General features: G+C 62.8%; 118 protein-coding genes, 9 tRNA genes and 3 rRNA genes (1 of these 130 cut by a window edge). 98 read left to right on the top strand and 32 right to left on the bottom strand.

Annotated elements, in window-relative coordinates; translation table 11 throughout:
• The first annotated feature begins 85 nt into the window (after positions 1-85).
• The 48 genes from CV_RS20830 to rplQ all read left to right on the top strand — a co-directional run bounded on the left by CV_RS20830 (position 86) and on the right by rplQ (position 32,565).
• Positions 86-337 (top strand): YfhL family 4Fe-4S dicluster ferredoxin, encoded by a 252-nt coding sequence (locus CV_RS20830; protein ID WP_011137747.1) that lies wholly within the window; start codon positions 86-88, stop codon positions 335-337.
• A gap of 139 nt (positions 338-476) precedes the next feature.
• Positions 477-561: transfer RNA gene (locus CV_RS20825), tRNA-Tyr, on the top strand.
• A 52-nt stretch (positions 562-613) separates the two neighbouring features.
• Positions 614-687 (top strand) — tRNA-Gly (locus CV_RS20820).
• 24 nt (positions 688-711) lie between these two features.
• Positions 712-786: transfer RNA gene (locus CV_RS20815), tRNA-Thr, on the top strand.
• A 40-nt stretch (positions 787-826) separates the two neighbouring features.
• The gene (tuf, locus tag CV_RS20810; protein ID WP_011137735.1) at positions 827-2,017 is read left to right on the top strand and encodes an elongation factor Tu; all 1,191 of its coding nucleotides are present in this window, start codon (positions 827-829) and stop codon (positions 2,015-2,017) included.
• Between the two features lie 10 nt (positions 2,018-2,027).
• Positions 2,028-2,103, top strand: a tRNA-Trp gene (locus tag CV_RS20805).
• Between the two features lie 64 nt (positions 2,104-2,167).
• Positions 2,168-2,524 (top strand): preprotein translocase subunit SecE, encoded by a 357-nt coding sequence (gene secE, locus CV_RS20800; RefSeq protein ID WP_011137746.1) that lies wholly within the window; start codon positions 2,168-2,170, stop codon positions 2,522-2,524.
• Positions 2,524-3,057, top strand: a complete 534-nt coding sequence (gene nusG / locus CV_RS20795; RefSeq protein ID WP_011137745.1) for a transcription termination/antitermination protein NusG — start codon at positions 2,524-2,526, stop codon at positions 3,055-3,057. The genes secE and nusG overlap by 1 nt, the downstream gene beginning before the upstream one ends.
• 100 nt (positions 3,058-3,157) lie before the next feature.
• Complete coding sequence (rplK, locus tag CV_RS20790; protein WP_011137744.1) at positions 3,158-3,589, top strand: 50S ribosomal protein L11; 432 nt, start codon at positions 3,158-3,160, stop codon at positions 3,587-3,589.
• Between the two features lies 1 nt (position 3,590).
• On the top strand, positions 3,591-4,286 hold the full coding sequence (gene rplA, locus CV_RS20785) for a 50S ribosomal protein L1 (protein WP_011137743.1): 696 nt from the start codon (positions 3,591-3,593) through the stop codon (positions 4,284-4,286).
• Positions 4,287-4,465: 179 nt separating this feature from the next.
• Positions 4,466-4,540: transfer RNA gene (locus tag CV_RS20780), tRNA-Thr, on the top strand.
• A gap of 86 nt (positions 4,541-4,626) precedes the next feature.
• Positions 4,627-5,121 carry a 50S ribosomal protein L10 gene (rplJ, locus tag CV_RS20775; RefSeq protein ID WP_011137742.1) on the top strand — a complete coding sequence of 165 codons (495 nt, stop codon included), beginning with the start codon at positions 4,627-4,629 and terminating at the stop codon, positions 5,119-5,121.
• 36 nt (positions 5,122-5,157) lie between these two features.
• Complete coding sequence (rplL, locus tag CV_RS20770) at positions 5,158-5,529, top strand: 50S ribosomal protein L7/L12 (protein ID WP_011137741.1); 372 nt, start codon at positions 5,158-5,160, stop codon at positions 5,527-5,529.
• Between the two features lie 154 nt (positions 5,530-5,683).
• Entirely contained in the window at positions 5,684-9,856 is a 4,173-nt protein-coding gene (rpoB, locus tag CV_RS20765) for a DNA-directed RNA polymerase subunit beta (protein ID WP_011137740.1), read from the top strand.
• Positions 9,857-9,913: 57 nt separating this feature from the next.
• Entirely contained in the window at positions 9,914-14,104 is a 4,191-nt protein-coding gene (rpoC, locus tag CV_RS20760; protein WP_011137739.1) for a DNA-directed RNA polymerase subunit beta', read from the top strand.
• Positions 14,105-14,268: 164 nt separating this feature from the next.
• Positions 14,269-14,640 carry a 30S ribosomal protein S12 gene (gene rpsL, locus CV_RS20755; protein ID WP_011137738.1) on the top strand — a complete coding sequence of 124 codons (372 nt, stop codon included), beginning with the start codon at positions 14,269-14,271 and terminating at the stop codon, positions 14,638-14,640.
• Between the two features lie 112 nt (positions 14,641-14,752).
• Positions 14,753-15,223, top strand: a complete 471-nt coding sequence (gene rpsG, locus CV_RS20750; protein ID WP_011137737.1) for a 30S ribosomal protein S7 — start codon at positions 14,753-14,755, stop codon at positions 15,221-15,223.
• A 27-nt stretch (positions 15,224-15,250) separates the two neighbouring features.
• The gene (gene fusA, locus CV_RS20745; RefSeq protein ID WP_011137736.1) at positions 15,251-17,347 is read left to right on the top strand and encodes an elongation factor G; all 2,097 of its coding nucleotides are present in this window, start codon (positions 15,251-15,253) and stop codon (positions 17,345-17,347) included.
• Positions 17,348-17,419: 72 nt separating this feature from the next.
• Positions 17,420-18,610: an elongation factor Tu gene (tuf, locus tag CV_RS20740; protein WP_011137735.1), complete on the top strand. Its 1,191-nt coding sequence runs from the start codon at positions 17,420-17,422 to the stop codon at positions 18,608-18,610.
• Positions 18,611-18,627: 17 nt separating this feature from the next.
• On the top strand, positions 18,628-18,939 hold the full coding sequence (gene rpsJ / locus CV_RS20735) for a 30S ribosomal protein S10 (protein WP_011137734.1): 312 nt from the start codon (positions 18,628-18,630) through the stop codon (positions 18,937-18,939).
• Positions 18,940-19,096: 157 nt separating this feature from the next.
• Positions 19,097-19,741 carry a 50S ribosomal protein L3 gene (rplC, locus tag CV_RS20730; protein ID WP_011137733.1) on the top strand — a complete coding sequence of 215 codons (645 nt, stop codon included), beginning with the start codon at positions 19,097-19,099 and terminating at the stop codon, positions 19,739-19,741.
• Positions 19,741-20,361: a 50S ribosomal protein L4 gene (gene rplD, locus CV_RS20725; protein ID WP_011137732.1), complete on the top strand. Its 621-nt coding sequence runs from the start codon at positions 19,741-19,743 to the stop codon at positions 20,359-20,361. Before rplC ends, rplD begins: the two co-directional genes overlap by 1 nt.
• Positions 20,358-20,666, top strand: coding sequence for a 50S ribosomal protein L23 (gene rplW, locus CV_RS20720; protein WP_011137731.1), 309 nt, complete (start codon positions 20,358-20,360; stop codon positions 20,664-20,666). Before rplD ends, rplW begins: the two co-directional genes overlap by 4 nt.
• A gap of 11 nt (positions 20,667-20,677) precedes the next feature.
• Positions 20,678-21,511, top strand: a complete 834-nt coding sequence (rplB, locus tag CV_RS20715; protein WP_011137730.1) for a 50S ribosomal protein L2 — start codon at positions 20,678-20,680, stop codon at positions 21,509-21,511.
• Positions 21,512-21,517: 6 nt separating this feature from the next.
• A complete protein-coding gene (rpsS, locus tag CV_RS20710; protein WP_011137729.1) occupies positions 21,518-21,796 on the top strand; it encodes a 30S ribosomal protein S19 in 279 nt (92 codons plus the stop codon).
• A 9-nt stretch (positions 21,797-21,805) separates the two neighbouring features.
• On the top strand, positions 21,806-22,135 hold the full coding sequence (gene rplV / locus CV_RS20705) for a 50S ribosomal protein L22 (RefSeq protein ID WP_011137728.1): 330 nt from the start codon (positions 21,806-21,808) through the stop codon (positions 22,133-22,135).
• 10 nt (positions 22,136-22,145) lie between these two features.
• Entirely contained in the window at positions 22,146-22,847 is a 702-nt protein-coding gene (rpsC, locus tag CV_RS20700; RefSeq protein WP_011137727.1) for a 30S ribosomal protein S3, read from the top strand.
• On the top strand, positions 22,831-23,247 hold the full coding sequence (rplP, locus tag CV_RS20695) for a 50S ribosomal protein L16 (RefSeq protein WP_011137726.1): 417 nt from the start codon (positions 22,831-22,833) through the stop codon (positions 23,245-23,247). Before rpsC ends, rplP begins: the two co-directional genes overlap by 17 nt.
• A complete protein-coding gene (rpmC, locus tag CV_RS20690; RefSeq protein WP_011137725.1) occupies positions 23,247-23,435 on the top strand; it encodes a 50S ribosomal protein L29 in 189 nt (62 codons plus the stop codon). Before rplP ends, rpmC begins: the two co-directional genes overlap by 1 nt.
• Before the next feature lies 1 nt (position 23,436).
• On the top strand, positions 23,437-23,700 hold the full coding sequence (gene rpsQ, locus CV_RS20685; protein WP_011137724.1) for a 30S ribosomal protein S17: 264 nt from the start codon (positions 23,437-23,439) through the stop codon (positions 23,698-23,700).
• 209 nt (positions 23,701-23,909) lie between these two features.
• Entirely contained in the window at positions 23,910-24,278 is a 369-nt protein-coding gene (rplN, locus tag CV_RS20680; RefSeq protein ID WP_011137723.1) for a 50S ribosomal protein L14, read from the top strand.
• 11 nt (positions 24,279-24,289) lie between these two features.
• Positions 24,290-24,604 (top strand): 50S ribosomal protein L24, encoded by a 315-nt coding sequence (rplX, locus tag CV_RS20675; protein WP_011137722.1) that lies wholly within the window; start codon positions 24,290-24,292, stop codon positions 24,602-24,604.
• 9 nt (positions 24,605-24,613) lie between these two features.
• Entirely contained in the window at positions 24,614-25,153 is a 540-nt protein-coding gene (gene rplE, locus CV_RS20670; RefSeq protein ID WP_011137721.1) for a 50S ribosomal protein L5, read from the top strand.
• Between the two features lie 4 nt (positions 25,154-25,157).
• A complete protein-coding gene (gene rpsN, locus CV_RS20665) occupies positions 25,158-25,463 on the top strand; it encodes a 30S ribosomal protein S14 (protein ID WP_011137720.1) in 306 nt (101 codons plus the stop codon).
• A 15-nt stretch (positions 25,464-25,478) separates the two neighbouring features.
• The gene (rpsH, locus tag CV_RS20660; RefSeq protein WP_011137719.1) at positions 25,479-25,874 is read left to right on the top strand and encodes a 30S ribosomal protein S8; all 396 of its coding nucleotides are present in this window, start codon (positions 25,479-25,481) and stop codon (positions 25,872-25,874) included.
• Positions 25,875-25,883: 9 nt separating this feature from the next.
• Complete coding sequence (rplF, locus tag CV_RS20655; protein WP_011137718.1) at positions 25,884-26,417, top strand: 50S ribosomal protein L6; 534 nt, start codon at positions 25,884-25,886, stop codon at positions 26,415-26,417.
• Between the two features lie 13 nt (positions 26,418-26,430).
• Positions 26,431-26,784: a 50S ribosomal protein L18 gene (rplR, locus tag CV_RS20650; protein WP_011137717.1), complete on the top strand. Its 354-nt coding sequence runs from the start codon at positions 26,431-26,433 to the stop codon at positions 26,782-26,784.
• A 13-nt stretch (positions 26,785-26,797) separates the two neighbouring features.
• Complete coding sequence (gene rpsE, locus CV_RS20645) at positions 26,798-27,316, top strand: 30S ribosomal protein S5 (protein WP_011137716.1); 519 nt, start codon at positions 26,798-26,800, stop codon at positions 27,314-27,316.
• Positions 27,309-27,494 (top strand): 50S ribosomal protein L30, encoded by a 186-nt coding sequence (gene rpmD, locus CV_RS20640; protein WP_011137715.1) that lies wholly within the window; start codon positions 27,309-27,311, stop codon positions 27,492-27,494. The genes rpsE and rpmD overlap by 8 nt, the downstream gene beginning before the upstream one ends.
• 3 nt (positions 27,495-27,497) lie before the next feature.
• A complete protein-coding gene (gene rplO, locus CV_RS20635; RefSeq protein WP_011137714.1) occupies positions 27,498-27,929 on the top strand; it encodes a 50S ribosomal protein L15 in 432 nt (143 codons plus the stop codon).
• 11 nt (positions 27,930-27,940) lie between these two features.
• On the top strand, positions 27,941-29,260 hold the full coding sequence (gene secY, locus CV_RS20630; RefSeq protein WP_011137713.1) for a preprotein translocase subunit SecY: 1,320 nt from the start codon (positions 27,941-27,943) through the stop codon (positions 29,258-29,260).
• A gap of 23 nt (positions 29,261-29,283) precedes the next feature.
• Positions 29,284-29,502 carry a translation initiation factor IF-1 gene (gene infA, locus CV_RS20625; RefSeq protein ID WP_011137712.1) on the top strand — a complete coding sequence of 73 codons (219 nt, stop codon included), beginning with the start codon at positions 29,284-29,286 and terminating at the stop codon, positions 29,500-29,502.
• Positions 29,503-29,539: 37 nt separating this feature from the next.
• Complete coding sequence (gene rpmJ / locus CV_RS23155; protein ID WP_011137711.1) at positions 29,540-29,653, top strand: 50S ribosomal protein L36; 114 nt, start codon at positions 29,540-29,542, stop codon at positions 29,651-29,653.
• A 70-nt stretch (positions 29,654-29,723) separates the two neighbouring features.
• Entirely contained in the window at positions 29,724-30,086 is a 363-nt protein-coding gene (gene rpsM, locus CV_RS20620) for a 30S ribosomal protein S13 (protein WP_011137710.1), read from the top strand.
• Between the two features lie 17 nt (positions 30,087-30,103).
• Positions 30,104-30,499, top strand: coding sequence for a 30S ribosomal protein S11 (gene rpsK, locus CV_RS20615; RefSeq protein ID WP_011137709.1), 396 nt, complete (start codon positions 30,104-30,106; stop codon positions 30,497-30,499).
• An 18-nt stretch (positions 30,500-30,517) separates the two neighbouring features.
• Positions 30,518-31,138: a 30S ribosomal protein S4 gene (rpsD, locus tag CV_RS20610; protein ID WP_011137708.1), complete on the top strand. Its 621-nt coding sequence runs from the start codon at positions 30,518-30,520 to the stop codon at positions 31,136-31,138.
• A gap of 23 nt (positions 31,139-31,161) precedes the next feature.
• On the top strand, positions 31,162-32,145 hold the full coding sequence (locus CV_RS20605; protein WP_011137707.1) for a DNA-directed RNA polymerase subunit alpha: 984 nt from the start codon (positions 31,162-31,164) through the stop codon (positions 32,143-32,145).
• Positions 32,146-32,169: 24 nt separating this feature from the next.
• On the top strand, positions 32,170-32,565 hold the full coding sequence (gene rplQ, locus CV_RS20600; RefSeq protein ID WP_011137706.1) for a 50S ribosomal protein L17: 396 nt from the start codon (positions 32,170-32,172) through the stop codon (positions 32,563-32,565).
• Positions 32,566-32,661: 96 nt separating this feature from the next.
• Here rplQ and CV_RS20595 read toward each other — a convergent pair whose 3' ends face one another.
• Both CV_RS20595 and CV_RS20590 read right to left on the bottom strand, forming a co-directional pair.
• On the bottom strand, positions 32,662-33,576 hold the full coding sequence (locus CV_RS20595) for a glutaminase (protein WP_011137705.1): 915 nt from the start codon (positions 33,574-33,576) through the stop codon (positions 32,662-32,664).
• Positions 33,577-33,609: 33 nt separating this feature from the next.
• The gene (locus CV_RS20590) at positions 33,610-34,407 is read right to left on the bottom strand and encodes an MOSC domain-containing protein (protein WP_011137704.1); all 798 of its coding nucleotides are present in this window, start codon (positions 34,405-34,407) and stop codon (positions 33,610-33,612) included.
• A 380-nt stretch (positions 34,408-34,787) separates the two neighbouring features.
• Between CV_RS20590 and CV_RS20585 the strand changes: the two genes are divergently transcribed.
• Both CV_RS20585 and CV_RS20580 read left to right on the top strand, forming a co-directional pair.
• Positions 34,788-36,665: a methyl-accepting chemotaxis protein gene (locus CV_RS20585; RefSeq protein WP_011137703.1), complete on the top strand. Its 1,878-nt coding sequence runs from the start codon at positions 34,788-34,790 to the stop codon at positions 36,663-36,665.
• Positions 36,666-36,840: 175 nt separating this feature from the next.
• Positions 36,841-38,484 (top strand): methyl-accepting chemotaxis protein, encoded by a 1,644-nt coding sequence (locus CV_RS20580; RefSeq protein WP_011137702.1) that lies wholly within the window; start codon positions 36,841-36,843, stop codon positions 38,482-38,484.
• Between the two features lie 74 nt (positions 38,485-38,558).
• Here the strand turns inward: CV_RS20580 and lnt are convergent, their stop codons facing one another.
• The 12 genes from lnt to CV_RS20520 all read right to left on the bottom strand — a co-directional run bounded on the left by lnt (position 38,559) and on the right by CV_RS20520 (position 49,579).
• Positions 38,559-40,049 carry an apolipoprotein N-acyltransferase gene (lnt, locus tag CV_RS20575; protein WP_052278887.1) on the bottom strand — a complete coding sequence of 497 codons (1,491 nt, stop codon included), beginning with the start codon at positions 40,047-40,049 and terminating at the stop codon, positions 38,559-38,561.
• A 64-nt stretch (positions 40,050-40,113) separates the two neighbouring features.
• A complete protein-coding gene (locus CV_RS20570) occupies positions 40,114-40,965 on the bottom strand; it encodes an HlyC/CorC family transporter (protein WP_011137700.1) in 852 nt (283 codons plus the stop codon).
• A gap of 3 nt (positions 40,966-40,968) precedes the next feature.
• Positions 40,969-41,475 (bottom strand): rRNA maturation RNase YbeY, encoded by a 507-nt coding sequence (ybeY, locus tag CV_RS20565; protein ID WP_011137699.1) that lies wholly within the window; start codon positions 41,473-41,475, stop codon positions 40,969-40,971.
• Positions 41,456-42,421 carry a PhoH family protein gene (locus CV_RS20560; RefSeq protein ID WP_043596853.1) on the bottom strand — a complete coding sequence of 322 codons (966 nt, stop codon included), beginning with the start codon at positions 42,419-42,421 and terminating at the stop codon, positions 41,456-41,458. The genes ybeY and CV_RS20560 overlap by 20 nt, the downstream gene beginning before the upstream one ends.
• The gene (locus tag CV_RS22440) at positions 42,418-43,089 is read right to left on the bottom strand and encodes an HAD family hydrolase (protein WP_052278886.1); all 672 of its coding nucleotides are present in this window, start codon (positions 43,087-43,089) and stop codon (positions 42,418-42,420) included. The genes CV_RS20560 and CV_RS22440 overlap by 4 nt, the downstream gene beginning before the upstream one ends.
• Positions 43,086-43,373, bottom strand: a complete 288-nt coding sequence (locus CV_RS20550) for a YciI family protein (RefSeq protein ID WP_011137697.1) — start codon at positions 43,371-43,373, stop codon at positions 43,086-43,088. The genes CV_RS22440 and CV_RS20550 overlap by 4 nt, the downstream gene beginning before the upstream one ends.
• A gap of 79 nt (positions 43,374-43,452) precedes the next feature.
• Positions 43,453-44,787 (bottom strand): tRNA (N6-isopentenyl adenosine(37)-C2)-methylthiotransferase MiaB, encoded by a 1,335-nt coding sequence (gene miaB, locus CV_RS20545; RefSeq protein WP_011137696.1) that lies wholly within the window; start codon positions 44,785-44,787, stop codon positions 43,453-43,455.
• 31 nt (positions 44,788-44,818) lie between these two features.
• On the bottom strand, positions 44,819-45,199 hold the full coding sequence (locus CV_RS20540) for a hypothetical protein (RefSeq protein WP_011137695.1): 381 nt from the start codon (positions 45,197-45,199) through the stop codon (positions 44,819-44,821).
• Between the two features lie 76 nt (positions 45,200-45,275).
• Positions 45,276-46,478 (bottom strand): cation:proton antiporter, encoded by a 1,203-nt coding sequence (locus tag CV_RS20535; RefSeq protein ID WP_052278885.1) that lies wholly within the window; start codon positions 46,476-46,478, stop codon positions 45,276-45,278.
• A gap of 181 nt (positions 46,479-46,659) precedes the next feature.
• Positions 46,660-47,361 (bottom strand): S4 domain-containing protein, encoded by a 702-nt coding sequence (locus tag CV_RS20530; protein WP_011137693.1) that lies wholly within the window; start codon positions 47,359-47,361, stop codon positions 46,660-46,662.
• A 69-nt stretch (positions 47,362-47,430) separates the two neighbouring features.
• Positions 47,431-48,375 carry a DMT family transporter gene (locus tag CV_RS20525; RefSeq protein WP_011137692.1) on the bottom strand — a complete coding sequence of 315 codons (945 nt, stop codon included), beginning with the start codon at positions 48,373-48,375 and terminating at the stop codon, positions 47,431-47,433.
• Complete coding sequence (locus CV_RS20520; protein WP_198403981.1) at positions 48,362-49,579, bottom strand: tetratricopeptide repeat protein; 1,218 nt, start codon at positions 49,577-49,579, stop codon at positions 48,362-48,364. Before CV_RS20520 ends, CV_RS20525 begins: the two co-directional genes overlap by 14 nt.
• A 108-nt stretch (positions 49,580-49,687) precedes the next feature.
• On the opposite strand from CV_RS20520, the gene CV_RS20515 reads away from it, so the two are divergent.
• From CV_RS20515 to CV_RS24190, 5 genes are all read left to right on the top strand, one after another.
• Complete coding sequence (locus CV_RS20515) at positions 49,688-50,605, top strand: LysR family transcriptional regulator (RefSeq protein ID WP_011137690.1); 918 nt, start codon at positions 49,688-49,690, stop codon at positions 50,603-50,605.
• A 115-nt stretch (positions 50,606-50,720) separates the two neighbouring features.
• Positions 50,721-52,418 (top strand): enoyl-CoA hydratase-related protein, encoded by a 1,698-nt coding sequence (locus CV_RS20510; RefSeq protein WP_011137689.1) that lies wholly within the window; start codon positions 50,721-50,723, stop codon positions 52,416-52,418.
• A 114-nt stretch (positions 52,419-52,532) separates the two neighbouring features.
• Positions 52,533-53,393, top strand: coding sequence for an AraC family transcriptional regulator (locus CV_RS20505; RefSeq protein WP_011137688.1), 861 nt, complete (start codon positions 52,533-52,535; stop codon positions 53,391-53,393).
• 298 nt (positions 53,394-53,691) lie between these two features.
• Positions 53,692-53,817: a hypothetical protein gene (locus tag CV_RS24425; protein WP_217870724.1), complete on the top strand. Its 126-nt coding sequence runs from the start codon at positions 53,692-53,694 to the stop codon at positions 53,815-53,817.
• 76 nt (positions 53,818-53,893) lie between these two features.
• Positions 53,894-54,259, top strand: coding sequence for a hypothetical protein (locus CV_RS24190; protein ID WP_218567054.1), 366 nt, complete (start codon positions 53,894-53,896; stop codon positions 54,257-54,259).
• A 111-nt stretch (positions 54,260-54,370) separates the two neighbouring features.
• Here CV_RS24190 and CV_RS20495 read toward each other — a convergent pair whose 3' ends face one another.
• Both CV_RS20495 and CV_RS22430 read right to left on the bottom strand, forming a co-directional pair.
• Positions 54,371-54,820: a hypothetical protein gene (locus CV_RS20495; protein ID WP_011137685.1), complete on the bottom strand. Its 450-nt coding sequence runs from the start codon at positions 54,818-54,820 to the stop codon at positions 54,371-54,373.
• Positions 54,821-54,883: 63 nt separating this feature from the next.
• Positions 54,884-55,339 carry an RICIN domain-containing protein gene (locus CV_RS22430; RefSeq protein WP_011137684.1) on the bottom strand — a complete coding sequence of 152 codons (456 nt, stop codon included), beginning with the start codon at positions 55,337-55,339 and terminating at the stop codon, positions 54,884-54,886.
• A 431-nt stretch (positions 55,340-55,770) separates the two neighbouring features.
• Between CV_RS22430 and CV_RS20485 the strand changes: the two genes are divergently transcribed.
• On the top strand, positions 55,771-57,414 hold the full coding sequence (locus CV_RS20485) for an acyl-CoA dehydrogenase family protein (protein WP_011137683.1): 1,644 nt from the start codon (positions 55,771-55,773) through the stop codon (positions 57,412-57,414).
• Positions 57,415-57,481: 67 nt separating this feature from the next.
• On the opposite strand, the gene CV_RS20480 is transcribed toward CV_RS20485, so the two are convergent.
• From CV_RS20480 to CV_RS20460, 5 genes are all read right to left on the bottom strand, one after another.
• Entirely contained in the window at positions 57,482-59,179 is a 1,698-nt protein-coding gene (locus tag CV_RS20480; protein WP_043598385.1) for a sensor domain-containing diguanylate cyclase, read from the bottom strand.
• 62 nt (positions 59,180-59,241) lie between these two features.
• The gene (locus tag CV_RS23870) at positions 59,242-59,646 is read right to left on the bottom strand and encodes a hypothetical protein (RefSeq protein WP_011137681.1); all 405 of its coding nucleotides are present in this window, start codon (positions 59,644-59,646) and stop codon (positions 59,242-59,244) included.
• Positions 59,647-59,771: 125 nt separating this feature from the next.
• Positions 59,772-59,848: transfer RNA gene (locus CV_RS20470), tRNA-Met, on the bottom strand.
• Between the two features lie 35 nt (positions 59,849-59,883).
• Positions 59,884-59,960 (bottom strand) — tRNA-Met (locus CV_RS20465).
• A gap of 87 nt (positions 59,961-60,047) precedes the next feature.
• Entirely contained in the window at positions 60,048-61,205 is a 1,158-nt protein-coding gene (locus tag CV_RS20460; RefSeq protein WP_043596850.1) for a class I SAM-dependent methyltransferase, read from the bottom strand.
• An 85-nt stretch (positions 61,206-61,290) separates the two neighbouring features.
• On the opposite strand from CV_RS20460, the gene CV_RS20455 reads away from it, so the two are divergent.
• The 18 genes from CV_RS20455 (at position 61,291) to CV_RS20370 (ending at position 78,876) form a co-directional block, all read left to right on the top strand.
• Positions 61,291-62,049 (top strand): pteridine reductase, encoded by a 759-nt coding sequence (locus CV_RS20455; protein ID WP_011137679.1) that lies wholly within the window; start codon positions 61,291-61,293, stop codon positions 62,047-62,049.
• 75 nt (positions 62,050-62,124) lie between these two features.
• Positions 62,125-63,093 carry a tRNA 2-thiocytidine(32) synthetase TtcA gene (gene ttcA, locus CV_RS20450; protein WP_052278883.1) on the top strand — a complete coding sequence of 323 codons (969 nt, stop codon included), beginning with the start codon at positions 62,125-62,127 and terminating at the stop codon, positions 63,091-63,093.
• Positions 63,083-63,883, top strand: a complete 801-nt coding sequence (locus CV_RS20445) for a polyamine aminopropyltransferase (RefSeq protein WP_043596847.1) — start codon at positions 63,083-63,085, stop codon at positions 63,881-63,883. The genes ttcA and CV_RS20445 overlap by 11 nt, the downstream gene beginning before the upstream one ends.
• 224 nt (positions 63,884-64,107) lie before the next feature.
• On the top strand, positions 64,108-65,412 hold the full coding sequence (locus tag CV_RS20440; RefSeq protein ID WP_043598383.1) for a nucleotide sugar dehydrogenase: 1,305 nt from the start codon (positions 64,108-64,110) through the stop codon (positions 65,410-65,412).
• Between the two features lie 3 nt (positions 65,413-65,415).
• Positions 65,416-66,000: a YdcF family protein gene (locus CV_RS20435; RefSeq protein ID WP_218567055.1), complete on the top strand. Its 585-nt coding sequence runs from the start codon at positions 65,416-65,418 to the stop codon at positions 65,998-66,000.
• A complete protein-coding gene (locus CV_RS20430) occupies positions 65,997-67,055 on the top strand; it encodes a Gfo/Idh/MocA family protein (RefSeq protein WP_011137674.1) in 1,059 nt (352 codons plus the stop codon). Before CV_RS20435 ends, CV_RS20430 begins: the two co-directional genes overlap by 4 nt.
• Before the next feature lie 10 nt (positions 67,056-67,065).
• Positions 67,066-67,332, top strand: a complete 267-nt coding sequence (locus CV_RS20425) for a hypothetical protein (protein WP_011137673.1) — start codon at positions 67,066-67,068, stop codon at positions 67,330-67,332.
• Entirely contained in the window at positions 67,329-67,910 is a 582-nt protein-coding gene (locus CV_RS20420) for an acyltransferase (RefSeq protein ID WP_011137672.1), read from the top strand. Before CV_RS20425 ends, CV_RS20420 begins: the two co-directional genes overlap by 4 nt.
• Positions 67,911-68,012: 102 nt before the next feature.
• Positions 68,013-69,110: a DegT/DnrJ/EryC1/StrS family aminotransferase gene (locus CV_RS20415; RefSeq protein ID WP_011137671.1), complete on the top strand. Its 1,098-nt coding sequence runs from the start codon at positions 68,013-68,015 to the stop codon at positions 69,108-69,110.
• A gap of 13 nt (positions 69,111-69,123) precedes the next feature.
• Complete coding sequence (locus CV_RS20410) at positions 69,124-70,386, top strand: lipopolysaccharide biosynthesis protein (RefSeq protein WP_157760332.1); 1,263 nt, start codon at positions 69,124-69,126, stop codon at positions 70,384-70,386.
• A complete protein-coding gene (locus CV_RS20405; RefSeq protein WP_043596845.1) occupies positions 70,383-70,964 on the top strand; it encodes an acyltransferase in 582 nt (193 codons plus the stop codon). Before CV_RS20410 ends, CV_RS20405 begins: the two co-directional genes overlap by 4 nt.
• On the top strand, positions 70,957-72,039 hold the full coding sequence (locus CV_RS20400) for a glycosyltransferase family 4 protein (RefSeq protein WP_043596843.1): 1,083 nt from the start codon (positions 70,957-70,959) through the stop codon (positions 72,037-72,039). The genes CV_RS20405 and CV_RS20400 overlap by 8 nt, the downstream gene beginning before the upstream one ends.
• A gap of 5 nt (positions 72,040-72,044) precedes the next feature.
• Complete coding sequence (locus CV_RS20395; protein WP_043598380.1) at positions 72,045-73,139, top strand: glycosyltransferase family 4 protein; 1,095 nt, start codon at positions 72,045-72,047, stop codon at positions 73,137-73,139.
• Between the two features lie 128 nt (positions 73,140-73,267).
• The gene (locus CV_RS20390) at positions 73,268-74,497 is read left to right on the top strand and encodes a glycosyltransferase family 4 protein (RefSeq protein WP_011137666.1); all 1,230 of its coding nucleotides are present in this window, start codon (positions 73,268-73,270) and stop codon (positions 74,495-74,497) included.
• 203 nt (positions 74,498-74,700) lie between these two features.
• Entirely contained in the window at positions 74,701-75,864 is a 1,164-nt protein-coding gene (locus CV_RS20385; RefSeq protein ID WP_043596841.1) for a DegT/DnrJ/EryC1/StrS family aminotransferase, read from the top strand.
• The gene (locus tag CV_RS20380) at positions 75,861-76,529 is read left to right on the top strand and encodes a sugar transferase (RefSeq protein ID WP_080509082.1); all 669 of its coding nucleotides are present in this window, start codon (positions 75,861-75,863) and stop codon (positions 76,527-76,529) included. The genes CV_RS20385 and CV_RS20380 overlap by 4 nt, the downstream gene beginning before the upstream one ends.
• Positions 76,526-76,993 (top strand): GNAT family N-acetyltransferase, encoded by a 468-nt coding sequence (locus CV_RS20375; protein WP_011137663.1) that lies wholly within the window; start codon positions 76,526-76,528, stop codon positions 76,991-76,993. Before CV_RS20380 ends, CV_RS20375 begins: the two co-directional genes overlap by 4 nt.
• Positions 76,994-76,995: 2 nt before the next feature.
• Complete coding sequence (locus tag CV_RS20370) at positions 76,996-78,876, top strand: polysaccharide biosynthesis protein (protein ID WP_011137662.1); 1,881 nt, start codon at positions 76,996-76,998, stop codon at positions 78,874-78,876.
• A 35-nt stretch (positions 78,877-78,911) separates the two neighbouring features.
• On the opposite strand, the gene CV_RS20365 is transcribed toward CV_RS20370, so the two are convergent.
• Positions 78,912-79,478 (bottom strand): hypothetical protein, encoded by a 567-nt coding sequence (locus CV_RS20365; RefSeq protein WP_011137661.1) that lies wholly within the window; start codon positions 79,476-79,478, stop codon positions 78,912-78,914.
• Positions 79,479-79,589: 111 nt separating this feature from the next.
• Here CV_RS20365 and CV_RS20360 point away from each other — a divergent pair, with 111 nt between their 5' ends.
• From CV_RS20360 to CV_RS20340, 5 genes are all read left to right on the top strand, one after another.
• A complete protein-coding gene (locus CV_RS20360; RefSeq protein WP_011137660.1) occupies positions 79,590-80,498 on the top strand; it encodes a LysR substrate-binding domain-containing protein in 909 nt (302 codons plus the stop codon).
• A 146-nt stretch (positions 80,499-80,644) separates the two neighbouring features.
• Positions 80,645-82,048 (top strand): aspartate ammonia-lyase, encoded by a 1,404-nt coding sequence (aspA, locus tag CV_RS20355; RefSeq protein WP_011137659.1) that lies wholly within the window; start codon positions 80,645-80,647, stop codon positions 82,046-82,048.
• A gap of 146 nt (positions 82,049-82,194) precedes the next feature.
• Positions 82,195-82,554 (top strand): hypothetical protein, encoded by a 360-nt coding sequence (locus tag CV_RS20350; RefSeq protein WP_043596838.1) that lies wholly within the window; start codon positions 82,195-82,197, stop codon positions 82,552-82,554.
• A 59-nt stretch (positions 82,555-82,613) separates the two neighbouring features.
• Complete coding sequence (locus tag CV_RS20345) at positions 82,614-82,853, top strand: DUF2164 domain-containing protein (protein WP_011137657.1); 240 nt, start codon at positions 82,614-82,616, stop codon at positions 82,851-82,853.
• 70 nt (positions 82,854-82,923) lie between these two features.
• Positions 82,924-83,523 (top strand): YdcF family protein, encoded by a 600-nt coding sequence (locus CV_RS20340; RefSeq protein WP_011137656.1) that lies wholly within the window; start codon positions 82,924-82,926, stop codon positions 83,521-83,523.
• A gap of 100 nt (positions 83,524-83,623) precedes the next feature.
• Here CV_RS20340 and CV_RS20335 read toward each other — a convergent pair whose 3' ends face one another.
• Positions 83,624-83,983, bottom strand: a complete 360-nt coding sequence (locus CV_RS20335; RefSeq protein WP_043596837.1) for a YggL family protein — start codon at positions 83,981-83,983, stop codon at positions 83,624-83,626.
• Positions 83,984-84,168: 185 nt separating this feature from the next.
• Here CV_RS20335 and CV_RS20330 point away from each other — a divergent pair, with 185 nt between their 5' ends.
• From CV_RS20330 to CV_RS20320, 3 genes are all read left to right on the top strand, one after another.
• Positions 84,169-85,911, top strand: coding sequence for a M30 family zinc metallopeptidase (locus CV_RS20330; protein WP_011137654.1), 1,743 nt, complete (start codon positions 84,169-84,171; stop codon positions 85,909-85,911).
• The gene (locus CV_RS20325; protein WP_011137653.1) at positions 85,911-86,216 is read left to right on the top strand and encodes a hypothetical protein; all 306 of its coding nucleotides are present in this window, start codon (positions 85,911-85,913) and stop codon (positions 86,214-86,216) included. The genes CV_RS20330 and CV_RS20325 overlap by 1 nt, the downstream gene beginning before the upstream one ends.
• Before the next feature lie 67 nt (positions 86,217-86,283).
• Positions 86,284-86,853, top strand: coding sequence for a HutD family protein (locus tag CV_RS20320; protein ID WP_011137652.1), 570 nt, complete (start codon positions 86,284-86,286; stop codon positions 86,851-86,853).
• Between the two features lie 59 nt (positions 86,854-86,912).
• Here CV_RS20320 and ubiD read toward each other — a convergent pair whose 3' ends face one another.
• Entirely contained in the window at positions 86,913-88,388 is a 1,476-nt protein-coding gene (gene ubiD, locus CV_RS20315) for a 4-hydroxy-3-polyprenylbenzoate decarboxylase (protein ID WP_011137651.1), read from the bottom strand.
• A gap of 144 nt (positions 88,389-88,532) precedes the next feature.
• Between ubiD and CV_RS20310 the strand changes: the two genes are divergently transcribed.
• The 6 genes from CV_RS20310 to CV_RS20290 all read left to right on the top strand — a co-directional run bounded on the left by CV_RS20310 (position 88,533) and on the right by CV_RS20290 (position 93,593).
• Positions 88,533-89,138 carry an OmpW/AlkL family protein gene (locus CV_RS20310; RefSeq protein WP_043596835.1) on the top strand — a complete coding sequence of 202 codons (606 nt, stop codon included), beginning with the start codon at positions 88,533-88,535 and terminating at the stop codon, positions 89,136-89,138.
• A gap of 73 nt (positions 89,139-89,211) precedes the next feature.
• A complete protein-coding gene (locus tag CV_RS23725; protein WP_139794220.1) occupies positions 89,212-89,511 on the top strand; it encodes a hypothetical protein in 300 nt (99 codons plus the stop codon).
• Between the two features lie 85 nt (positions 89,512-89,596).
• Complete coding sequence (locus CV_RS20305; RefSeq protein WP_011137649.1) at positions 89,597-90,682, top strand: ABC transporter ATP-binding protein; 1,086 nt, start codon at positions 89,597-89,599, stop codon at positions 90,680-90,682.
• A gap of 3 nt (positions 90,683-90,685) precedes the next feature.
• Entirely contained in the window at positions 90,686-91,579 is an 894-nt protein-coding gene (locus CV_RS20300; protein ID WP_223938117.1) for an ABC transporter permease, read from the top strand.
• Positions 91,572-92,366: an ABC transporter permease gene (locus CV_RS20295; protein WP_043596832.1), complete on the top strand. Its 795-nt coding sequence runs from the start codon at positions 91,572-91,574 to the stop codon at positions 92,364-92,366. The genes CV_RS20300 and CV_RS20295 overlap by 8 nt, the downstream gene beginning before the upstream one ends.
• Before the next feature lie 162 nt (positions 92,367-92,528).
• Positions 92,529-93,593: an ABC transporter substrate-binding protein gene (locus CV_RS20290; protein ID WP_011137646.1), complete on the top strand. Its 1,065-nt coding sequence runs from the start codon at positions 92,529-92,531 to the stop codon at positions 93,591-93,593.
• A gap of 68 nt (positions 93,594-93,661) precedes the next feature.
• On the opposite strand, the gene CV_RS20285 is transcribed toward CV_RS20290, so the two are convergent.
• Positions 93,662-94,297, bottom strand: coding sequence for a pyrimidine 5'-nucleotidase (locus tag CV_RS20285; protein WP_011137645.1), 636 nt, complete (start codon positions 94,295-94,297; stop codon positions 93,662-93,664).
• Between the two features lie 391 nt (positions 94,298-94,688).
• Here CV_RS20285 and CV_RS20280 point away from each other — a divergent pair.
• From CV_RS20280 to rrf, 5 genes are all read left to right on the top strand, one after another.
• Positions 94,689-96,224, top strand: a 16S ribosomal RNA gene (locus CV_RS20280).
• Positions 96,225-96,406: 182 nt separating this feature from the next.
• Positions 96,407-96,483 (top strand) — tRNA-Ile (locus tag CV_RS20275).
• 86 nt (positions 96,484-96,569) lie between these two features.
• Positions 96,570-96,645 (top strand) — tRNA-Ala (locus tag CV_RS20270).
• Between the two features lie 253 nt (positions 96,646-96,898).
• A 23S ribosomal RNA gene (locus CV_RS20265) occupies positions 96,899-99,787 on the top strand.
• Positions 99,788-99,911: 124 nt separating this feature from the next.
• Positions 99,912-100,026 (top strand): 5S ribosomal RNA (gene rrf, locus CV_RS20260).
• The 16S, 23S and 5S rRNA genes sit together here with 2 tRNA genes alongside, the layout of an rRNA operon.
• Before the next feature lie 206 nt (positions 100,027-100,232).
• Here the strand turns inward: rrf and CV_RS20255 are convergent.
• Both CV_RS20255 and CV_RS20250 read right to left on the bottom strand, forming a co-directional pair.
• Positions 100,233-100,733 carry a DUF523 domain-containing protein gene (locus CV_RS20255; RefSeq protein WP_011137644.1) on the bottom strand — a complete coding sequence of 167 codons (501 nt, stop codon included), beginning with the start codon at positions 100,731-100,733 and terminating at the stop codon, positions 100,233-100,235.
• Positions 100,730-102,184 (bottom strand): PLP-dependent aminotransferase family protein, encoded by a 1,455-nt coding sequence (locus tag CV_RS20250; protein ID WP_011137643.1) that lies wholly within the window; start codon positions 102,182-102,184, stop codon positions 100,730-100,732. Before CV_RS20250 ends, CV_RS20255 begins: the two co-directional genes overlap by 4 nt.
• Positions 102,185-102,279: 95 nt before the next feature.
• Between CV_RS20250 and CV_RS20245 the strand changes: the two genes are divergently transcribed.
• The 3 genes from CV_RS20245 (at position 102,280) to CV_RS20235 (ending at position 104,919) form a co-directional block, all read left to right on the top strand.
• The gene (locus CV_RS20245; RefSeq protein ID WP_011137642.1) at positions 102,280-102,672 is read left to right on the top strand and encodes a rhodanese-like domain-containing protein; all 393 of its coding nucleotides are present in this window, start codon (positions 102,280-102,282) and stop codon (positions 102,670-102,672) included.
• Positions 102,662-103,399 (top strand): GNAT family N-acetyltransferase, encoded by a 738-nt coding sequence (locus tag CV_RS20240; protein ID WP_052278882.1) that lies wholly within the window; start codon positions 102,662-102,664, stop codon positions 103,397-103,399. Before CV_RS20245 ends, CV_RS20240 begins: the two co-directional genes overlap by 11 nt.
• A 74-nt stretch (positions 103,400-103,473) precedes the next feature.
• The gene (locus tag CV_RS20235; RefSeq protein ID WP_011137640.1) at positions 103,474-104,919 is read left to right on the top strand and encodes a hypothetical protein; all 1,446 of its coding nucleotides are present in this window, start codon (positions 103,474-103,476) and stop codon (positions 104,917-104,919) included.
• A gap of 63 nt (positions 104,920-104,982) precedes the next feature.
• Here the strand turns inward: CV_RS20235 and CV_RS20230 are convergent, their stop codons facing one another.
• Positions 104,983-106,338 carry an NAD-dependent succinate-semialdehyde dehydrogenase gene (locus tag CV_RS20230; RefSeq protein WP_011137639.1) on the bottom strand — a complete coding sequence of 452 codons (1,356 nt, stop codon included), beginning with the start codon at positions 106,336-106,338 and terminating at the stop codon, positions 104,983-104,985.
• A 197-nt stretch (positions 106,339-106,535) separates the two neighbouring features.
• Here CV_RS20230 and CV_RS23145 point away from each other — a divergent pair, with 197 nt between their 5' ends.
• The gene (locus CV_RS23145; RefSeq protein WP_011137638.1) at positions 106,536-107,189 is read left to right on the top strand and encodes an acyl-homoserine-lactone synthase; all 654 of its coding nucleotides are present in this window, start codon (positions 106,536-106,538) and stop codon (positions 107,187-107,189) included.
• Here the strand turns inward: CV_RS23145 and CV_RS20220 are convergent.
• Both CV_RS20220 and CV_RS23720 read right to left on the bottom strand, forming a co-directional pair.
• Positions 107,110-107,970: a LuxR family transcriptional regulator gene (locus CV_RS20220; protein ID WP_080509080.1), complete on the bottom strand. Its 861-nt coding sequence runs from the start codon at positions 107,968-107,970 to the stop codon at positions 107,110-107,112. The two genes, CV_RS23145 and CV_RS20220, sit on opposite strands and share 80 nt — an antisense overlap.
• Positions 107,971-108,375: 405 nt before the next feature.
• Complete coding sequence (locus tag CV_RS23720; protein WP_131825816.1) at positions 108,376-108,645, bottom strand: hypothetical protein; 270 nt, start codon at positions 108,643-108,645, stop codon at positions 108,376-108,378.
• Between CV_RS23720 and CV_RS20215 the strand changes: the two genes are divergently transcribed.
• A complete protein-coding gene (locus CV_RS20215) occupies positions 108,644-109,585 on the top strand; it encodes a LysR family transcriptional regulator (protein ID WP_230623664.1) in 942 nt (313 codons plus the stop codon). The genes CV_RS23720 and CV_RS20215 overlap by 2 nt on opposite strands.
• Positions 109,586-109,631: 46 nt before the next feature.
• Here the strand turns inward: CV_RS20215 and CV_RS20210 are convergent, their stop codons facing one another.
• A complete protein-coding gene (locus CV_RS20210; protein WP_011137634.1) occupies positions 109,632-110,381 on the bottom strand; it encodes a GGDEF domain-containing protein in 750 nt (249 codons plus the stop codon).
• A 69-nt stretch (positions 110,382-110,450) separates the two neighbouring features.
• Positions 110,451-110,636, bottom strand: partial view of a ubiquinone anaerobic biosynthesis accessory factor UbiT gene (locus CV_RS20205; RefSeq protein ID WP_011137633.1) — the 3' portion only. The gene runs 243 nt beyond the window's last position; only the last 186 of its 429 coding nucleotides appear in the window; the start codon falls outside the window, past its right edge; it ends in the stop codon at positions 110,451-110,453.

Here is a 110,636-nt window from a genome sequence, read left to right as displayed (position 1 = left end):
CCTATATGGATATAACCAGCGCGAACTTGCGACCCCGGTCGGCGGATGACAGAATTCATGTTGTGGAATACTTGAGGAAATTACTATGTCTTTGATGATTACCGACGAATGCATCAACTGCGACGTCTGTGAGCCGGAGTGCCCGAACAACGCGATCTCCCAAGGCGAGGAGATCTATCAGATCGACCCCAATCTGTGCACCCAGTGCGTGGGCCACTACGACGAGCCGCAGTGCCAGCAAGTCTGTCCGGTGGACTGCATCCCGCTGGATCCGGCCCATGAGGAGACCCAGGAAGAGCTCCATCAGAAGTATTTGAAAATTTCCGGCCAGGCCTGATGGCGCTAAGCTTTTGATGTATAAAAGAATGCCTCGCGACCCGCGGGGCGTTTTTTATTTTTCAGCGAAAAAATGCAATTTTTTTCGCGAAAGGTGTTGACGGTTGGTCGGGGCATCTATAATATTCGGGTCTCTTTCAGGAGGGATTCCCGAGCGGTCAAAGGGATCAGACTGTAAATCTGACGGCTCTGCCTTCGAAGGTTCGAATCCTTCTCCCTCCACCAGAATTAGATGAAGCGCTTGGCAGTGAAGTCAGCTGTCTTGTTGTAGAGCCAGGCGGGTGTAGCTCAATGGTAGAGCAGAAGCCTTCCAAGCTTACGACGAGGGTTCGATTCCCTTCACCCGCTCCAAGCGTTTGATTAGCCTGTTTAAGGGCCCATGTAGCTCAGGGGTAGAGCACTCCCTTGGTAAGGGAGAGGTCGGCAGTTCAATTCTGCCCATGGGCACCATAGTTCAATTTTAGCTTGTTTCGTATTCAGGAAATTTGCCATGGCTAAGGAAAAGTTCGAGCGGACCAAACCGCACGTAAACGTCGGCACCATCGGTCACGTTGACCATGGTAAAACCACTCTGACCGCTGCTATCACCACCATTCTGTCGAAGAAGTTCGGTGGCGAAGCCAAAGACTACTCCCAGATCGACAGCGCGCCGGAAGAGAAGGCTCGTGGTATCACCATCAATACCGCGCACGTTGAATACGAAACCGAGACCCGCCACTACGCTCACGTAGACTGCCCGGGCCACGCCGACTACGTTAAGAACATGATCACCGGTGCTGCCCAGATGGACGGCGCGATCCTGGTCTGCTCGGCCGCTGACGGTCCGATGCCGCAAACCCGCGAACACATCCTGCTGTCCCGCCAGGTTGGCGTGCCGTACATCATCGTCTACCTGAACAAGGCTGACCTGGTTGACGACGCCGAGCTGCTGGAACTGGTGGAAATGGAAGTGCGCGATCTGCTGTCTTCCTACGACTTCCCGGGCGACGACACCCCGATCGTGACCGGCTCCGCTCGTCTGGCGCTGGAAGGCGACCAGTCCGAAATGGGCGAACCGTCGATCTTCCGTCTGGCTGACGCGCTGGATTCCTACATCCCGACTCCGGAGCGCGCCATCGACAAGCCGTTCCTGCTGCCGATCGAAGACGTGTTCTCGATCTCCGGCCGCGGCACCGTGGTGACCGGTCGCGTAGAGCGCGGCATCGTGAAAGTGGGCGAAGAACTGGAAATCGTGGGTCTGAAAGACACCGTGAAGACCACCTGCACCGGCGTGGAAATGTTCCGCAAGCTGCTGGACCAGGGTCAGGCCGGCGACAACGTGGGCGTGCTGCTGCGCGGCACCAAGCGTGAAGACGTGGAGCGCGGCCAGGTTCTGGCCAAGCCGGGCACCATCACCCCGCACACCAAGTTCGAAGCTTCGGTGTACGTTCTGTCCAAGGACGAAGGTGGCCGTCACACCCCGTTCTTCGCGAACTACCGTCCGCAGTTCTACTTCCGCACCACCGACGTGACCGGCGCGATCTCGCTGGCCGAAGGCGTGGAAATGGTAATGCCGGGCGACAACGTGGAAATCAAGGTTGAGCTGATCGCCCCGATCGCCATGGAAGAAGGTCTGCGCTTCGCCATCCGCGAAGGCGGCCGTACCGTCGGCGCCGGCGTGGTTGCCAAGATCATCGCTTAATAAGGTTTAAAGGCCAGTAGCTCAATTGGTAGAGTATCGGTCTCCAAAACCGAGGGTTGGGGGTTCGAGACCCTCCTGGCCTGCCAATTAAGACCAGCCGGCGCACTGCGCCGGTTGGTCTTTTGTCGCATATGTGCGAGAGAAATCGACATGGAAATGCAAGATAAGATCAAGTTGATCCTGGCTGGTCTTGTAGTAGTGGCCGGGGTTGTCGGCTTTTACCTGATTCCCGAGGGTCAGGGTCTGCTGCGCGCGCTGGCTTTCGTCGCCTCCATCCTGCTGGCTGCCGGCGTGGTGTGGACTTCGGCGCCCGGCAAGGGCTTGGTGACTTATGCCAACGAGTCCATGGTCGAGGCTCGCAAAGTGGTTTGGCCGACGCGCAAGGAGGCGACCCAGGTGACGCTGATGGTGTTCGTGTTCGTCACCGTCCTGGCGCTCTTCATGTGGCTGGTGGATTCCAGCCTGTCCTGGCTGTTTTACGACGTGATACTCGGTCGAGGTAGATAATGGCAAAGCGCTGGTATGTGGTACACGCTTACTCCGGTTTTGAGAAAAGCGTGCAAAAAGCGCTGCGTGAACGTATCGAACGTTCCGACATCGCAGATCAATTTGGTCAGATTCTGGTGCCGGTGGAAGAGGTTGTGGACGTGAAGAACGGCCGCAAGTCGATCACCGAGCGCAAATTCTTCCCCGGCTACGTGCTGGTGGAGATGGAGATGACCGACGATACCTGGCACCTGGTGAAGAGCACGCCCAAGGTGACCGGTTTTGTCGGCGGCACGGCGAATCGCCCCGCTCCGATTTCCAAGAAGGAAGTCGAGGCCATCATGCAGCAGATGCAGGAGGGCGTGGAGAAGCCGAAGCCGAAAGTGCTGTTCGAAGTGGGCGAGAAGGTTCGCGTCATCGACGGCCCGTTCAACGACTTCAACGGCAGCGTCGATGAGGTGAACTACGAGCGCAACAAGTTGCGCGTGTCGGTTCAGATCTTCGGCCGCGATACGCCGGTTGAGCTGGAATTCAGCCAGGTGGAAAAGCTGTAAGATTTCGCTTGGCAACTTTGTGAAAAGCGTGTAACATTCTGCGCTTTCGTCCGGGAAGCGAACCCTGGTTCGCGCTATACCCATTTTAGGAGTTTTAATCGTGGCAAAGAAAATTGTCGGCTACATCAAGCTGCAAGTGCCCGCTGGCAAAGCCAACCCGTCGCCTCCGATCGGTCCGGCACTGGGTCAGCGCGGTCTGAACATCATGGAATTCTGCAAGGCGTTCAATGCTCAAACTCAGGGCATGGAACCCGGCATGCCGATTCCGGTTGTGATCACCGCCTACGCGGACAAGTCCTTCACCTTCACGATGAAGACTCCTCCGGCCACCTTCCTGCTGAAGAAGGCCGCTGGCATCAAGTCCGGCTCCGCCAAGGCGCACGTGGACAAGGTTGGTAAAGTGACTCGCGCTCAGCTGGAAGAAATCGCCAAGACCAAGCAAGCGGATCTGACCGCTGCCGATCTGGACGCCGCTGTTCGCACCATCGCCGGCTCCGCCCGTTCGATGGGTCTGGAAGTGGAGGGCGTGTAATATGGCTAAGATCTCCAAGCGCCTGCAAAATCTGAAGGCTACCGTAGACCGCAACAAGCTGTACGCCGTCGACGAAGCCATTGCTCTGGTCAAGGCTGCCGCCACCGCCAAGTTCGACGAGTCGATCGACATCGCCGTAAACCTGGGCGTGGATCCGCGTAAATCCGACCAAGTGGTCCGTGGTTCCGTGGTTCTGCCGCGCGGCACCGGCAAGTCCGTACGCGTTGCCGTGTTCGCTCAAGGCGCCAACGCCGAAGCCGCCAAGGCTGCCGGCGCTGAAGTGGTCGGTTTCGACGACCTGGCCGAGCAAGTGAAGGCCGGCAACCTGGACTTCGACGTTGTGATCGCTTCCCCGGATGCGATGCGCGTTGTCGGTCAGCTGGGCCAGATCCTGGGCCCGCGTGGCCTGATGCCGAACCCGAAGGTTGGCACGGTTACCCCGAACGTCGCCGAGGCTGTGAAGAACGCCAAGGCCGGTCAGGTTCAGTACCGTACCGACAAGGCTGGTATCATTCACGCCACCATCGGCCGCGCTTCCTTCGAAGCCGAAGCCCTGCGTGAAAACTTCTCCGCTCTGGTTGATGCCCTGGTGAAAGCCAAGCCGGCAGCTTCCAAGGGCGTGTATCTGAAAAAGATCGCCGTTTCCAGCACCATGGGCATCGGCGCTCGAGTAGATACCGCTACCGTCAACGCCTAAGCGTTGCCGGAGCGTGGCGGGGCGGCGAAAGCCGCCTTGTCAAAGGCTTTGGGCTGGCGGGCTTGCCCGCCGGATTGTCAAAGACCGTAGGTGCCGCAAGGCTTAATCGCGAAATCGCCGCAAGGTTGACGAGCATCCTACGCAGATGGTGTACCCGAAACAGGCTTCTTAAGTTCAAAGCTCATGTAGCTCAGGGGTAGAGCACTCCCTTGGTAAGGGAGAGGTCGGCGGTTCAATTCCGCCCATGAGCACCAGTTCTTTTTGATGTCTCCTGATACAGGTCGCCGCTGCAAAGCGAGGCGAAAATCCTTTCGTCTCATTTCAGTCTAGGAGGTAGACCTTGAGTCTCAATATCGAAGATAAAAAGGCGGTAGTCGCTGAGGTATCTGCTCAACTGGCAGAAGCTCAGACCCTCGTTATCGCTGAATATCGGGGCATCGAGGTTAGCAGCATGACCAAACTCCGCGCTCAGGCGCGCGAGAACGGCGTTTACCTGCGCGTTCTGAAGAACACGCTGGTGCGTCGCGCTGTGGAAGGCACTCCGTTTGCCGGCCTGGCTGACCAAATGGTCGGTCCGCTGGTTTACGCCGTTTCCGCCGACCCGGTTGCTGCTGCCAAGGTGCTGCATCAATTTGCCAAGGCCGACGACAAAATCATCGTCAAGGCAGGTTCCTACGACGGTCAGGTGCTGAACGCCGCTCAGGTTGCTGAGCTCGCGTCCATCCCGAGCCGCGAAGAACTGCTGTCCAAGCTTCTCTACGTTATGCAGGCTCCGGTCGCTGGCTTCGCCCGCGCGCTGGCCGCATTGGCCGAGAAGCAAGCCGAAGCCGCTTAACTTATTTGATTCTTATAGAATTCAGGAGATTTTCACATGGCAATCACCAAAGAAGACATCCTCGAGGCCGTTGCTGGTCTGACCGTTATGGAACTGAACGACCTGGTTAAGGCGTTCGAAGAGAAGTTCGGCGTTTCCGCCGCTGCTGTCGCTGTTGCTGGCCCGGCCGGCGCTGGCGCTGCCGCTGCTGAAGAAAAGACCGAGTTCGACGTTGTTCTGTCCGCCGCTGGCGACAACAAGGTTGGCGTGATCAAGGTTGTTCGCGCGATCACCGGCCTGGGTCTGAAGGAAGCCAAAGACCTGGTAGACGGCGCTCCGAAGAACGTGAAGGAAGGCGTTGCCAAGGCTGAAGCCGAAGACATCGTCAAGCAACTGACCGAAGCCGGTGCCAAGGCTGAAATCAAATAATCTTCTTTGAAAAAAGAAGGTGAGGCTGGCGGAGAAATCCGCCAGCCTTATTGCGCTTGTAGTTGGCGGAAACGAAGAAGGTAAAAGCCAGCAATATACTAGGCGTGGCTGCTGACTTTTGGTTTCTTGCGCCACCCACCTCGATGGAGACTCTATGAGTTATTCGTTTACTGAGAAGAAACGTATTCGTAAGAGCTTTGCGAAACGTGCCAGTGTTCTCGATGTCCCCTTCCTGTTGGCGACCCAGATTGATTCCTACACCGAATTTCTCCAGCTGGGTACGCCGCTGGATGAGCGCAAGGATGTGGGTCTTCAGGCTGCGTTCAAGTCGATCTTCCCGATCGTAAGCCACAACGGCTATGCACGGCTCGACTTTGCCCATTATGTCCTGGGCGAGCCTCCGTTCGACGTGCAGGAATGCCAGCTGCGCGGCATCACCTTTGCCGCGCCGCTGCGCGCGCGCATTCGTCTGACCATTTTTGACAAAGAGTCTTCCAAGCCGGTGGTGAAGGAAGTGCGCGAGAACGAGGTGTACATGGGCGAGATTCCGCTCATGACCGCCAACGGCTCCTTCATCATCAACGGCACCGAGCGAGTGATCGTCTCCCAGCTGCACCGCTCCCCGGGCGTGTTCTTCGAGCACGACCGCGGCAAGACGCACTCGTCCGGCAAGCTGCTGTTCTCCGCCCGCGTGATTCCTTACCGCGGCTCCTGGCTGGACTTCGAATTCGATCCGAAGGACCTGCTGTACTTCCGTATCGACCGTCGCCGCAAGATGCCGGTGACGATCCTGCTGAAGGCGCTGGGCTACACCAACGAAGAGATCCTGTCCGAGTTCTACAGCTTCGACACTTTCTACCTGACCAAGTCCGGCGTGTTCATGCGCGTCGTGCCTGAGCGCCTGAAGGGCGAAGTGGCCAAGTTCGACATCGTGGCTGCCGACGGCAAGCTGATCGTCGCCAAGGACAAGCGCATCACCGCCAAGCACATCCGCGACATCCAGACCGCCGAGCTGGACCGCATCGAAGTGCCGGCCGACGCGCTGCTGGGCAAGATGCTGGCCCACAACGTGGTCAACCAGAACACCGGCGAAGTGATCGCGCGCGCCAACGAGGAAGTGACCGAGGAAATCCTGGCCAAGCTCGCGCTGGCCGAGGTGGAGCAGGTCGAGGTGCTGTTCACCAACGATCTGGACCAGGGCGCCTACATCTCGCAGACCCTGCGCACCGACGACATCCAGGATCAGACCCAGGCTCGCGTGGCGATCTACCGCATGATGCGCCCGGGCGAACCGCCGACCGAAGACGCGGTGGAAGCGCTGTTCCAGCGCCTGTTCTTCAGCGACGAAACCTACGATCTGTCGCGCGTGGGCCGCATGAAGTTCAGCTCCCGCACCTATCAGTACAAGTTCGACGACAAGACCCCCGAGTGGTTCAAGACGTTGATCGGCGAGAAGTTCGCTTCGCGCCGCGACGTGATGGAAGGCACGCTGGCGACCGAGGACATCGTGTCCGTGATCGCCATCCTGACCGAGCTGCGCAATGGCCGCGGCGAAGTGGACGACATCGACCACCTGGGCAACCGCCGCGTGCGTTCGGTGGGCGAGCTGGCCGAGAACCAGTTCCGCGCCGGTCTGGTGCGCGTCGAGCGCGCGGTCAAGGAACGCCTGAACCAGGCCGAGTCCGACAACCTGATGCCGCACGACCTGATCAACGCCAAGCCGGTGTCCGCCGCGATCAAGGAATTCTTCGGTTCCTCGCAGCTGTCCCAGTTCATGGACCAGACCAACCCGCTGTCGGAAATCACCCACAAGCGCCGCGTATCGGCCCTGGGCCCGGGCGGTCTGACCCGCGAGCGCGCGGGCTTTGAAGTTCGTGACGTGCACCCGACCCACTACGGCCGCGTGTGCCCGATCGAAACGCCTGAAGGCCCGAACATCGGCCTGATCAACTCGCTGTCCGTCTACGCGCGCACCAACGAGTTCGGCTTCCTGGAAACCCCGTACCGCAAGGTTGTGGACGGCAAGGTCACCAACGAGATCGACTACCTGTCGGCGATCGAGGAAGGCCGCTACGTCATCGCCCAGGCCAACGCCGAGCTGGATGGCGAAGGCGCGCTGATCGACGAGCTGGTCACCTGCCGCGAGAAGGGCGAAACCATTCTGGCGACCCCGGACCGCGTGCAGTACATGGACGTGGCCACCGGCCAGGTGGTGTCCGTGGCCGCCTCGCTGATTCCGTTCCTGGAGCACGATGACGCCAACCGCGCATTGATGGGCGCCAACATGCAACGCCAGGCTGTGCCGTGCCTGCGTCCGGAAAAAGCCTTCGTCGGCACCGGCATCGAGCGTTCCGTGGCCGTCGACTCCGGCACCACCGTGGTCGCCCGTCGCGGCGGCGTGGTGGACTATGTCGACGCCGGCCGCGTGGTGGTCCGCGTCAACGACGAGGAAGCGACTGCGGGCGAAGTGGGCGTGGACATCTACAACCTGACCAAGTTCACCCGCTCCAACCAGAACACCAACATCAACCAGCGTCCGGTGGTGAAGGTGGGCGACCACATCGCCCGCGGCGACGTGGTGGCCGACGGCGCCTCCACCGACCTGGGCGAGCTGGCGCTGGGTCAGAACATGACCATCGCCTTCATGCCGTGGAACGGCTACAACTACGAAGACTCGATCCTGATCTCGGAAAAGCTGGTCGCCGAAGACCGCTACACCTCGATCCACATCGAAGAGCTGTCCGTGGTTGCCCGCGACACCAAGCTGGGGCCGGAAGAAATCACCCGCGACATCCCGAACCTGTCGGAACGCATGGCAGGCCGCCTGGATGAGTCCGGCATCGTCTACATCGGCGCCGAAGTCGAAGCAGGCGACGTGCTGGTGGGCAAGGTGACGCCGAAGGGCGAAACCCAGCTGACGCCGGAAGAGAAGCTGCTGCGCGCCATCTTCGGCGAGAAGGCTTCCGACGTGAAGGACACGAGCTTGCGCGTGCCGACCGGAACCGTGGGCACGGTGATCGACGTGCAGGTGTTCACCCGCGAAGGCATCGAGCGCGACAAGCGCGCCCAGTCCATCATCGACGCGGAACTGAAGCGCTACCGTCTGGACCTGAACGACCAGCTGCGCATTTTCGACAACGACGCCTTCAGCCGTATCGAGCGCCTGATCGTCGGCAAGGCCGCCAACGGCGGTCCGAAGCGCCTGGCCAAGGGCACTGTGATCGACCAGGAATACCTGGCCGGCCTGCCGACCAAGCACGACTGGTTCGACATCCGCATGGCCGATGAGGACATCGCCAAGCAGCTGGAGCTGATCAAGGAAAGCCTGGCGCAGAAGCGCGAAGAATTCGACCTCAAGTTCGAAGACAAGAAGCGCAAGCTGACCCAGGGCGACGAGCTGCCGCCGGGCGTGCAGAAGATGGTCAAGGTCTACCTGGCCGTCAAGCGCCGCCTGCAGGCCGGCGACAAGATGGCCGGCCGCCACGGCAACAAGGGTGTGGTTTCCCGCATCCTGCCGGTGGAAGACATGCCGTACATGGGCGACGGCCGTCCGGTCGACATCGTGCTGAACCCGCTGGGCGTACCGTCGCGTATGAACATCGGCCAGATCCTGGAAGTGCACCTGGGCTGGGCTGCCAAGGGCATCGGCGAGCGCATCAACCGCATGGTTCGCGAGCAATCCGCAGCCGAGATCCGCGCCTACCTGGAGCGCATCTATAACGAAACCGGCAAGCCGGAAGAAATCGCCGCGCTGTCCGATGCCGAAGTGATGCAGCTGGCGCAGAACCTGAGCAAGGGCATGACCTTCGCCACGCCGGTGTTCGACGGCGCCAAGGAAGCCGAGATCAAGCACATGCTGGACCTGGCCTACCCGGACGGCGACGAGCTGACGGAAAAGATGGGCTTCAACGAGTCCAAGACCCAGATGACCCTGTTCGACGGCCGCTCCGGCGAAGCCTTCGACCGCAAGGTCACCGTGGGCGTGATGCACTACCTGAAGCTGCATCACCTGGTCGACGACAAGATGCACGCCCGTTCCACCGGTCCGTACTCGCTGGTGACCCAGCAGCCGCTGGGCGGCAAGGCCCAGTTCGGCGGCCAGCGTTTCGGTGAGATGGAAGTGTGGGCGCTGGAAGCTTACGGCGCCGCCTACACCCTGCAGGAAATGCTGACGGTGAAGTCGGACGATGTGACCGGCCGTACCAAGGTCTACGAGAACATCGTCAAGGGCGAGCACAAGATCGACGCCGGCATGCCGGAATCCTTCAACGTATTGGTGAAGGAAATCCGCTCGCTCGGCCTCGACATGGACCTGGAACGTTATTGATTGGGTAATAGGGCGCGGCGGAATGCCGCCGCGCCTGTCCCCTGAACTGGAGACGCAATGAAAGCTTTGCTCGATCTCTTTAAGCAAGTTACGCAAGAAGAAGAGTTTGATGCGATCAAGATCGGCATCGCCTCGCCTGACAAGATCCGTTCCTGGTCTTATGGCGAAGTCAAGAAGCCGGAAACCATCAACTACCGTACCTTCAAGCCGGAGCGCGACGGCCTGTTCTGCGCGCGCATCTTCGGCCCGGTGAAGGACTACGAGTGCTTGTGCGGCAAGTACAAGCGCCTGAAGCATCGCGGCGTGATCTGCGAGAAGTGCGGCGTCGAAGTGACGCTGTCCAAGGTGCGCCGCGAGCGCATGGGCCACATCGAGCTGGCCAGCCCGACCGCCCACATCTGGTTCCTGAAGTCGCTGCCGTCACGCCTGGGCATGGTGCTGGACATGACGCTGCGCGACATCGAGCGCGTGCTGTATTTCGAAGCGTACGTCGTGACCGATCCGGGCATGACCCCGATGCAGTACCGCCAGCTCCTGACCGAAGAGGACTTCCTGGACAAGGAAGACCAGTACGGTGAAGAGTTCGTCGCCATGATGGGCGCCGAGGCCGTCAAGGAACTGCTGAAGAAGCTGGATCTGGACGCCGAGATCGAAGGCCTGCGCCGCGAGCTGGAAACCACCAACTCCGACACCAAGATCAAGAAGATCGCCAAGCGCCTGAAGGTGCTGGAGGCGTTCCAGCGTTCCGGCATGAAGCCGGAGTGGATGATCCTGGAAGTGCTGCCGGTGCTGCCGCCGGAACTGCGTCCGCTGGTGCCGCTGGACGGCGGTCGTTTCGCGACCTCCGACCTGAACGACCTGTACCGCCGCGTGATCAACCGTAACAACCGTCTGAAGCGTCTGCTGGAACTGCGCGCGCCGGACATCATCGTGCGCAACGAAAAGCGCATGCTGCAGGAATCGGTTGACTCGCTGCTGGACAACGGTCGTCGCGGCAAGGCCATGACCGGCGCCAACAAGCGCCCGCTGAAGTCGCTGGCCGACATGATCAAGGGCAAGGGCGGTCGCTTCCGTCAGAACTTGCTGGGTAAGCGCGTGGACTACTCCGGTCGTTCCGTGATTACCGTGGGCCCGACCCTGCGTCTGCATCAGTGCGGCCTGCCGAAGAAGATGGCGCTGGAGCTGTTCAAGCCGTTCATCTTCCACAAGCTGGAAGTGATGGGCCTGGCGTCCACCATCAAGGCTGCCAAGAAGCTGGTCGAGCAGGAAGTGCCGGAAGTCTGGGACATCCTCGAAGAAGTGATCCGCGAGCATCCGGTGCTGCTGAACCGCGCCCCGACGCTGCACCGCCTGGGCATCCAGGCGTTCGAGCCGGTGCTGATCGAAGGCAAGGCGATCCAGCTGCATCCGCTGGTCTGCGCGGCGTTCAACGCCGACTTCGACGGCGACCAGATGGCCGTCCACGTGCCGCTGTCGCTGGAAGCGCAGATGGAGGCCCGCACCCTGATGCTGGCCACCAACAACGTGCTGTCTCCGGCCAACGGCGAGCCGATCATCGTGCCGTCGCAGGATATCGTGCTGGGTCTCTATTACATGACCCGCGACAAGGTGAACGGCAAGGGCGAGGGCATGGTGTTTGCGGACACCAAGGAAGTGCATCGCGCTTACGAAACCCGCCAGGTCGAGCTGGCCACCCGCATCACCGTCCGCCTGAAGGAATGGGAAAAGGACGAGCAGGGCGAGTTCCAGCCGGTGATCAAGCGCTATAACACCACCGTCGGCCGCGCGATCCTGTCGGACATCCTGCCGAAGGGCCTGCCGTTCGAGCACATCAACAAGGCGCTGAAGAAGAAGGAAATCTCCAAGCTGATCAACGTGTCGTTCCGCCGTTGCGGCATCCGCGATACCGTGATCTTCGCCGACCAGCTGATGTACACCGGCTTCGCCTACTCCACCCGCGGCGGCATCTCCATCTGCGTGGACGACATGCAGATTCCGGTCAAGAAGAGCGAACTGCTCGGCGAGGCCAACAAGGAAGTCAAGGAGATCGAGGAGCAGTACCGTCAAGGCCTGGTGACCCAGGGCGAACGCTACAACAAGGTAGTGGACATCTGGGGCCGCACCGGCGACAAGATCGCCAAGGCGATGATGGACGAGCTGTCCAAGCAGAAGGTGCTGGACCGCGAAGGCAAGGAAGTCGATCAGGAATCCTTCAACTCCATTTACATGATGGCCGACTCGGGCGCGCGGGGTTCTGCAGCCCAGATCAAGCAGCTGGCCGGCATGCGGGGTCTGATGGCGAAGCCGGACGGCTCGATTATCGAAACGCCGATTACCGCCAACTTCCGCGAAGGTCTGACCGTACTCCAGTACTTCATCTCGACCCACGGCGCCCGTAAGGGTCTGGCGGATACGGCCTTGAAGACCGCCAACTCCGGTTACCTGACCCGTCGTCTGGTCGACGTGACCCAGGATCTGGTGGTGATCGAAGACGATTGCGGCACCAGCAACGGCTTCACCATGAAGGCGGTGCTGCAGGGCGGCGACGTGATCGAGGCGCTGCGCGACCGTATCCTCGGCCGCGTGACCGCGGTCGACGTGGTGGATCCGTCCACCGGCGAAACCGTGATCGAAGCCGGCACCCTGATGGATGAGCATCTGGTGGATCTGGTCGACAGTCTCGGCATCGACGAAGTCAAGGTCCGCACCGCGATCACTTGCGACACCCGCTACGGCCTGTGCGCCAAGTGCTACGGCCGCGACCTGGCGCGCGGCAAGCAGGTGAACGCCGGCGAAGCGATCGGCGTGATCGCCGCCCAGTCCATCGGCGAACCGGGCACCCAGCTGACCATGCGTACCTTCCACATCGGTGGCGCGGCATCGCGAAACGCGGCCGCCAGCCAGGTGGAAGGCAAGTCCAACGGCACCGTGCGCTTCTCCAGCCAGATGCGCTACGTGGCCAACACCAAGGGCGAGCTGATCGTCATCACCCGCTCCGGCGAAGTGGTGATCCATGACGACATGGGCCGCGAGCGCGAGCGCCGCAAGGTGCCGTACGGCGCGACCCTGATGGTGACCGACGGTCTGCAGATCAAGGCTGGCGCCGTGCTGGCCACCTGGGATCCGCACACCCGTCCGATCATCACCGAGTACGCCGGCCGCGTGAAGTTCGAGAACGTGGAAGAGGGCAACACCGTCGCCAAGCAGACCGACGAAGTGACCGGCCTGTCGACGCTGGTGGTCATCGATCCGAAGCGCCGCGCGGGTTCGCAGTCCAAGATGCTGCGTCCGCTGGTGAAGCTGCTCGACGACAACGGCAACGAAGTGAAGCTGGCCGGTTCCGACGCCTCGGTATCGATCACCTTCCAAGTCGGCGCCATCATCACCGTGCGCGACGGTCAGGACGTGGGCAAGGGCGAAGTGCTGGCCCGCATCCCGCAGGAATCGTCGAAGACCCGCGACATTACCGGCGGTCTGCCGCGCGTGGCCGAGCTGTTCGAAGCCCGTTCGCCGAAGGATGCCGGCATGCTGGCCGAGGTGACCGGTACCGTTTCGTTCGGCAAGGACACCAAGGGCAAGCAGCGCCTGATCATCACCGACCTGGAAGGCAACGGTTACGAAAACCTGATTCCGAAGGACAAGCACGTGCTGGTCCACGACGGTCAGGTGGTGAACCGCGGCGAATCCATCGTCGACGGTCCGGTCGATCCGCACGACATCCTGCGCCTGCAGGGCATCGAGGCGCTGGCCCGCTACATCGTCCAGGAAGTGCAGGAGGTGTATCGTCTGCAGGGCGTGAAGATCAACGACAAGCACATCGAGGTGATCATCCGCCAGATGCTGCGTCGCGTGATCATTACCGACAGCGGCGACACCGAGTTCATCCAGGGCGAGCAGGTGGAGCGCGCCGACGTGCTGGAAATGAACGACAAGATGATGGCGGAAAACAAGGAGCCGGCGCAGTACGAAAACGTGCTGCTGGGCATCACCAAGGCTTCGCTGTCGACCGACTCGTTCATCTCCGCGGCTTCCTTCCAGGAAACCACGCGCGTGCTGACCGAAGCCGCCATCATGGGCAAGCGCGACGATCTGCGCGGTCTGAAGGAAAACGTGATCGTCGGCCGTCTGATCCCGGCCGGCACCGGTCTCGCCTACCATCGCACCCGCCGCCGCCAGAACCTGGGTCTGGACGCTGGCGAGTCCATGCTGTTCGATCCGGCCCCGGCGGCGCTGGAAAGCGGCGAATAAGCTGGGCCTCGCGGCCAAGTGTTGAAAAAACGCTGCTCCATCAACGGTTAACGTTGCTGGGGCGGCGTTTTTTATTTGACGCTTGACCGTTGACTAAAATATAATCCTCCGTCCTTTCTGGAGGCGTGTTGCTTCCGGGAAGCTTCAACTAGGAACTGATAGTAATGCCAACCATTAACCAACTCGTTCGCAAGGGCCGCGTCGCCATCACGGCGAAGAGCAAGGTGCCTGCGCTGGAAGCCTGCCCGCAGAAGCGTGGCGTGTGCACCCGTGTTTACACCACCACTCCGAAGAAGCCGAACTCGGCTCTGCGTAAAGTGTGCAAGGTTCGTCTGACCAACGGTTTCGAAGTCATTTCGTACATCGGCGGTGAAGGCCACAACCTGCAGGAACACTCCGTGGTGCTGATCCGCGGCGGTCGTGTGAAGGACTTGCCGGGTGTGCGTTACCACACCGTGCGCGGTTCCCTGGATACCGCAGGCGTTAAAGACCGTAAGCAAGCTCGCTCCAAGTACGGCGCCAAGCGTCCCAAGTAATCGGGATGTTTTGAAGGCGGCCTGATCAACACTCAGGGTCGTCTAGTAAGTGACTGCTCCGTTGGGTAGTCATGAGCGAATAGAGCTCAACTGAATATTTTAAGGAAGTGACATGCCACGTCGCAGAGAAGTCCCCAAGCGCGAAATTCTGCCGGATCCGAAGTTCGGTTCCCAGGATCTGTCCAAGTTCATGAACGTTGTCATGATCGACGGCAAGAAGTCTGTTGCCGAACGCATCATCTACGGCGCGCTGGAACAGATCGAAAAGAAAACCGGTAAGAACGCTATCGAAGTGTTCAACACCGCACTGTCCAACGCCAAGCCGGTGGTGGAAGTGAAGAGCCGCCGTGTAGGCGGTGCAAACTATCAAGTTCCTGTTGAAGTCCGCCCGTCCCGTCGTATGGCTCTGGCCATGCGCTGGCTGCGCGACGCCGCTCGCAAGCGCGGCGAGAAGTCCATGGATCTGCGCCTGGCTGGTGAGCTGATCGACGCGGCCGAAGGCCGTGGCGGCGCGATGAAGAAGCGTGACGAAGTGCACCGCATGGCAGAAGCCAACAAGGCCTTCTCGCACTTCCGTTTCTAAGCTTTACCAATTATTAAGGTGTAAGCCGTGGCAAGGAAAACCCCCATTGAGCGCTACCGTAACATCGGTATCTCCGCTCACATCGACGCCGGTAAGACCACTACTACCGAGCGTATTCTGTTTTACACCGGTGTAAACCACAAAATCGGTGAAGTGCATGATGGCGCCGCCACCATGGACTGGATGGAGCAGGAACAGGAGCGTGGCATCACGATCACCTCCGCTGCGACCACTACCTTCTGGAAAGGTATGGCCATGCAGTTCCCGGAGCATCGCTTCAACATCATCGACACCCCGGGACACGTGGACTTTACCATCGAGGTAGAGCGTTCCATGCGTGTTCTGGACGGCGCCGTGATGGTGTACTGCGCCGTGGGCGGCGTGCAGCCGCAGTCTGAAACCGTATGGCGTCAGGCTAACAAGTACAAGGTTCCGCGCATCGCGTTCGTGAACAAGATGGACCGTCAAGGCGCCAACTTCTTCCGCGCCGTGGAGCAGGTGAAGACCCGCCTGCGCGGCAATCCGGTGCCTATCGTGGTGCCGATCGGCGCTGAAGACGGCTTCTCCGGCGTTGTCGACCTGCTGAAGATGAAGGCCATCATTTGGGACGAAGCCTCTCAAGGCATGAAGTTCGAATATGGCGACATCCCGGCCGACCTGGTTTCCGTGGCCGAAGAATGGCGCGAGAAGATGGTCGAAGCCGCTGCCGAAGTCAGCGACGAGATGATGGACAAGTACCTGGGCGGCGAAACGCTGACCGAGGAAGAAATCATCGCCGGTCTGCGCGAGCGTACCCTGAAGTGCGAAATCCAGCCGATGCTGTGCGGTTCCGCGTTCAAGAACAAGGGTGTTCAGCGCATGCTGGACGCCGTGATTGAACTGCTGCCGTCGCCGACCGAAGTGCCGGCGATCAAGGGCGAAACCGACGGCGTCGAAGCCGAGCGTCACGCTTCCGACGACGAGCCGTTCTCGGCTCTGGCGTTCAAGCTGATGAACGACCCGTACGTGGGTCAGCTGACCTTCTTCCGCGTCTACTCCGGCGTGGTGAAGTCCGGCGACACCGTGCTGAACTCGGTGAAGGGCAAGAAGGAACGTATCGGCCGTATCGTGCAAATGCACGCCAACGACCGTAAGGAAATCGAAGAAGTGCGCGCCGGCGACATCGCCGCGGCGATCGGCCTGAAGGAAGTCACCACTGGTGAAACCCTGTGCGCCGTCGACGCGGAAATCATCCTGGAGCGCATGGAGTTCCCGGATCCGGTGATCCACGTTGCCGTTGAGCCGAAGACCAAGGCTGACCAGGAAAAGATGGGCGTGGCCCTGAACCGCCTGGCCAAGGAAGATCCGTCGTTCCGCGTGCGTACCGACGAAGAATCCGGCCAGACCATCATTTCCGGCATGGGCGAGCTGCACCTGGAAATTCTGGTTGACCGCATGAAGCGCGAATTCGGCGTTGAAGCCAACGTCGGCGCGCCGCAAGTGGCTTACCGTGAAACCATCACCAAGACTGTTACCGATGTGGAAGGCAAGCACGTTAAGCAGTCCGGTGGTAAGGGTCAGTACGGTCACGCCGTGATCACGCTGGAACCGTCCGGCGAAGGCAAGGGTTACCAGTTCTTCGACGAGATCAAGGGTGGCGTGATTCCGCGTGAATTCATTCCGTCCGTCGACAAGGGTATCCAGAACACTCTGGGTAACGGTATCCTTGCCGGCTTCCCGGTGGTGGACGTGACTGTGCGTCTGACCTTCGGTTCCTACCACGACGTCGACTCCTCGCAGATCGCGTTCGAACTGGCAGGCTCGCTGGCATTCAAGGAAGCCATGCGTCGCGCCGGTCCGTGCATCCTCGAGCCGATGATGGCCGTGGAAGTGGAAACTCCGGAAGAGTACATGGGTGACGTCATGGGTGACCTGAACCGCCGCCGCGGCATGGTGCAGGGCATGGACGACGACGGTCTGGGTGGCAAGAAGATCAAGGCCGAAGTACCGCTGGCCGAAATGTTCGGCTATTCCACCGACCTGCGTTCCGCTACCCAGGGTCGTGCGACCTACTCCATGGAGTTCAAGCACTACTCCGAGGCTCCGAAGCACGTCGCTGAAGCCGTAATGGCCGCCAAGAAGTAATGCGCGCTGAGGCTGGCCGGGCCGACCCGGCCAGTCCCGATCTAATGTTCTTTAATTAAGGATTTTTGCAAAATGGCAAAAGAAAAGTTTGAGCGGACCAAACCGCACGTAAACGTAGGCACCATCGGTCACGTGGACCACGGTAAGACCACCCTGACCGCTGCTATCACCACGATTCTGTCGAAGAAGTTCGGTGGCGAAGCCAAAGACTACTCCCAGATCGACAGCGCGCCGGAAGAGAAGGCTCGTGGTATCACCATCAATACCGCGCACGTTGAATACGAAACCGAGACCCGCCACTACGCTCACGTAGACTGCCCGGGCCACGCCGACTACGTTAAGAACATGATCACCGGTGCTGCCCAGATGGACGGCGCGATCCTGGTCTGCTCGGCCGCTGACGGTCCGATGCCGCAAACCCGCGAACACATCCTGCTGTCCCGCCAGGTTGGCGTGCCGTACATCATCGTCTACCTGAACAAGGCTGACCTGGTTGACGACGCCGAGCTGCTGGAACTGGTGGAAATGGAAGTGCGCGATCTGCTGTCTTCCTATGACTTCCCGGGCGACGACACCCCGATCGTGACCGGCTCCGCTCGTCTGGCGCTGGAAGGCGACCAGTCCGAAATGGGCGAACCGTCGATCTTCCGTCTGGCTGACGCGCTGGATTCCTACATCCCGACTCCGGAGCGCGCCATCGACAAGCCGTTCCTGCTGCCGATCGAAGACGTGTTCTCGATCTCCGGCCGCGGCACCGTGGTGACCGGTCGCGTAGAGCGCGGCATCGTGAAAGTGGGTGAAGAACTGGAAATCGTGGGTCTGAAAGACACCGTGAAGACCACCTGCACCGGCGTGGAAATGTTCCGCAAGCTGCTGGACCAAGGTCAAGCCGGCGACAACGTGGGCGTGCTGCTGCGCGGCACCAAGCGTGAAGACGTGGAGCGCGGCCAGGTTCTGGCCAAGCCGGGCACCATCACCCCGCACACCAAGTTCGAAGCTTCGGTGTACGTTCTGTCCAAGGACGAAGGTGGCCGTCACACCCCGTTCTTCGCGAACTACCGTCCGCAGTTCTATTTCCGCACCACCGACGTGACCGGCGCGATCTCGCTGGCCGAAGGCGTGGAAATGGTAATGCCGGGCGACAACGTGGAAATCAAGGTTGAGCTGATCGCCCCGATCGCCATGGAAGAAGGTCTGCGCTTCGCCATCCGCGAAGGCGGCCGTACCGTCGGCGCCGGCGTGGTTGCCAAGATCATCGCTTAATCGGACCGGAGATTTTCATGTCTAGCCAAAAAATCCGCATCCGCCTGAAAGCGTTCGATTACAACCTGATCGACCGTTCTGCCCAGGAAATCGTTGAAACCGCCAAGCGCACCGGCGCCGTCGTCAAGGGCCCGGTTCCGCTGCCGACCAAGATCGAGCGTTTCAACGTTCTGCGTTCCCCGCACGTGAACAAGACTTCCCGCGACCAGCTGGAAATCCGCACTCACCTGCGTCTGATGGACATCGTAGACCCGACCGACAAGACTGTTGATGCTCTGATGAAGCTCGACCTGCCGGCCGGTGTGGATGTGGAAATCAAGCTGCAGTAATCGCCGGACAGGAGAGAGTCGCACGCTAAGTGCTTGCGATTCTTGAATTTTCTGTGATACATTAGCGGACTCGCCGTTTTGGCGAGTCCGTTTTTGTTTTTATGTCGTGTTTTTTATGCCGGTCAATCGTAATCGGCGCCTGAAAAAGGAAATAAACATGAGTTTAGGTCTTGTCGGTCGCAAAGTCGGCATGACCCGCATTTTTGCCGAAGATGGCGCAACCATCCCGGTAACTGTGCTGGACATGTCCTCTAACCGCGTCACGCAAATCAAAACCGCAGAAACCGACGGCTACAACGCCGTTCAGGTTACCTATGGCTCCAAGAAGGCTAGCCGCGTAAACAAGGCTGATGCCGGTCACTTCGCCAAGGCTGGCGTGGAAGCCGGTCTGGGTCTGGCCGAGTTCGCTCTGTCCGCCGACGCGCTGTCCAACTTCAAGCCGGGCGATGCTATCGCTGTCGAAATCTTCACCGTTGGTCAACTGGTTGATGTAACCGGCACCTCCAAGGGTAAGGGTTTCTCCGGCGTGATCAAGCGCCACAACTTCTCTTCCAACCGTGCTTCGCACGGTAACTCGCGTTCGCACAATACGCCGGGTTCCATCGGTCAAGCTCAAGATCCGGGTCGCGTTTTCCCGGGTAAGCGCATGGCCGGTCAATACGGCAACGTGAAGAGCACTGTTCAGTGCCTCGAGATCGTTCGTGTCGATGCCGAGCGTCAACTGATCCTGGTCAAGGGCGCTGTCCCGGGTGCCAAGAACGGCGACGTGGTCGTGCGTCCTAGCGTGAAGGCGGGTGCGTGATGGAATTGAATGTAATCAATACCCAAGGCAAGGCTGTTGGCAGCCTGCAAGTGTCCGACGCTCTGTTCGGCCGCGAATACAACGAAGCTCTGGTGCATCAGGTTGTGACCGCGTTCCTGGCGAACGCTCGCAGCGGCAACCGTGCCCAGCTGACTCGTGCTGAAGTGAAGCACTCGACCAAGAAGCCGTTCCGTCAGAAGGGCACTGGTAACGCTCGTGCCGGTATGACTTCCACCCCGAACCGTCGTGGTGGTGGCCGTGCCTTCCCGAACAAGCCGGACGAGAACTTCACTCAGAAGGTTAACCGCAAGATGTACCGCGCGGGCATTGCGACCATCCTGTCGCAACTGGTGCGTGACGAACGCCTGATCGTGGTTGACGACCTGTCGGTTGCCAGCCCGAAGACCAAGGAATTCGTCGGCGCCGTTCAGCCGATGGGTCTGGAGCAAGCTCTGTTCATCACCAATGAGCTGAGCGAAAACCTCTATCTCTCTTCGCGTAACCTGCCGAACATGCTGGTTATCGAAGCGGTTCAGGCCGATCCGTACAGCCTGCTGCGCTTCAAGAAGACCGTGATCACCCGCGACGCCGTGAAGCAACTGGAGGAGCAGTGGGCATGAACCAAGAACGTCTGTTGCAAGTAATCCTTGCGCCCATCGTTTCCGAAAAGAGCACCATGATCGCTGAGAAGAACCAGCAAGTGGCGTTCCGCGTTGCCAAAGACGCGACCAAGCCGGAAATCAAGGCCGCTGTCGAAATGCTGTTCAACGTAAAAGTTGATGGCGTTTCCACCGTGAACGTCAAGGGCAAGGTTAAGCGTTTCGGCCGTACCATCGGTCGTCGCAGTGACTGGAAAAAGGCCTACGTTAGCCTGGTCGATGGTCAAGAACTTGACCTGACCGCTACCCCGGCCGCGGCGGAGTAAGGAGATAGAGCATGCCTATCGTTAAGGTAAAACCGACTTCCGCGGGTCGTCGTGCCGTAGTCAAGGTGGTAAACCCTGATCTGCACAAGGGCGCTCCGCACGCAGCTCTGGTTGAGAAGAAAAACTCGACCGGCGGCCGCAATCACAATGGCCACATCACCACGCGTCATCGTGGCGGTGGTCACAAGAAGCACTACCGTCTGATCGACTTCCGTCGCAACAAGGATGGCATCCCGGCGAAAGTGGAACGCATCGAATACGATCCGAACCGCACCGCCCACATCGCCCTGTTGTGCTACGCCGACGGCGAGCGCCGCTACATCATCGCCCCGCGCGGCGTGAAGGTTGGCGCCGTGCTGCTGTCCGGTTCCGAGGCTCCGATCAAGGCCGGTAACGCTCTGCCGATCCGCAACATTCCGGTGGGTACCACTATCCACTGCGTGGAAATGCAACCCGGCAAGGGCGCTCAGATGGTTCGTTCCGCTGGCGCTTCTGCAATGCTGCTGGCTCGCGAAGGCGTGTACGCTCAACTGCGTCTGCGCTCCGGCGAGATCCGCCTGGTGCACGTCGATTGCCGTGCGACCGTTGGCGAAGTGGGTAACGAAGAGCACTCCCTGCGCAAGCTGGGCAAGGCTGGCGCGACCCGTTGGCGCGGCATCCGTCCGACCGTTCGCGGTACGGCGATGAACCCGATCGATCACCCGCACGGTGGTGGTGAAGGCCGCACTGGCGAAGGCCGCGTACCGGTTAGCCCGTGGGGCACTCCGGCCAAGGGCTTCCGTACCCGTCGCAACAAGCGTACCGACAACATGATCGTACGCCGTCGCTATTCCAACAAAGGGTAATTGACAATGGCACGTTCGCAGAAAAAAGGCCCGTTCGTTGATCTGCACCTCCTGAAGAAGGTGGATGCGGTACGGGCAACCAGCGACAAGCGTCCGATCAAGACCTGGTCGCGTCGTTCGACCATCCTGCCGGACTTTATTGGTCTGACCATCGCTGTGCACAACGGTCGCACTCACGTTCCGGTCTATGTTTCTGAAAACATGGTCGGCCACAAACTGGGTGAATTCTCTCTGACTCGTACCTTCAAAGGCCACGCTGCCGACAAGAAGGCGAAGAAGAAGTAAGGTGAAGCGATGAGAGTATCTGCAAATCTGAAAAGTGTTCGCCTGTCGGCTCAAAAGTGCCGCCTGGTGGCCGATCTGGTCCGCGGCAAGTCCGTAGACCAGGCGCTGAATATCCTGGCCTTCTCCCCGAAGAAGGGCGCGGTAATCATCAAGAAAGTGCTGGAATCTGCAATCGCTAACGCCGAGCACAACGAAGGCGCTGACATCGACACCCTGCGTGTCACCAGCATCTTTGTTGACAAGGGCGCTAGTCTGAAGCGTTTCACTGCCCGTGCTAAGGGTCGTGGCAACCGCATCGAAAAGCAGACCTGCCACATTTCCTTGACCGTTGGCAATTAAGGGGTAAGAAATGGGTCAGAAGATTCATCCGACGGGATTCCGTCTTGCCGTTAACAAAAACTGGTCTTCCAAGTGGTTCGCGTCCTCGCAGAACTTCCCGGAAATGCTGAAGCAGGATATCGAAGTTCGCGAATTCCTGAAGAAGCGTCTGGGTCACGCTTCGGTTGGCCGCGTAACCATCGAGCGTCCGGCCAAGTCCGCCCGCATCACCATTCACAGCGCCCGTCCGGGCGTCGTGATCGGCAAGAAGGGCGAAGACATTGAAGTTCTGAAGCAAGAACTGCAAAAGCGCCTGGGTGTGCCGGTTCACGTGAACATCGAAGAAGTTCGCAAGCCGGAACTGGACGCGCAAATCATCGCCGACGGCATCGCTTCCCAGCTGGAGAAGCGCGTGATGTTCCGTCGCGCCATGAAGCGCGCCATGCAGAACGCCATGCGTCTGGGTGCCGAAGGCATCAAGATCATGTCGTCCGGCCGTCTGAACGGCATCGACATCGCTCGCAGCGAATGGTACCGCGAAGGCCGCGTGCCGCTGCATACCCTGCGCGCCGATGTGGATTACGCTACCTCTGAAGCCAAGACCACCTACGGTATCATCGGCATCAAGGTATGGGTGTACAAGGGCGAGCTGAAGCCGGGCCAGGTTCAGGCGACTCCGGCTGCTCCCGAGAAGAAAATGAGAAAGGGTGCCCGCAATGCTGCAGCCAACTAGACTCAAGTACCGCAAACAGCACAAAGGCCGTAACACCGGTATCGCCACCCGTGGCAACAAGGTGAGCTTTGGCGATTTCGGTCTGAAGGCTATTGGTCGTGGTCGTCTGACCGCGCGTCAGATCGAAGCTGCGCGTCGTGCGATGACCCGTCACATCAAGCGTGGCGGCCGCATCTGGATCCGTATCTTCCCGGACAAGCCGATCACCTCCAAGCCTGCCGAAGTCCGTATGGGCGGGGGTAAGGGCTCTCCGGAGTACTACGTGGCTGAAATTCAGCCTGGCAAGATGCTGTATGAAATGGATGGCGTATCCGAGGAACTCGCTCGCGAAGCTTTCCGTCTGGCCGCAGCTAAGTTGCCGATCGCCACTGTGTTCGTAACCAAACAGGTAGGTCAGTAATGAAAGCGTCCGAACTGAAAGCCAAAACTGTTGACGAGCTGAAGGCGGAACTGCTGAGCCTGCTGAAGGCCCAGTTTGCGCTGCGCATGCAGCACGCTACTCAGCAACTCGCCAAGACCTCTGAACTGAAGAAAGTGCGTCGCGACATCGCTCGCGTGCGTACCGTTCTGAAAGAAAAGGCAGTTTAAGATGAGCGAAACCAAAGTAGTGCGTACGCTGACCGGCGTTGTGGTCAGCGACAAGATGGATAAGACTGTAACCGTTCTGGTCGAGCGCAAAGTCAAGCACCCGATCTACGGCAAGATTATCCGTCGCTCCAAGAAGTTCCACGCACACGACGAGAACAACGAGTTCAAGGCAGGCGACCTGGTGGTCATCAGCGAGTCCCGCCCGCTCTCGAAGACCAAGTCGTGGGTGGTAACTGGCCTGGTTGAGAAATCTCGTCAGGTATAAAGCTTGCAGAGGGCTGCGTCCCTCTGTATAATGGCCATCTCCTACGCGCTAACTGCGTAGGAGTTCCGCCCTTACGGGGTCCAAAACTGGCCGTTTGACACGCCACAGAATGTTCTGTGGCGTTTCCGCTGTTCGAGTCTGGCGACACATGCCCAGGCTAACGGCAGTGGAAAGTGACGGATAAAGTTGGATTAGAAAGGTAATCTCAAATGATCCAAATGCAGACCATGCTTGAGGTCGCTGACAACACTGGTGCACGTCATGTTCAGTGCATCAAAGTGCTGGGTGGCTCCAAGCGTCGCTATGCTAGCGTAGGTGACATCATCAAGGTGAGCATCAAGGATGCCGCTCCGCGTGGACGCGTCAAAAAAGGCGACGTATACAACGCGGTCGTGGTACGCACTGCCAAAGGCGTGCGCCGTCCGGATGGCTCTTTGATCAAGTTTGACAGCAATGCTGCTGTTCTGCTCAATAACAAGCTTGAGCCGATCGGCACTCGCATCTTCGGACCCGTTACGCGCGAACTGCGTACCGAGCGTTTCATGAAGATCGTATCGCTGGCTCCTGAAGTTCTGTAAGGAGAGGTCGCATGCGCAAGATTCGCAAGGGTGATGAAGTCGTAGTAATCACCGGCAAAGACAAGGGTAAGCGCGGCACCGTCCTGCGTGTTCTGGAAACCAAGCTGGTTGTGGAAGGCGTGAATGTCGCCAAGAAGCACCAGAAGCCGAACCCGGTACGTGGCGTAGCTGGCGGTATCGTCGAGAAGACCATGCCCATCGACGCTTCTAACGTCGCGATTTTCAATCCGGCAAGCCAAAAGGCTGACCGCGTAGGCTTCAAGGTTCTTGAAGACGGCCGCAAGGTGCGCGTGTTCAAGTCCAGCGGCGAAGTTATCGGCGCCTAAGGAGCAAACATGGCACGTCTCTACGATTTCTACAAAGACAGCGTAGTGCCGGAACTGATGAAACAGTTCGGCTACAAGTCGATCATGCAAGTTCCGCGTATCGAGAAGATCACCGTGAACATGGGCGTGGGTGAAGCCGTTGCCGACAAGAAGGTAATGGAATTCGCCGTGGGCGACCTGGAAAAGATCGCCGGCCAGAAGCCGGTCGTCACCACCGCTCGCAAGTCCATCGCAGGCTTCAAGATCCGCGACGACTATCCGGTTGGTTGCAAGGTGACTCTGCGTCGCGAACGCATGTACGAGTTCCTGGACCGCCTGGTTACCATCGCGCTGCCGCGCGTTCGTGACTTCCGTGGTGTGTCCGCCAAGTCCTTCGACGGCCGCGGCAACTACAACATGGGCGTCAAAGAACAGATCATCTTCCCGGAAATCGAGTACGACAAGATCGATGCTCTGCGTGGTATGAACATCACTATCACTACCTCGGCGAAGACTGACGAAGAGGCCCGCGCTCTGCTGGCCGCGTTCAAGTTCCCGTTCAAGGGTTAAGCACATGGCACGACTTGCACTGATCAACCGTGAAGAGAAGCGCGTCAAGCTGGCAGAGAAGTTTTCCGCCAAGCGTGAGGCCCTGATCGCCACCATCAACAACCAGAACCTCTCGGAAGAAGAGCGTTTTGCCGCCCGCCTGCAACTGCAGCAGCTGCCGCGCAACGCTTCTCCGGTTCGCCAGCGTCGTCGCTGCGCCGTGACCGGTCGTCCGCGTGGTGTGTTCCGCAAATTCGGTTTGGGTCGCAACAAGCTGCGTGAGATCGCCATGAAGGGTGAGATTCCGGGTGTTGTGAAGGCCAGCTGGTAATAGGAGACACATAGAATGAGCATGCACGATCCTATTTCCGATATGTTGACCCGCATCCGCAACGGCCAACACGCTTCCAAGGTCAAGGTTTCCATGCCTTCCTCGAAGCTGAAGATTGCGCTGGCGCAGGTGCTGAAAGAAGAAGGCTACATCGAAGACTTCGCCATCGCTGGCGAAGAGAAGAAGCCTGTTCTCGATATCCAGCTCAAGTACTACGCTGGCCGTCCGGTGATCGAGCGCATCGAGCGCGTATCCCGTCCTGGCCTGCGCGTGTACAAGGGCTCCACCGAAATCCCGAAGGTCATGAATGGTCTGGGCGTGGCGATCCTGTCCACCTCCAAGGGCGTGATGACCGATCGCAAAGCGCGCGCAGCCGGCATCGGCGGCGAACTGCTCTGCGTCGTGGCATAAGGGGGTCAAATGTCTCGCGTAGCTAAGAATCCGGTAGCCATCCCGGCTGGCGTCGAAGTGAAGTTCGGCGCTGCAGACGTGACTGTGAAGGGCGCCTTGGGCTCCCTGAGCACCGCGCTGTGCAACGACGTCGAAGTCAAGCTGGACAACGGCCAGCTGACCTTCGCCGCCAAGAACGACAGCAAGTTCGCGCGTGCCATGTCCGGCACCCTGCGTGCCCTGCTGAACAACATGGTTAACGGCGTATCCAAGGGCTTCGAGAAGAAGCTGCAGCTGGTCGGCGTGGGCTACCGTGCCCAGGCTCAAGGCGATACCCTGAACCTGTCTCTGGGTTTCTCGCACCCGGTGGCTCACAAGATGCCCGCTGGCATCAAGGTTGAGACTCCGACTCAGACCGAGATCCTGGTCAAGGGCGCTGACAAGCAGCTCGTGGGCCAGGTCGCTGCCGAAATCCGCGCTTACCGTTCGCCGGAGCCCTACAAGGGCAAGGGTGTTCGCTACGCCGATGAGGTTGTGGTTCTGAAAGAAACCAAGAAGAAGTAACTGAGGCACTGACATGGACAAGAAACAGACTCGACTCCGCCGCGCACGCAAAACCCGTGCCCGGATCGCGGAGCTCAAGATGGTGCGTCTCTCTGTACATCGCACCAACAGCCACATTTACGCCCAGATCATTGACGAGACCGGCAACAAGGTACTGGCCAGCGCTTCTTCGCTGGAAGCCGATGTCCGCTCCGCAATGGCCAATGGTGGCAACGTGGCGGCCGCAGCCGTGATCGGCAAGCGTATTGCCGAAAAGGCAAAGGCCGCTGGCATCGAGCAAGTCGCTTTCGATCGTTCCGGTTTCAAATACCACGGTCGCATGAAGGCACTGGCTGACGCCGCTCGCGAGCACGGCCTCGTATTCTAATTCGGAGTAAAGAATGGCTAAGCACGAAATGGAAGATCGCGGCGACGGTCTGGTCGAGAAAATGATCAGCGTCAACCGCGTCACCAAAGTGGTCAAGGGCGGCCGTATCATGGCTTTCTCGGCCCTGACCGTGGTTGGTGATGGCGACGGCGGTATCGGCATGGGTAAGGGCCGTTCCAAGGAAGTTCCGGTTGCCGTACAAAAGGCGATGGAACAAGCCCGCCACAACATGATGAAGATCAAGCTGTACAACGGCACCGTGAAGCACACCGTTGAAGGCCGTCATGGCGCCACCCGCGTCCTGATCCAACCGGCCAAGGACGGTACCGGCGTGAAAGCCGGCGGTCCGATGCGCGCGATCTTCGACGCAATGGGTATTCACAATGTTTCGGCCAAGATCCATGGCTCCACGAACCCGTACAACGTGGTGCGTGCGACCCTGGACGGCCTGAGCAAGATCAATACTCCTGCGCAAATCGCCGCCAAGCGCGGTCTGAGCATCGAGGACATCCTGGGGGTGGGTCATGAGTAACGCCAAGACTGTCAAGGTCACTCTGGTAAAGAGCCTGATCGGTCGCCTGGAGTCTCACAAGGCTTGCGCCCGTGGTCTGGGTCTGAAGAAGATCCGTCAGACTGTTGAAGTGCTCGATACCCCTGAAAACCGTGGCATGATCAACAAGATCAGCTACCTGCTCAAATTCGAGGGCTAAGAGATGCTGCTGAACACCGTACAACCGGGCGTCGGCGCCAAGCATGCCAAGCGCCGTGTCGGCCGTGGCATTGGTTCCGGCCTGGGCAAGACTTGCGGCCGCGGCCACAAGGGCCAGAAGAGCCGTGCCGGTGGTTTCCACAAGGTAGGCTTCGAAGGCGGTCAAATGCCGCTGCAACGTCGTCTGCCGAAGCGTGGCTTCAAGTCTCTGACGGCTCGCTTCGTATGCGAAGTTCGCCTGTCCGAACTGAACCTGCTGCCGGTCGACGAAATCGATCTGCTGGCTCTCAAGCAAGCCGGTCTGGTGGCTGCTCAGGCACAAGTTGCCAAGGTAGTCCTGTCCGGCAAGGTTGAGCGCGCGGTCAAACTGCGTGGTATCAGCGTTACCGCTGGCGCCCGCGCTGCCATCGAGGCTGCCGGCGGCAGCATTGAATAAGGCATAAATTTGTGGCGAATACTTCTCTAGTGGCCAATGCCAATAAGTTTGGTGATCTGAAGCGTCGTATCTGGTTCCTGATTGGCGCGCTGATCGTTTATCGCATCGGCGCCCATATTCCGGTTCCGGGTATCAACCCTGCCGAACTAGCGAAGTTGTTCCACACATCGCAGACGGGCCTGCTCGACATGTTCAACATGTTCTCGGGCGGCGCCCTCTCGAGGTTTACGGTATTTGCCCTGGGCATCATGCCGTACATCTCGGCTTCCATCATTCTGCAGCTTGCGGCCGAGGTTCTGCCCAGCCTGAAGCAGTTGAAGAAGGAAGGCGATGCGGGACGTCGCAAGATAACCCAGTACACGCGTTATGCCACCGTGGCGCTCGCAACTTTCCAAAGTTTCGGCATCGCGGTGATGTTGTACAAGCAGCCTAACCTGGTGATGACTGCTCAGTGGGAGTTTTATCTGACAACCGTGGTGTCTCTGGTCACCGGAACCATGTTCCTGATGTGGTTGGGCGAACAGATCACCGAGCGCGGTATCGGCAACGGTATCTCGCTGATCATCTGCGCGGGTATCGCCGCGGGTGTTCCGGCTGCGATCGGTAAAACCCTGACTCTGACCAGTCAGGGCTCCTTGCCCATTCTGTTTGCCATCCTGCTGTTTGTCGGTGTGATCCTGGTCACCTTCCTCGTTGTCTACGCCGAGCGCGGCCAACGCAAGGTGCTGGTGAACTACGCCAAGCGTCAGGTGGGCAATCGCGTCATGCAGGGCCAGAGCACGCATCTGCCGCTCAAGCTCAACATGGCAGGGGTGATTCCCCCGATCTTCGCCTCCAGCATCATCCTGTTCCCGGCCACCGTTCTCGGCTGGTTCGGCCAGGGCGAGCACATGGCTTGGTTGAAGGGCGTGGCCGACAAGCTGCACCCGGGTCAGCCGATCTATGTGCTGCTGTATGCGGCGGCGATCATCTTCTTCTGCTATTTCTACACGGCGTTGGTATTCAACCCCAAGGAAACGGCTGACAACCTGAAGAAGAGCGGGGCGTTCATCCCGGGCATCCGTCCAGGTGAGCAGACTTCTCGTTACATCGAGAAGATCATTCTGCGGCTGACGCTGATCGGTGCGATCTACATCACGCTGGTCTGCCTGCTGCCGGAATTCCTGATCCTGAAGTGGAACGTGCCGTTCTACTTCGGCGGTACGTCGCTGCTGATTATCGTGGTGGTGACGATGGACTTCATGGCGCAAGTGCAGTCCTATGTGTTGTCGCATCAATACGAGAGCTTGCTGAAGAAGGCCAACTTCAAAGGCAATGCCCTTACCCGCTGACACACGAGTTCACACTGGGTTATATGGCTAAGGAAGACACTATCCAGATGCAGGGCGAGGTCCTGGAAAATTTGCCCAGCGCAACTTTCAAGATCAAGCTCGAAAATGGACACGTGGTACTCGGGCATATCTCTGGGAAGATGCGGATGCACTACATCCGCATCCTGCCAGGCGACAAGGTGACTGTGGAGCTGACTCCATACGATCTGTCCCGGGCCCGCATTGTGTTCCGTGCGAAGTAACGCATTCGCTCTTTTTTGGATTTGAAAGGATCTGAACATGCGAGTACAGCCTTCTGTAAAGAAGATTTGCCGTAATTGCAAAATCATTCGTCGCAATCGCGTAGTTCGCGTGATCTGCACGGACCCGCGTCACAAGCAAAAACAGGGCTAACATTTGTTAGACCACGATTTGCGTGATACAATCGCAAACTTTTCAAGGTCTTAAGGCTTAAGGAAAGAGTATGGCCCGTATTGCAGGGGTAAACATCCCTAATCATGCGCATGCCGTTATCGGCCTGCAGGCAATTTTCGGCGTCGGTCAGACTCGCGCTCAGCAAATCTGTGCTGCAGCCAGCGTGAATCCCTCCACCAAGGTGAAGGATCTGACTGAAGCTGAAATGGAAGCTCTGCGTGATCAAGTCGCGAAGTTCACCGTTGAAGGTGACCTGCGCCGCGAAATCACCATGAGCATCAAGCGTCTGATGGACATGGGCTGCTACCGCGGCTTCCGCCATCGTCGCGGCTTGCCGTGCCGCGGTCAGCGCACTCGCACCAATGCTCGTACCCGCAAGGGTCCGCGCAAGGCGATCGCCGGCAAGAAGTAAACTAAGGAACACAGATAATGGCTAAAGCAAACACAGCTGTCCGTGTACGTAAAAAAGTGCGCAAGTCTGTTAGCGAAGGCATCGTGCACGTGCACGCTTCGTTCAACAACACCATCATCACTATCACCGACCGTCAAGGCAATGCACTGTCTTGGGCTACCTCTGGCGGCGCTGGTTTTAAGGGCTCGCGCAAGAGTACACCCTTTGCCGCTCAGGTAGCTGCAGAGCACGCTGGTAAAGTTGCCCAAGAATATGGTGTGAAGAACCTCGAAGTTCGTATCAAAGGCCCGGGCCCGGGTCGTGAATCCGCTGTTCGCGCACTCAACTCGCTGGGTTTCAAGATCACCAGCATCTCCGACGTGACGCCGGTACCGCACAACGGTTGCCGTCCGCCCAAAAAACGTCGTATCTAATTCGGAGAGTGTGAGAACATGGCACGTTATATTGGCCCGAAGTGTAAGCTCGCTCGTCGTGAAGGCACCGACCTTTTCCTGAAGAGCGCACGCCGTGCACTGGATTCCAAATGCAAACTGGATGCTGCTCCTGGTCAACATGGCGCCCGTCGCGGTCGCCTGTCGGACTACGGCGTCCAACTGCGTGAAAAGCAGAAAATCCGCCGCATCTACGGCGTACTCGAGCGTCAGTTCCGCAACTACTTTGCGGAAGCTGTTCGCCGCAAGGGCTCCACGGGTGAAAACCTGCTGAAGCTGCTTGAGTCCCGCCTGGACAACGTTGTATATCGCATGGGCTTTGGCTCCACTCGCGCCGAAGCGCGTCAGCTGGTCAGCCACAAGGCTATCGTTGTGAACGGCCAGGTTGTGAACATTCCGTCCTACCAGGTTAAAGCCGGTGACGTAGTGTCCGTCCGCGAAAAGGCTAAGAAACAGGCTCGCATCGTCGAAGGTCTGGCTCTGGCCGAGCAAGGCGGCTTCCCGTCTTGGGTGTCGGTTGACTCCAAGAAAATGGAAGGCACCTTCAAATCCGCTCCGGAACGTTCCGAACTGTCTAGCGATATCAACGAACAACTCGTTGTGGAATTCTACTCCAAGTAATCGCTAGCTCTTAGGGAATGACTATGCAAAACAGCGCTTCGGAATTTCTGAAACCTCGTCTGATCGACGTACAGCCGGTTTCCGCCACTCACGCTCGCGTGTCGATGGAGCCGTTCGAGCGCGGCTATGCCCATACCCTGGGCAATTCGCTGCGCCGTATCCTGCTGTCGTCGATGCCGGGCTATGCTCCGACCGAAGTGACTATCGCTGGCGTTTTGCATGAGTATTCCGCGCTTGATGGCGTGCGCGAGGATGTCGTCGACATCCTCCTCAACCTCAAGGGCGTAGTGCTTAAGCTGCATGGTCGCGACAGTGTCGTGCTGACCTTGAAAAAGGAAGGCGAGGGCGCTGTCTTGGCTAGCGATATCGAGCTGCCGCATGATGTGGAAGTGATCAATCCGGAACACGTGATTTGTCACATCTCCTCCGGCGGCAAGATCGACATGGAGGTCAAGGTGGAGAAGGGCCGCGGCTATCAGCCGGTGTCCGCTCGCACCAGCCATGACGACAACCGTTCCATCGGTACCATCCAACTGGACGCTTCCTTCTCGCCGGTCCGCCGCGTGAGCTTCGCTGTGGAAAGCGCCCGCGTGGAACAGCGTACCGACCTCGACCGCCTGGTTCTCGATATCGAGACCAACGGCGTGATCGAGCCGGAGCAGGCTGTGCGCAACGCAGCCCGCATCCTGATGGATCAGCTGTCGATCTTTGCCGACCTCCAGGGCACAGCGGTTGAAGAAGTCGTTGAAAAGGCGCCGCCGATCGATCCGATCCTGCTGCGTCCGGTAGACGATCTTGAACTGACGGTCCGTTCGGCCAACTGCCTGAAAGCAGAGAACATTTATTACATCGGCGATCTGATCCAGCGCACCGAAACCGAGCTTCTGAAGACTCCGAACCTCGGCCGCAAGTCGCTGAACGAGATCAAGGAAGTTCTCGCTTCCAAGGGCCTGACTCTCGGCATGAAGCTCGAGAATTGGCCTCCGGCTGGTCTGGAAAAGCCGTAAGTTTGAGACTAAAGGACATTAACAATGCGTCATCGTTACAGTAATCGTAAACTGAACCGCACGACCAGCCATCGTCTGGCGATGCTGCGCAACATGGCCAACTCGCTGCTGAAGCACGAAGTTATCGTGACCACGCTGCCGAAGGCCAAGGAACTGCGTCGTGTGGCCGAGCCGCTCATCACGCTCGGCAAAAAGCCGTCCCTCGCCAACCGTCGTCTGGCGTTCGACCGCACCCGTGACCGCGAAATCGTGGTTAAACTCTTTGACGTGCTCGGCGCGCGCTACGCTACCCGCAACGGCGGCTACGTGCGCATCCTGAAGTACGGTTTCCGCAAGGGCGACAACGCCCCGATGGCTCTGGTAGAGCTGGTGGACCGTCCGGAAGATGCCGTTGCAGTTGAAGACAACTCCGCCGAGTAATCGACGCAGTTGAAAGAAAAAGCCAGCTCTCAGGAGCTGGCTTTTTTCATGTCTTGAACAGCCGGGTTGGCGTTGGCGAACCCGGCTTCGCCGCATCTAGAAGATGGAGAGCCCGGTGCGCGTGGTGAAGCGATCCAACGCCTCCAGGCCCAGCACCGAGTTGCCGCGCGCGTCCAGTTGCGGGCTCCACGCGGCGATGGCCATCTTGCCGGGAATCACCGCCAGCAGGCCGCCGCCGACGCCGCTCTTCACCGGCAGGCCGACGCGGTAGGCGAATTCGCCGGCGGCGTCATAGGTGCCGCAGGTCAGCATGACGGCGTTCACCTGTTTGGCCTGGCTGCGGCTCAGGTACTGTGTTCCGGTTTGAGGCGACAGGCCGTGATTGGCTAGGAACAGGCCGGCGCGGGCCAGTTCGCGGCAGCTCATCGCGATGCTGCAGTTGTGAAAATACTGGTCCAGCACGGTTTCCACCGGGTGGCCGAGGTTGCCGTAGCTCTTCATGAAATGGGCGAGCGCCGCGTTGCGGTCGCCGTGCGCGCGTTCGGAAGCGGCGATGGCTTGGTCGGCCATCAGGCCGGCGTTGCCGGTCTCTTCGCGCAGCCAGGCCAGCAGCCGGGCGTGGGCATCGCCGAAATGGCCGATCGCGCGGTCGGTGACGACCAGGGCGCCGGCGTTGATGAAGGGATTGCGCGGGATGCCGTGCTCGTACTCCAGCTGCACCAGCGAGTTGAACGGGTTGCCGGAAGGCTCCTTGCCGACGTGGCGCCACAGTTGCTCGCCGTCGGCCTGCAGCGTCAGCGCCAGCATGAAGGCCTTGCTGATGCTCTGGATGGAGAAGGGAGTGTCGGCATCGCCGCAGGCGTGTTCGCGGCCGTCCAGCGTGTGGATGGCGATGCCGAACTGATGCGGCGGCACCGAGGCCAGCGCCGGGATGTAGTCGGCCACCCGGCCCTGGTCGTAGAAAGGCAGCACTTGCTGCCGGATATCTTCAATGAGCGCTTGCAGATTCATTCAGCGATTGTAAGCATGCGCGGCGGGGGCAGTCTAGAAGCTGTAGCGCTGCTCCAGCACTTCGACCGGCGCGCCCAGCTCCAGCACGCCCTCGTTGCGAGCGCGCAAATTCATGCCGAAACAGACGCCGGCGTCCAGCATCCGGGTCCGGATCAGGGTTTGCAGCGGTTCGCCGTCGGCGCGCTTCTCGCCCAGCTCGGGATCCACGGTGGTCAGCACGCAGCGCACGCAGGGTTTCACCACGTCGAACTCCACGTCGCCGATGCGGATCACCTGCCATTCGTCCTCTTCCCACGGATAGGCGCCGGAGACGACGAGATTGGGCCGGAAGTGCCGCAGGGTGACGGGCGCGGCCAGCTGGCGGTTCAGATCGTCAAGGGAGGCCTGGCTGGCCAGCAGGAAGGGATAGCCGTCGGCGAAGCTCATTGTTTCCGGGCCGCCCTTGAAGGGCCGGTTGGATTGCGCGCCCAGCCACAGCAGCCGGCAGTCGCAGCCGAGGATGTCGGCGAACCAGGCATCGACGCGTTCGTCGCCGTGCCAGGCCTGGAAACCGTCCTTCCATACCTGGGCCGGATGAGGACGGGTGTAGGCGGTGGCCATCGCGAAGATGGGCGCCTTGCCGGAATGGTGGAGCAGCGCGCCGCCGGGAAGCAGCTCCACGCGGATGGTCACCAGTTTGGGGTGCGCGCGCGCGGTGATCTGCTGGCCATCCGGGCTGACCAGCAGCCATTCCCTGTCGTGCAGCAGGCCCAGCTTGCCGGCGTAGGCGCGGTCGAAGGCGATGCCGCGGCACGACTTCACCGGATGGACGAACATGGCGCTCAATTGCATGGGATTCTCCGCTTTCGTATTGGCGGCATGCTAGCACGGGATGGGCATGTGCGAGGCGAACGGCGACATTTTGAAGTAGCTCAGTGGAATGCTTCAAGCGAATTGTAACGCGGCCATTGCATATCTGTGATGGGACATTTACATTGGGATGCCATGGACGCGTTGTCTGACTGTCGTGCGATAGGCTGGGCAAAGCGCGAAGTCGCTACTTCATGCCATGCGGTATGGCTTTGGCAAGTTTTGTAAAATGGGAATTAACCGTTGAGCTTTGTGGCGATACGGACTAAACCGGAGTAACGGCTGCAAATAACAGCGCCCGACGCCGCGGCAATCGCGGTCGAGACGGCCTTGCATGTGATTGGGGATGAGGAGGAAGTGTAATGCGCTCTTTGCGTGTCAAGCTGATTGCGTTTATAGCCCTGCTGCTGGTTGTGCTGGGCCTGGTGATTACGGTGCTGGTTTACACCCAGATGCGTAATGAGATCGTCCGCGGCGTGGACAACGAGCTTGGCGGCACCTCCAAGGGCTATTCGGCCCTGGTGAGCAGCTGGTACAAGAGCAAGGTGGGCGTGGTGATCGCGGCGAATCCGCTGGTCGGCACGCCGGACCCCCGCCAGACGCTGGCGCGGCTTAGCCAGGCCGGCGGTTTCGACATGACCTATATCGGCACCGCCGAGCACGTGATGATACGTTCGGACATGAAGCCGCAGCCGCAAGGCTACGACCCGGTCGCGCGGCCCTGGTACCAGCAGGCGGCGGCCAGCGGCAATCCGGGCGTGTCCGACCCCTATGTCGATTTCGACACCAAGAAGCTGGTGGTGACCTTCGTGTCCCCGGTGAAAGACGGCAGCGCGCTGAAGGCCGTGGTCGGCGGCGACATCTTCATCGACGACCTGGTCAAGACCGTGTTGTCGGTGAAGCTGCGCGGCAACGGCTACGCCTTCCTGGTCGACAAGGGCGGCAAGGTAATCGCCCACCCTGACGCCAGCCTGACCCTGAAGCCGCTGTCCGAGAAGGTGCCTGAGTTGACGGCGGACCGGCTGGGCAAACTGGCGGCGGACACCACGATGCAGGAGGTCAGCATCGGGGGCGAGAGCAAGCTGATCGAGGTGCAGCCGGTGGAGGGCACCAACTGGCTGCTGGGCGTGGTGACCGACGAGTCGGTGGTCACCGGTCCGCTGAACACCCTGCTGCTGACCGTGGTGGGCATCGGCGCGCTGTGCGTGGTGATCCTGATCCCGGTGGCCAGCCTGCTGCTGAGCAGGATGCTGGCCGGCCTGGGCCGCCTGCGCAATGCCATGCTGGAAATTTCCCAGGGCGAGGGCGACCTGACGCGCCGCATCCAGGTGACTGGTCAGGACGAGATCGCCGAGACCGCCACCGCTTTCAACCGCTTCATCGGCCAGCTGCAAAAGATGTTCATCGCGGTGAAGGAGGAGGCGGAGCGCGTCACCGGCGGCGTGGAGAGCGTGACCGACACCGTGGACAAGGTGGCGCACGATTCGCGCCAGATTTCCGATGTGTCCAGCTCCAACGCGGCCACGCTTGAGGAGATCACCGTCAGCATCTCGCACATCGCCGACGCCGCGCGCGAGGCCGATGGCCTGGTCAATCACACCGGCCAGGTGTCCAGCGAAAGCGCGCACGGCATGCAGCAGATCTCGCAGGAGATGAACAGCACCGTCGACGCGGTGAAGGGGCTGTCCGCGATGCTGTCCTCGCTTGACCAGCGTTCGCAGCAGATCAGCGGCATCACCAATGTGATCAAGGACATCGCCGACCAGACCAATCTGTTGGCGCTGAACGCCGCGATCGAGGCGGCGCGCGCCGGCGAGATGGGACGCGGCTTCGCGGTGGTGGCCGACGAGGTGCGCAAGCTGGCCGAGCGCACCGGCCAGGCGACGGTAGAGATCTCGGGCATGGTCAGCACCATACGCGAGGAAACCAGCCAGGCGGTCAGCAATATGCAGCGCACGGTGAGTTCGGTTGACGGCGGCGTGGAGCTGACGCTGGGCGCGGTGCAGCGCATCGAGCAGATCCAGCAGGCGATGCAGGAAGTGATGGCCAAGATGAACGAGATCACGCTGTCCACCAGCGAGCAGCACAAGGCCACCACGATGATCGCCCAGAGCACCGAGCAGATCAACGGCCGCATCGTCGACAGCGACGACGCGCTGCAAACCGTGCGCGACACGTTGTCGGAGCTGTCGCAGTCGGCGACCAGCATGCGCCAGCTGTTTTCCAGCTTCCGCGTCTGATCGGCGCCCATCCCAAGCCCGGCATGTCCGGGCTTTTTCACGCCTGTCGCGGATGCTTGATCTGGATCGGCAAAACGGCGTGGCGGCTGGTTGGATCGGTTTCTAGAATGGTTTTGTAGCATAACTATCAAAATAAGCACGAATCAATGCGTGCCGGTTGGGGAAGGAGCGGGAAATGGCGAATGCAGGCTTGAGCCTGAAGACCCGGCTGATCGGGTTGATGGCCTTGGTGGTGGTCGTGGTGTGCGGCCTGGGCGTGGTATCGGTGTACAACCAGCGCCAGGTGATGCTGAAAGACCGGCAGGACAAGGTGCGCAACCTGGTGCAGAGCGCCGTGGGCCTGGTTTCCAGTTACGAGAAGATGGTGGAGAGCGGCAAGATCGGCGAGGCCGACGCCAAGCGCATGCTATCCAAGGCCTTGAGCGCCATGCATTACGAAAAGGCGGATTACTTTTTCGCCTATGACGCCGATTGGAATTACGTCGCGCACGGCGCCAAGCCGGAGCTGATCGGCAAGAACCTGGCCGGGGTCAAGGACCCGAACGGCGTCGAGTTGAAGACCCTGTTCCAGAACGCGATCTCGTCGCCCGGCGGCGGCGGCTACGGCGAATACGTGTGGAGCAAGCCCGGCTTCGATCAGCCGCAGCCCAAGATCTCTTACGTCACCACCACGCCGAAATGGCATTGGATCGTCGGCACCGGCATCTACCTCGACGACGTCGCGGCGGCCTTCCGCCACGAGCTGCTGTGGCTGGGCGGGGTGCTGGCGGCGGCGCTGCTAGTGCTGCTGGGCATGGGCGGCATGATATTGCGCAATGTGCTGAGCCAACTGGGCGGCGATCCGCAGGATACGGTGGCGGTGGTCAAGCGCATCGCCGCCGGCCATCTGGACGAGGAGGTGGCGGTGAAGGAGGGGGACGGGGACAGCCTGATGTCCGCGGTGGGCGCGATGCAACGGGAACTGGAGCGGCTGGTGCGCGACATCATCGCCGGCGCCAACCAGCTGTCCCAGGTCAGCAGCAAGGTGACCGGCGAGGCGGAGGCGGTCGGCCGCGGCTCGGAGCAGCAGAGCGCGGCGGCCACCGCGATGGCGGCGTCTATCGAGCAGTTGACGGTCAGCGTCAACCATATTTCCGACCGCTCGCAGGACGCGCGCAACCTGGCCAACGAATCCGGCACGCTGTCCAAGAGCGGCGGCGCGGTGATCGCCGAAGCGGTCAGCGAGATGCGGCGCATCAACGACGCGGTCGATCAGACCTCGGGCATCATCACCAGCCTGGCCGACAAGACCCAGACCATTTCCAGCATCATGCAAGTGATCAAGGACATCGCCGACCAGACCAATCTGCTGGCGCTGAACGCCGCGATCGAGGCGGCGCGGGCCGGCGAGATGGGCCGGGGCTTCGCGGTGGTGGCGGACGAGGTGCGCAAGCTGTCCGAACGCACCGCGCAGGCGACGCAGGAAATCGCCAGCATGATCCAGGACGTGCAGCAGGGCGCGGAGCATTCGCGCCACAGCATGGAAGAGGCGGTGGGCAGGGTGAAGGCGGGGCTGGACCTGGCTGAGCAGGCAGGCTCCGAGATCGCCCGCATCCAGGACAGCGCCAACGGCGTGGTAGCGGTGATCGGCGACATCTCCCACGCGCTGCAGGAGCAGAGCGCGGCCAGCCAGGCCATCGCCCAGCATGTCGAGCAGATCGCCCACAGCGCCACCAGCAACGCTTCTGCGTCGCAGTCCGCGTCGCAGGCCATCCATAATATGCACCAGCTGGCAGCCAACCTGCGGCAACTGGTGTCGCGTTTCTCGGTACGCGGCTAGCTCAGCGCCGGAAATGGAAAAAGGCCCGGCGGTGCGCATCGCCGGGCCTTTTTCTTGTTCAATGCCAGCCAGGGCTAATGCTGGCCTCGCCGGCGCCAGCCCAGCAGCAGGGCCAGCAGCAGCAGGGCGCCGCAGCCTAAGACGACGGGCAGATTGCCGAACCGCATGTACGGCGTCAGTCCCTGCCTGCTTTGGGCGAAGCCGGTCAGCACCTGGGCGGTGAACGGCGCGGCCACCGCGGAAATCTCGCCGTCCGGACGGATGATGGCGGTCATGCCGTTGTTGGTGGCGCGCAGCATGTAGCGGCCGGTTTCCAGCGAGCGCGCCTGCGACAGTTGCAGGTGCTGGCTCATCGCCTCGCTCTTGCCGAACCAGGCCAGATTGCTGACGTTGGCCAGCATGCCGGCGCGCGACGCCGGGCCGATCAGCTCTTCGCCGAAGCTGTCTTCGTAGCAGACGTTGAACGCCACCTTCTGTCCGGCCAGCGTCAGCGGCGGCTGGTCGGCGCCGCCGCGGGTAAAGCCGGACAGCGGCATGTCCATATGCTGGTAGATCCAGCCTATCAGGCCCGGCAGCGGCACGAATTCGCCGAACGGCACCAGGTGGTCCTTGGCGTAATAGGGCATCTTGGGATCGGACAGCGCCACCACCGAATTCAGATAACCGCGGCCGTCGTCGGTGCGGCGCGGGATGCCGCTGGCCAGCGCCATGCCGGCGCGGGACGCCTCGCCGCGCATCATCGACAGATAGCCGGACGGCAGATCGTCGAGGAACAGCGGCAGCGCGGTTTCCGGCAGGATCATCAGGTCGGCGCGGGTCATCGCCACCTGGCGGTAATAGGTGAGCAGCGAGTTTTCCAGGTTCTCCGGCGACCATTTCAGTTCTTGCGCGATATTGCCCTGGGCCAGCGCCACCGTGATCGGCTTGCCCGCCGGCGTGGTCCATTCGATGTCGCGCAGCCAGACGCCGCTGCCCCATGCCAGCGCGGCGGCGATCAGGATGCCGATCCGCTGCCGCATGCCGGCGCGCGCAAGCATGGCCAGGGCGGCGGCGGACAGCGCCACCAGGTAATTGACCAGGTGGATGCCGCCCAGCGGCGCGTAGCCGGCCAGTGGGCTTTCGGTGATCTGCGAATAACCGGCGGCGCCCCAGGGGAAGCCGGTCATCACCCAGCCGCGCAGCCATTCGCCCAGCTCCCAGGCCGCGGGAAAGGCCAGCAGCCAGCGCACGCCGGGCCGCGGATCGATGCGGCAGGCCAGCCAGGACGCCAGGCCGGGATACAGCGCCAGGTAGGCCGGCAGCAGCAGCACCAGCGGCGCGGCGATCCAGGCCGGCAGGCCGGCCACGTCGTGCAGGCTGTCGTAGATCCAGCGGAAATTGCTGACATAGGCGCCCAGGCCCCAGGCATAGCCCAGCCAGAACGCGCGCCGCGGCTCGCGCTGCAGCAGTTCGACCAGCGCGGCCAGGCAGAGCGGCATCAGCCAGAACAGCCGGTAGGGGGCGAAGGCAAACAGGGTGAAGGCGCCAGCCAGCGCGGCGGCCAAGAGCAGGATCAGGATTCGCATGGGGCTTGTTGCAGTTGGGGACGAAGGATCGCAGCCGGCGCCGCCGGCTGCATTCAGCATAGCCTTATTCGGCGATGTCGATGGAGGCCTGGATGCGTTCCACCAGCAAGGTGTCCAGGCGGCGGCTGTCGGCGCGCAGCACGGTGAAGCGCAGGCCGGCGGCCTCTATTTTCTCGCCGCGCTTGGGCAGGTGGCCGGTCAGCGAGATCACCAGGCCGCCGACGGTGTCGACGTCGTCGTCGGCGTAGTCGGTGCCGAAGTAGTGGTTGAAGTCTTCGATTTCGGTCAGCGCCTTGACGCGGTAACGCTCGTTGCCGCGCACCGGCACGATGTCGTCCTCGTCGTCGTCGATGTCGTACTCGTCCTCGATGTCGCCGACGATCTGCTCGATCACGTCTTCGATGGTCACCAGGCCGCAGACGCCGCCGTATTCGTCCACCACCACCGCCATGTGGTTGTGGGTGGCGCGGAAGTCGCGCAGCAGCACGTTCAGCGGCTTGGACTCCGGCACGAACACCGCCGGGCGCAGCACGTTCTTCAGATTGAAGGTGGAGGGCGCATGGAAGTAACGCAGCAACTCCTTGGCCAGCAGGATGCCTTGCACGTCATCCTTGCTCTCGCCTATCACCGGGAAGCGCGAGTGGCCGGAGTCGATCACGGTCGGCAGGAAGCGGGCGATGGGGTCGTCGATGTTCAGCACGTGCATCTGGCTGCGCGGGATCATCACGTCGCGCACGGTCAGCTCGCTGACCTCCAGCACGCCTTCGATCATGCCGAGGGCCTCGGCGTCGAGCAGGTTGCGCTCGAAGGCGTTGTGCAACAGCTCGATCAACTCCTCGCGGTCTTCCGGCTCGCGCAAGAGCATGGTGGACAGGCGTTCAAGCCAACTGGGTCGCGGTTTACTGGGGTCTTCCATTTCTTAGATGTGCTCCTCGTGGTAGGGATCGGGATATCCTAGCTGTTTAACGATTACGGTTTCAAGCACTTCCATCGCTTCGGCCTCTGCGTCCTCTTCATGATCGAAGCCCTGCAGGTGCAGCATGCCGTGGACCAGCAGGTGGGCGTAGTGGGCCATCAGCGCCTTGTTCTGCTCGGCGGCTTCCTGCTCCACCACCGGCGCGCACAGCACCAGGTCGCCGAACAGCGGCAGGCCTTCCACCGGTTCGCCCTCGTTCAGCGCGAAGGACAAAACGTTGGTCGCATAATCCTTGCCGCGATAGTCGTTGTTGAGCTGACGGCCTTCAGCGGCGTCGACGATGACGATGCTGATCTGGGCCTGTTTGACGTCGCGCCGCAGCGCGGCCTGGCAGGCGCGGCGGATCAGCGCGGGGGGCGGCAGGGCGGCGGCGTCGCTGCGCACGTCCAGGGTCAATTCCAGCCGTCCGGCCAGGCGGGCGAGCAGCGGGTTACGCTTGGCTTTTTTCATCTTGCTTGCTTTGGTATTGGTCGTAGGCGTCGACGATCTTCTGCACCAGCGGATGGCGCACCACGTCGTTGCTGTTGAAATGGTGGAAATGGATGCCGCGCACGTGGCCCAGGATGCGCTCCACCTCGACCAGGCCGCTCTTCTGGTGGCGGGCCAGGTCGATCTGGGTGACGTCGCCGGTGATCACCGCGCGCGAGCCGAAGCCGATCCGGGTCAGGAACATCTTCATCTGCTCGGGCGTGGTGTTCTGCGCCTCGTCCAGGATGATGAAGGCGTGGTTCAGCGTGCGGCCGCGCATATAGGCCAGCGGCGCGATCTCGATCAGGTTCTTCTCGAACAGCCGGGTGACGCGGTCGAAGCCCATCAGGTCGTACAGCGCGTCGTACAGCGGGCGTAAGTAAGGGTCCACCTTCTGCGCCAGGTCGCCGGGCAGGAAGCCCAGCTTTTCGCCGGCCTCCACCGCCGGGCGCACCAGCACGATGCGCTTGACCGCGTCGCGCTCCATCGCGTCCACCGCGCAGGCGACGGCGAGATAGGTCTTGCCGGTGCCGGCCGGGCCGATGCCGAAGGTGACGTCGTGCTGCTGGATGGCCTTGATGTAGCGCGCCTGGTTCGGCGTGCGGCCTTTCAGGTCGCCGCGGCGGGTGGCCAGCACCGGCGACGCTTCCTGTTCGCCGCTGGCCTGTTGCTGGCGCAGCTCCACCAGCGACAGCTGCACGTCGTCGATCGAGATGTCCTGCTCGGCGGCCTGCAGGTAGAGGCGGGTCAGCGCCTCCACCGCCAGCTTGGCGGCCGGGCCCTGCACGCGGAAGGCTTCGCCGCGGCGCTGGATGGCGACGTCGAGGCCGGTTTCCACCTGTTTGAGGTTTTCGTCCAGCGGGCCGCACAGGCGGGCCAGCCGCTCGTTGTCGACCGGGTTGAAACTGAGGGATTCGCTAGTGCTCATGCGTTCTGCAGTTGTAGGCTTAACTTTTGAAAAACGGCGGCGTGGCGGCCGTGGGAGACCTGGCAGGCCGCCATGCCCAGCCGGCGCGCCGGTTCGATGTCGCGCGCCGGGTCGTCGCCCACCATCAGGCAATGTTCGGGCGCGAGGTTTTCCAGCGCCAGCGCGTGGAGGAAGATGCGGGAATCCGGTTTGGCGGCGCCGGCGTCCTCCACGGTCACGACGTGGCGGAAGTGATGGGCGATGCCCAGGTGCGCGAGCTTGGCCCGCTGCTGTTCCGCGCCGCCGTTGCTGACCACGATGCGCACCAAGTGGCGGGTGGCGTCGAGAAAGGCCGCCGCGCCGGGAGTAAGCCGGCGGTGGCGGCGGTAGGCGTCCATATAGGGCTGGAACAGCCGCGCGGCCTCGTCTTCGCTGATATGCGGCAGGCCGAGGAAGTCGCGCAGCCGCTCGTGGCGCTGCTGCGCCATCGTCAGCTCGCCTTGCTCGAAACGACGCCAGTGGCGGTCGACGCAGGCGCGCCAGCGCGGAAACAACTCGGCTTCGGCTTCGGAAAAGCGCGAGGCGTGCGGGCCGATGAAGGCGGAAAACGCTTGGCGTGTTGCATGGCTGTCGTCGAACAGCGTGTCGTCCAAGTCCAGCAGCAGGGCTGTGATGCCGCTTGCGCTCATGCGTCCTTCAAGCTTTCCAGCCCGGCGGCGGCCATGCTCGGCGCGAACTCGATGATGTCGTAGCGGGCGACGCCGCCCTTGGCGAACGGGTCCTCGGCGAGCCGGGCCTCCAGCGCGGCGCGTTCGCCGCGCGCCAGGATGACGCCGCCCTCGCGCGGCACCTTGCGGCCGGACGCCAGGAAGGCGCCGTCGGCGTAGGCCTGCTTCAGCCACGCAACATGGGCGTCGAGCAGCGCGTCCACATCGGACAGCGGGGCGGTATAAGTCAGCGAGACGATGAACATCGGCGATTCTCCGTGTGGCGACGGAACACAGCATACGCCGGCCGGGGCCGGGGCGATAGCGCGTCCGCCGCCGTCACGCTCAGGCGCTTTCGCTGGTCAGCGCCTCGCCAGCCAGCGAATGCGGGAAGGCGGCGGTGATCTTCACCTCTATCATCCGGCCCAAGAGGCGCGGATGGCCGGCGAAGTTGACCACGCGGTTGTTGGCGGTGCGGGCGGCCAGCATGGTGGCGTCTTTCTTCGACACGTTTTCCACCAGCACGCGCTGCACGGTGCCGACCATGGACTGGTTGATCGCATAGCCCTTGGCCTCGATCACCTCGTTCAGCGCTTCCAGCCGGCGCACTTTTTCCGCGTGCGGGGTGTCGTCCGGCAGATTGGCCGCCGGCGTGCCCGGGCGCGGGCTGTAGATGAACACGAAGCTGAAGTCGAACTCGCAGTCGCGCACCAGCTTCAGCGTCTGCTCGAAGTCGGCCTCGGTCTCGCCCGGGAAGCCGATGATGAAGTCGGACGACAGGCACAGGTCGGGGCGGATCGCGCGCAGCTTGCGGATGATGGACTTGTACTCCAGGCCGGTGTAGCCGCGCTTCATCGCCATCAGCACGCGGTCGGAGCCGCTCTGCACCGGCAGGTGCAGGTGGGAGACCAGCTTGGGCAGCTTGGCGTAGCAGTCGATGATGCGCTGGGAGAATTCGCGCGGGTGGCTGGTGGTGAAGCGGATGCGCTCCACGCCAGGCACTTCGTGCACGTATTCCAAGAGCAGCGCGAAGTCGGCGATCTCGCCGTCGCTCATCAGGCCGCGGTAGGCGTTGACGTTCTGGCCGAGCAGCGTGATTTCCTTGACGCCCTGGGCGGCCAGGCCGGCGATCTCCGTCAGCACGTCCTCGAACGGACGCGACACTTCCTCGCCGCGGGTATAGGGCACCACGCAGAACGAGCAGTACTTGGAACAGCCTTCCATGATCGAGACGAAGGCCGCGCCGCCATCCACCTTGGCCGGCGGGATGTGGTCGAACTTTTCGATCTCCGGGAAGGAGATGTCCACTTGCGAGCGGCCGCTCTGTTTGCGGCTCTCGATCAGGTCGGGCAGCCGGTGCAGGGTCTGCGGGCCGAACACCACGTCGACGAAGGGCGCGCGCTTGACGATGGCGTCGCCTTCCTGGCTGGCCACGCAGCCGCCGACGCCGATGATCAGGTCGGGATTGGCTTCCTTCAGCGGGCGGATGCGGCCGAGGTCGGAGAACACTTTCTCCTGGGCCTTCTCCCGCACGCTACAGGTGTTGAACAGGATGACGTCGGCTTCTTCCGGGTTGTCCGTCTTGACCATGCCTTCGGCGCTGCCCAGCACGTCCGCCATCTTGTCGGAATCGTACTCGTTCATCTGGCAGCCGAAGGTCTTGATGTATACCTTCTTCATTGCTACTCGGTTTTCCAGCTGGTATTCGGTTTCAGGGTTGGATCTGGGCCTGGCGCTGTTTCTGCGCCTCGATCTCGTCGTCGCCCAGCACCCAGATGCGGTTGATGCTGCCTTGCTGATCGAAGGCCACGCCTATGGTGCGGCCTTTCAGCCCGTTCAATTGCCCGCTCAGCAGGAAGCGGTTGTGCTCGTCGAAGACGCGCAGGCCGGGAGAGAGCGCGAAACGCTGCGGCTCGGCGGCGATCAGCGCGGACAGCCGCTGCAGCAGCGTGCGGTCTGAGCGGACGAACTCGATGCTCGAGCCGTCGGCGTCGGCCAGCCTGCCCATCACCAGGCCGCCGGGCAGCAAGCGGCCGGCCGCGGAGGGCAGGGCTAGGCAGAGCAGGCACAGCGTGGCGAAGGATTTTTTCATAGCAAATTGAACGCGTTGCGCGCGATTCTATCATAGCCCGCGGCCGAGCCGGAAAATGTTCGGCGCCCCGCCGCGCTCAGGCCGCGGCCTGAGCGCGGCGGCTGAAGCGCTCGGCCAGCGCGAACATCATCGGATTGAACAGGATGGACACGATGGAGCCGGCCAGGATCAGCGCCTGGCCGCGCGCGCTGAGCAAGCCCAGCGACATGCCCAGCCCGGCCAGGATGAACGAGAATTCGCCGATTTGCGACAGGCTGGCGGCGATGCGCAGGCTGGTGTGGTGGCCGCGGCGGAACAGGCGCACGATGCCGTAGGCAGCCGCCGATTTGCCGACCACGATGATCAGCACGGTGGTCAGCAGCACCGCGGTGTCCTTCAGCAACACTTCCGGGTCCAGCAGCATGCCCACCGATACGAAGAACAGCACCGCGAACGCCTCGCGCAGCGGCAGCGACTCTTCGGCCGCGCGGTGGCTGAACGGCGATTCCGCCATCACCATGCCGGCGAAGAAGGCGCCCAGCGCGAACGAGATCTGGAACAGCTGAGTGGCGCCGTAGGCCACGCCCAGCGCGGTGGCCAGCACCCCCAGCCGGAACAGCTCGCGGCTGCCGGTGTGGACGATAAGCTCCAGCATCCACGGGATGAAGCGGCGGCCGACGATCAGCATCAGCGCGACGAAGGCCGCGACCTTGGCCACGGTCAGCGCCAGCGTCCAGCCCAGCTGGGCCAGCGACGGCGCGGCTTGTCCGCCGCCCAGCGCGCCGGCGAAGGCCGGCAGCAGCACCAGGGTGAGCACCATCACCAGATCTTCCACCACCAGCCAGCCGACCGCCACCTTGCCGTCCTCGCTGTCCAGCCAGCCGTACTCCTCCAGCGCGCGCAGCAACACCACGGTGCTGGCCACCGACAACGCCAGGCCGAACACCACGCCTTCGCCCAGCGGCCAGCCAAGGAAGTGGGACAGGCCGATGCCCAGCAGCGTCGCCACCGTGATCTGCACCAGCGCGCCGGGCACGGCGATGGCCTTCACCGCCATCAGATCCTTGATCGAGAAATGCTGGCCGACGCCGAACATCAGCAGGATCACCCCCAGTTCCGCCAGCTCCGGCGCCAACGCCGTGTCGGCTTGGAATCCCGGCGTGAACGGGCCGACCAGGATGCCGGCGCAGAGATAGCCCACCAGCGGCGGCAGCCTGAGACGCAGCGCCAGCGCGCCGAGCGCGAAGGCGAAGACCAGGCCGCCGACGATGGTGGTGATCAAGGGGGTGTCGTGGGGCATGGGCGGAATTCCGGTTCGATGGCTGAATGGTATAAAGACGGAATATCGGGAATCGAGTTCCGATAAATTTGATTTTTCTATTCAACCTTCATTTTGGCGCGAACCCACCCCGCGAGCGGTTCGGCTTGGCATGAAGGCCCGCGGCGGCAGGGCAATGCGCGTCGCCGTCGAATAGGGCGGATCAGAAACGTTCGAACGGCTGCAGGTAGCGCCATTGTCCCGGCTGCAGGCCGGCCAAGGCCAGGCGGCCGATGCGGATGCAGCGCGCGCTTTGCAGGCTGACGCCGAGCTGGCGGCTGATTTCGGCGAAGAAGCCGGCGCGCGGCGCGTAAACCGCGCAGCGCAGCTGATGGTCGCTCTGGCGGCTGATCTTGCACTGGCGCAAGGGCTTGCCGTCCAGGCGGATGGCGGCGACGCGAGCTTTCAGCGCGTCCGCCGCCGGGGCCTGCTCCACTTGCAGCAGGAATTCCATCTCGCACTCGGCCAGATGGCGCGGCAGTTTTTTATCCTGGGTCAGGACCAGCAGGCCGTGGCAACGCTCATCCACGGCCCCGACGGCGGTCAGGTGCTGGCGGTGGCGCGCCAGCCAGACCTGTTCCGCGCCGTCCTGCGGCGCGCGGCTGTCCGGCCCCAGCAGCTGCGCCGGCGGAGCCTCCTCGCCGGCAGGGCGGTTCAGCAGCATCGTCACCGGCAGCGTCGCCATGGCCTGCGGTTTGCCGGCCAGGGTGATTTGCTGCTCCGGCCGAACGCGCGCGCCCAGGGTATTCACCACTTTGCCGTCCACCTTCACCAGGCCTTGCTCGATGCAGGCATCCGCCTCGCGCCGCGAGCACAGCCCCAGCTCCACCATGCGCTTGGAAAGGCGCACGCTCGTCTCGTCCATTGTCGATATCCTCATCAAACGGACGGCGATTATCCGTTGCCGGCCGGGGGGCTGGCAACGGGCCGGGGCTCAGGCGGAACGGGAGGGCAGCAGGGCGCGCCAGCCGGGGCCGGAGGATTTGTTGCCGAGCACGATGCCGGCGATGGCCAGCGCGCCGCCGAGCGCCATCTCCAGCGACAGGCGCTCGCCCAGCAAGCCCGCGCCCAGCAGCACCGCGCTCAGCGGATTGAGGGCGATGAACACGCCGGCGCGGGTGGCGCCGATGCGGCGGATGCCGTCGTAGTACCAGATATAGGCCAGCGCGGAACCCAGCGCGCCGAGGTAGAGCAGCCCGCCCCACTGCGCGGCATCCAGTTTGGCGATGGACGCGAGGCTGGCGCCGCCGTGCCCCCAGGCGGCCAGCCACAGCATCGCGGTGCCCAGCAGGATGGACCAGGTGACGGTCTGCAGCGGCCCCAACGCTTGCGACAAGCCGCGCGAGCCGACGCTGTATGCCACCCAGCAGGCGACGCAGCCGAGTATCAGCAGGTCGCCGCTGGCGCTCGCCGCGCCGGCCAGCGCGTCGGGATTCTTGCTGATGATGACCAGTCCGGCCCCGGCCAGGCACAGCGCGATGCCGGCCAGCTTGAAGGGGGGCAGCGCTTCCTTCAGCAGCAGGAAGGAGGCCAGCGCGATCATCGCGGGATTGAGGGCGACGATCAGCGAGGCGCGGGCGGCGCCGATGTGCTGCAGGCCGTAGAAGAAGCACAGGTTGTAGCCGAACACGCCGAACAGGGCCAGCAGGGCCAGCCTGAGCATCTGTCCGGGCGCCGGGCGGACCAGCGGCGTGCGCGTCAGCGCCAGGCAGCCGAGCAGCGTCGCGCTGGCGACGGAAAAGCGCAGGCAGGCCGCGAGCAGCGGCGGCAGCCCGCCGGCCAGCAGGCGTCCGGCGATGAAGGTGCCGCCCCAGATCACTGCAACCAGCACCAGTTGCAAATACAGCCGGGGAGAGGCGTCGCGTTCAGGCCGCTGCATGGACTGCCTCATGCTTGGCCAGCCGCCGCTCGCAGGCCTGCAGGGTCAGCGGCAGCAGCTCGCGCTGCGCCCGGCTGCCGCCCAGCACGCTCCAGTGAGGCTGCGCCGCCTGCAGGGCGCCGAGGCTGTCCGCGTAGCGGCCTTCGGCGAAGTGATGGATGCCTTTCAGCACGGTGACGCCGGTCTGATGCGTTTGCGGGTCCAGGCCGAAGCCGTCGCTTTCCGCGATCAGCTTTTCGATCAGCACCGGCTGGCCGCTGGCGGCGAAGGCCAGCGCGGCGTGCAGGCGGTGGAAATGGGACATCGAGGCGCCTATGCTGCCGCTCCACAGGAAGGCCAGTTGCTGCCAGACGTCGTCGAAACGGTTGTCGCCGGGATGGTTGAGGCGGTAGCGCCACAGGAAGGCGACCGCGTCCAGATCCTGCTTGGCGAAGCGGCTGTCCTTCAGCGCGTACATGTCGTGGAAGGTTCGCACCGACTGCTCGGTCTGCTGGCTTTTCTCGTAACCGATCGCCAGGTGCCAGTAGACATGCATGCGCATGCCGGCATTGTCTATCCACTGCGCCTTGCATTGCTCGAGGAAGAGGCACAGCTCCTTCCAGCATTCCTGCTCGTGCAGCGCATGCGCGACCGCGTGGATGCCGTAGATGTTGTCGGCGCGATGGCGCAACGACTCCAGGCCCAGTTTCAGCGCCTGGGCCGGGTGGCCGGCTTCGACGGTGACGAAGGCCTTGATCGATAGGTAATAGGAGTAAAGGGGGTGATCTTCGCCGATATGGCGGTCGCAGCGTTCCAGGTCCGGCATCAGTTCCGGCGTGTGGCCGGTGCAGAAGTCGAACATGTGGGTGAAGAACAGCGCCACGATGTCGCTGGGGTAGATGTCCAGATGCTGGCGGAACAGCAGGCGCGCTCGGGGATAGTCGAAGCTGACCCAGGCGCGGAAGGCGGCCACCAGCAGGCGCAGCTCGGGGCAGTCGGCCTCCTCCGGTGCCAGTTGCTGCAGGCAGAGCGTGAATTTGTACAGGTCTTTCAGTTCGCAGGAGGTGATGGCGTCGAAACCGACCAGCAGGCGGCGATATGTCGCCCGGATGGGCGTATCCGCTTGCAGGTGTTCCGGTATGCCGCGCAGCGACAGGAAGTGGCTGTTGATTTCGGGCCAGATCAGGGAGGCGCCGTCGGTGGCGGCATAATCGGATTGAGTCATGGTATCGGATTCCATGGCGGGCTGAACAAGGTTAGTTTAAGTGGGCATATTCTTATGCCAAATGCGAGTCATGGTAAAATGAGCGATTGCTCATGATGGGGCGAGGCGATGACGCTGACCCAACTGGAAATTTTCGCCCTGGTTGCGGAGATGCAGGGCTTTACCGCCGCCGCCGCGCGGCTGGGGATTTCGCAGTCCGGCGTGTCTCACGCGGTGCGCGAGCTCGAGCGCGAGCTGGGCGTGGAATTGCTGCAACGGCGGCAGGGCCGGGTGGAGCTGACCGACATCGGGCGGCAACTGCTGCCGCGCGCCAGCGGCATGCTGGGCTTGGCCGAGGCGATGCGGCAGGAGGCGGCCGACGCGCGCGGCCTGCGCCGGGGCACCTTGCGCATCGGCTCGTTCGGGCCGACTTCGTCGATGCGGCTGTTGCCGGCCTTGTTGGCCCGCTATCGGCAGCAGTATCCGGGCATCGAGGTGCATATCGACGAGGGGCCGGACGAGCAGGTGCTGCAATGGCTGCTGGAGCGGCGGGTCGACATCGCTTTCGCCGTGTTGCCGGATCCCCGCTTCGTCTGCTGCCCGCTGGTCGAGGACCAGATGGTGGCGGTGTTGCCGGCGGGCCATCGCCTGGCGGATCGGCCGCGGGTGACCCTGGCCGAGCTGTGCGGCGAACCGTTCGCCCTCAGCGGCGCCGGCTCGGCCGAACTGGTCATGCGCCTGTTCCAGGCGGCCCGGCTGCAGCCGAACATACGCTATCGCTGCGGGCAGCTGCTCAGCACGCTGGATACGGTCGCGCGCGGGGACGCCGTCGCCATCGTCGCCGAACTGTCGCTGCCGTCGCGGCCGCATGCGGAGGGCTATGTCGGCAAGCCTTTGCAGCCGGCGGTGCGCCGGCAAGTGGGTTTGGCCTTGCTGGACGGGGATCAAGCGAGCCCGGCGGCGCGCGCCTTTCTGCAGATCGCGGACAGGCTGCGCATCGAGGGCGGGCTGGCGGGCCTGAACGCGCGGGAAAACGGGGCGGCCTGATCGATCGGCCAGGTTTTTTATGCCTTGATCATTTAAATTGTCCCCGGTCAAATTGTATTGAATTTCCCTTCCGTAGCATGCGGCGCTTGTCCGAGTCCATACACGGGAGAACGCAGTGCAAGCCCTGAGAATCGTCTTGTTGTCCACCGCCTTCAACGGCCTGACCCAGCGCGCCTGGCTGGACCTGAGGGAGTCCGGCCACGACCCCAGCGTGGTGCTGTTCACCGACGCCGACGAGGTGGCGCGCAAGGTGCGGCAGGCGGAGCCGCAGCTGGTGATCTGCCCCTTTTTGAAGGACAGGGTGCCGGCCGAGTTGTGGCGCGACAGTCCTTTCCCGGTGGTGATCATCCATCCGGGCATCGTCGGCGACCGCGGCGCGTCGGCGCTGGACTGGGCGATCATGAAAGGGGAAAAGCGCTGGGGCGTGACCGCCTTGCAGGCGGTTGAGGAAATGGATGCCGGGCCGGTATGGTCCAGCCGCGAGTTCGAGCTGCCGCGCGGCATCCGCAAGTCCGAGCTCTACAACGGCCCGGTCAGCGACGCCGCGATGTACTGCATACGCGACGTAGTGGAAAAGTTCGCCGGCGGCTACCAGCCGCAGGCCGTCGATTACGCCGATCCGCAAGTGGGCGGGAGGCTGCAGCCGAACATGAAACAGGCCGACCGCGCCTTCGACTGGCGCGCGCCCGCGGCCGAGATCAAGCGCCGCATCGACGCCGCCGACGGCCAGCCCGGCGTGCTGGCGGATTTGGCCGGCGGCCGCTACTACGTGTACGACGCCCATCTGGATCATCGCAGCGGCGAGCCGGGCCGCATCCTGGCGGTGCACGACGACGCCGCGCTGGTGGCCTGCGGCGACGCCAGCCTGTGGATAGGATCGCTGCGGCGGCAGCCCGCGCCGGGCGAGGAAACCTTCAAGCGGCCGGCCCGCCATGAACTGGGCGGCCTGCTGGACGGCGTGCCCCGGCTTGAGTGGGCGGTGGACACCCACCCGCACTGCGAGGAGAGCTACCAGCCCATCCGCTACCGAGAGGCGGGCCGGGTCGGCGAGCTGACCTTCGAGTTCTACAACGGCGCGCTCAGCACCGAGCAGTGCCAGCGCCTGGTGCGCGCCCTGCAGTGGGCGAAGCGCCGGGACACCCAGGTGCTGCTGGTGCGCAGCGGCCGCGGCAGCTTCTGCAACGGCATCCATCTCAATGTGATCCAGGCGGCCGATCATCCGGGCGAGGAGGCATGGCGCAACATCCAGGCGATAGACGACGTCTGCCTGGAAATCCTGACCGCGCCGCAACTGACGGTGGCCGGCGTGGCCGGCAACGCCGGCGCCGGCGGCGTGATGCTGGCGCTGGCCGCCGACGTGGCGCTGGCGCGCCAGGGCGTGGTGCTGAACCCGCATTACCAGACCATGGGCCTGTACGGCTCGGAGTACTGGACTTACACGTTGCCGCGCGCGGTGGGCGGTGAGATGGCCGCCAGGCTGTGCGGCGATTGCCTGCCGATCGGCGCGCGCCAGGCCTGGCGGCTGGGCATGGTGCAGGATATCGGCCCGCGCGATCCCGACGCCTTCGGTAGCTGGCTGCTGAGCACGGCCGCGGCGGCTGAGCGCACCTGGCCGGAGCATGCCCGTCGCAAGCAGGAGCTTGACCTGGGCCGGCTGCAGCAATGCCGGCGGGCTGAGCTCGACGAGATGCGCGAGGACATGCTGGAAAACCGCCGCCAGTTCGCCGAGCGCTGCCGCAATTTCGTGTTGAAACGCCCCGCCTGCGGCACGCCGGACAGGCTGGTGGCCGGCTGGGCTCGGGCGGACGGCTAGGCTGGGCGTATACTGGAACGCCGAGCGCCGCGCTTTGCGCGGCGTCGATTCGAGCAAGCCGCGTCAAGAATGTGGCGGCGCGTTCCGGCATAGTGGCCGCCATGGAGGACGAGCATGGACAAGGCGGACCGCTATGCGCGGCGTTTCGAAAAAGTGTTGGACTACATCGCCAGCCACCTGGACCAGCCGCTGGACGTAGAGCGGCTGAGCCAGGTGGCCCATTTCTCGCGCTTCCATTTCCACCGTCAGTTTTCAGCGTACCTGGGCGTCGGCGTGGCCCGCTACATCCTGATGCAGCGGCTGCGCAGGGCGTCCTACTGGCTGGCGTTCCAGCCGCAGCGCAAGATCACCGCCATCGCGCTGGACTGCGGTTTTGACAATCCCGAGACGTTTTCGCGCGCTTTCCGGCAGGCGCTGGGCCGTTCGCCCAGCGAATTCCGGCGCCGTCCGGACTGGCCGGACTGGCATGCGCGGATGACGCCTCCCGTCAGAGAAAGAGTGGCAAGCATGGAAGTCAACATCGTCACCGTCGAGCCCGTCATGGTGGCGGCCCTGGAGCATCTGGGGCCGCCGGACCGGGTCAACGACAGCGCGCAGCGCTTCATCGCCTGGCGCAAGGAGAGCGGCCTGTCGCCGGTCGCCAGCAGCCAGACTTACGGCATCGCCTACGACAATCCGGAAACCAGCGAGCCGCAACGATTCCGATTCGACATCTGCGGCAGCGTCGCGGGGCCTGTGCCGGCCAATCCTCAAGGCGTGATCGTCAAACAGATTCCGGGCGGGCGCTGCGCGGTGGCGCGCCACCGAGGATCGCACCATGACCTGGGCGACACGATCTGGCACCTGTACCGGGAGTGGCTGCCGGCCAGCGGCGAGACGCTGCGGGATTTTCCGGTGTATTTCCACTACCTGAACCTGGCCAGCGACACGCCGGAGCATTTGCTGCTGACCGATGTGCATCTGCCCTTGCGCTGATGCGTTTGGGACCGGCAGCGGTGCGGAGCCGGATCCGCTAAGCTGAAAGGATCAAGCAAACGTCCATTTGAGCGCCGCCGCCAGGCGGCGCAGCCATCCGGAGCGGCGCGCATGAACTGGCAGACCCGCGGGGTGGACAATCAGCGCGACGAATCGCAAGACTACAATCCGTTCGACACCGATGCGGCGCTGAAGGAGGCGATGATCCACGCCGGCGCGGGCTGGCCGAGCACGGCGAGCGTTTGGCCGCGCGGAAACGTTCGAACTGGCCGCGTAGGCCAACCGTTTCGCGCCGCGGCTGCGGGCTTCCGGCCGCCGCATCGACCGCGTCGACTTCCATCCATCCAGGCACGATCTGCTGGCGCTGTACCGCTCGCAGGGGCTGGTGTCGCTGCTGTTCGACAGCGAGCGTTTCGGTCGCTGAACGGCTTTTCTCGCCTGCATGGCCAGGCGGGGCGGGAACCTGGCATCCCGCCACCATGACCCAGGCGGCGATCCCGTTGTCGAAGCGGGAGCCGGTGTTGTGGGCGCAGCAGCGCGACGACGGCCCCGCCTGCTTCTATGTTCCGCGCTGGCGGCCGGACGGCAGCCGCAACGCGGTGGCGATGCAGCGCTTGAAGGACAAGGTGGGCAACTGCAGCAACGCCAGCAGCGAGGTGGAGTCCCATGATGCCTGGGGCGTTTTGATCGGTGATCCCGGCCGCGGCATCCCCGCCATCATCGAGATGGCCACCTACGCCCGGTTCAATTGCGTGATCGGCAGCGCGGCACTGGCGCGCCAGGTCGTGATGCTGGATCCGCATTGCCAGACCATGGGCCTGTACGGTCCGGAGTGCTGGACCTATACGCTGCCCATTTCGTGCTGAAACGCCGCGCCTGCGGCACGCCGCAGCGGCGGAGCGCGCCGTGGGCGCAGCAGAACAGCTAGTTTGCGAACGTCTTTGGCGATTGCGGCCGCGCCGGAAAACCGCGGCCGCTTAAACCGCCGACTCCAGAATTCCGCGCTGGGTGGTGGTAAAAGGCAGGAAAATCCATTGCGGGAAGGGAGGCGCATTGAGCTCGGTCAGTTGCAGGGGCGGCTCGGTGCGCAGCCGGTAGCCAAAGGCCAGGCAGGAATCGGCGGCGCTGACGATATTGCCGGGAGCGGAAAAAATGTCCCAGCGCTGCAGCTTGCTGCTCTCCGGCTGCAGCAATTGCAGAGCAAGCGGGGCGCCCAGCGTGATGTTCTCCGCGCCGATGACTAGTTGATTGCCGCTGGTGGCCAGGCCGAACAGACCCTGTACGAAGTCGACATTGAACAAGGCCAGCAGATTGTTTTTGAAGGGCTTGAGCACCAGCCTGGCGCCTTTGATGGAGTCTTCGGCGCAGATGGCCAGCTCGGGGTTCTCGGCGAAGGTGATGAAAAAGGGAACGCTGGAGAAGGACATTGAAATCTCCTTGGCGGCGGAAGCATGCCGGCATGGGCATTTCTTCCGCCGGAACGCGCAGGCTTAGACCGTTTCGGCTACCAGTTCGGCTTTCTGGGCGGAGGTCAGCGGCTTGAGGGCCCATTGCTGAGCTGGCGAAGCGTTGAACTCATACAGCCAGATCAGGCTGCCGACGCCGCCGCGGCTTTGGTTGTCGATGACCAGATTGGTATTTTGGCGGTTGGCGATGAAACCCGGACGGGAGTAAAGATCCCAGCGCTGGCTGACGGCGCCCGGATTGTAGGGCTTCAGCACCAGCGGCTTGCCGCTGGACAGATCGGAAATGTCGATGACCAGGTTGTTGCCGCTGGTGGCCAGGCCGAACAGGCCGTTTTCGAAGTCGATGTTGAACAGGGCCAGGAAATTGCCTTGGATAGGCTTCAAAGACAATTGCGAACCGCTGATCGAATCATTGGCGGCGATGCCCAAGGTGGTGTTTTGGCTATAGGTGATGAAGTACGGGACTGAAGAGAATGCCATGATCAGGAATCTCCAATATTTATGCCAACGAAGTGTTGGTTTTGTAGCTATAGCAGCGATTGGCCAGCCCGCAAGATATGAAATTTCGCAGTGGCGTTTTTTCGGCTGGATGTTTTTATGATTATTTTAAAATCAAAGACTTGCCTTGTATTGGTGAAAATACTTAGATTGAAACGTTGCAATAATTTACCTAAGTGCAAATTTCATATTTGAATAATATTAATAATTAAATTTATATGCCAATGACTCGCGGCGGGCGTGCTGCGGCGAAAAATCCGGTCGTTTATTTTTACTATTCATATCTGCCATTTTTCTCAGAAAACCGGCATGAGTCGCAGGTTTTTTTGCCGGGCCGTCCATTTATACTGTTCGCATCGCCAGTTCGATAGCGGCGGCCATCGGCGGGCTGGCATTCATCCGGGAGTCTGGACATGAGCTGGCAAACGCATGAAGTGAACAATCAGTACGAGGAATTGCAGGACTACAATCCGTTCGAAACCGATGCGGCGTTGAAGGAGGCGGTGATCCACGCCGGCGCGGGCTGGGCGCTGCCCTGGCTGGCCGAGTACGGCGAGCGGCTGGGACGCGCGGAAACGTTCGAGCTGGCCGCGCAGGCCAACCGTTTCGCGCCGCAGCTGCAGGCTTTCGACCGTCGCGGCCGCCGCATCGACCGCGTCGATTTCCACCCCTCCTGGCACGATCTCCTGGCGTTGTACCGCTCGCAGGGGCTGGTGTCGCTGCCGTTCGACAGCGAGCGTCCCGGGCGCTGGGCGGCTTTTCTCGCCGGCTTCTACCTGCACGGCCAGGTGGAGGCGGGAACCTTGTGCCCGGCCACCATGACCCAGGCGGCGATTCCGTTGCTGAAGCGGGAGCCGGCGCTGTGGGCGCAACTGGGCGACAAGCTGCTCAGCCGCGAGCATGACGCGCGCGACCTGCCGGCGGAGCGCAAGACCGCGATCTGGCTGGGCATGGGCATGACCGAGAAGCAGGGCGGCTCGGATGTGCGCTCCAACACCTCCACCGCGACGCCGACCGGCGCAGGCGGCCGCGGCGGAGAATACACGCTGCGCGGCCACAAGTGGTTCTTCTCCGCGCCGATGAGCGACGCCCACCTGGTGGTGGCGCAGCTGCGCGACGGCGGGCCGTCCTGCTTCTACGTGCCGCGCTGGCGGCCGGACGGCAGCCGCAACGCGGTGGCGATACAACGCTTGAAGGACAAGGTGGGCAACCGCAGCAATGCCAGCAGCGAGGTGGAGTTCCATGATGCTTGGGGCGTGCTGATCGGCGAGCCCGGCCGCGGCATTCCCACCATCATCGAGATGGCCACCTACACCCGGCTCAGCTGCGTGATCGGCAGCGCGGCGCTGATCCGCCAGGGCCTGGTCCAGGCGATCGCCTACGCCCGCCGCCGCGTCGCCTTCGGCAAGCGCCTGGCCGAACAGCCGCTGATGCGCGGGGTGCTGGCCGATCTGGCGCTGGAGAGCGAGGCCGCGCTGTGCCTGGCGGCTCGGCTGGCCGAGGGATTCGAGAACGACGAGCCGGCATGGAAGCGCATCGTCACGCCGGCCGCCAAGTTCTGGGTGTGCAAGCGCGCGGTGGAGGCAGTCGGCGAGACCATGGAGGTATTCGGCGGCAATGGCTACGTCGATGACGGGCCGATGGCGCGGCTGTTCCGCGAAGCGCCGGTCAACTCCATCTGGGAAGGTTCGGGCAATGTGATGTGCCTGGACGTGATGCGGGCGCTGCAGCGGGAGCCAGAGGCCTGGCAGCGGCTGCAACAGGAGCTGGCGGCGCTCGCGGGCGGCGACCGGCGGCTGAGCGCCGCGCTGGCGGATTTGCGGTCGATGGCGTCGCTGTCGCCACCACAGCTGGAGGGCCTGGGCCGCCGCTTCGCCCAGCAACTGGCGCTGACCGTCCAAGGCTGCCTGCTGCGCGGGCGCGCGCCGGCGGCGGTGGCCGACGGCTTCATCGCCAGCAGGCTGGCCGATGGGCTGTGGGGAAGGGTGGCGGGCGCGCTGGACGCTAGGGCGGCCGGCGCGGACTACCTGCTGGAACGCGCGCTGCCGGCGGCGTGAGCGCATGCCGAGCGCCGCGCTGTGGACAAGATTCGCTGAATAGACCTGTTGTGGATAAGTCGGCGGCTCAGTCCTCCCGCGCCGCGGCTTCCACCCGGTTGCGGCCGGCGGCCTTGGCGCGGTACAGCGCCTGGTCGGCGCGCTTCACCGCCATTTCCGGCTGGGAGTCGGCAGGGACGACGGTGGCCAGGCCTATGCTGAGCGTGACCCGGCCGACGTCAGGGGCCTGGGATTGCTCGACGGACGCGCGGATTTTTTCCGCCAGCACCGCGGCGCCGTCGGCGTCGGTTTCAGGGAGCAGCAGCAAGAATTCCTCGCCGCCGAAGCGCGCGACGAAATCGGTGGCGCGGGCCGCGCGCCGAAGGATGTCGGCGATGTGGCGCAGCACGCGGTCGCCTGCGTCATGGCCATGGGTGTCGTTGACGCGCTTGAAGTGATCGACATCCAGCAACAGTACCGCGTACGGCGCGCCGCTGCGGCCATGGCGCAGATGCTCTTCCTGCAGCTGTTCGTTGGCGGCCATGCGGTTGTGCAGGCCGGTGAGCGCGTCGTTGCGCGCCAGTTGCGCCAGCTGCGCGGCCTTTTGCACCAGCAGGCGATTGGATTCGCGCAGCTGTTCGGTGCGATCCGCGACCATTTGCTCCAGGTTGGCGTTGACGTCGGCCAGCTGGCGCTCGCGGGCGAGCAGGGTGGCGGTCATGTTTCGCATCGCGTCCGACAGCTGGCGAAGCTCCTGCGTGCCGCCGCGTATTTCCCAGTCGGGCTGCTCATCGCCGCGGCCCACGCGCTCGGCGACGCCCGCCAGTTGCTCCAGCGGCCGGCTGAAAGAGGCGGCCAGCCGGTAGACGGCCGCCATCAGCAAGGCGCTGGCGGCCAGGCCCAGCAGCATCAGCGCGCCGCGCAGGCGGTTCAGCGCCGTCAGCGCCTGCTGCCTGGGCTGGCGGATGACCACGCGCCAATCCAGTCCGGCCTCGCGCACCCGGGACTCGCTGTACAGGTAGTTCCCGCCGCCGGGCCAGGGGCCGAGGCGGAACGTCTGCCCGGAAGGCATGGGCGCCGGCGCCTGCATCCGCCCCACGGCCTCGAACGGCGACAGCAGGTTGTTCTGCCGGTCGACGATGAAGGTTTCCAGTCCGGATCTGGCGGGGAGCCGTTCGCGTATGATGTCTTCCACCCAGTCCCACAGCGCGTGGGTGGCGAGCACGCCGCGCAGCTTGCCGGACGGGTCGTATACCGGGGAGGCGAAATCGACGAAGCGCAGCGGTTCGCCCTGGGGCGAGCGATTCGGCAGCAGCTTGGCCAGCAGCACGGCCTGGTGGATGTCGCCGACGAACGGCGCGTGCCGGCCGTGGATGAACCACGGGCGCTTGGCCGCGCTCTGGCCGACCAGCATGCCGCCCGCGGCGGAAACGATCTTGCCTTCGGCGTCGGTGATGCCGATCCAGGCGTAGTACTTGTAGGCTTGCTTGGTGCGCTCCAGGCTCTGGCGCACATCGTCGCCGTCCAGCGGCACCCGGACGTAGGTGGGCGTTTGCGCCAGCAGCAGCACCTCGCGGTGGCGTTCCCGCAGATTGCTTTCGATGGCCTTGGCGATATTGGCGGCCAGGCTGTTCATCGCCTCGCCCTGATCCCGGACGATGCGGTCCGACAACACCTGGTCGAGGCAGGCCGCGGCCAGCAGCGCCGATGCGAGGAACAGTCCGCCGAACAGGATGGCCAGCCGCAGGCGGAAGCTGCCGAATAAAGCGGGGGAAGGGCGGATCATGAACGGCCCTGGCTGGTAGTGGTAGTGAATTATATGTTCGAGCCGGGCCGTATTGTCCATTCTCAGCCGGCGCGGCCCGTCAGCGCGTTGCGAAGCTGGATGCCGGCCTGCACGACGCCGCTCAGCAGCTGGTTGCCGGTGGCGCAGACCGCGGCGGTGACCGGCCCCTGCGGGCGGAAGGTCTTGAACGGAATGGGCTTGCCGCCGTGCCTGGAAACGCCCGCCAGATTGGTGGTGCCGTAATAGCCTTTCACCGGCAGGCCGGTGGCGTTGGCCAGCATCTGGGCGTTGGAGAACGCGCCGCCGTTGGCGCCGTAGCAGGAAGTCAGATTGACGCCGTGCACATTGCGCGCGCCCTTGAGCGTCTGAGCCATGCGTGACGCTTCCTTGCATCCGGACGCGCAGCCGCGGCCGTCGGCGGTCTGCATCACGAAAGGCGCGCCGTGGCGGGTGATGGTGGTGTACATGCTTGCCGTCCTTGCTTACGGGATGAGGAGGCGGGTTATTGTCGGAGCGGGAAAGCGGGCGCGCTATCAGGAAACGATCACGCGAAAAGCAAAAGAGGCCAGCTTGCGCTGACCTCTCTTGTATTTGGTGGCGAATCAGGGACTCGAACCCCGGACCTGCGGATTATGATTCCGTCGCTCTAACCGACTGAGCTAATTCGCCGTGAGAAACCGCTGGCGCGTTTTCTCGTCAAACTGTGGTGGCGAATCAGGGACTCGAACCCCGGACCTGCGGATTATGATTCCGTCGCTCTAACCGACTGAGCTAATTCGCCACATTTCGATGCTTCCGCACCGAGACGCGAACTATACGCAGCCGCCCAAAAGCTGTCAAGCGCCTTTTGCTGGATTGTGGCGGGGGCTCACAGCGTATAGCAGCGGTCGCCGCGGGCGAAGCCCAGCCAGTCTATGGAAACGCCTTTGCCGAAACCGATCGCCTTGAAGGTTTCGCCCATCTCCTGCGGCGACAGCAGCCGCTGCGCGGCCTTGGCTATCGGGAGGTAGGCCTTGACGTCGTCGGCGTCCAGCGTCTGCAGCCGTTCTATCAGTCCGCAATTGACCAGGAACTGCGCCTGGCTGGTGTAGCCTATCAGGTCCAGGCCGGCATCGATTCCGCTCTGGGCGACGGCGGTGAAGTCGACGTGGCAGGTCAGGTCCATCAGGCCGGGCAGGTAGAACGGGTCCTGCACCGTGTGGTGCCGGTAGTGGCCCAGCAGCGTGCCCATGCTGCGCTCCGGGTGGTAGTACTCGGACGCGGCGTGGCCGTAGTCGATCATCAGGATGGCACCGCGCGTCAGGGCGCCGGCCACGGTGGCGATGAAGGCGCGGTTGGCCAGGCTGATCTCGGTCTCGTAGCGCGGGATGTCCGGCAGCAGCTGCGCGGCCAGTTCGGCCAGACGGGAATCGGCGAAGTCGCGGTCTTCGTAGCAGAGGGCGCCGTCGCGGACGGTGACGCCGCGCTGGCGCAGCCGGCGGTCTTCGTCGCGGAACACCATCTCGCAGGGCATGGCGTCCAGCAGTTCATTGCCGATGACGATGCCGTCGATGGCGTCAGGCAGACTGCTGGCCCATTCCACGCGGTCCGCCAGATGCGGCAGCGCGGCGCGGATGTTTTGCCGTTGGCGGTCGATCAGGTCCGGCGACAGGTCGAGGATCACATACTTGGCCGGCAGCTGGTTCAGCGCTTTCAGCTCGGCCAGCAGGTCGATGGCCAGCTTGCCGGTGCCAGCGCCGAATTCGTAAACCGCGCCGGCGGTCTGGGGCAGCAACTCAGCCAGCTGGCGCGCCAGCGACTGGCCGAACAGCGGCGTCAGCTCCGGCGCGGTGACGAAGTCGCCGTCCTCCCCCAGCTTGCGGCTGCCGGCGGCGTAATAGCCCATGCCGGGCGCGTACAGCGCCAGTTCCATATAATGCGAGAACGGTATCCAGCCGCCGGCCTCGGCGATGGCCTGGCTGATCCGGCCGCACAGGGCCTGGCTGGTGGCCAGCGCTTCGGGGCTGGCGGCGGGTAGGGTGGTCATGGCTGTCGTCCTGCTACAATGTGGCGCGATTGTGGTGCAAAGCGTCGCGCCCGTGAAGGGGCGGGACATTCGATTCGAGGAAGCAATGCTAACAGAGCAACAACAAGATGAGCGCGCGGTCCTGATCACCGGCGCCGCGCGGCGGGTGGGCGCGGGCATCGCCCGGCAGCTGCACGCGCGCGGGCTGAGGCTGGTTTTGCACTACCGGGGCTCGCGCGGCGAAGCCGAGGCGCTGGCGGCGGAGTTGAACCGCGCGCGGCCGGACAGCGTCAGGCTGGTCCAGGCCGATCTGCTGGACGCCGCGTCGCTGCCGGAGCTGGCGGCGCGGGCGGTGGCGGCCTTCGGCCGGCTGGACGGCCTGGTCAACAACGCGTCCAGCTTCTTTCCGACCGAGGTCGGAAAGATAGACGAGGCCGCCTGGCACGACCTGATGGGCAGCAATCTGAAGGCGCCGCTGTTCCTCAGCCAGGCGCTGGCGCCGGAGCTGACGCGCCGCGGCGGCGCCATCGTCGGCATCGCCGACATCCATGTGGACAGGCCGATGGCGCGCCACGTGGTGTACAACCTGGCCAAGGCCGGCCACGCCCAGCTGATCCGCAGCCTGGCGATCGAGCTGGCGCCGGCGGTGCGCGTCAACGGCGTGGCGCCGGGCGTCAATCTGTGGCCGGAGAGCGAGGCTTCGTTCGACGCCGCCGGGCGCGCGGCGATCGAGGCGACCATTCCGCTGCGGCGCACCGGCGTGCCGGAAGACATCGCCCGTGCGGTGGCTTTCCTGCTGCTGGACGCTTCCTACGTCACCGGCCAGATCCTGGCGGTGGACGGCGGCCGCAGCATCGTGTTGTAGGCGCTTTCCGCCGCCATGGCTTTTGGCGGCGGGAGGGGGTAAAATCGCCTGTTTTTCAATTTCTTAGCCGTACCCATGTCCGAACTGAACGCCGCGCTCGACGACAAGGCCGCCAAGAAGGCCGCGTTTGAAGGCAACAAACTGGCCAAGCGCCTGCGCCACCACGTTGGTGACGCCATCAATGATTTCAACATGATCGAAGAGGGCGACCGGGTGATGGTCTGCCTGTCGGGCGGCAAGGACAGCTATACCTTGCTGGACATCCTGCGGGGCCTGCAGAAGTCCGCGCCGATCAACTTCTCCATCGTCGCGGTCAACCTGGACCAGAAGCAGCCGGGCTTCCCCGAGCACGTGCTGCCGGAGTATCTCAAGTCCATCGGCGTGGAGTACCGCATCGTCGAGGAAGACACCTACTCCATCGTCAAGCGGCTGGTGCCGGAAGGCAAGACCACCTGCAGCCTGTGCTCGCGCCTGCGCCGCGGCATCCTGTACCGCGTGGCCGACGAATTGGGCGCCACCAAGATCGCGCTGGGCCACCACCGCGACGACATCCTGCACACGCTGTTCCTGAACATGTTCTACGGCGGCAAGATGAAGGCGATGCCGCCCAAGCTGGTGTCCGACGACGGCCGCCACATGGTGATCCGCCCGCTGGCTTACTGCCGCGAGAAGGACATCATCCGCTACGCCGATTGGAAAGCCTTCCCGATCATTCCGTGCAATCTGTGCGGCTCGCAGCCCAATCTGCAGCGCCAGGTGGTGAAGGAAATGGTCAATGACTGGGACAAGCGTTTCCCCGGCCGCGTCGAGAGCATGTTCCGCGCGCTGCAGAACGTGGTTCCGTCGCATCTGGCTGATCCGAAGCTGTTCGACTTTGTCGGTTTGCAGACCGGCGACGCGCCGTTCGCCGATGGAGACACCGCCTTCGACAAGGAGGAATTCCGCGATCCGGCGCCGGACGCGGACGATGTGGAGGACGCGCCGAAAAAACGCACCATCAGCATTCTGGATTCGCGCGGCAAGGAGAGCGGCTGTGGCGCGTAGGGCGCTGCATCCGTTCCGCCGCCGCGTGCGGCCGGCGGTGGAGGCGATGCCGGAGGTTGAGATCTCGGAAGAGGGCAACATCCGCTCGCTGCACTTGGGCTCGGAAACGATACAGAGCTCGATGGACCTCGACGATCCGCCGGACCTGGTGCTGTCCTACAGCCGCGCGATGATGGGCTTTCTGCTGTGGAACGACGATCCCAAGCACATCCTGCAGATCGGCCTGGGCGGCGGTTCCTTCGCCCGCTTCATCGACGAATACCTGCCGGACGCGGTCAGCGTGGCGGTGGACATCAATCCGCAGGTGATCGCGGTGGCGCGCGCCTTTTTCCAGTTGCCGGAGGAGGGCGATTTCTTCGAGATCGTCGAAGCCGACGGCGCCGACTACGTGAAGATCTTCCGCGGCTCCACCGACGCCATCCTGGTGGACGGCTTCGACGGCCTGCAGATCGTCGACGCGTTGACGACCGAGGACTTCTTCGAGGACTGCAAGCGCGCGCTGAGTCCCAAGGGCGTGTTCGTCACCAACTGGTGGAGCGGCGACAAGCGCTACCAGTCCTTCATCGAGCGCTTGTTGAACGTTTTCGAGGGCCGTGTGATCGAACTGCCTGCCGCCACCCACGGCAACGTCGCGGTGATGGCCTTCCGCCAGAGCCCGAGCCTGACGCAGTGGGAGGCGCTGAGAAAACGCGCCGACGAGCTGGAAGGGCGTTTCGGGCTGGAGTTCGGCGAGTTCGTCAACCGGCTGAAGCAGACCAATCAGCAGACTGCCGGCCACCTGCTGATCTGAGCCAGGACAAATCCGCCGCGGAAAGCGCGCGGCGGTTACGTTTGCTTACCCAAAAACCGGGTCGACGCGGCGTATAATGCCAAGTTGCGCGCGCATTGGGCGCCGGTTTCGGGCCGCGGCCCGGGTCAGACGTGGCAGTACCTTATACCTGAGTACCGAATGACCGGGCGGCAGACGGGCGTCTGCCGCTCAAGCTTTTACATCCTGTTGGGACATTCATCGTGATCAAGCAGCAACTGCTCAATCGTATCGCGGACAAATCCGCTGTGATCGGCATCGTGGGTCTGGGCTATGTTGGCCTGCCGCTGATGCTGCGTTTCGCCGAAGTCGGCTACAAGGTGCTGGGTTTCGACATCGACCAGAGCAAGGTCGACGCCCTGATGGCCGGCAACAGCTACATCGAGCATATCTCCGCCGACAGCATCGCCACCGCGCTGACCCGCGGCTTCGAGGCCACCACCGACTTCTCCCGCGCCGGCGAGGCCGACACGCTGATCCTGTGCGTGCCGACGCCGCTCAACAAGTACCGCGAGCCGGACCTCAGCTTCGTGCTGAACACCATAGACAGCCTGGTGCCCTATCTGCGCAAGGGCCACCTGGTGTCGCTGGAGTCCACCACCTACCCCGGCACCACCGACGAAGAACTGCTGCCGCGGATGGAGTCGCGCGGTCTGAAGGTCGGCGACGACGCCTTCCTGGTGTTCTCGCCGGAGCGCGAAGATCCGGGCAATCCCGACTTCACCACCCGGACCATTCCCAAAGTGTGCGGCGGCGTGACCGAAGCCTGCCAGGAAATCGGCGTCGCGCTGTACGGCGCGGTGATCGACAAGGTGGTGCCGGTGTCGTCCACCCGCGCCGCCGAGATGACCAAGCTGCTGGAAAACATCCACCGCGCGGTCAACATCGGCCTGGTCAACGAGATGAAGATCGTCGCCGACAAGATGGGCATCGACATCCACGAGGTGATCCGCGCCGCGGCCACCAAGCCCTTCGGCTTCGTGCCCTACTACCCGGGTCCGGGCCTGGGCGGCCACTGCATCCCGATCGACCCGTTCTACCTGACCTGGAAGGCGCGCGAGTACGGCGTCAACACCCGTTTCATCGAGCTGGCCGGCGAGGTGAACAGCAATATGCCGGACTACGTGGTGTCCAAGGTGGCCTCCGCGCTGAACCTGCGCAAGAAGTCCATCAACGGCAGCCGCGTGCTGGTGCTGGGCATCGCCTACAAGAAGAACGTCGACGACATGCGCGAGAGCCCGTCGGTGTTCCTGATGGAAAAGCTGCGCGACCTGGGCGCCGAAGTGGCGTACAGCGATCCGCACGTGCCGGTGTTCCCGAAGATGCGCGAGCACAAGTTCGACCTGAAGAGCGTGCCGTTGACCGCCGAATCCATCGCCGGCTACGACTGCGTGCTGCTGGCCACCGACCACGACAAGTTCGACTACGAGCTGATCAAGGCCAAGGCCCAACTGGTGGTGGACAGCCGCGGCAAGTACCTGGAGCCCGCCGAGCACATCGTCAAGGCCTAAGGCGTGTGCGGACGCTTGCCCCCGCCGGGGGCGTGGCTGGCGGCGCTGGGCGCGCTCGCGCTGCTGGCCGTGCTGGCGCTGGTGCCGCTGATCCGCTATTCCAAGAGCTGGCTGGTGGCCGAAACGCCGCAGCCGCGGGCGGACTGGATCGTGGTGCTGGGCGGGGAGAGCGGCGAGCGGGTGATAGGCGCGGCGGAACTGTACCATCAGGGCCGCGCGCCTTTCGTCTTCGTCAGCGGCGAGGGCGATTGCCTGCTGATCGTCAGGCGGCTGCAGATGGCCGGCGTGCCGCGCGGGAAGATAGGCTATGAGTGCCTGTCCAAGAGCACATGGCAGAACGCCGTGCTCACCCGGCAGGCGCTGGCCTCGCGCCAGCCCAGGCGGATCACGCTGGTGACCTCGTGGTTCCATTCGCGGCGGGCGCTGGAGACTTTCCGCCAGGCCTGGCCGGAAGTGGAGTGGGGCATGCACATCGTGTACCCGGGCAACGACCTGTACCACAGCCTGGCCTGGTACGAAGCCGGCGCGGTGCTGACCGAATATTTGAAGATACTGGTGTATTCAGTACGTTACTGGACGTTCAGATGATAGTGATTCCTCCGATTACCGATCGCAAGATCCGTTTCGCCCTGGTCGGCTGCGGCCGCATCGCCAACAACCACTTCGGCGCGCTGGAGAAGCACGCCGACCGCGCCGAGCTGATCGACGTCTGCGACATCGATCCGGCCGCGCTGAAGGCCGCCGTCGAGCGCACCGGCGCCCGCGGCCATGCCAGCCTGACCGACATGCTGGCGCAGACCGACGCCGACATCGTCATCCTGACCACGCCGTCCGGCCTGCACCCGACCCAGAGCATCGAGTGCTCGGAAGCCGGTTTCCACGTGATGACCGAGAAGCCGATGGCCACCCGCTGGGAGGATGGCCTGGAAATGGTGAAGGCGGCCGACAAGGCGAAGAAACACCTGTTCGTGGTCAAGCAGAACCGCCGCAACGCGACGCTGCAGCTGTTGAAGCGCGCGATGCAGGAGAAGCGCTTCGGCCGCATCTACATGGTCAACGTCAACGTGTTCTGGACCCGTCCGCAAGAGTATTACGACGCGGCCGGCTGGCGCGGCACCTGGGAATTCGACGGCGGCGCCTTCATGAACCAGGCCAGCCACTACGTCGATCTGCTGGACTGGCTGATCGGCCCGGTGGAAAGCGTGCAGGCCTACACCGCCACGCTGGCGCGCAACATCGAGGTGGAAGACACCGGCACCGTCAGCGTCAAGTGGCGCTCAGGCGCGCTGGGCAGCATGAACGTCACCATGCTGACCTATCCGAAGAACCTGGAAGGCAGCATCACCATTCTGGGCGAAAAGGGCTCGGTGCGCGTCGGCGGCGTGGCCGTCAACGAGATCCAACACTGGGAATTCTCCGAGCCGCACGCGATGGACGAGGAAATCAAGGACGCGAGCTATGCGACCACCAGCGTCTACGGCTTCGGCCATCCGCTGTACTACGACAACGTGATCAAGACCATGCGCGGCGAAGCCACGCCGGAAACCGACGGCCGCGAGGGCCTGAAGTCGCTGGAGCTGCTGATCGCGATGTATTTGTCCGCCCGCGACGGCCGCCGCGTCAGCCTGCCGCTGGATTACTAAGGCGGACAGCATGTTCAGAAAGATAGTGGACGGCGCACTGTGGGGCCTGGGATTCTGGTTGGTCGGTGGCGTTTTGATGTTGATATTTTCTTCTTTCGGGACGCATGTCGAAGCCCAGAAGCAAGTTTCAGCGGTATCGGCGCAGCAACGGGATGCCGAGCGCCAGCGGGCCCGCTATGAGGACTTGATGAGTCGTCAGGAAAAGGCGATGGTTCGTTCGGAGCAGCAATTGACTCGCCTGGACAAGCTTTTGGAAAAATGGGAGCGGCAAAAATGAGCCAGGTTCACATCCACCCCAGCGCCATCGTCGACGAAGGCGCCGCCCTGGGCGAAGGCACCCGCGTCTGGCACTGGGTGCACATCTGCGGCGGCGCGAAGATAGGCAAGGGCTGCTCCTTCGGCCAGAACGTGTTCGTCGGCAACGACGTGCTGATCGGCGACAACGTCAAGGTGCAGAACAACGTGTCGATCTACGACGCGGTGACGCTGGAGGACGACGTGTTCTGCGGGCCGTCCATGGTGTTCACCAACGTCAACAATCCGCGCAGCCACGTCAACCGCAAGAACGAATACCGCCGCACCGTGGTGAAGAAGGGCGCGTCCATCGGCGCCAACGCCACCATCGTCTGCGGCCACACGGTGGGCGAGTACGCGTTCATCGGCGCCGGCGCGGTGGTGACCCGCGACGTGCCGGCCTACGCGCTGATGGTGGGCACGCCGGCCAAGCGCATCGGCTGGATGTGCTCCTGCGGCGAGCGTCTGTCCAACGACATCGGCACCCACTCCTGCCCGGTGTGCGCCATTCATTACGAGGTCGGCGGCAACCACTGCACGCCGATCGGCAACGGCGGATAAGCGTCTCAGGCGCGCAGGCCGGCCGCGCGATCGGCGCGGCCGGCGCCGGGACGCTTGTTCAGCGTGCATTTTTCAAAATACTGATTTGGGGTTGAGCCTCTTATGTCCATCCAGTTCATCGATCTGAAAGCGCAATACCAGCATCTGAAAGCCGACATCGACGCCCGCATCCACGCGGTGCTGGACCACGGCCAGTACATCATGGGGCCGGAAGTGAAGGAGGTGGAGGAACAGCTGGCGGCCTACACCGGCGCCAAGCACGCCATCGGCGTTTGCGATGGCACCAAGGCGCTGCTGATCGCGATGATGGCGCTGGGCATCGGCCCCGGCGACGAGGTGATCACCACCCCGTTCACCTTCATCGCCACCGGCGAGATGATCGCCCTCCTGGGCGCCAAGCCGGTGTTCGTCGACATCGACCCCGTCAGCTACAACCTGGACCCGAACCGGCTGGAAGCGGCGATCACGGCCAGGACCCGCGCCATCATGCCGGTCAGCCTGTACGGCCAGGCGGCGGATTTCACCGCGATCAACGCCATCGCCGACAAGCACGGCATCCCGGTGATCGAGGACGGCGCGCAAAGCTTCGGCGCCAGCCAGCACGGCAAGAAATCCGGCAACCTGTCCACCATCGGCTGCACCAGCTTCTTCCCCAGCAAGCCGCTGGGTTGCTACGGCGACGGCGGCGCGGTGTTCACCAGCGACGACGCGCTGGCCAAGAAGATCCGCGAGATCCGCGTCCACGGCCAGGACCGCCGCTACCATCACCCGATCATCGGCCTGAACGGCCGCCTGGACACCATCCAGGCCGCGGTGCTGCTGGCCAAGCTGCCCAGCTTCGCCGACGAAGTGGCCGCCCGCGAGCGCATCGGCGCGCGCTACAGCGCGTTGCTGAAGGATGTGGCGCGCGTGCCGGTGATCGGCGCGGGCAACACCCACGTCTACGCGCAGTACACCATCGAGGTGGACGAGCGCGAGGCGGTGCAGGCCAGGTTGAAAGAGCTGGGCGTGCCCACCGCCGTCCATTACCCGATCCCGCTGCACCTGCAGCCGGCCTTCGCCCACCTGGGCCAGGGCGAGGGCAGCTTCCCGCTGTCCGAGGCCGCCGGCAAGCGCGTGATGAGCCTGCCGATGCATCCCTTCCTGACGGAAGACGCGCAGGACGCCATCGTCGCCGCGGTGAAGAAGGCGCTGGGCTGAGAGGATGGTGTCGTTGTCGTCGCTGCGCGTGCCCAAAAGCGGTTTCATCCGCCACATCATCACCCTGGTGACCGGGGCGGCGGTGGCCCAGGTGGTGCCGCTGCTGGCCTCGCCGCTGATCACCCGGCTGTATGATCCGCACGAGGTCGGCATCCAGGCGGTGTACGTGTCGTGGATGTCCACGCTGGCGGTGCTGGCCACCGCCCGCTACGAGATGGCCATCGTGCTCCCGGCCGAGGAGAAGCGCGCCGACAACCTGATGGGGCTGTCGCTGCTGTGCGCCAGCGGACTGGCGCTATTGGTGGGGCTGGTGGTGCTGATGGGCGGCCATTCCCACATCGCGGCCCATCTTGGCGCGCCGGAGCTGGAGCCCTGGCTGGTGCTGCTGCCGCTGTCGGTGTGGCTGGCCGGCCTGATGCAGGCCTGGACCAACTGGAACAACCGCCACCGCCGCTACCAGGCCAACGCCAACGGCCGCATGACGCAGTCCTTCGGCATGGCCGGCACCCAGGTGCTGGCCGGCTGGCTGGGCGCTGGCGCCGGCGGCCTGATCCTGGGCCAGCTGGCCGGCCAGATCGGCTCGCTGCTGGCGCAAAGCTGGCAGGATCTGAAAGCCCGCTTCGGCTGGCGGCGCGGCATCAGCCGCCAGGGCATGCGCGAGGCGGCGCTCGCCTACATCGAGTTTCCCAAGATCAACGCGCCGCACGCCTTGAGCACGGCGCTGCTGGACTCCGCCACGCTGGCGGTGCTAACCGTGCTGGCCAGCACCTCCGCCGTCGGCTTCTACGGCCTGATGATGCGGGTGCTGAAGCTGCCGGCGGCGCTGATCGGCCAGGCGGTGGCCCAGGTGGCCTACCGCGAGCTGGCGGAGGCGCGCAATCTGGGCAAGCCGCTGCGCCCCATCCTGCGCAAGATGATGCTGACGCTGTTCGGCATGTCGCTGTTTCCCTTCCTGGTGATCCAGATCTTCGGCGAGCCGCTGTTCACCCTGGTGTTCGGCCGCAACTGGGCCGACGCCGGCCGTTACGCCGAGGCGATGTCGCTGTACATCCTGTTCCATTTCGTCGCCTCGCCGCTGGGCATGGTGCCGCCGGTGATCAATCGCCAGCGTTTCGCGTTTTTCCTGTCCCTGGTGCAGGCCGTGCTGTTCCTGGGGTCGCTGTGGCTGGGCTTCCATCTCTGGCAGGATGCGGTGCCTACTTTCCAGCTGGTCTCGGTAGTGATGGCCGGCTACTTCCTCGCTTATTTCACCTGGCTTTATAAGGCGGCACGATGAACTGGAATGGACTGCTCAGCCGTATCCGCTTTCGGCTGTCGGCATGGGTGCGGCCGCGCATGGTATACGGCTTCCAGCGCGGCGACGGCGTGTTCCTGAAGCGCACCCGCGTCTCCAACATGACGCGCATCGAACACATAGACAAGCTGATGATCGAGGACAACGTCTACATCGGCCACTTCAACCTGATCGACTCCTCCGGCGGCCTGCACATCGGGGAGGGCTGCCAGGTCACCAACTACGTGTCGCTGCTGACCCACTCCAGCCACGTGGCGATCCGGCTGTACGGCCGCGAGTACCTGACGCGCGACAACCACGTCGGCTACCTGAAAAAGCCGACCCGGCTCGGCAAGTACAGCTTCATCGGTCCGCACTCGGTGCTGATGCCGGGCGTGGAGCTGGGCAAGGGCAGCATCGTGTCGGCCTACAGCTTCGTGCAGGCCGGCGAATATCCGGATTTCGCCATCCTGGCCGGCAATCCGGCGCGGGTGGTCGGCGATACCCGGGAAGGCGACGCCGAGTGGCTGGCGCAGAACCCGGAACTGCACCGCCTGTACGAGGCCTGGGCCCATGACTGACAAGATCGCCCGCCTGCTGGTGGCAGGCACGGCCTCCATTCATACCTGGCGCTTTCTCTCCGGCATCGCGCCGCATGTGGACGAGTTGTACCTGGCCTGCAACGGCGAAGTGCCGGCGGACCGCCGTCCGGCCAATCTGAAAGGCGAGTTGCGGGTCGACTTCAGTCTGAAGGCGTTGTCCACCGCCGCGCGGCTCAAGAGCTGGATCGCCGAACTGCAGCCCGACGTAGTCCACGTCCACCAGGCCAACAGCGTGGCCTGGCATGCGCGCCGCGCGCTGGCCGGCTTGGGGATACCGATGCTGCTGACCGCCTGGGGCTCCGACGTGCTGCTGCTGCCCGACCAGAACCCGTTGCTGCAGGCGATGGTGCGCGGCAATCTCAAGGCCGCCGCCGCGATCACGTCCGATTCATTGTACATGGCGGCGAAGATCCGCGAGTTGGCAGGCGACTGCCGCATCTCCCTGTTGAGCTACGGCATAGACGCGCTGCCGCCGCAGCCGGCGATCCCCGCCAAGAAGAAGCAGGTCTTGTCCTGCCGGTTGCACAAACCGCTGTACCGCATCGACGCCATCCTCAAGGGCTGGGCCGAAGTGGAGAAGAGCGGCTGCTGCGCGGATTGGCGCCTGGTCGTCGCCGCCAGCGGCGGCGAGACCGAGAATCTGAAACGGCTGGCGGCGTCGCTCGGCCTCAAGCGCGTCGAGTTCGCCGGCTTCGTCGACAGCGCCGCGCTGGGCAAGCTGTACGCCGAATCGCGCGTTTTCGTCAGCGTGCCGCGCTCGGACGCCACCAGCGTCAGCCTGATGGAGGCGATGGGCCATGGCTGCCTGCCGCTGTTGTCCAATCTGCCGGCCAACGGCGAATGGGTGATAGACGGCCTCAACGGCATGATCGCCGAGGACGCCGGCCGCCTGGGGCCCGAGCTGTGCCGCGCGATGATCAAGGCCGCCGACGACGACGCGTTGCGCGGCATGGCCGAGATGAACCGCGGCCTGGTGGCGGCCAAGGCGCTGCACCGGGCCAATATGGCCGGCTTCGCCGATCTGATCCGCGAGCTGGCCGCCAACAAGGTTTGAACAAGATGAAAATAGCCCACCTGACCTCCGCCCATCCGCGCCACGACATCCGCATCTTCGTCAAGGAATGCAGCTCGCTGGCGGCGGCCGGCCACGAGGTGACGCTGATCGTCGCCGACGGCCAGGGCGAGGAAATCCGCAACGGCGTGCGCATCCATGACGTCGGCCCCAAGCGCGGCGGCCGTCTGGCGCGGATGACCGGCACCGTCAAGCGCGTCTATCAGGCCGCGCTGAGGCTGCGGCCGGACGTGGTGCATTTCCACGATCCGGAGCTGATTCCCGCCGGCGTGCGCCTGAAGCAGGCCGGCATCAAGGTGGTGTACGACGTGCACGAGGACGTGCCGCGCCAGATCCTGGCCAAGCATTGGATACCCGGCGCGGTGCGCCCGCTGGTGTCCGGCGGCTTCGAGACGCTGGAAGACTGGGCGGCGCGCCGCTTCGACGCCATCGTCACCTCCACCCCCCACATCCGCAAACGCTTCGAGAGACTGGGCGCCAACGCCCTGGACGTGTGCAACTTCCCGATCCTGGAAGAGCTGGTGCGCGACACGCCGTGGGAAAGCCGCCGCAACGAGGTGTGCTATATCGGCGGCATCAGCCGCATCCGCGGCATCGAGCCGATTGTCGCCGCCTTGCCGGACACATCCACCCGGCTGAACCTGGCCGGCCCGTGGAGCGAAAGCGACCTCCGCGCCAAGGTGACGGCCGAGCCGGGCTGGGCGCGGGTCAACGACCTGGGCGTGCTGGACCGCAAGGGCGTGGCCGAGGTATTGGCCAGGAGCAAGATCGGCCTGGTGACGCTGTTTCCCACGCCCAACTACGTCGACGCGCTGCCGATCAAGCTGTTCGAATACATGGCCGCCGGCATGCCGGTGATCGCCAGCGACTTCCCGGTGTGGCGCGAGATCGTAGCCGACGCCGGCTGCGGCGTGCTGGTAGACCCGCAGGATGCCGCCGCCATCGCGGCCGCCATCAACGAACTGCTGGGCGACGAAGAACGCATGCGCAAGCTGGGCGAGTCCGGCAAGCGGGCTGTGCTGAGCAAGTACAGCTGGGCGGCGGAGGCCGACAAGCTGGTGGCGCTGTATGCGTCCTTGTAAAAACTAAAGGATGATTTAGCCACGGAAGCCACACGGAAAGACATGGAAGCATCGCTGTTGAAGTCTGGACAGCTGCAGTTCAAGCCGCACTTGAGTTTTGTCCGTGTTGTTCCGTGGCTAATTACAAGATGAGAATACTGTATATCAACCATTACGCCGGCAGCCCGCGCCACGGCATGGAATTCCGCCCCTACTACCTGGCGCGGGAATGGGTAAAAGCCGGGCATGAAGTGAACATGCTGGCGGCCGATGTGTCGCACCTGCGCCAGACCCATCCCCAGGTGGACGGCAAGTACCGCGACGAGGACATCGACGGCATCCGCTACACCTGGTGCAAGACGCGGCCATACAGCGGCAACGGCGTCGGCCGGGTGCTTAACATCTTCAGTTTCCTGGCCAAGGTGATGGGCCTGTCGCGCCGCTACCTGAAGGAATGGCAGCCGGACGTGGTGATCGCCTCGTCCACCTATCCGCTGGATACCGTGCCGGCGGCGTGGATCGCCGGCAAGACCGGCGCCCGGCTGGTGTACGAGGTGCACGACCTGTGGCCGCTGACGCCGGTGGAAGTGGGCGGCATGTCGCCCAAGCACCCGTTCATCCGCTTGCTGCAATGGGCGGAGGATTTCGGCTACAAGCGCGCCGACACCGTGGTGTCGATGCTGCCCTGCGCCAGGGACTACATGATGGCGCACGGCATGGCGGCGGAAAAATACGCGGTCATCCCCAATGGCGTGGACGTCAGCGAATGGCAGGGCGAGACGCTGCCGCTGTCGGCCGAGCACCGGATGCGGTTGGCGGAGCTGAAGTCCCATGGCCGCTTCATCGTCGGCTACGCCGGCGGCCATGGCCTGGCCAACGCGCTGGATTATCTGTTGGAAGCCGCGGCCTTGATGCGCGACGCGCCGGTGACTTTCGTGCTGGTGGGCGACGGTCCGGACAAGCAGGCGCTGGTGTCGCGCGCCGCGGAACTGAAGCTGGACAACGTGATGTTCCTGCCGTCCATCGCCAAGCGCAGCGTGCCCGCCTTCCTGGCCGAGTGCGACGCGCTGTACATCGGCTGGCGCAAGCTGCCGATCTACCGCTTCGGCATCAACCCGAACAAGCTGTTCGATTACATGATGGCGGGCAAGCCGGTGATCCACTCGGTGGAGGCCGGCAACGATATGGTCAAGGATGCCGGCGCCGGCTTGAGCATAGGCGTGGAAGACCCGGCCGTCATCGCCGACGCGGTCAAGCGCATGGCGGTGCTGCCCTTGGCCGAGCGCGAGACGATGGGCGCGGCCGGCAAGGCCTACGTACTGGCCAACCATGATTACGCGGTGCTGGCGCGGCGCTTTCTGGCGGCGGTGAAGCTGTGATTTGGGCGTAGGGCGGAAGCCCCCGTTTTTTGGGGGCGTTCCGCCACGAGGCGATCGCCCTGTCGATATCGTGAGGGTTTTAGCGGCGGAACGCCCCTGTGGGGCTTCCGCCCTACAGAAGATTTTGCGAGCCGCGCGCCAGGCGCGCGGCGATGGACATGGAGGCGGCCGAGCGCGGCCGCGCAAAGACGAGAGACCGAGAAATGAGCGAAACAAAGTTCCTGCCGTTCGCCTTGCCGGATATCGGCGAGGAAGAGATCAACGAAGTGGTCGATGCTTTGAGGTCGGGCTGGGTGACCACCGGTCCCAAGACCAAGCAGTTCGAGGCCGATTTCGCCGCCTTCCTCGGCGGCGAGGTCGAGGCGATCGCGGTCAACTCCGCCACCGCCGGCCTGCATTTGGCGCTGGAGGCGATCGGCATCCGTGAGGGGGACGAAGTGATCGTGCCGTCCTACACCTTCACCGCCACCGCCGAGGTGGTGCGCTATCTGGGCGCGCACCCGGTGTGCGTGGACGTGGACGGCGCCACCTTCAACATCCGCCCGGATGCGATCCGCGCCGCGATCACTGATAAGACCCGCGCCATCATCCCGGTGCATTTCGCCGGCCTGGCCTGCGACATGGACGAGATCATCGCCATCGCCCGCGAGCATGGGCTGAAGATCGTCGAGGACGCCGCCCACGCCATGCCCACCTACTACAAGGGCAAGCTGGTGGGCACGCTGGATTCAGACGTCACCGTGTTCAGCTTCTACGCCAACAAGACCATGACCACCGGCGAGGGCGGCATGGTGGTGTCCAGGAACAAGGACATCATCGCCCGCTGCAAGGTGATGCGCCTGCATGGCATCAGCCGCGACGCCTTCGACCGCTACGTGTCCAAGACCCCGGCCTGGTTCTACGAAGTGGTCGCGCCTGGCTACAAGTACAATATGCCGGACACCGCCGCGGCGATGGGCATCCACCAGTTGAAGAAGATCCGTGGCTTCTATGAAAAGCGCGAAGTCATGGCCCAGCGCTTCGACCGCGAGCTGGCCGATCTGCCGCTGATCCTGCCGGCGCGCGCCAAGGACGAGGGCAGCAACCACGCCTGGCACCTGTACCCGGTGCGGATCAAGCCGGAAGCCGGCATCAGCCGCGACGACTTCATCGCCAGGATGGCGGAAAAGGGCATCGGCTGCTCGGTGCATTTCATCCCGCTGCACCGCCAGCCGGTATGGCGCGACGGCTACCAGCTGGCGCGCGAGCAATTCCCGGTGGCCGACGCCGCTTTCGAGGCCGAAGTGACGCTGCCGCTCTACACCCGGATGACGGACGACGACCAGACCCGCGTCATCGCCGCGGTGCGCGAGATTCTGGGCGCATGAGCGAGCGGCTGGAAAAAAAGGGCGGCGAATTGCTGCCGCCCTGCTGCCGGCGGCGCCGCCACGGCTCGCGGCTGTTGAAGCGGCTGTTCGACATCGTGGCTTCCGGCCTGGGTCTCGCCGTGCTGGCGCTGCCGCTGCTGGCGGTGGCGCTGTGGGTGAAGCTGGACTCGCCGGGGCCGGTATTCTTCCGCCAGGTGCGGGTGGGGCGAGGCGGCACGCTGTTCCGCATCCACAAGTTCCGCACCATGCAGGTGGACACCGAGCGCCACGGCCAACTGACCGTCGGCGCCGATGCGCGCATCACCGGCGCCGGCCGCCTGCTGCGCAAGACCAAGCTGGACGAGCTGCCGCAGCTGATCGACGTGCTGTTCGGCGACATGAGCCTGGTCGGTCCGCGGCCGGAGGTGCCGAAGTACGTGGCGCACTATCCTGACGAGGCGAGGGACATCGTGCTGTCGGTGCGCCCCGGCATCACCGACTGGGCGTCGATCCGGATGATCGATGAAAACGAGATACTGGGCCGCGCCGCCGATCCGGAGCGCGCCTATATCGAAGAAGTCCTGCCTGAGAAGCTGGCTTATTACGTCCGTTACGCCGAGACGCACAGTCTGTGGGAAGACATCCGCATCATCGTCGCCACCTTGATGAAGATCGTCAGCCGATGACCTTCTCCATCCGCGCCGCCCAAGCCGCCGACGCTGGCGCGCTGGCGGCCATTTACCTGGCCTGCCGCAGCGAGATGCCGTACGCGCCGCTGGCGCACGGCGACGATGCGGTGCGGGCCTGGTTTGCCGGCGCATTGCTGCCGGCGGGCGGCGTCTGGCTGGCGGAACGGGATGGCGAGATTCTTGGTTTCGCCGCCGTTTCGCGGAAGGATGGCGCGTTATGGCTGGACCAGTTGTACGTCGCCCGCGGCCATCAGGGCGAGGGAGTCGGCCGGGCCTTGCTTGGCCGGGTGCTGTCTTGGCCGATGCCGGCCTGTCGGCTGTTAGTGTTTCAGGCCAACGAAGGGGCGCGCCGCTTCTACGAGGCGCAGGGTTTTGAACTGCTGAGCCTGGGCGATGGCCAGGATAACGAGGAAAGCTGTCCGGACGCGCTGTATCAATGGCGGCCGGATACGAAAGAATGACCATGTTTGAAAAACTGCTAGCCTTCTCCCGCCACAACAAGATGGCGATGCTGGCGCTGATGGATGCGCTGCTGCTGCCGCTGGCCTTGTGGAGCGCGGTATTCCTGCGCCTGGGCGGCTATTGGGACCCGAAGCTCAACCCGCACCTGTGGATCTTCATCGTGCCGCCCTTGTGGGCGATTCCCATCTTCATCAAGCTGGGCCTGTACCGCGCGGTGCTGAAATACCTGGACGACAAGATCATCTTCACTGTGTTCAGCGGCGTGACGCTGTCGGTGCTGGTGTTGCAGGCGGTGATACAGATGGCCCACATCTGGGCGATGCCGCGCGCGTCGGTGATCATCTTCTGGGTGTTCGCGATGGCCTACATCGGCGGCAGCCGCTTCCTGCTGCGCGGCCTGGTGCGGCGCATCGACGCCACCGAAGCGCCGCGCGATCCGGTGATCATCTACGGCGCCGGCCAGGCCGGCGTGCAACTGATGCTGGCCCTGCAGGCCGGCCGCGAGTACCGGCCGATGGCCTTCGTCGACGACAATCCGGACCTGCGCCGCCGCACTTACCGCGGCGTGGCGGTGCACGCGCCGGAGGAGCTGCCGGCGCTGATCAAGGATACCCAGGCCAAGTGCATCCTGCTGGCGATGCCGTCTGTGGGACGAGGCCGCCAGCGCGAGATATTGGAGTCGCTGGAAAAGCTCAGGGTGCCGATCAAGCGCCTGCCCGGCATGGCCGACCTGGTGTCCGGCGAGGCGCGGGTGGAGGAGTTGAAGGAAGTCGAGATCGAGGACCTGCTGGGTCGCGAGCCGGTGCCGCCCAAGACCGAGCTGCTGGCGCGCAATATCCGCGACAAGGTGGTGATGGTCACCGGGGCCGGCGGCTCCATCGGTTCCGAGCTGGCGCGGCAGATCGTCCGCAACCGTCCGGCGCGCATCGTGCTGTTCGAATTGTCGGAGTTCGCGCTGTACAGCATAGACCAGGAGCTGGCGCAGATCGCGCCCAGGATTCCGCGCACGCCCATCCTGGGCTCGGTGACCGACTACGCCCGCCTGACTCAGGTGATGCGCGCCTTCCAGGTGGAAACGGTGTACCACGCCGCCGCCTACAAGCACGTGCCGATGGTGGAGCACAACCCGGTGGCCGGCATCGTCAACAACGCCTTCGGCACCGATACCACGGCAAGAGCCGCCGAGGATTGCGGCGTCGACACCTTCGTGCTGATCTCCACCGACAAGGCCGTGCGCCCCACCAACGTGATGGGCGCCACCAAGCGGCTGGCCGAACTGACCCTGCAGACCCGCCACGCGCGCGGCAGCCGCACCCGCTTCGTGATGGTGCGCTTCGGCAACGTGCTGGGCAGCTCCGGCTCCGTGGTGCCGCTGTTCCGTCGGCAGATCAAGGCCGGCGGCCCGATCACGCTGACCCACGCCGACATCACCCGCTACTTCATGACGATACCGGAGGCGGCGCAGCTGGTGATCCAGGCCGGCGCGATGGGCGACGGCGGCGACGTGTTCGTGCTGGACATGGGCGAGCCGGTGAAGATCATCGAATTGGCGCGGCGCATGGTGCACCTGTCCGGGCTGGAGGTGAAGGACGAGAACCAGCCGGGCGGCGACATCGAGATCCGCGTCACCGGCCTGCGTCCGGGCGAGAAGCTGTACGAGGAGCTGCTGATCGGCGACAACGTGTTGCCGACCGACCACGCCCGCATCATGCGCGCGCAGGAATACCATTTGACCGAAGAGGAAATGGCGTCGCTGCTGGCGCGCCTGGCCGATGCCTGCCAGCGGCTGGACGCGCCGACGGCATTCGCGCTGATGCAGGAGGCGGTGCACGAGTTCCAGGCCGCCGAGGCCACCCAGGACTGGGTGGCGCTGCAGGGCTGAGTCCGCGCATTCCCGCTTTTAGCGACGGCTGCAGGCTACCATTTGCAGCCGTTGTCTTTATCGAAGGCGTCTTTCAGCAGCATCGGCGCGGCCAACAGGCCCAGGCCGGCGTAGGCGCGCTTGCAGTCGGCGCGCTCCGCCCTGTCGATGCCTCGGGCCAGCCGGGCTTTTTCGGGATCCTCGCGCAGCGGCTTGGCATTCGGGTTTTCCGGCTCGAGACGGCGCATCTGCTGGCGCAACCCTTCCAGGGTGACGCGCGGTTCGCCCTTGCCGGCGCTGGCCGCCGGCTTGCCCGCGCGGGACTGGTCCGTCGAGCGCGGCCTGGCCGCCTCGCGCGCCGGAGATGACTTGGCGCGTGTCCGCTCCGCCGCCCGGGCGGGTGGCGCGGGCGCGGTTTCGGCGCGGGAGGAGGGCGGAGCCATGCGGGCGGAAATCGGCAGGATGCTCACGCGCAGCAAAGGGGAGGAGGCCGGCTGCGGCCCGCTGCGCATGGCGGCGGGCAGCGTCAGCAGCGCGAGGAGGTGCAGCAGCGCGCTGGCGACGATGGCCAGCGCCCGCCCCGGGACGCGCGCCGGGGGGGAGAAGTCGAGGGAGGCGTTCATGTCGGCATGGAAAACGGTTGGCGCGATGGGATATCCGAAGATAGATCGGCGCCGCGCCGGAAAGTGCCGCGCCGGTGTAACATCGGGCATCCCGAATCTGGACGCGCGCCGATGGAAACCCGCTGGCTGGAAGACTTCCTGGTATTGGCCGACACCGGCAGCTTCACCCGCTCGGCCGAGCTGCGCCACCTGACGCAGCCGGCGTTCTCGCGCCGCATCCGCGCCTTGGAGAGCTGGCTGGGCGCCGACCTGATAGACCGCACCACTTACCCCACCAAGCTCACCGCCGCCGGCAAGCTGCTGCGCGAGCAGGCGGTGTCGCTGCTGGCCCAACTCAACACCACCCGCACCATGCTGCGCGGCCTGCAGCCCCTGCCGCAGGGCACGCTGGAATTCGCGGTGCCGCACACGTTGTCCTTCTCCTATTTTCCCAAGTGGCTGACCGAGGTCGAGGCCGGCTTCGGCAAGCTGTCCTGCCGGCTGCAGGCCAGCAACGTCCACGACGCGGTGCTGGCCTTCGTCGAAGGCGGCAGCGACCTCTTGATGTGCTACCACCATCCCAAGCAGCCGGTGGAGCTGCACGACGCGCGCTACGGCGGCCTGCGGCTGGGCGTGGAGCGTCTGCGGCCGTACGCCGCGGCCGATGGCGGCGCGGCGCGCTACGCGCTGCCGGGCTCCGCCGACGCGCCGCAGCCTTTCCTCGGCTACGCCAGCAACGCCTATTTCCGGCTGATGAGCGATTTGCTGCTGGTCGGCGGCCCCGAGCCCGCCCACCTGTCGCTGCGCTACGAGACCGATATGGCCGAGGGCCTGAAGCAGATGGCGCTGGCCGGCCACGGCCTCGCCTTCCTGCCGGAAAGCGCGGTGGCGGCGGAGTGCGAGGCTGGACGGCTGGCGGCGGCCGGCGGCGATGAATGGAGCGTGGAGATGGAGGTGAGGCTGTATTGCGACCACCGCCGCGGCCGCGCGGCGCTGGAAGACTTGTGGGATTACCTGGCCGAACGCTATCCGGCGGTGTAGCACCAAGCCGCGCCGGACAAGGCTGGCGCAAGGTTATGCATTTCCGGCATGACCCCATCGCCATTCGGAATTGGCCAAGCTTCCGGGGCGGGCATACAGTGCGGGGCATTGCAGGCCGCGCATGGCGGCCGCCCTGAGGAGACGAGATGTCCACCCGTATCGAACACGACCTGCTCGGCAACCGCGACGTGCCGGCCGACGCCTACTGGGGCGTGCACACGCTGCGCGCCATCGAAAACTTCCCGATCACCGGCCAGACCATCGCCGGCTACGGCGACCTGATCCGCGCGCTGGCCTGCATCAAGCAAGCCGCCGCCCAGGCCAACCGCGATCTCGGCATTCTCGACCCCAAGCTGGCCCAGGCCATCGTCGACGCCTGCGAGGAGATCCGCGCCGGCAAGCTGCACGACCAGTTCGTCGTCGACGTGATCCAGGGCGGCGCCGGCACTTCCACCAATATGAACGCCAACGAGGTGATCGCCAACCGCGCGCTGGAGCTGCTGGGCCACGCCAAGGGCGAGTACCAGCATCTGCACCCGAACGAGCACGTCAACCTGTGCCAGAGCACCAACGACGTCTACCCGACCGCGCTGCGCCTGGCCGCCTTCTGGGGCGTGCTGAAGCTGGTGTCGCGGATGGAAACGCTGCGCAAGGCCTTCGAGGACAAGGCCGAGGAATTCAAGGACATCCTGAAGATGGGCCGCACCCAGCTGCAGGACGCGGTGCCGATGACGCTGGGCCAGGAGTTCCAGACCTATGCTGTGATGCTGGGCGAGGACGAGCAGCGTCTGAAGGAAGCCAGCGCCCTGATGCTGGAGATCAACCTCGGCGCCACCGCGATCGGCACCGGCATCACCGCCCACCCGGACTACGCCAAGCTGGTGTGCCTGCATCTGTCCGAGCTGGTGGGCAGCCAGCTGATCACCGCGCCCAACCTGATCGAGGCCACCCAGGACTGCGGCGCCTTCGTCCAGCTGTCCGGCGTGATCAAGCGCGCGGCGGTCAAACTGTCCAAGACCTGCAACGACCTGCGCCTGCTGTCGTCCGGCCCGCGCGCAGGCTTCGGCGAGATCAATCTGCCGGCGCGCCAGGCCGGCTCGTCCATCATGCCGGGCAAGGTCAATCCGGTGATTCCGGAAGTGGTGAGCCAGGTGGCGTATGAAGTCATCGGCAACGACGTCACCATCACCATGGCGGCCGAGGCCGGCCAGCTGCAGCTGAACGCCTTCGAGCCGGTGATCGCCTACAGCCTGTTCCGCAGCGCCGGCCACCTGGCCAACGCCTGCGACACGCTGACCGAGCACTGCGTCAAGGGCATCACCGCCAACCGCGAGCGGCTGCGCCTGAGCGTGGAAAGCTCGATCGGCCTGGTCACCGCGCTGAACCCGGTGATCGGCTACGAGGCCGCCACCCGCGTCGCCGCCGAAGCCCACGCCAACGGCAGCAGCGTCGCCGACGTGGTGCTGGCCCATGGCCTGCTCACCCGCGAGCAGCTGGACGACATCCTGCAGCCGGAGACCCTGACCCGGCCGCGCTGGGTGACGCTGTAAACCGCTTTCCCATCCTTTGTTTGACTCGTGCTTGCCGGCGCCTTGAGCGCCGGTTTTTTTTCCCCGCCTTCGCGACGAGGCGGCGATTGCGCGCGCTATTCCTCAGCGGTATAACGATATTGTGCATTGCACAATTGGAGGGCGGCATGAGCCATCTGCTGTGGTGGGGAGTGGAGTTTCCGGTCGAGGCCTGGCGCTGCCAGCTCAATGAGTGGCGCTGCTGGCAGTGCTTCTGGCGATCCAGCCTGTTTCACGGCCTGCGGGTATGGCATAGCGCCGCGCCCTGGCAGGACCGATTGCGGCGGGTGGCGCGGCGCGGCTGCGCCGACGGCATCGCGCTGTGCCACGACGGCGGCGGGGACCGGTTTCAGTTGTGGCGGCTGGCCTGCGGCCATTTGGGGCAGCCCGAGGGCGTGGGCGAGGCGTGGGCGCATTGCCTTGCGCGCAGCGAGCGCGCCTGGCAGTCGGGTCTGGTGAGCCTGGGGCGCGACTGGTCGCGTTCTTGAGCGGGCGTCGCCAAGGCCGCGCTTCTGGGCGATAATTGCGTCTTTTGCCGGAGACGCCGATGGCCGCCCCGCATTTTCTCAGCGACAGCCAGCTGCAGCAGCTGGCGCCGCAATTGCAGCAATATCTGTCCGAACAGCTGGGGCTGGAGATCGGCAATTTCGACGCCCGCTTCCTGCTGGACTTCATCGCCGAGAAGGTCGGCAGAGACATTTACAACAAGGCGCTGCAGGATGCGCAGACCGCGTTGTCGGCCAGGATGGAAAGCCTGCAGGCGGCGATCTGGGAACTGGAACGCTAGCCGCGCTGCCCGCGGCGGCGGCATTGAGGTTACAATCGGGCTTCCCTTCCTTTTTTGACTTGCGGTGTCGATGCTCTACTTGCGCTTGATGTTGAGAGGCTTCCTGCTGGCGGTGCTGCTGGTGGTGCTCGGCTTCGCCTGTGTCGCGTGGAGCATCGTCGACTACGGCAGCGGCGACGAGGTGCCGGGCGCCGACGCCGCGCTGGTGCTGGGCGCCGCCGCCTGGGGCAACAAGCCCTCTCCGGTGTTCCGCGAGCGCATCAACCACGCGGTCAAACTGTATCAGAGCGGCAAGGTGCGCTGGATCGTATTCACCGGCGGCACGCCGGAGCCCGGCTATCCGGCCGAGGCGGATGTCGGCCGGGAATTCGCCGCGCGCCAGGGCGTGCCGATGACGGCGATGCTGGTGGAGAACCAGTCGCGCACCACCTGGCAAAACCTGTCCAACGCCCGGGACCTGGGCAACCAGTTCGGCATCCGTTCCTATCTTTTGGTCAGCGATCCGCTGCACATGCGCCGCGCGGTGCTGATGGCCGGAGATCTTGGCCTGCGCGCCTACCCGGCCCCCACCCAGTCCAGCCGCTTCCGCACGCTGGCCAGCTGGTCGCGCTTTCTCGCGCGCGAGACCTGGCTCTATGTCGGTTACCGGGTATTCCGGCAGCTATCCTGATGGCTGTGGATAACAATGCCTTTTGCCGCATGCTGTGGATAAATGGCGTAGACAAGAAAAAAGCCGGCGATCGCCGGCTTTTCCCTATCTGGAGCGAGCCTCAGGCGGCGTGCCACAGATCGATCAGTTCGCTGGCCTCCAGCGACTTCACTTCGGTGCGGGCTTGCAGCCAGGCCACCAGATCGGCGCGCAGCGCTTCGTCGATCTGCACGCCGCTGATCGGGAAGGCGACGCCTTCCAGGCGGTTTTTGCCGTCGAAGTGGCCGCCGAAGCTGATGCCGGCTTCGTCGAAACGGGTCAGCCAGCCGTCCAGCAGCGCGTCGGCATCCGCGCCGTCGTGCAGCTCGGCCACCAGGTGGAAGCCCAGCTCGCGGAATTCGCCTACGCGCATTTTCTTGCGCTGGCGGGCGTTCAGCCGTTTCAGGCGTTGAGCGGAGTTGGGATTGCGCGGGAATGCCATGGTCGATCCTTATTCGGAAAATGCGCTGAATGATAGCAGGTTTGCCGGCTGGAGACGCTCCAGCCGCCTAGGCGACGGCATTTGTCCGACGATTAATTGTAATAAATTGACATTGTGCTCATTTATGTCGTGTGGCTAATATCATCATTCTGTTTAGAAATTAACCACAAAAAGACGACAAAGTGATGAAAGAGATCAAAAAGACAGTTCTGGCTTCCGTGATATTGAGCGCGATGATGACCGCATGCGGCGGGGGCGGCAGCTCCTCCGCGGATGGAGGATCGGGCAACGCTCCGTCTGTAGCCTTTTATCAACGCAGCGCCGGCGGCGTCGAAGTCGGCACGCTGGATTGCTCGGGCGCCAGCTGCAAGGTGCCGGCCAGCGCAAGCGGCGCGGCATCGGGCTCGGTCTATCGTTACAGCAACACCACTGGACGCGATCAGACGCTGCAGTTGACTGGCCCGGTGACGTCCGCCTGGCAGGCGGAGTTCGTGCGCATCAGCGGCGGCGACACTTCCACCCAGTTCAAGCAGTCGGGATCGGGCCTGCGCGGCGCCGGCCGCGAAGTGGCGGACCGGTTGGAAGCCGAAAGCCAAGCGGTGCTGAACGCGGTGGCGAAGAACAGCAGCAACGGCGCGCTGCAGCGCTTGCAGCTGCAGCACTCGGCCAAGCTGAGCGGCGCCCAGGCGGCATTGCAGCAACAGGCCTACGCGCTGGGCGACGCGCGCACCTGGCACGACATGGACGGCGACAGCCCCACCACCTTGAAGGCGGTGCGCGACCTGCCCAACGGCGGCGGCAAAGTTTATGTCTGGGGCCAGAGCGGGCTGGACGTGGGCGTCGACAACGCCCAGGCCGACGCGCTGGCCGAACGCTTCGCCGGCAGCGTCTATCCGCTGGAGGCGAGCGTGGTCAGCGAGCCCTGGGGCAACGACATCCATCCGAGCTGGCGCAGCCTGGCCCTGCCTGGCAGCACCAAGGACGTGCACCTGGTGCTGAGCCGGCTCAACGATCCGGCCAAGACCAGCGGCGGCCGCTTGCTCGGCTACGTGCGCTGGACCAACGCGCTGCTGGCTTCGGCCGCTTCCAGCATGTGCCAGGGCGATGCCGAGTGCGCCGACGTGATCGGCAAAAGCAACGAGGCGCTGGTAACCTTCATCGATCTGGACACCTTCGCCAAGGCCGATAGCCCGGGCAACTGGTCGATGAAGGACAACGGCCCCAGCCTGGCGCTGTCGACGATGGCGCACGAGTACCTGCACGTGCTGTACGCTTACAACAAGATCCTGCGCCAGAAGCCGGGCTCCGCACCGACCACGGTGTGGGAGAACGAACTGGCGGCGCAGACCATGGGCTACCTGGTGTCGGCCGACACCTACACCGGCGGCCGCGGCCGCGACGCCAATTCGCACCCGGACCTGCGCCCGCGCGGGGACTTCGAGCAGTTCCTGGCCAAGCCGGCATGCAATCTGAAGGGCTGGAGCGTCGCCGCCGACGACTACACGTGCTATCCGAAGGCGCTGGCGCTGGGCATGCAGATGCTGCACCAGTTCGGCCCCGGCGTGATGAAGCCGTGGGTGACCGGCCCGAGCAAGGGAGAGAGCGCTTTGAACGACGGTTTGCGCGCGGTGGGCGCCGGCGATTACGGCAGTCTGCTGCAGCGGCTGACCACCACGCTGGCCCTGGGCAGCTACAGCCAGGAAGTGGCCGGCTTCGGCTTCCCGGCCAAGACCATCACGCTGCCTGCCAACCAGTACTTCCCGGCGGGCAAGATCCTGCAACTGCCGGCGGTGCGCTTCCAGGCGTCCGAGGTGGGTTGGCGCAACGACAGCAGCCAGGAGACCTGGCGCCAGCCGCTGGCCGTGTCGCGCGGCGCGGCTCGGATCACCGTGCCGGCCAATAGCCATCTGCTGCTGGTGAAACCGTGATGCGGCGCGCGCTGTGGCTGCTCGCCCTGACGCCTTCGCTGCTGGCGATGGCTGCGCAGCCCTGGGAAAAGGGCGTGCTGGTGGAGGTGGGCGCCTATCCGCTGGTGAAGCTGGGGATAGAGCGCAGCGACGGCGCGGTGATGGCGATACGTCCGGCGGAGGCGGGCAAGGGCCTGGACCAGGCGGCGCTGAAACGGCTGCGCCGCCAATTGGGCCACGAGATCCGCTACCGGGCGGCCGGCTATGCCGACAGTCCGGTGTATGGCCGGGAAGTGATCTTGCAACAGGCGGAAGCCGAGCGCTGAGCGCTGCTGTTCAGCGCAACGCCCATCCGGCATGATGCCGGGTGGGCGTTTTGAATCGGGAGGCGCCATGCGCGTACTGAGCCGACAGAGTTTCCAGGACATGCCGTGGGCCAATGGCGGCGGACGCACCTGCGAGTTGTTCCGCCTGCCGCATCCGGACCGGCGCGACGCGTTCGCGCTGCGGCTATCCATCGCCGAAGTGGCCGAAGGCGGGCCGTTTTCCCACTTCGCCGGCGTCGACCGCTTGCTGGGCCTGCTGGAAGGCGAGGGCATGGAGTTGAGCCTGGCCGACGGCCGCAGGCTGACGCTGGACGCGCCGGGGCAGGTGGTGGCTTTCACCGGCGAGATCGGCATCCAGTGCCGGTTGCTGGGCGGGCCGCTGCACGACTGCAACCTGATGCTGGCGCGCGACTGGGGACGGGGCGATCTGGAGCGGCTGTCGCCGGCGGACGGAGAAACCGCGCGGCTGGAAGCCGCGGATCTGGTCCTGCTGTATCTGCAGCGCGGCGAGTGGTCGCGCGACGGCGAGGATTTGCCGAGCGGCAGCCTGCTGCTATTGGAGAACGAGGCCGCCAGCCTGCGCGCGAAGGACGGCGCGATCGCGTGGCTGGCCACCGCGCGCCGCCTTCCGGCGTGACGCGGTCGCGGGCATGAAAAAGCCGGGCGCGCGCCCGGCTCGGTTCTGGCCGCGTAACGTCACAGCCCGAGCTCGCTCCACAGCGCGTCGACGCGCGCCTTGACCGCGTCGTCCATCACGATGGGCGTGCCCCATTCGCGGCTGGTTTCGCCCGGCATCTTGTTGGTGGCGTCCAGGCCCATCTTGCCGCCCAGGCCGGAGATCGGGCTGGCGAAGTCCAGGTAGTCGATGGGCGTGTGGTCGATCAGCGTGGTGTCGCGCACCGGGTCCATCCGGGTGGTGATCGCCCAGATCACTTCTTTCCAGTCGCGGGTGTTGACGTCGTCGTCCACCACCACGATGAACTTGGTGTACATGAACTGGCGCAAAAAGCTCCAGCAGCCCATCATCACCCGCTTGGCGTGGCCGGGGTACTGCTTCTTGATGCTGACGATGGCCATGCGGTAGCTGCAGCCTTCCGGCGGCAGGTAGAAGTCGACGATTTCCGGGAACTGCTTCTGCAGGATGGGCACGAACACTTCGTTCAGCGCCACGCCCAGGATCGCCGGCTCGTCCGGCGGCTTGCCGGTGTAGGTGCTGTGGTAGATCGGATTCTCGCGCATCGTGATCCGGTCTATGGTCAGCACCGGGAAGCTGTCCTGCTCGTTGTAGTAGCCGGTATGGTCACCGTAGGGGCCTTCCAGCGCCATGTCGTTCGGGTGGATATGGCCTTCGAGCACGATTTCGGCGCGGGCGGGCACTTGCAGGTCCGACCCCAGGCATTGCGCCAGCTCGGTACGGCTGCCGCGCAACAGGCCGGCGAACTGGTATTCGGACAGCGTGTCCGGCACCGGCGTCACCGCGCCCAGTATCGTCGCCGGGTCGCAGCCCAGCACCACCGCCACCGGGTAGGGCGTATCCGGATTCTGCTGGCGGAATTCGCGGTAATCGAGCGCGCCGCCGCGGTGGGCCAGCCAGCGCATGATCACGCGGTTCTTGCCTATCACCTGCTGGCGGTAGATGCCGAGGTTCTGCCGCTTCTTGTTGGGGCCGCGGGTGACGGTCAGGCCCCAGGTGATCAGCGGCGCGGCGTCGCCGGGCCAGCAGTGCTGGATCGGCAGCTTGCCAAGGTCCACCGCCTCGCCTTCCCAGACGATGTCCTGGCACGGCGCCTTTTTCACTTCCTTGGGCGCCATCGACAGCACCTGCTTCAACAGCGGCAGCTTGTCCCAGGCGTCTTTCAGGCCCTTGGGCGGCTCCGGCTCCTTCAGGTAGGCCAGCGTCCTGCCTATCTCCCTGAGCTGCATCACGTCGTCTGCACCCATGCCCATCGCCACGCGCTCGGGCGTGCCGAACAGATTGGCCAGCACGGGGAAGTCGTAGCGGCGGCCGTTGTCGACCGGCTGCTCGAACAGCAGCGCCGGACCGCCTGCCTTCAGCACGCGGTCGCCGATTTCGGTCATTTCCAGATGCGGGGAGACTGGCGTCTTGATGCGCTTCAGCAGCTGTTTTTGTTCAAGTTGGGCAATGAATTCCCGTAGATCGGCATATTTCATGACTGTTTCATGATCTGACGCAAAGTGTGAGAGGAGGGGCTTGGATAATCTGCCTGCGGACGTCGCACGCTACTGCCGGCGTGTTCGGCTGTCAACGCCGGCATGGTTTATGGCGGCATTACTCGACCCATTGGAGAACAGAACATGAAGAAGCTCGCACTCGCCGCCATGATCGGCATGCTGTCCGCAGGCGCGTTCGCCGCCCAAGGCGACATTCTGGCACGTTTCCGCGTGATCGATGTCGATCCCTCGTCCAGTTGGGACAATTCCGCAGTGGCCGGCCTGAACGTCGAAGGCAAGTCCGCCGTCGCGCCGGAGCTCGATTTCACCTACATGATCACCAACAATATCGGCGCCGAGCTGATTCTTGGCACTTCCCGCCATAAGGTGACCACCAACGCCTTCGGCGATGTGGGCAAGGTATCGGTGCTGCCGCCGACCGTGACGCTGCAATACCATTTCACGCCGGAAGCGGCCTTCCGCCCCTATGTCGGCGCCGGCATCAACTACACCCGTTTCTACAGCAACGGCCTCCAATTGCCGAATGGCACCAAGCTGGACGTGAAGAACAACAGCTTCGGCCCGGCGCTGCAGATCGGCGCCGACTACGCGGTCAACAAGAGCTGGTTCGTCAACGTCGACGTGAAGAAATTGTGGGTGAAGACGGATGTCAGCGCCGCCGGCACCAAGCTGGGCACCTTGAAGCTCGATCCGTGGGTGTTCGGCATCGGTGTCGGCACCAAGTTCTGATCCGGCCAAGCCACCGGCCATGCGAGGACGCCTGCGGGCGTCCTTTTTCTTTGTGGCGGAATGTAAACGATTGATGATGTTGACATTGCGCATGAAGTCGCCAATGCTGGCCGCTGCCCACGCTTCGGAATCGGCGGCGGAGGCGGAGGAAAGGCGGTGGATTTGTCGCGCCGGCGACATGAAAAGCGGCGCTTGGCGACATGAATCGCACGTTTCAGACAAGTCTGTTGTCAAAATGCATCATTTCGATGCGAACCATTCGAAGTTTTTCGCGTCCTCCGAAAGAGGCGGGACGCGGGTTTTTTTCAGTGAAAAGAGCAACTTATCCCGCCGGCTTGGCTTGTTGGGCGCGCGAGGCGGAAAAGTGCGCTGAGGTCTTGAATTTACAAGGGATTTTCGCGGCCCCGACAATCGTTTTTTTGTTAAAATGGCGCCCTTTTTCGTGGCGGGGAAGATCGATGGCTCTCCTGGAAATCAAAAATGTGGTCAAACGCTTCGGCGACTACACGGCTGTCAACGACGTCAGCCTGTCGGTCGAGGCGGGCGAGTTCTTCACCCTGCCGGGACCCTCCGGCTGCGGCAAGACCACCTTGCTGCGCATGCTGGCCGGTTTCGAACAACCGGACGCCGGCCAGATTCTGCTGGACGGCCAGGACATGTCGCAGGTGGCGCCGGAGAAGCGTCCGGTGCATACCGTGTTCCAGAGCTACGCGCTGTTCCCGCACATGACGGTGCGCGAGAACATCGCCTTCCCGCTGAAGATGGCCAAGTGGGACAAGCGCAAGATCGCCGCCCAGGTGGATGAATTGCTGGAAGACGTGCGTCTCACCCAGTTCGGCGACCGCTATCCGCACGAGATGTCGGGCGGCCAGCGCCAGCGCGTGGCCATCGCCCGCGCGCTGGTGGACCGTCCGCGCTTGTTGCTGCTGGACGAGCCGCTGTCCGCCCTCGACGCCAAGCTGCGCGAGGAAATGCAGATCGAGCTGATCAATCTGCAGAAGGAAGTGGGCATCACCTTCGTCTACGTCACCCACGACCAAGGCGAGGCGTTGGCGCTGTCGCACCGCATCGCGGTGATGAGCCACGGCAAGGTGGAGCAGCTAGACGCGCCGGAGAAGCTGTACAGCTATCCGAAGAACCGCTTCGTCGCCGACTTCCTCGGCCAGTGCAACGTGCTGGAAGGCACGGTCAAGGCGCTGCACGGCGACGCCATGACCGTGGCGCTGAAGGGCTGCGGCGACGTCAAGTGCCAGGCGGTGGCGGGCGTCAAGGAAGGCCAGCAGGGCTGGCTGGCGCTGCGGCCGGAGAAGGTGAAGCTGGACAAGGAGTTGCCGGAACTGCCGGACGAGGCCTATTTTAAGGGCCGCGTCCATGATTGCCTGTACCTGGGCGACGTCACCCTCTACGTGGTGGAGGTGGCCGACGGCGTGCTGGTGGAGGCGATGCAGCCCAACAACATTCCCGGCGTGGCCAAGTTCTTCGACGACGGCGACGTGGTCGAGATCGCCTGGCGCTTCGACGCCGGCAGCTTCCTGACGGAGTAAGCGATGGCGATGCGTGATCGTTTCGGCAAGTGGGCGCTGTCCTGGCCCCCCTTGCTGTATCTGGTATTGTTCTTCCTGATTCCGTCGCTGATCATGCTGGTGGCCGCGTTCCGCCAGCCCGGCGACTACGGCGGCCTGGCGCCGCTGTTCACCATCGAGGACGGCCAGCGCGTCTGGCAGCTGACGCTGGACAATTTCCACCGCCTGGTGGAGGAGCCGCTGTACATCGAGCTGTTCATCAAGTCGGCCGGCTACGCGCTGACCACCACCGTGGTCTGCCTGCTGATGGCTTATCCGCTGGCCTGGCTGATCGCCCGCTCCGGCAAGAAGTACCGCGACCTGCTGCTGCTGTTGGTGATCCTGCCGTTCTGGTCCAACTTCCTGATCCGCATCTACGCGTGGATGATCATCCTGGGGCCGCAGTCGGCGTTCACCAAGGCGCTGAACCTGGTGCTGACCACGCTGGGCTTCGAGCCGGTGCGGCTGCTGTTCACCTCGTTCGCGGTGATCGTCGGCCTGGTCTACGTGCATCTGCCCTTCATGGTGCTGCCGCTGTACGCCAACCTGGAAAAGCACGACATGGCCCTGCTCGACGCCGCGCAGGATCTGGGCGCCAACGCCTGGCAGCGCTTCTGGCGCGTGACCTGGCCGCTGAGCCTGCCCGGCGTGTTCGCCGGTTCGGCGCTGGTGTTCATCCCGGCCTTGGGCATGTTCGCCATTCCGGACATTCTCGGCGGCACCGAGTCCATCATGATAGGCAACCTGATCAAGCAGCAGATCCTGGACACCCGCGATTGGCCGTTCGGCTCGGTGCTGTCGATCATGCTGACCGGCGGCGTGCTGCTGATCGCCGTGCTGGGGGCCGTGGTGGCCAGAAAGGGGAAGGCGCGTGGCTAAGAAACAATCGAAATGGCTGTGGGCTTCGGCCGGCCTGACCTATCTGTTCCTCTACCTGCCGCTGGTCATCGTGGTGCTGTACTCGTTCAACGATTCGCGGCTGAACGCCGAGTGGGTGGGTTTCACGCTGAAGTGGTACCAGAAGCTGTTCCACAACGAGAAGATGCTGACCGCGGCCGGCAACTCGCTGCTGATCGGCATCATCGCCAGCTTCTTCGCCACCATCCTGGGCACGCTGGCTGGCATCGCGCTGCATAAGTACAAGCTGAGGTTGCTGCCCTTCCTGGTGCTGACGCCGATCGCCATCCCCGAGCTGCTGATGGGGGTGAGCCTGGTGATCTTCTTCGTCATCGTCAACCAGCTGATCGGCATCCTGGAGCTGGGCTTCGTCACCATCCTGCTGTCGCACATCGCCTTCTGCATCGGCTTCGTCGCCATCGTGGTGCGGGCGCGGATGCAGGGCATGGACGACAGCCTGGTCGAGGCGGCGCGCGATCTGGGTGCCACGCCGTTTCAGGCCTTCCGCCTGATCACGCTGCCGGTGATCAAGCCCGGCATCATCGCCGGCGCGCTGATGGCGTTCACGCTGTCCATCGACGACTTCGTGATCACCTTCTTCACCGCCGGCGCCGGCGCCAGCATGCTGCCGCTGGAGATCTATTCGATGATCAAGATCGCGGTGACGCCGGAAGTGAACGCAGTATCCAGCTTGTTGATGCTGCTGACGCTGGCGCTGATCGTGATCGCCACCAAGGTTTCGCCGAGCGCGCTGCGCGCCAACAGCTGAACGGGGCGGCGCGAGCCGCCCGGCCGAATGGCCGACCCGGCGGCAAGGCGTTTTGCGTTGCAGCATAATGCCTTGCCGTCGCCGCCGCACCCGGGCGACGCAAGGGGGTGTCTCCCGGTTTTCTCGTAGTATCACCAAGCTGTGCAATACAAAGGAAACGATATGAAGAAGATCCTCGCGATGCTGGCGCTGGCGGCCTCCACCCAGGCGTTCGCCGCCGAAGAGCTGCATCTGTACAACTGGAACAACTACCTGTCCGAGAGCGCGGCCAAGAATTTCGAGGCCTATTGCAAGTGCAAGCTGGTGCAGGATTACTACGGTGACAACGAAGAACTGCTGGCCAAGCTGGCCGCCGGCGCCAAGGGCTACGACATCGTGGTGCCGACCGGCTTCGCCGTCGACGCGCTGATCAAGCAGGGCAAGGCCCAGCCCCTGGACAAGGCGCAGTTGCCCAACTTCAAGAACCTGAACCCGGGTTACCTGAACAGCTTCTTCGACAAGGGCAACAAGTACTCCGCCCCGTACGCGTTCACCACCACCCTGATCGGCTACAACGAAACCAAGCTGAAGCAGCTGGGCCTGGCCGACAAGGTGAATAGCTGGGCGCTGATCTTCGATCCGGCGCTGTTGGCCAAGATCAAGGGCAAGGTCACGGTGCTGGATTCGCAGCGCGAGCTGATCGCCGCCGCGCTGATGTATCTGGGCAAGCCGGCCAATTCCACTAACCCGGCCGATTGGAAAGCCGCCCGCGACGTGATCCTGAAGGCCAAGCCGTACTGGGCAGCCTTCAACAACCAGTCCTACATCAAGGAACTGACCGTCGGCAACATCTATGTCGCCTTCGGCTACTCCAACGACATGTTCCAGGCCCAGCAGGACGCCAAGAAGGCCAAGCGCGCTTTCGCGCTGAACTTCAGCCTGCAGAAGGAAGGCAATACCCTGTCGCTGGACAACTTCGTGGTGCTGAAGGACGCGCCGCGCAAGGATCTGGCCTACAAGTTCATCAACTTCATGCTGGACGGCAAGAACGCCGCCGGCCTGACCAACGAGATGGGCAACGGCAATCCGAACGCCGCCGCCGGCAAGTTCGTCAAGACCGAGCTGACCAAGATCCCGGCGATCTTCCCGACCAGCACCGACCTGCCGCGCCTGCAGCAGCTGCACGATCTGAACGCCAAGGATCGCCGCGAGCTGAACAAGGTGTGGTCCGAGATCAAGCTGAAGTAAGAGGGTCCGCGCGATTCAGCAAAAAGGCCGGGAAGTTTCCCGGCCTTTTTCTATATATGTGTGCTGGGTCAGTCCAGGTGTAGCCGCAGCAACTGGCTGATCTTCTCGACGCGGTGATCGACGTGCGCCGGCTTGCGCGGCTCGCGGCTTACCCAGATCGTGGTCATGCCCAGCTCCTTCGCCGTCAGCAGATTGGGCAGCGAATCCTCCACCATGATGCAGTGAGCGGGATTCAGGCCTTCGCGTGCCAGGACGGTCTGGAAAGCGTCAAGGTGAGGCTTGGGCACATAGTTCAGCCGCTCCACGCCGTATACCGATTCGAAATGATGCTGTATCCGCATCCGCTGCAGGATGCCTTCCACGTAATGCTGCGGTCCGTTGGACAGGATGATCTTGCGGCCGGGCAGCGCGCTCAGGTTTTCCGCCAGCCTGTCTTCGAATTGCAGCCACTGTTCCAATACCTCCACCGGGTGGGTCTCGATCAGGAACTGTTGCGGATCGATGCCGTGATGGGTGGACAGGCCGTGCATGGTCGCGCCGTACTGGGCCCAGTAGCGGGAGCGCAGCGCGCAGGCCTCCGCCTCGTCCACGCCGAGTTGGCGCATCATGTATTCGGTCATCAGCTTGTTGATATGGTCGAAGATGCCGCCGCTGGCGTGGTGGAGGGTGTCGTCGAGGTCGAAGATCCAGGTCTTGTGGTTCACGTTCGATGCTGCATGAAAAGGTGGACCGCAGATTATCCATTCATGGCGGCCGGCAGGCTAGTGGAGGCCATTGCATGGCAGCTTCAAATCCTGTTTCTATTGTTATCAGCGGTTTACAGTGGTTTGACCAGATTTTTTCAATTTCTTTGCAGAAAGGTGTTGACGGGTCCGGGGTCGGGGCGTATAGTTCGCCTCCTCAGCTGACGCAGCGAACGAAACAGCGGAAACGAAACGGTTCCGGTGATGACGACGCAGCGACCAGCACTGCTCTTTAACAGAACGAATAACCGATAGGTGTAAGTGCTTGGCGAAAGCCAAATACTTGCACTGCAAGAGATAGGAAATACCAGTTATTTCTTTGAACTTGCGTGCCAGAAATTGCTAAGAGATTGAACTGAAGAGTTTGATCCTGGCTCAGATTGAACGCTGGCGGCATGCTTTACACATGCAAGTCGAACGGTAACAGGGTGCTTGCACCGCTGACGAGTGGCGAACGGGTGAGTAATGCGTCGGAATGTACCGTGTAATGGGGGATAGCTCGGCGAAAGCCGGATTAATACCGCATACGCCCTGAGGGGGAAAGCGGGGGATCGAAAGACCTCGCGTTATACGAGCAGCCGACGTCTGATTAGCTAGTTGGTGAGGTAAGAGCTCACCAAGGCGACGATCAGTAGCGGGTCTGAGAGGATGATCCGCCACACTGGGACTGAGACACGGCCCAGACTCCTACGGGAGGCAGCAGTGGGGAATTTTGGACAATGGGGGCAACCCTGATCCAGCCATGCCGCGTGTCTGAAGAAGGCCTTCGGGTTGTAAAGGACTTTTGTCAGGGAGGAAATCCCGCTGGTTAATACCCGGCGGGGATGACAGTACCTGAAGAATAAGCACCGGCTAACTACGTGCCAGCAGCCGCGGTAATACGTAGGGTGCGAGCGTTAATCGGAATTACTGGGCGTAAAGCGTGCGCAGGCGGTTGTGCAAGTCTGATGTGAAAGCCCCGGGCTTAACCTGGGAACGGCATTGGAGACTGCACAGCTAGAGTGCGTCAGAGGGGGGTAGAATTCCACGTGTAGCAGTGAAATGCGTAGAGATGTGGAGGAATACCGATGGCGAAGGCAGCCCCCTGGGATGACACTGACGCTCATGCACGAAAGCGTGGGGAGCAAACAGGATTAGATACCCTGGTAGTCCACGCCCTAAACGATGTCAACTAGCTGTTGGGGGTTTGAATCCTTGGTAGCGTAGCTAACGCGTGAAGTTGACCGCCTGGGGAGTACGGCCGCAAGGTTAAAACTCAAAGGAATTGACGGGGACCCGCACAAGCGGTGGATGATGTGGATTAATTCGATGCAACGCGAAAAACCTTACCTGCTCTTGACATGTACGGAACTTGCCAGAGATGGCTTGGTGCCCGAAAGGGAGCCGTAACACAGGTGCTGCATGGCTGTCGTCAGCTCGTGTCGTGAGATGTTGGGTTAAGTCCCGCAACGAGCGCAACCCTTGTCATTAGTTGCCATCATTCAGTTGGGCACTCTAATGAGACTGCCGGTGACAAACCGGAGGAAGGTGGGGATGACGTCAAGTCCTCATGGCCCTTATGAGCAGGGCTTCACACGTCATACAATGGTCGGTACAGAGGGTTGCCAAGCCGCGAGGTGGAGCTAATCTCAGAAAACCGATCGTAGTCCGGATCGCACTCTGCAACTCGAGTGCGTGAAGTCGGAATCGCTAGTAATCGCAGATCAGCATGCTGCGGTGAATACGTTCCCGGGTCTTGTACACACCGCCCGTCACACCATGGGAGTGAGTTTCACCAGAAGTGGGTAGGCTAACCGCAAGGAGGCCGCTTACCACGGTGGGATTCATGACTGGGGTGAAGTCGTAACAAGGTAGCCGTAGGGGAACCTGCGGCTGGATCACCTCCTTTCTAGAGACTGGCGATTGCCAAGTACTTACAGCCTATCGGTTATTCAAGTTAAGGGCATTTTCGATGAAAATCTGCGCAGCTCTGCGTTGAAAGCCTCCTCGTGTACTCGATGTACACGTCGTCAGCTTTCGCCTGGATCTGCTTGATTTTGATCGAAAAGGATGTGGTATCAAACGACTACTGGGTTTGTAGCTCAGCTGGTTAGAGCACTGTGTTGATAACGCAGGGGTCGTAGGTTCGAGTCCTACCAGACCCACCAGTATTTTTTGGGTCAGGCAAGGCGCGAAGAAGCGAAGTGTGCTCATGCACATGAGCGACTGAGCAACGCAGCATCACCCAAAAAGAGGGGGATTAGCTCAGTTGGGAGAGCACCTGCTTTGCAAGCAGGGGGTCGTCGGTTCGATCCCGTCATCCTCCACCATACGCCGCAAACAAAATCGAATTGAGAAGTTTGATTTTGTTTGCGTTGTAAAACGCCCGATCTTTAACAAACTGAAGAAGCCGAATATATAAGACGGCGAGATGAAAGCGTAGAGTTAACTCTTTACGCGGACAAATCGTCATCTTGGGTATTTGATTGTATCTAAGGCTGCGTCGCCATATCAAAAGGGGCGGTGCAGTCGTCGCACAAACACGCTCCGTCGTTTTGGTGATTTAGGTTACTGAAATGATAGGGTCAAGCGACTAAGTGCATCTGGTGGATGCCTTGGCGATCACAGGCGATGAAGGACGTGTAAGCCTGCGAAAAGCGCGGGGGAGCTGGCAATAGAGCTTTGATCCCGCGATGTCCGAATGGGGAAACCCCTCCGCAAGGAGATCCCTGACTGAATACATAGGTCAGTGGAGGCGAACCGAGTGAACTGAAACATCTAAGTAACTCGAGGAACAGAAATCAACCGAGATTCCGTAAGTAGTGGCGAGCGAACGCGGAACAGCCTGTACGTGTTATGGATTGTGTTAGTGGAAGGTTATGGAAAGGACCGCCATAGTGGGTGATAGCCCCGTACACGAAAACACATTCCAAGGACTAGGCGTACGAGAAGTAGGGCGGGACACGCGAAATCCTGTCTGAAGATGGGGGGACCATCCTCCAAGGCTAAATACTCGTGATCGACCGATAGTGAACCAGTACCGTGAGGGAAAGGCGAAAAGAACCCCGGGAGGGGAGTGAAATAGAACCTGAAACCGGATGCATACAAACAGTGGGAGCGGACTTGTTCCGTGACTGCGTACCTTTTGTATAATGGGTCAGCGACTTACGTTCAGTAGCAAGCTTAACCGAATAGGGGAGGCGTAGGGAAACCGAGTCCGAATAGGGCGTCTTAGTTGCTGGGCGTAGACCCGAAACCGAGTGATCTATCCATGGCCAGGATGAAGGTGCGGTAACACGCACTGGAGGTCCGAACCCACTAGTGTTGCAAAACTAGGGGATGAGCTGTGGATAGGGGTGAAAGGCTAAACAAACTCGGAGATAGCTGGTTCTCCCCGAAAACTATTTAGGTAGTGCCTCATGTATCACTTCCGGGGGTAAAGCACTGTTATGGCTAGGGGGTCATTGCGATTTACCAAACCATGGCAAACTCTGAATACCGGAAAGTGCGAGCATGGGAGACAGACGGTGGGTGCTAACGTCCATCGTCAAGAGGGAAACAACCCAGACCGCCAGCTAAGGTCCCAAATGATCAGTTAAGTGGTAAACGAAGTGGGAAGGCCTAGACAGCCAGGATGTTGGCTTAGAAGCAGCCATCATTTAAAGAAAGCGTAATAGCTCACTGGTCGAGTCGTCCTGCGCGGAAGATGTAACGGGGCTCAAACTGATAACCGAAGCTGCGGATGGGCACGTAAGTGTCCGTGGTAGGGGAGCGTTCTGTAGGTCTGTGAAGGTGTCTCGTAAGGGATGCTGGAGATATCAGAAGTGCGAATGCTGACATGAGTAGCGATAAAGCGGGTGAAAAGCCCGCTCGCCGAAAGCCCAAGGTTTCCTACGCAACGTTCATCGGCGTAGGGTGAGTCGGCCCCTAAGGCGAGGCTGAAAAGCGTAGTCGATGGGAAACGGGTTAAAATTCCCGTACTTTTGTGTAGTGCGATGTGGGGACGGAGAAGGTTAGGTCATCAGACTGTTGGAATAGTCTGTTTAAGCCGGTAGGCGTGAGGGGTAGGCAAATCCGCCCTTCTTTAACGCCGAGACGTGATGACGAGGGTCTACGGACCTGAAGTGACTGATACCACGCTTCCAGGAAAAGCCACTAAGCTTCAGCTACACAAGAACCGTACCGCAAACCGACACAGGTGGGCAGGATGAGAATTCTAAGGCGCTTGAGAGAACTCAGGAGAAGGAACTCGGCAAATTGATACCGTAACTTCGGGAGAAGGTATGCCTCTTAGAGTGTAGGACTTCGCGTTCGAAGCTTTGAGAGGTCGCAGAGAATCGGTGGCTGCGACTGTTTAACAAAAACACAGCACTGTGCCAACACGAAAGTGGACGTATACGGTGTGACGCCTGCCCGGTGCCGGAAGGTTAAGTGATGGGGTGCAAGCTCTTGATCGAAGCCCCGGTAAACGGCGGCCGTAACTATAACGGTCCTAAGGTAGCGAAATTCCTTGTCGGGTAAGTTCCGACCCGCACGAATGGCGTAACGATGGCCACACTGTCTCCTCCTGAGACTCAGCGAAGTTGAAGTGTTTGTGAAGATGCAATCTCCCCGCTGCTAGACGGAAAGACCCCGTGAACCTTTACTGTAGCTTTGCATTGGACTTTGAACAGACTTGTGTAGGATAGGTGGGAGGCTTTGAAGCCAGGACGCTAGTTCTGGTGGAGCCGTCCTTGAAATACCACCCTGGTGTGTTTGAGGTTCTAACCTTGGTCCGTGATCCGGATTGGGGACAGTGCATGGTAGGCAGTTTGACTGGGGCGGTCTCCTCCCAAAGTGTAACGGAGGAGTTCGAAGGTTACCTAGGTACGGTCGGAAATCGTGCTGATAGTGCAATGGCAAAAGGTAGCTTAACTGCGAGACCGACAAGTCGAGCAGGTGCGAAAGCAGGACATAGTGATCCGGTGGTTCTGAATGGAAGGGCCATCGCTCAACGGATAAAAGGTACTCCGGGGATAACAGGCTGATACCGCCCAAGAGTTCACATCGACGGCGGTGTTTGGCACCTCGATGTCGGCTCATCACATCCTGGGGCTGTAGCCGGTCCCAAGGGTATGGCTGTTCGCCATTTAAAGTGGTACGTGAGCTGGGTTCAAAACGTCGTGAGACAGTTTGGTCCCTATCTGCAGTGGGCGTTGGAAGTTTGACGGGGGCTGCTCCTAGTACGAGAGGACCGGAGTGGACGCACCTCTGGTGTACCGGTTGTGACGCCAGTCGCATTGCCGGGTAGCTAAGTGCGGAAGAGATAACCGCTGAAAGCATCTAAGCGGGAAACTTGCCTGAAGATGAGACTTCCCTGGAGGCTTGACCTCCCTGAAGAGTCGTTCGAGACCAGGACGTTGATAGGTCGGGTGTGGAAGCGCTGTGAGGCGTGAAGCTAACCGATACTAATTGCTCGTGAGGCTTGATCCTATCATTTGAGTGGCTTGGAGAATCCAAGGCGCGAAGATAGCGTGTGTGCGACACGATCAGATACCGAATATTCAGAATCAGAGAGGATCTCTGGTTCAGGCTTCTTGAGTTTGACCAGTTTATGTCTGGTGGCCATAGCGAGGTGGTCCCACGCCTTCCCATCCCGAACAGGACCGTGAAACGCCTTAGCGCCGATGATAGTGTGGCATTCGCCATGTGAAAGTAGGACACCGCCAGACGCCCATACGCAAAACCCCAGCTCAGACGAGCTGGGGTTTTTGCATTGTGCGCGCGGATCGCGCGACTTCCTGCCCGTTTCCATGAAAAACCCCGCCAGTTGCCTGGCGGGGTTTTTTTATTGCCGTGTCGCAGGGAAGCTCGTAGCTCAACCTGTTTCCAGGGCTTTTCTAATGACACGATGCCGCTTTCGGCACGCCTGTGCTATTTATTCTGATGCTTGACCGTCCTGCCGATTCAACAGCGTTCCAATGTCCTCCTCGTTCCATACCCTGATGCCATGTTGGCTCAGCAAGCTGGCGGCCACGCCTTGCCCCTCGCGCAGGCGCGATGAAAAACTGCCATCGTAAATCTGTCGATTGCCGCAAGATGGACTATTGGCTTTCAGCAAGGCCTGCGCGCAGCCGCTTTCTCTGGCGATTTCCAGCGCGCGCTGCGCGCCGGCGATGAATTCCTGGGTGACATCGGAGCCATTGCCGGTCCGGATTCGGGCTGTTCCATCCAGCACATCGTCGCCGGCACCGTCGATAATCTCCGCTGCCGGTCTGGGCGTGGGCAGCCCGCCCAGGCATTCCGGACAGACTGGGATCAGGTCCCAGCGTTGCCTCAGGGCTTCCCATTGCGGGCTGGAGAGCGGTTTGGATTGGCCATCGTAGCGTACAGGTTGCCCCAGCAGGCAGGCGCTGACCAACAGCGTCGGTTTCTTCATTTCAGCCTCGTTTCCAGCAAGTCAGCCAATTGTTGCACGGCTGGGCGGATAGCGTGATCGTCGATGCCGGCGTAACCCAATACCAATCCGTTGCGGTATGGGGTATCTAGGAAGTGGCGGGCCAACGGCCTGAGCCACAACAGGCGCTCGGCTGCGGCAGCCTGCAGTTCCCATTCATCAAAGCCGTCCGGCAGTTCGGCCAGAAGATGCATGCCGGCGTCGCCGCCATGAAGCGACATGGCGTGTCCCAGATATTGGTCTGCCGCATGCTTCAGCAGCTGCTGGCGGCGCTGGTACAGCTCGCGCATGTGTCGGATATGGCGGGCGAAATGCCCCTGCGCGATGAAGTCCGCGACGGCGGCCTGTTGCAGATAGCTGCCTTCGCCTTGCAACCTGGCCTGGCAGCGGCGGTAAGAATCGACTAATTCGGGGGGCAGCACCAGGTAGGCAAGCTTCAAGCTGGGGAACATGACCTTGCTGAAGGTGCCGAGATAGATCACTCGGCCATCCCGATCCAGGCTTTGCAACGCGGCCAGCGGGGCCGAGGCATAGCAGAACTCGCCATCGTAGTCGTCTTCTATTATCCAACTGCCGTGGCGGCGGGCATGCGCCAGCAGTTCCAGCCGGCGCGGCAGCGCCATCACTGCGCCGGTCGGATATTGGTGGGCCGGCGTGACATAGATGATGCGGGGAGGGGCCGCCTCCGGATCCGGACGCAAGCCTTGCTCGTCCACGCGGATGGCTTGGCAGCGGAGGCCGGCGGCCTGCATGGCGGCTTGCGCGCCAGCGTAGCCGGGCTCTTCCAGCCAGATGGCATCGCCTGGGTCGGCCAGCAACTGGGCCAACAGCGTCAATGCGTTTTGGGCGCCTGGGGCGATGATGATTTGTTCCGGTTCGCAGCGGACCGAGCGGGTCAGGTACAGATATTGGATCAGAGCGCTTTGCAATGCCGGGAGGCCTCCCTGATGTTGGTAATGCAGCCATTCCAGCGGCGCCGAGCGCTGTTGCCTGGCGAGGCACTGTTGCCATGCCTTGTGCGGGAACAGTTCCAGTTCAGGCAGGCCTGGCACGAAGGCGCCGAGCTTGCGGACCGGCAGCCGGCTGCTTGCGGTCAGGCGTTGGCCGCGCTGGGAGAGTGGGCGCGCAGGCGCGGTGGAATGGCTGGTTTGCGAGGTACTGTTGGTGAAGACGTCGCAGACGTAGGTGCCGGAGCCGTGGCGACTTTCCAGATAGCCTTCGGCTGCCAATTGGTCGTAGGCGGAGAGCACGGTATTGCGCCCCAGCTGCATGGCCTGGGCCAGCGCGCGGCTAGCGGGCAGTACGCTGCCGCCAGCCAGCCGGCGTTGGCCTATCAGTTCGCGCAGCTGGCGGTAGAGCTGTCGCGACAGGTGTTCGCCGTTGTCGCGCGCCAGCCTCGGCCTCAGGTAATCGGCTATCCAATCATTGTCCAAAGTGGTTCCGTCAGAATGAGAGAAGTGGAGCTATTTTCATGATGACTTTCCGCTTAGCATACCAGCATTGCCAAACAAACCAAGGAGTGGGCGCCATGATCAGCCAACAGGAGTTTTACGAGGCCAAGCTGGCCTATGAGATCGATGCCGCCGATGTCGCGCAAGCGCTTGCCGGCGGCGACCGGTCATTGCTGTTGATCGACACCCGCAGTGTTGAGGCGTTCGATCACGAAACCATACCCGGCGCATTGAGCCGCCCCCATCGGCTCATGACCGCGGAGAACACCGCCGATCTGCCGCGAGATATCACCTTGGTGGCATTTTGCGACGGCATAGGCTGCAACGGCTCGACCAAGGGCGCGTTGAGGCTGACCCAGCTAGGTTTCAAAGTGAAGGAGCTGCAGGGTGGCCTGGATTGGTGGAAGCGGGACGGCTATGCGACCACCCGAGACAAAGGCTGCGGCAAGGAGGTGTGCGATGCGTGTTGACTGGGATGCGTTGGCGCAGCCGGCGGAAGCGAATGCGAACGGCCAGATGGTGGGCATGCGGGTGGCGTGGCCAGGCGCGCGTCACCCGCCGCGCCAAACGCTGGAGGGCCGGTACTGTCGCGTGGAGCCGCTGGACAGGGCGCGGCACGGAGAGCAACTATTCGACGAACTGCATAAGATTCCAGGCGGCGCGAACTGGACTTACCTCAGTCATGGCCCTTTTCCTTGCCTGGAGGATTGGCTGCAGTGGGTGAGCGCGAATTCCCTGCGGGACGACCCGCAGTTCTATGCGATCGTCGACCAGGCGGATGGCGCGGCGATCGGCTTGTGCAGTTATCTGCGCATCGCGCCGGAAGATGGCAGCATCGAGGTGGGATTCTTGAATTTCTCGCCCAGATTGCAGCGCAGCCGGCAGGCGACCGAGGCGATGTACCTGATGATGCGCCGCGCTTTCGAGTTGGGCTACCGCCGTTATGAATGGAAATGCGACGCGCAGAATGCGCCGTCGGTCAAGGCGGCGCTGCGGCTGGGCTTCACCTTCGAGGGCCTGTTCCGGCAAGCGCGCGTCAACAAGGGCCGCAATCGCGACACGGCGTGGTTCTCTATCCTGGATGGCGAGTGGCCGGCGAGGCGCGCCGCATTGGAAGCCTGGTTGGATGAGGACAATTTCGACGCGGGCGGCAGGCAGCGAAGCCGTTTGTCGCAGATTGTTGCGGCGCAGTCGTAAATCGCGCGGCGGGCTTCTAGCCTGAGGATGGCGGCGCTACAATAGATGCTTGTAAACGTAGATAGTGTTGCCTGATGAAATCCCTGCCGCGCAATGCCCGTATTCGGGGCGAGCCTTACCTGCCCAACCGCTTCATTTTCGGCGATGCCGTCGACGAGCAGGGGCTGGAGGGCGCCGAGTATCTGGTGCATACCGAATCCCCCGCCTTTGTCTGCCGCCTGGTAGGCAATGACGATACCGACTTTCCCGGCCGCGAACGCGATGGCCTGGCCAGCGCGGTGTTGTTCGACGAGGAGGAGAATCTCACCGTCTATGTCTGCAATCTGCGGCTGAAGCTGTTCGACTTCAATTTCTACGACGAGATCGAACCCAGCGTCGGTGAGCTGCAGGAAATCTGCGACGAGGCGATGCGCGTTTATCAGCGCCTGCACAAGGCTTACGCCGACCGCGACGCGGCCGGCCCGGAGCCGCGCGAAATGCGCGCCGGTCCGACCAAGCCCTTGCCGCCGGCCGAGCGCCAGCAGGCGGTCGGCAGGTTGGCGGAACAAGCGCGCCAGGCGGTGGGCAAGCCCATGGAGTTGGCGCAACTGGCGGCCGCGGTGCAAATGGCGCTGATGGCCGGCGACCAGGCGGTGTTCACCGAGGCGCAGCTGTCGCTGATGGCGGAGCCGGCCGCGCGCCAATTGCTGGTGGGCTGCGCGCGCGACACCGTGGCCTTTCCCGAGGTGATGCGCAAGGACGGCAATGTGGTGTCGTTCGAATTGTGGGCGTTGCCGTTCGCCTTTTCCCGCAGCCAGGGCGGAGTCTGGTGGCATTTCCCGAGGCTGGAGTCGCTGGAGGTGGCGCTGGCCGACGCCTTGGAGGTGCCGGAAAAGTCCATTTTGTGGATTTCCCCGACCCTGTTCACCGTGGACATGCTGAACGAGCGCGCTTGCCAGGATCTGGTACAGCTGGCGCAGGTGATGGATGCCGGCTGCGATTTCGCGCCGCTGGATCCGGAGTCGTCGCGGGCAACCTTTGAGGCGGCGAGCAAAACCTCGGAGCCGCAGCTGGTGATGAGCTGGATTCCATTCCTGGTCGAGCGCGGCGCGCTGCCGCCGGAGCGCGCGCGCCGCCTGGCGCGCCGCGCGCTGGATGCGGCGATGCCGCTGGTGCAGCAGGCGATCGCCGCCGAAATGGAGTATGGCGAAGCCGAGCTGTTCGCGCCGCTGCCATGGTGGGAGGCCCTGTCCAGCGGCATGCGCGCCTGGAACCGCAAGCGCCTGGGCATTTCGGTGGCGCTGTTGGCGACGAGCCAGGGCGGCATCGAGCAGTTGGAAGCGGTGGCCGAGTATCAGCCGGAGATTCAGGGCTACGAGGTCGGACTGCGCGTGAAAGGCAGCGAAGAAATCGCCGCCCGCGTGCCGTGGCTGGTGGTGCCGGACGTGGCTCCCGACCGCGACGCGAGCTGGCGCGATCTGGCCGACTGCCTGAAGGATGCGGGCATTCCGCTGTCGCAGAGTGTCGCGCGGCTGCATTGAGCGGCCCCGCCTGCGGGCGTGCCAAAAACAAAAGGGGCCATAGGCCCCTTTTGTTTTGCGCGGCTATTTCTGCCAGTAGGTTTTGACGTTGACGAATTCGTACAGGCCGAATTCGGACAGCTCGCGGCCATAGCCCGACGCCTTGACGCCGCCGAAGGGCAGCCGCAGGTCGGAACTGGTGTGGCGGTTGATGAATACGCTGCCGGCCTCGATCCGGCGCGCCAGTTGCCAGGCGCGCTCATTGTCGGCGCTGTAGATGCTGGCGCCCAGGCCGAAGGGCGTGTCGTTGGCCAGGCGGATCGCATCGGCCTCGTCCGTCGCGCGCAGTATGCTGGCGACCGGGCCGAACACTTCTTCATGGTAGACGCGGCAGTCCGGATTGACGCGATCCAGCACGGTGGCGGGATAGTAAAAGCCTGGCGTATGCGGCATCTGGCCGCCCAGCCTCAGTTCCGAGCCATGATGACAGGCATCCAGCACTTGCGCGTGCAGGGCCTCCCGCAGATCGGCGCGGGTCAGCGGCGACAGGGTGGTGGCCGGGTCGCGGGGATCGCCGGCGCGCAATTTGGAGGCTTCGCCGCAGAAGGCTTCGACGAAGGCGTCGGCGATTTCCGGGACCACGATCATCCGCTTGGCTGCGTTGCAGCTCTGGCCCGCGTCGCGGAAACGGGAGTTGGCGGCGTCGCGCGCAGCGGCCTCGATATCCGCGTCGGCGAGCACGATGAAGGGGTTGCTGCCGCCGAGTTCCAAAACCGTCTTCTTCAGGTGGCGTCCTGCCAGCGAGGCGATCGCGCGGCCGGTCTGGGTGGAGCCGGTGAACGCCACGGCATCGCATTGGCGGATCGCTTCCTCCACCAGCTCGGTTTCAATCCAGGCGATGTCTAGCACGCGCAGGCCCGCCTGTCGGACGATGTCCAGCAGCAGCTGGCTGCATTGCGGCACCGACGGCGCCGGCTTCACCAGGCAGGCGTTGCCCGACATCAGCGCGGGGATGGCGAAGCGCAGCACCTGCCATACCGGGTAGTTCCAGGGCATGACCGCCAGGACCAGGCCCAGCGGTTCGAAGGCCACGCCGCTGCGGCTGGCCTGGGTGGCGATGCGCAGCGGCTGCAGCAGTTCGGGCGCCAGTTCCGCGTAATAGCGTATCAACTGAGCCGACTTGTCTATTTCCGCCAGGCATTCCGATGTGCGCTTGCCTACCTCCAGCGTAACCAGGTCAGCCAGGGCCTCCCGCTGCTGCGACAAGAGATCCGCCAGGCGCAGCAGGCGTTTTGCTCGCTGCTCTACGTTCAAATCCGCCCACGCGCCTTGGGCATCGCGCAGTTGCCGCAGGCTGACTTCCAGGGCGGACGGGTTCCAGGAGGGACGGGTGAAGCACACTTCGCCGGACGAGGGATTGCAACTGGTGAAGGCGGTCATGGTCTGAAGGGGGCAAAGACTTTACTGTAACAAAAAATCATGACTGTGATGGTGGAATGGGCATGATTCGATTGTTGTTTCCACGCCTACGCTAGACAAGTTTCCTCCAATTTTTCCTGTCCTATTTGTCAGATTCAGTTATTTCGGTCTGGTCTTAAATTTCTCCTGCCTTTACGAACTGATAATAGGAGGTTGAAATGAAAGATTTTTTTCCGCTGCAACAAGGTGGACTGGTACTGGAGTGGGTCAATACTGAAACTAAGCTGCGACAGTTGTGGGCGTTCCGTCACAGAATCTTCCGGGAACAGCTGCAGTGGGTGCCCTTATGCGAGGACGGTTTCGATCGGGACGCATACGATGATTTTTCCGACAACTTGGTATTGTGCCGGGATGGCGAGGTCGTCGGCGCGATACGGTTGACTACCGGAGAGCATCCTTTCATGTTGGAGGAAGAGTTCTCGCGCTTGCTGGCGCCGGGCGAGCGGATAGGCAAGGGGGCGGAATATTCGGAAATCACCCGACTGGCCGTGGACAGGGAAGCGCTGGGCGCGCGCGAGTCCATCATGGCGGCCAGATTGCTCTATCTGGGCGCGTGGCTGTGGTCCCAGGTTCAGGGCGTGCGCTGGATGTATTTCGTCGTGGAGCCGGTGTTTTACCGGCGCCTGGTGATGATGGGCTTCCCCATCGTGCCGGTAGGCATACCCCGCCCACTGGATGGCGGGGTGATGTCGATGACGGGCTTGCTGGACTGGAGGCAGGCGAAAACCGAGCTTATCCGTTCACTAACTCGCGGGGTGTCATCGCCAAGTGCATGCCAAGCACTATGGCATGAGTACGATTATTCGCATTGAGCTTGCGGATCACATTGGCGACGTGAAACTTCACCGTTCTCTCGCTGATGTTGAGGATGGTGGCGATTTCCCAGTTGGTCTTGCCGCGGCTCATCCAATGGAAAATGTCGTATTCGCGTTGCGATAGCGGCATATTGCTGGGCGATGCCGGCGGCAGGTTGGCGATCCGGACCGCTGCCTGATGCAGATGGGGCGTCAGGCAGTTCAGCATGGCGACCAAGGCCGCGTTGCGTCCGGGTTCCTTTCCGCCGATGGACAGGATGCTGCCGACGTTGTTGCGGTCGGAGGCCGCGCTGAACGTGATGCCGCTGCCCATGCCGTTGCTGGAGGCTTCCGCGATGAAGCGCTTTTCCTCCGAGCCTTTGGCGCGGCTGAAGCGCTCTTCCCAGATGACCGGTCCCTGGCCCAGGTGGATGCGCATGATGGGATCGTGCTGGGCGAAGTTTTCCTGGGAGTACTGGTTGAGCCAGTCGGATGGGTAGCTGACGTTCAGAACCTTCTCCATTCTCTGGATCTGATTCTGGTTGTTCAGGCGTCCCAATACCAGAATGATGCGGTCGGACGGGGCCTGGCTCAGGATGTTGTCAAGGAAGGCCTTGAGCTCGCCCTCGGTTTCGATATGCCCGGCCATGTGAATCCACTCCAGCAATGTCCATTGCTGCGACGCGGTGAGGCCGGCCGGGAGCGGTCTTGCATTGATGGGTTTTGAAGTCACCATGAGCGGGTCTTCCTTGTTCTTGGTTCTGTGTGTCGCAGATAGTGCCCCACATGCTTGTTGCATGTAAGACCCTGCGGATTTGAATTCATATGAATTGTTGCTTTTTCGTCATTGAGTATACCAAATTTGTAAGAGTATGAATCCTAGGAAAATTACTGATATTTCATCATTTTATTTGTCATAACCTCATTCGTTACAAATAGAAACATGTTTGCAATGGAAAATAATTTGACTTTTTTTGAATTGCGAGAATGGTGTGAGCATCCGGTCCGAAATAGAGCGAAATGAGATAGTTGCATTAATATCATTATTCTCTAATGTAGAATTGCACCTGTTTGACTGAGGCGCCAGCAAGGCTGGGTGTCGCATTTCAGGTTCATGTGAACGTCATAAATTGTAAGCGGAAGCTAATAAATTCTGGCAAGCGAACGCTTTAAAGCGCATAATTGGAACGCATAAAATAATTGATTAAGCAGGCTGGCTTCGTCCGGGGACCGGCTGATGCGCATCGGGGATGTAAGGTTGGCAGTCGACGCGGCCAAAGTGGTGGATAGCATTTGAGATTAAACTATATTCTTTAATATCGTGCAGAATTGATGTAAGCTGTTTTAAATAAAACAGCTCCAATTCTGTGAACGATCCCACGGTTTGCCAGACCAAGCAGTTAGGCAAACATGCATGGATCGCTTCAGGAATCGCCCCGCTTATGGATACCTTGAAAGCACTGATGGTCTTCATGACCACTGCCGAGAACGGCAGTTTTTCCGACGCCGCGCGCAAGCTTGGCGTTTCGCCTGCCGCCATCAGCCAGAGCATCGCCAGGCTGGAGCAGGAACTGGAAGTGCGACTGTTCAACCGCACCACGCGCCAGTTGACCCTGACCGAGGACGGCAGGCGCTTCTACGCGCAGTGCCGGGGTCCGGTCAACAACCTGGACTCCGCGATCAATCAGCTGAAGGCCAGCCGCGACGAGCCGGCAGGCCATCTGCGCGTCAGCATGCCCAACTCTTTCGGCCGCCGCTTCATCTTGCCCATCATGGGCGAGTTCTGCGAGCGCTATCCGAAGGTGAGGGTGTTCTTCGGTCTGGACGACCATTTCAGCGATCTGATCGAGGACGGCTACGATGTCGGCGTGCGCACCGGCATGATGCCGGACAGCCGCATGGTGGCGCGCAATCTGGCGCAGATGCCGCTGTACGTGGTGGCGTCGCCCGAATACTGGGATCAGCATGGCCGTCCGTCCTCTCCCGAGGAACTGAGCGGTTACGACTGCATCAACTTCCAGTTTCCCACTTCCGGCCGCCTGTTCAAGTGGGAGTTCGACCGCAAGGGCGAACGCATTCCGCTGGAGGTCAACGGCACTTACACGCTGAACGACATGGAGGCGGTGGCCGAGCTGGCGCGCCTCGGCATGGGTGTCGCGCAGCTGCCGGGCCACGAGGTGGTGCACCTGATCCGCAGCGGCGAGCTGGAGCCGGTGTTGACCGACATGGTGTCGCTGGAGCGTTCGATCTACATCTGCTTCCCGCACCGCGACCACATCGCGCCGCGCACCCGCGTCTTCGTCGATTTCGTGGTGGAGAAGCTGGCCGACCATCCGGACATCATGGCGGATCTGCCTGGACTGGACCTGTCTGCCAAGCGCAGCGCGCTGCAACAGAGCGTGGGCGTGCTCTGACCGGCATCTCCCTCCGATAAGAACCGGCGCCTTGGCGCCGGTTTTTTCATGGCCGGACGGCGCAGCCTTCTCCGACCACCCGGTCCCGCCCCGCCTGCTTGGCGGCGTACAAGTGCATGTCGGCGCGATGGACCAGGCTGTCCGGCGTGTCGTCGTCGGACAGCGTCGCCACGCCTATGCTGGCGGTGACGCGGGCGACTGCGCCGAAATCGGTCTCGCGCAGCAGCTGGCCGATGTTTTCGGCCAGCGTCAGCGCGCCGGCCTGTTCGGTTTCCGGACAGATGATGATGAACTCCTCGCCGCCCCAGCGGGCGACGGTGTCGAGCTGGCGCGCCCTTTGGCGCAGCGCCTGGCCGAAGCGCTGCAGCACCATGTCGCCGGCAAGATGGCCGTGGCTGTCGTTGATGTGCTTGAAGTGGTCGAGATCGAGCAGCAGCACCGAGTAAGGTCGTCCCGAGCGGTAGCTGCGTTCGGTCTCGCGCTGCAGCGCCTGGTTGGCGCGACGGCGGTTGGCCAGGCCGGTGATGTCGTCGCGCTCGGCCTGGCGGCGCAGCGCCTTCAGCAACTGGCGCGCCTCGCGCAGGCGGCGGACGGCGAACCAGGTCATCGATAGCGCCATTGTGAAGCTGAGCAGCAGCACTTCGTCCAGCTGGGATGTCGGGTGCTGGTGCAGCCAGACATCCAGCTTCTCGAACAGATCCCAATCCACGAACAGCAGATAGCAGCCCAGGTTGAGCAGCAGGATCAGGATCAGCTCCTTGCGTATGCGGCGGGCGCTGAACGGCCAGGGAGTCATGATGCCCTTGAGGGGAGGCGGACTATTTTCTTGCTAGTCCATCGCGTCCTCAGGGGCAAGCGGGCCGTTTCAGACGGCCATCATCCCCGCCAGCGGCGTCTGGCTCCAGTCCACGCTGTCCAGCAGGTTCTTGACGATCAGGCCCAGCTCGGTGTCGCCTTCTATGGCCAGCTTGCGCTGGAAGAACAGCGTGTCCGGATCCTCCTCGCGCAGCATCATGCGGGCGAAGTCGCAGCCGTTGGCGCTCAGCCGCAG

The organism is Chromobacterium violaceum ATCC 12472, from assembly GCF_000007705.1.
Classification (GTDB): Bacteria; Pseudomonadota; Gammaproteobacteria; order Burkholderiales; family Chromobacteriaceae; genus Chromobacterium; species Chromobacterium violaceum.
Note: the sequence above shows the minus strand (reverse complement) of the source record. Positions and strands in the feature narration are given on the sequence as shown.

Excerpts from the sequence above, each read along its gene's own strand:
- rplC (WP_011137733.1), top strand. The coding sequence starts at position 19,097 with ATGAGTTTAGGTCTTGTCGGTCGCAAAGTCGGCATGACCCGCATTTTT.
- CV_RS20365 (WP_011137661.1), bottom strand. The coding sequence starts at position 79,478 with ATGAACGCCTCCCTCGACTTCTCCCCCCCGGCGCGCGTCCCGGGGCGG.
- rplQ (WP_011137706.1), top strand. The coding sequence starts at position 32,170 with ATGCGTCATCGTTACAGTAATCGTAAACTGAACCGCACGACCAGCCAT.
- rpsL (WP_011137738.1), top strand. The coding sequence starts at position 14,269 with ATGCCAACCATTAACCAACTCGTTCGCAAGGGCCGCGTCGCCATCACG.
- lnt (WP_052278887.1), bottom strand. The coding sequence starts at position 40,049 with ATGCGAATCCTGATCCTGCTCTTGGCCGCCGCGCTGGCTGGCGCCTTC.
- CV_RS20415 (WP_011137671.1), top strand. The coding sequence starts at position 68,013 with ATGTCCATCCAGTTCATCGATCTGAAAGCGCAATACCAGCATCTGAAA.
- CV_RS20580 (WP_011137702.1), top strand. The coding sequence starts at position 36,841 with ATGGCGAATGCAGGCTTGAGCCTGAAGACCCGGCTGATCGGGTTGATG.
- CV_RS20590 (WP_011137704.1), bottom strand. The coding sequence starts at position 34,407 with ATGCAATTGAGCGCCATGTTCGTCCATCCGGTGAAGTCGTGCCGCGGC.
- rpsQ (WP_011137724.1), top strand. The coding sequence starts at position 23,437 with ATGAGCGAAACCAAAGTAGTGCGTACGCTGACCGGCGTTGTGGTCAGC.
- rplO (WP_011137714.1), top strand. The coding sequence starts at position 27,498 with ATGCTGCTGAACACCGTACAACCGGGCGTCGGCGCCAAGCATGCCAAG.
- CV_RS20220 (WP_080509080.1), bottom strand. The coding sequence starts at position 107,970 with ATGCAACAAGCATGTGGGGCACTATCTGCGACACACAGAACCAAGAAC.
- rpmC (WP_011137725.1), top strand. The coding sequence starts at position 23,247 with ATGAAAGCGTCCGAACTGAAAGCCAAAACTGTTGACGAGCTGAAGGCG.
- rpmD (WP_011137715.1), top strand. The coding sequence starts at position 27,309 with ATGAGTAACGCCAAGACTGTCAAGGTCACTCTGGTAAAGAGCCTGATC.
- CV_RS20485 (WP_011137683.1), top strand. The coding sequence starts at position 55,771 with ATGAGCTGGCAAACGCATGAAGTGAACAATCAGTACGAGGAATTGCAG.
- CV_RS20390 (WP_011137666.1), top strand. The coding sequence starts at position 73,268 with ATGAGAATACTGTATATCAACCATTACGCCGGCAGCCCGCGCCACGGC.
- CV_RS20325 (WP_011137653.1), top strand. The coding sequence starts at position 85,911 with ATGCGGCGCGCGCTGTGGCTGCTCGCCCTGACGCCTTCGCTGCTGGCG.
- CV_RS22430 (WP_011137684.1), bottom strand. The coding sequence starts at position 55,339 with ATGGCATTCTCTTCAGTCCCGTACTTCATCACCTATAGCCAAAACACC.
- CV_RS20400 (WP_043596843.1), top strand. The coding sequence starts at position 70,957 with ATGACTGACAAGATCGCCCGCCTGCTGGTGGCAGGCACGGCCTCCATT.
- rplW (WP_011137731.1), top strand. The coding sequence starts at position 20,358 with ATGAACCAAGAACGTCTGTTGCAAGTAATCCTTGCGCCCATCGTTTCC.
- rplN (WP_011137723.1), top strand. The coding sequence starts at position 23,910 with ATGATCCAAATGCAGACCATGCTTGAGGTCGCTGACAACACTGGTGCA.
- CV_RS20605 (WP_011137707.1), top strand. The coding sequence starts at position 31,162 with ATGCAAAACAGCGCTTCGGAATTTCTGAAACCTCGTCTGATCGACGTA.
- CV_RS20350 (WP_043596838.1), top strand. The coding sequence starts at position 82,195 with ATGAGCCATCTGCTGTGGTGGGGAGTGGAGTTTCCGGTCGAGGCCTGG.
- rplV (WP_011137728.1), top strand. The coding sequence starts at position 21,806 with ATGAGAGTATCTGCAAATCTGAAAAGTGTTCGCCTGTCGGCTCAAAAG.
- tuf (WP_011137735.1), top strand. The coding sequence starts at position 17,420 with ATGGCAAAAGAAAAGTTTGAGCGGACCAAACCGCACGTAAACGTAGGC.
- CV_RS20210 (WP_011137634.1), bottom strand. The coding sequence starts at position 110,381 with ATGACTCCCTGGCCGTTCAGCGCCCGCCGCATACGCAAGGAGCTGATC.
- rplL (WP_011137741.1), top strand. The coding sequence starts at position 5,158 with ATGGCAATCACCAAAGAAGACATCCTCGAGGCCGTTGCTGGTCTGACC.
- CV_RS23725 (WP_139794220.1), top strand. The coding sequence starts at position 89,212 with ATGATGTTGACATTGCGCATGAAGTCGCCAATGCTGGCCGCTGCCCAC.
- CV_RS20395 (WP_043598380.1), top strand. The coding sequence starts at position 72,045 with ATGAAAATAGCCCACCTGACCTCCGCCCATCCGCGCCACGACATCCGC.
- CV_RS20235 (WP_011137640.1), top strand. The coding sequence starts at position 103,474 with ATGAAATCCCTGCCGCGCAATGCCCGTATTCGGGGCGAGCCTTACCTG.
- rpsM (WP_011137710.1), top strand. The coding sequence starts at position 29,724 with ATGGCCCGTATTGCAGGGGTAAACATCCCTAATCATGCGCATGCCGTT.
- CV_RS22440 (WP_052278886.1), bottom strand. The coding sequence starts at position 43,089 with ATGAGCGCAAGCGGCATCACAGCCCTGCTGCTGGACTTGGACGACACG.
- ybeY (WP_011137699.1), bottom strand. The coding sequence starts at position 41,475 with ATGAAAAAAGCCAAGCGTAACCCGCTGCTCGCCCGCCTGGCCGGACGG.
- CV_RS20370 (WP_011137662.1), top strand. The coding sequence starts at position 76,996 with ATGTTTGAAAAACTGCTAGCCTTCTCCCGCCACAACAAGATGGCGATG.
- CV_RS20335 (WP_043596837.1), bottom strand. The coding sequence starts at position 83,983 with ATGGCATTCCCGCGCAATCCCAACTCCGCTCAACGCCTGAAACGGCTG.
- CV_RS20430 (WP_011137674.1), top strand. The coding sequence starts at position 65,997 with ATGATAGTGATTCCTCCGATTACCGATCGCAAGATCCGTTTCGCCCTG.
- CV_RS20380 (WP_080509082.1), top strand. The coding sequence starts at position 75,861 with ATGAGCGAGCGGCTGGAAAAAAAGGGCGGCGAATTGCTGCCGCCCTGC.
- rpsE (WP_011137716.1), top strand. The coding sequence starts at position 26,798 with ATGGCTAAGCACGAAATGGAAGATCGCGGCGACGGTCTGGTCGAGAAA.
- CV_RS20535 (WP_052278885.1), bottom strand. The coding sequence starts at position 46,478 with ATGCCCCACGACACCCCCTTGATCACCACCATCGTCGGCGGCCTGGTC.
- aspA (WP_011137659.1), top strand. The coding sequence starts at position 80,645 with ATGTCCACCCGTATCGAACACGACCTGCTCGGCAACCGCGACGTGCCG.
- rpsH (WP_011137719.1), top strand. The coding sequence starts at position 25,479 with ATGAGCATGCACGATCCTATTTCCGATATGTTGACCCGCATCCGCAAC.
- CV_RS20240 (WP_052278882.1), top strand. The coding sequence starts at position 102,662 with ATGCGTGTTGACTGGGATGCGTTGGCGCAGCCGGCGGAAGCGAATGCG.
- CV_RS20460 (WP_043596850.1), bottom strand. The coding sequence starts at position 61,205 with ATGACCACCCTACCCGCCGCCAGCCCCGAAGCGCTGGCCACCAGCCAG.
- rpsG (WP_011137737.1), top strand. The coding sequence starts at position 14,753 with ATGCCACGTCGCAGAGAAGTCCCCAAGCGCGAAATTCTGCCGGATCCG.
- rplX (WP_011137722.1), top strand. The coding sequence starts at position 24,290 with ATGCGCAAGATTCGCAAGGGTGATGAAGTCGTAGTAATCACCGGCAAA.
- CV_RS20385 (WP_043596841.1), top strand. The coding sequence starts at position 74,701 with ATGAGCGAAACAAAGTTCCTGCCGTTCGCCTTGCCGGATATCGGCGAG.
- rpoB (WP_011137740.1), top strand. The coding sequence starts at position 5,684 with ATGAGTTATTCGTTTACTGAGAAGAAACGTATTCGTAAGAGCTTTGCG.
- CV_RS20520 (WP_198403981.1), bottom strand. The coding sequence starts at position 49,579 with ATGACTCAATCCGATTATGCCGCCACCGACGGCGCCTCCCTGATCTGG.
- ubiD (WP_011137651.1), bottom strand. The coding sequence starts at position 88,388 with ATGAAATATGCCGATCTACGGGAATTCATTGCCCAACTTGAACAAAAA.
- secE (WP_011137746.1), top strand. The coding sequence starts at position 2,168 with ATGGAAATGCAAGATAAGATCAAGTTGATCCTGGCTGGTCTTGTAGTA.
- CV_RS20560 (WP_043596853.1), bottom strand. The coding sequence starts at position 42,421 with ATGAGCACTAGCGAATCCCTCAGTTTCAACCCGGTCGACAACGAGCGG.
- CV_RS20425 (WP_011137673.1), top strand. The coding sequence starts at position 67,066 with ATGTTCAGAAAGATAGTGGACGGCGCACTGTGGGGCCTGGGATTCTGG.
- CV_RS20230 (WP_011137639.1), bottom strand. The coding sequence starts at position 106,338 with ATGACCGCCTTCACCAGTTGCAATCCCTCGTCCGGCGAAGTGTGCTTC.
- rpsJ (WP_011137734.1), top strand. The coding sequence starts at position 18,628 with ATGTCTAGCCAAAAAATCCGCATCCGCCTGAAAGCGTTCGATTACAAC.
- CV_RS20345 (WP_011137657.1), top strand. The coding sequence starts at position 82,614 with ATGGCCGCCCCGCATTTTCTCAGCGACAGCCAGCTGCAGCAGCTGGCG.
- CV_RS20360 (WP_011137660.1), top strand. The coding sequence starts at position 79,590 with ATGGAAACCCGCTGGCTGGAAGACTTCCTGGTATTGGCCGACACCGGC.
- tuf (WP_011137735.1), top strand. The coding sequence starts at position 827 with ATGGCTAAGGAAAAGTTCGAGCGGACCAAACCGCACGTAAACGTCGGC.
- CV_RS20290 (WP_011137646.1), top strand. The coding sequence starts at position 92,529 with ATGAAGAAGATCCTCGCGATGCTGGCGCTGGCGGCCTCCACCCAGGCG.
- CV_RS20405 (WP_043596845.1), top strand. The coding sequence starts at position 70,383 with ATGAACTGGAATGGACTGCTCAGCCGTATCCGCTTTCGGCTGTCGGCA.
- CV_RS20595 (WP_011137705.1), bottom strand. The coding sequence starts at position 33,576 with ATGAATCTGCAAGCGCTCATTGAAGATATCCGGCAGCAAGTGCTGCCT.
- CV_RS20525 (WP_011137692.1), bottom strand. The coding sequence starts at position 48,375 with ATGCAGCGGCCTGAACGCGACGCCTCTCCCCGGCTGTATTTGCAACTG.
- rpsK (WP_011137709.1), top strand. The coding sequence starts at position 30,104 with ATGGCTAAAGCAAACACAGCTGTCCGTGTACGTAAAAAAGTGCGCAAG.
- CV_RS23870 (WP_011137681.1), bottom strand. The coding sequence starts at position 59,646 with ATGTACACCACCATCACCCGCCACGGCGCGCCTTTCGTGATGCAGACC.
- CV_RS20305 (WP_011137649.1), top strand. The coding sequence starts at position 89,597 with ATGGCTCTCCTGGAAATCAAAAATGTGGTCAAACGCTTCGGCGACTAC.
- CV_RS20340 (WP_011137656.1), top strand. The coding sequence starts at position 82,924 with ATGCTCTACTTGCGCTTGATGTTGAGAGGCTTCCTGCTGGCGGTGCTG.
- rplF (WP_011137718.1), top strand. The coding sequence starts at position 25,884 with ATGTCTCGCGTAGCTAAGAATCCGGTAGCCATCCCGGCTGGCGTCGAA.
- CV_RS20495 (WP_011137685.1), bottom strand. The coding sequence starts at position 54,820 with ATGTCCTTCTCCAGCGTTCCCTTTTTCATCACCTTCGCCGAGAACCCC.
- rpsC (WP_011137727.1), top strand. The coding sequence starts at position 22,146 with ATGGGTCAGAAGATTCATCCGACGGGATTCCGTCTTGCCGTTAACAAA.
- CV_RS20215 (WP_230623664.1), top strand. The coding sequence starts at position 108,644 with ATGACCACTGCCGAGAACGGCAGTTTTTCCGACGCCGCGCGCAAGCTT.
- rplD (WP_011137732.1), top strand. The coding sequence starts at position 19,741 with ATGGAATTGAATGTAATCAATACCCAAGGCAAGGCTGTTGGCAGCCTG.
- CV_RS20540 (WP_011137695.1), bottom strand. The coding sequence starts at position 45,199 with ATGAAAAAATCCTTCGCCACGCTGTGCCTGCTCTGCCTAGCCCTGCCC.
- CV_RS20375 (WP_011137663.1), top strand. The coding sequence starts at position 76,526 with ATGACCTTCTCCATCCGCGCCGCCCAAGCCGCCGACGCTGGCGCGCTG.
- CV_RS20480 (WP_043598385.1), bottom strand. The coding sequence starts at position 59,179 with ATGATCCGCCCTTCCCCCGCTTTATTCGGCAGCTTCCGCCTGCGGCTG.
- CV_RS20300 (WP_223938117.1), top strand. The coding sequence starts at position 90,686 with ATGGCGATGCGTGATCGTTTCGGCAAGTGGGCGCTGTCCTGGCCCCCC.
- CV_RS23145 (WP_011137638.1), top strand. The coding sequence starts at position 106,536 with ATGAAAGATTTTTTTCCGCTGCAACAAGGTGGACTGGTACTGGAGTGG.
- CV_RS20455 (WP_011137679.1), top strand. The coding sequence starts at position 61,291 with ATGCTAACAGAGCAACAACAAGATGAGCGCGCGGTCCTGATCACCGGC.
- rplE (WP_011137721.1), top strand. The coding sequence starts at position 24,614 with ATGGCACGTCTCTACGATTTCTACAAAGACAGCGTAGTGCCGGAACTG.
- rplA (WP_011137743.1), top strand. The coding sequence starts at position 3,591 with ATGGCTAAGATCTCCAAGCGCCTGCAAAATCTGAAGGCTACCGTAGAC.
- infA (WP_011137712.1), top strand. The coding sequence starts at position 29,284 with ATGGCTAAGGAAGACACTATCCAGATGCAGGGCGAGGTCCTGGAAAAT.
- CV_RS20505 (WP_011137688.1), top strand. The coding sequence starts at position 52,533 with ATGGACAAGGCGGACCGCTATGCGCGGCGTTTCGAAAAAGTGTTGGAC.
- CV_RS20330 (WP_011137654.1), top strand. The coding sequence starts at position 84,169 with ATGAAAGAGATCAAAAAGACAGTTCTGGCTTCCGTGATATTGAGCGCG.
- CV_RS20530 (WP_011137693.1), bottom strand. The coding sequence starts at position 47,361 with ATGGACGAGACGAGCGTGCGCCTTTCCAAGCGCATGGTGGAGCTGGGG.
- CV_RS23720 (WP_131825816.1), bottom strand. The coding sequence starts at position 108,645 with ATGAAGACCATCAGTGCTTTCAAGGTATCCATAAGCGGGGCGATTCCT.
- CV_RS20310 (WP_043596835.1), top strand. The coding sequence starts at position 88,533 with ATGAAGAAGCTCGCACTCGCCGCCATGATCGGCATGCTGTCCGCAGGC.
- CV_RS20830 (WP_011137747.1), top strand. The coding sequence starts at position 86 with ATGTCTTTGATGATTACCGACGAATGCATCAACTGCGACGTCTGTGAG.
- rplR (WP_011137717.1), top strand. The coding sequence starts at position 26,431 with ATGGACAAGAAACAGACTCGACTCCGCCGCGCACGCAAAACCCGTGCC.
- CV_RS20320 (WP_011137652.1), top strand. The coding sequence starts at position 86,284 with ATGCGCGTACTGAGCCGACAGAGTTTCCAGGACATGCCGTGGGCCAAT.
- rpmJ (WP_011137711.1), top strand. The coding sequence starts at position 29,540 with ATGCGAGTACAGCCTTCTGTAAAGAAGATTTGCCGTAATTGCAAAATC.
- nusG (WP_011137745.1), top strand. The coding sequence starts at position 2,524 with ATGGCAAAGCGCTGGTATGTGGTACACGCTTACTCCGGTTTTGAGAAA.
- CV_RS20585 (WP_011137703.1), top strand. The coding sequence starts at position 34,788 with ATGCGCTCTTTGCGTGTCAAGCTGATTGCGTTTATAGCCCTGCTGCTG.
- CV_RS20570 (WP_011137700.1), bottom strand. The coding sequence starts at position 40,965 with ATGGAAGACCCCAGTAAACCGCGACCCAGTTGGCTTGAACGCCTGTCC.
- CV_RS20515 (WP_011137690.1), top strand. The coding sequence starts at position 49,688 with ATGACGCTGACCCAACTGGAAATTTTCGCCCTGGTTGCGGAGATGCAG.
- rpsS (WP_011137729.1), top strand. The coding sequence starts at position 21,518 with ATGGCACGTTCGCAGAAAAAAGGCCCGTTCGTTGATCTGCACCTCCTG.
- rpoC (WP_011137739.1), top strand. The coding sequence starts at position 9,914 with ATGAAAGCTTTGCTCGATCTCTTTAAGCAAGTTACGCAAGAAGAAGAG.
- ttcA (WP_052278883.1), top strand. The coding sequence starts at position 62,125 with ATGTCCGAACTGAACGCCGCGCTCGACGACAAGGCCGCCAAGAAGGCC.
- rplP (WP_011137726.1), top strand. The coding sequence starts at position 22,831 with ATGCTGCAGCCAACTAGACTCAAGTACCGCAAACAGCACAAAGGCCGT.
- CV_RS20550 (WP_011137697.1), bottom strand. The coding sequence starts at position 43,373 with ATGTTCATCGTCTCGCTGACTTATACCGCCCCGCTGTCCGATGTGGAC.
- CV_RS20245 (WP_011137642.1), top strand. The coding sequence starts at position 102,280 with ATGATCAGCCAACAGGAGTTTTACGAGGCCAAGCTGGCCTATGAGATC.
- CV_RS20255 (WP_011137644.1), bottom strand. The coding sequence starts at position 100,733 with ATGAAGAAACCGACGCTGTTGGTCAGCGCCTGCCTGCTGGGGCAACCT.
- CV_RS20420 (WP_011137672.1), top strand. The coding sequence starts at position 67,329 with ATGAGCCAGGTTCACATCCACCCCAGCGCCATCGTCGACGAAGGCGCC.
- rpsN (WP_011137720.1), top strand. The coding sequence starts at position 25,158 with ATGGCACGACTTGCACTGATCAACCGTGAAGAGAAGCGCGTCAAGCTG.
- rplB (WP_011137730.1), top strand. The coding sequence starts at position 20,678 with ATGCCTATCGTTAAGGTAAAACCGACTTCCGCGGGTCGTCGTGCCGTA.
- miaB (WP_011137696.1), bottom strand. The coding sequence starts at position 44,787 with ATGAAGAAGGTATACATCAAGACCTTCGGCTGCCAGATGAACGAGTAC.
- rpsD (WP_011137708.1), top strand. The coding sequence starts at position 30,518 with ATGGCACGTTATATTGGCCCGAAGTGTAAGCTCGCTCGTCGTGAAGGC.